This window comes from Parasphingorhabdus flavimaris (assembly GCF_013371215.1).
GTDB lineage: Bacteria > Pseudomonadota > Alphaproteobacteria > Sphingomonadales > Sphingomonadaceae > Parasphingorhabdus > Parasphingorhabdus flavimaris.
In genome coordinates this window covers 285,434-400,776 of sequence record NZ_JABWMH010000001.1, presented here as the reverse complement: position 1 = coordinate 400,776, position 115,343 = coordinate 285,434, and the positions used below count along the sequence as shown (strand labels likewise).

The 115,343-nt window shown below is 59.0% G+C and carries 104 protein-coding genes (1 of these 104 cut by a window edge); 43 read left to right on the top strand and 61 right to left on the bottom strand.

The features are described 5' to 3' along the window. The 14 genes from murC to HUO14_RS01830 all read right to left on the bottom strand — a co-directional run. Positions 1 to 957 carry the 5' portion of a UDP-N-acetylmuramate--L-alanine ligase gene (gene murC / locus HUO14_RS01895; protein ID WP_176278184.1) on the bottom strand. The gene continues 450 nt to the left of window position 1, outside the view, so the window shows 957 of its 1,407 coding nt (coding positions 1-957); the start codon lies at positions 955 to 957; its stop codon lies off the left edge, out of view. Beyond that, complete coding sequence (gene murG / locus HUO14_RS01890; RefSeq protein ID WP_176278183.1) at positions 954 to 2,138, bottom strand: undecaprenyldiphospho-muramoylpentapeptide beta-N-acetylglucosaminyltransferase; 1,185 nt, start codon at positions 2,136 to 2,138, stop codon at positions 954 to 956. The genes murC and murG overlap by 4 nt, the downstream gene beginning before the upstream one ends. Continuing rightward, positions 2,135 to 3,394: an FtsW/RodA/SpoVE family cell cycle protein gene (locus tag HUO14_RS01885; RefSeq protein WP_176278182.1), complete on the bottom strand. Its 1,260-nt coding sequence runs from the start codon at positions 3,392 to 3,394 to the stop codon at positions 2,135 to 2,137. Before HUO14_RS01885 ends, murG begins: the two co-directional genes overlap by 4 nt. Continuing rightward, positions 3,391 to 4,725, bottom strand: coding sequence for a UDP-N-acetylmuramoyl-L-alanine--D-glutamate ligase (gene murD / locus HUO14_RS01880; RefSeq protein ID WP_176278181.1), 1,335 nt, complete (start codon positions 4,723 to 4,725; stop codon positions 3,391 to 3,393). The genes HUO14_RS01885 and murD overlap by 4 nt, the downstream gene beginning before the upstream one ends. Further along, complete coding sequence (mraY, locus tag HUO14_RS01875; protein WP_176278180.1) at positions 4,722 to 5,792, bottom strand: phospho-N-acetylmuramoyl-pentapeptide-transferase; 1,071 nt, start codon at positions 5,790 to 5,792, stop codon at positions 4,722 to 4,724. The genes murD and mraY overlap by 4 nt, the downstream gene beginning before the upstream one ends. Continuing rightward, positions 5,792 to 7,189, bottom strand: coding sequence for a UDP-N-acetylmuramoyl-tripeptide--D-alanyl-D-alanine ligase (locus HUO14_RS01870; RefSeq protein WP_176278179.1), 1,398 nt, complete (start codon positions 7,187 to 7,189; stop codon positions 5,792 to 5,794). Before HUO14_RS01870 ends, mraY begins: the two co-directional genes overlap by 1 nt. After that, a complete protein-coding gene (locus HUO14_RS01865) occupies positions 7,186 to 8,631 on the bottom strand; it encodes a UDP-N-acetylmuramoyl-L-alanyl-D-glutamate--2,6-diaminopimelate ligase (RefSeq protein WP_176278178.1) in 1,446 nt (481 codons plus the stop codon). The genes HUO14_RS01870 and HUO14_RS01865 overlap by 4 nt, the downstream gene beginning before the upstream one ends. Next, on the bottom strand, positions 8,615 to 10,333 hold the full coding sequence (locus HUO14_RS01860) for a peptidoglycan D,D-transpeptidase FtsI family protein (RefSeq protein WP_176278177.1): 1,719 nt from the start codon (positions 10,331 to 10,333) through the stop codon (positions 8,615 to 8,617). Before HUO14_RS01860 ends, HUO14_RS01865 begins: the two co-directional genes overlap by 17 nt. Further along, positions 10,330 to 10,926: a colicin transporter gene (locus HUO14_RS01855; protein WP_176278176.1), complete on the bottom strand. Its 597-nt coding sequence runs from the start codon at positions 10,924 to 10,926 to the stop codon at positions 10,330 to 10,332. The genes HUO14_RS01860 and HUO14_RS01855 overlap by 4 nt, the downstream gene beginning before the upstream one ends. Beyond that, complete coding sequence (gene rsmH / locus HUO14_RS01850; RefSeq protein ID WP_176278175.1) at positions 10,923 to 11,870, bottom strand: 16S rRNA (cytosine(1402)-N(4))-methyltransferase RsmH; 948 nt, start codon at positions 11,868 to 11,870, stop codon at positions 10,923 to 10,925. The genes HUO14_RS01855 and rsmH overlap by 4 nt, the downstream gene beginning before the upstream one ends. Further along, complete coding sequence (locus tag HUO14_RS01845; protein WP_176278174.1) at positions 11,867 to 12,370, bottom strand: division/cell wall cluster transcriptional repressor MraZ; 504 nt, start codon at positions 12,368 to 12,370, stop codon at positions 11,867 to 11,869. The genes rsmH and HUO14_RS01845 overlap by 4 nt, the downstream gene beginning before the upstream one ends. 272 nt (positions 12,371 to 12,642) lie before the next feature. After that, a complete protein-coding gene (locus HUO14_RS01840) occupies positions 12,643 to 13,428 on the bottom strand; it encodes a Gldg family protein (protein WP_176278173.1) in 786 nt (261 codons plus the stop codon). Then, on the bottom strand, positions 13,429 to 13,800 hold the full coding sequence (locus HUO14_RS01835) for a hypothetical protein (RefSeq protein WP_246255151.1): 372 nt from the start codon (positions 13,798 to 13,800) through the stop codon (positions 13,429 to 13,431). After that, positions 13,790 to 14,785 carry a cysteine synthase A gene (locus HUO14_RS01830; RefSeq protein ID WP_176278172.1) on the bottom strand — a complete coding sequence of 332 codons (996 nt, stop codon included), beginning with the start codon at positions 14,783 to 14,785 and terminating at the stop codon, positions 13,790 to 13,792. Before HUO14_RS01830 ends, HUO14_RS01835 begins: the two co-directional genes overlap by 11 nt. A gap of 178 nt (positions 14,786 to 14,963) precedes the next feature. On the opposite strand from HUO14_RS01830, the gene HUO14_RS01825 reads away from it, so the two are divergent. Beyond that, positions 14,964 to 15,815 carry a crotonase/enoyl-CoA hydratase family protein gene (locus tag HUO14_RS01825; protein ID WP_176278171.1) on the top strand — a complete coding sequence of 284 codons (852 nt, stop codon included), beginning with the start codon at positions 14,964 to 14,966 and terminating at the stop codon, positions 15,813 to 15,815. 21 nt (positions 15,816 to 15,836) lie between these two features. Further along, entirely contained in the window at positions 15,837 to 16,754 is a 918-nt protein-coding gene (locus HUO14_RS01820) for an AEC family transporter (protein ID WP_176278170.1), read from the top strand. A 19-nt stretch (positions 16,755 to 16,773) separates the two neighbouring features. Here HUO14_RS01820 and HUO14_RS01815 read toward each other — a convergent pair whose 3' ends face one another. The 3 genes from HUO14_RS01815 to HUO14_RS01805 form a co-directional block, all read right to left on the bottom strand. Next, positions 16,774 to 17,472: a glutathione S-transferase family protein gene (locus tag HUO14_RS01815; RefSeq protein ID WP_176278169.1), complete on the bottom strand. Its 699-nt coding sequence runs from the start codon at positions 17,470 to 17,472 to the stop codon at positions 16,774 to 16,776. Between the two features lie 146 nt (positions 17,473 to 17,618). Continuing rightward, positions 17,619 to 18,815: a formate-dependent phosphoribosylglycinamide formyltransferase gene (gene purT, locus HUO14_RS01810; RefSeq protein WP_176278168.1), complete on the bottom strand. Its 1,197-nt coding sequence runs from the start codon at positions 18,813 to 18,815 to the stop codon at positions 17,619 to 17,621. 181 nt (positions 18,816 to 18,996) lie between these two features. Further along, a complete protein-coding gene (locus HUO14_RS01805; RefSeq protein ID WP_176278167.1) occupies positions 18,997 to 19,461 on the bottom strand; it encodes a VOC family protein in 465 nt (154 codons plus the stop codon). Between the two features lie 142 nt (positions 19,462 to 19,603). Here HUO14_RS01805 and HUO14_RS01800 point away from each other — a divergent pair, with 142 nt between their 5' ends. Together HUO14_RS01800 and HUO14_RS01795 are read left to right on the top strand one after the other, a co-directional pair. Further along, on the top strand, positions 19,604 to 21,751 hold the full coding sequence (locus HUO14_RS01800) for a TonB-dependent receptor (RefSeq protein WP_425500468.1): 2,148 nt from the start codon (positions 19,604 to 19,606) through the stop codon (positions 21,749 to 21,751). 47 nt (positions 21,752 to 21,798) lie between these two features. Beyond that, entirely contained in the window at positions 21,799 to 21,888 is a 90-nt protein-coding gene (locus HUO14_RS01795; protein WP_418889438.1) for an entericidin A/B family lipoprotein, read from the top strand. Positions 21,889 to 21,981: 93 nt separating this feature from the next. Here the strand turns inward: HUO14_RS01795 and tatC are convergent, their stop codons facing one another. From tatC to HUO14_RS01750, 9 genes are all read right to left on the bottom strand, one after another. Beyond that, positions 21,982 to 22,758 (bottom strand): twin-arginine translocase subunit TatC, encoded by a 777-nt coding sequence (gene tatC / locus HUO14_RS01790; protein ID WP_176278164.1) that lies wholly within the window; start codon positions 22,756 to 22,758, stop codon positions 21,982 to 21,984. A gap of 13 nt (positions 22,759 to 22,771) precedes the next feature. Then, on the bottom strand, positions 22,772 to 23,140 hold the full coding sequence (gene tatB / locus HUO14_RS01785; RefSeq protein WP_176278163.1) for a Sec-independent protein translocase protein TatB: 369 nt from the start codon (positions 23,138 to 23,140) through the stop codon (positions 22,772 to 22,774). Positions 23,141 to 23,175: 35 nt separating this feature from the next. Next, complete coding sequence (locus HUO14_RS01780; protein ID WP_176278162.1) at positions 23,176 to 23,406, bottom strand: twin-arginine translocase TatA/TatE family subunit; 231 nt, start codon at positions 23,404 to 23,406, stop codon at positions 23,176 to 23,178. A gap of 25 nt (positions 23,407 to 23,431) precedes the next feature. Then, entirely contained in the window at positions 23,432 to 24,073 is a 642-nt protein-coding gene (gene scpB, locus HUO14_RS01775) for an SMC-Scp complex subunit ScpB (RefSeq protein WP_176278730.1), read from the bottom strand. 46 nt (positions 24,074 to 24,119) lie between these two features. Continuing rightward, the gene (locus HUO14_RS01770) at positions 24,120 to 24,905 is read right to left on the bottom strand and encodes a segregation and condensation protein A (RefSeq protein WP_176278161.1); all 786 of its coding nucleotides are present in this window, start codon (positions 24,903 to 24,905) and stop codon (positions 24,120 to 24,122) included. Beyond that, the gene (gene nagZ / locus HUO14_RS01765) at positions 24,902 to 25,921 is read right to left on the bottom strand and encodes a beta-N-acetylhexosaminidase (protein ID WP_176278729.1); all 1,020 of its coding nucleotides are present in this window, start codon (positions 25,919 to 25,921) and stop codon (positions 24,902 to 24,904) included. Before nagZ ends, HUO14_RS01770 begins: the two co-directional genes overlap by 4 nt. Before the next feature lie 111 nt (positions 25,922 to 26,032). Then, the gene (locus tag HUO14_RS01760; protein ID WP_176278160.1) at positions 26,033 to 26,671 is read right to left on the bottom strand and encodes an SPOR domain-containing protein; all 639 of its coding nucleotides are present in this window, start codon (positions 26,669 to 26,671) and stop codon (positions 26,033 to 26,035) included. A 27-nt stretch (positions 26,672 to 26,698) separates the two neighbouring features. After that, positions 26,699 to 28,423, bottom strand: a complete 1,725-nt coding sequence (gene argS / locus HUO14_RS01755; RefSeq protein ID WP_418889439.1) for an arginine--tRNA ligase — start codon at positions 28,421 to 28,423, stop codon at positions 26,699 to 26,701. 69 nt (positions 28,424 to 28,492) lie between these two features. Then, a complete protein-coding gene (locus HUO14_RS01750; RefSeq protein WP_176278728.1) occupies positions 28,493 to 29,149 on the bottom strand; it encodes a hypothetical protein in 657 nt (218 codons plus the stop codon). Positions 29,150 to 29,310: 161 nt separating this feature from the next. On the opposite strand from HUO14_RS01750, the gene ispH reads away from it, so the two are divergent. The 3 genes from ispH to rnhA are packed head-to-tail and all read left to right on the top strand — an operon-like array spanning position 29,311 to position 31,687. Beyond that, positions 29,311 to 30,270: a 4-hydroxy-3-methylbut-2-enyl diphosphate reductase gene (gene ispH, locus HUO14_RS01745; protein WP_176278158.1), complete on the top strand. Its 960-nt coding sequence runs from the start codon at positions 29,311 to 29,313 to the stop codon at positions 30,268 to 30,270. Further along, positions 30,270 to 31,229 (top strand): homoserine kinase, encoded by a 960-nt coding sequence (thrB, locus tag HUO14_RS01740; RefSeq protein ID WP_176278157.1) that lies wholly within the window; start codon positions 30,270 to 30,272, stop codon positions 31,227 to 31,229. Before ispH ends, thrB begins: the two co-directional genes overlap by 1 nt. After that, positions 31,226 to 31,687 carry a ribonuclease HI gene (rnhA, locus tag HUO14_RS01735; RefSeq protein WP_176278156.1) on the top strand — a complete coding sequence of 154 codons (462 nt, stop codon included), beginning with the start codon at positions 31,226 to 31,228 and terminating at the stop codon, positions 31,685 to 31,687. The genes thrB and rnhA overlap by 4 nt, the downstream gene beginning before the upstream one ends. A gap of 9 nt (positions 31,688 to 31,696) precedes the next feature. Here the strand turns inward: rnhA and HUO14_RS01730 are convergent, their stop codons facing one another. From HUO14_RS01730 to HUO14_RS01720, 3 genes are all read right to left on the bottom strand, one after another. Then, a complete protein-coding gene (locus tag HUO14_RS01730) occupies positions 31,697 to 31,873 on the bottom strand; it encodes a YegP family protein (protein WP_089134585.1) in 177 nt (58 codons plus the stop codon). Positions 31,874 to 31,957: 84 nt separating this feature from the next. Further along, positions 31,958 to 33,073, bottom strand: a complete 1,116-nt coding sequence (locus HUO14_RS01725) for an NAD(P)/FAD-dependent oxidoreductase (protein WP_176278155.1) — start codon at positions 33,071 to 33,073, stop codon at positions 31,958 to 31,960. Next, on the bottom strand, positions 33,070 to 34,041 hold the full coding sequence (locus tag HUO14_RS01720) for an alpha/beta fold hydrolase (RefSeq protein ID WP_246255147.1): 972 nt from the start codon (positions 34,039 to 34,041) through the stop codon (positions 33,070 to 33,072). Before HUO14_RS01720 ends, HUO14_RS01725 begins: the two co-directional genes overlap by 4 nt. Before the next feature lie 81 nt (positions 34,042 to 34,122). Between HUO14_RS01720 and HUO14_RS01715 the strand changes: the two genes are divergently transcribed. The 7 genes from HUO14_RS01715 to HUO14_RS01685 all read left to right on the top strand — a co-directional run bounded on the left by HUO14_RS01715 (position 34,123) and on the right by HUO14_RS01685 (position 41,192). After that, positions 34,123 to 34,605 carry an A24 family peptidase gene (locus HUO14_RS01715; protein WP_176278154.1) on the top strand — a complete coding sequence of 161 codons (483 nt, stop codon included), beginning with the start codon at positions 34,123 to 34,125 and terminating at the stop codon, positions 34,603 to 34,605. Between the two features lie 74 nt (positions 34,606 to 34,679). Continuing rightward, positions 34,680 to 35,639, top strand: coding sequence for a Flp pilus assembly protein CpaB (cpaB, locus tag HUO14_RS01710; protein WP_176278153.1), 960 nt, complete (start codon positions 34,680 to 34,682; stop codon positions 35,637 to 35,639). Then, entirely contained in the window at positions 35,639 to 37,264 is a 1,626-nt protein-coding gene (locus HUO14_RS01705) for a type II and III secretion system protein family protein (RefSeq protein WP_176278152.1), read from the top strand. The genes cpaB and HUO14_RS01705 overlap by 1 nt, the downstream gene beginning before the upstream one ends. 21 nt (positions 37,265 to 37,285) lie before the next feature. Beyond that, positions 37,286 to 37,885 carry a CpaD family pilus assembly protein gene (locus tag HUO14_RS01700; protein ID WP_176278151.1) on the top strand — a complete coding sequence of 200 codons (600 nt, stop codon included), beginning with the start codon at positions 37,286 to 37,288 and terminating at the stop codon, positions 37,883 to 37,885. Further along, positions 37,885 to 39,171, top strand: a complete 1,287-nt coding sequence (locus tag HUO14_RS01695; RefSeq protein WP_176278150.1) for a nucleotide-binding protein — start codon at positions 37,885 to 37,887, stop codon at positions 39,169 to 39,171. Before HUO14_RS01700 ends, HUO14_RS01695 begins: the two co-directional genes overlap by 1 nt. Before the next feature lie 40 nt (positions 39,172 to 39,211). Beyond that, positions 39,212 to 40,183, top strand: coding sequence for a type II secretion system F family protein (locus HUO14_RS01690; protein WP_176278149.1), 972 nt, complete (start codon positions 39,212 to 39,214; stop codon positions 40,181 to 40,183). A 19-nt stretch (positions 40,184 to 40,202) separates the two neighbouring features. Then, a complete protein-coding gene (locus HUO14_RS01685) occupies positions 40,203 to 41,192 on the top strand; it encodes a type II secretion system F family protein (protein ID WP_176278148.1) in 990 nt (329 codons plus the stop codon). A gap of 52 nt (positions 41,193 to 41,244) precedes the next feature. Here HUO14_RS01685 and HUO14_RS01680 read toward each other — a convergent pair whose 3' ends face one another. The 7 genes from HUO14_RS01680 to infA form a co-directional block, all read right to left on the bottom strand. Continuing rightward, positions 41,245 to 41,688 carry a MarR family winged helix-turn-helix transcriptional regulator gene (locus HUO14_RS01680; protein ID WP_176278147.1) on the bottom strand — a complete coding sequence of 148 codons (444 nt, stop codon included), beginning with the start codon at positions 41,686 to 41,688 and terminating at the stop codon, positions 41,245 to 41,247. A 9-nt stretch (positions 41,689 to 41,697) separates the two neighbouring features. Further along, positions 41,698 to 43,803, bottom strand: coding sequence for a TonB-dependent receptor (locus HUO14_RS01675; RefSeq protein ID WP_176278146.1), 2,106 nt, complete (start codon positions 43,801 to 43,803; stop codon positions 41,698 to 41,700). Between the two features lie 3 nt (positions 43,804 to 43,806). Then, positions 43,807 to 44,217 carry a GFA family protein gene (locus tag HUO14_RS01670; RefSeq protein WP_176278145.1) on the bottom strand — a complete coding sequence of 137 codons (411 nt, stop codon included), beginning with the start codon at positions 44,215 to 44,217 and terminating at the stop codon, positions 43,807 to 43,809. 1 nt (position 44,218) lies between these two features. Further along, on the bottom strand, positions 44,219 to 44,851 hold the full coding sequence (gene maiA / locus HUO14_RS01665) for a maleylacetoacetate isomerase (RefSeq protein ID WP_176278144.1): 633 nt from the start codon (positions 44,849 to 44,851) through the stop codon (positions 44,219 to 44,221). Between the two features lie 47 nt (positions 44,852 to 44,898). Continuing rightward, complete coding sequence (locus tag HUO14_RS01660) at positions 44,899 to 45,897, bottom strand: ribonuclease E/G (protein ID WP_176278143.1); 999 nt, start codon at positions 45,895 to 45,897, stop codon at positions 44,899 to 44,901. Next, entirely contained in the window at positions 45,890 to 46,459 is a 570-nt protein-coding gene (locus HUO14_RS01655) for a Maf family protein (protein WP_176278142.1), read from the bottom strand. The genes HUO14_RS01660 and HUO14_RS01655 overlap by 8 nt, the downstream gene beginning before the upstream one ends. A 111-nt stretch (positions 46,460 to 46,570) precedes the next feature. Further along, on the bottom strand, positions 46,571 to 46,789 hold the full coding sequence (gene infA, locus HUO14_RS01650; protein ID WP_176278141.1) for a translation initiation factor IF-1: 219 nt from the start codon (positions 46,787 to 46,789) through the stop codon (positions 46,571 to 46,573). A 232-nt stretch (positions 46,790 to 47,021) separates the two neighbouring features. On the opposite strand from infA, the gene HUO14_RS01645 reads away from it, so the two are divergent. Then, a complete protein-coding gene (locus HUO14_RS01645; protein ID WP_176278140.1) occupies positions 47,022 to 49,529 on the top strand; it encodes a TonB-dependent receptor plug domain-containing protein in 2,508 nt (835 codons plus the stop codon). A gap of 57 nt (positions 49,530 to 49,586) precedes the next feature. Here HUO14_RS01645 and HUO14_RS01640 read toward each other — a convergent pair whose 3' ends face one another. The 11 genes from HUO14_RS01640 to hisG all read right to left on the bottom strand — a co-directional run bounded on the left by HUO14_RS01640 (position 49,587) and on the right by hisG (position 59,998). Beyond that, positions 49,587 to 49,898 (bottom strand): putative quinol monooxygenase, encoded by a 312-nt coding sequence (locus HUO14_RS01640; RefSeq protein WP_176278139.1) that lies wholly within the window; start codon positions 49,896 to 49,898, stop codon positions 49,587 to 49,589. Beyond that, the gene (locus tag HUO14_RS01635) at positions 49,895 to 50,395 is read right to left on the bottom strand and encodes a hypothetical protein (protein WP_176278138.1); all 501 of its coding nucleotides are present in this window, start codon (positions 50,393 to 50,395) and stop codon (positions 49,895 to 49,897) included. The genes HUO14_RS01640 and HUO14_RS01635 overlap by 4 nt, the downstream gene beginning before the upstream one ends. 96 nt (positions 50,396 to 50,491) lie before the next feature. Then, positions 50,492 to 51,370, bottom strand: a complete 879-nt coding sequence (locus tag HUO14_RS01630; protein WP_176278137.1) for a cupin domain-containing protein — start codon at positions 51,368 to 51,370, stop codon at positions 50,492 to 50,494. A gap of 2 nt (positions 51,371 to 51,372) precedes the next feature. Then, positions 51,373 to 52,584 (bottom strand): GNAT family N-acetyltransferase, encoded by a 1,212-nt coding sequence (locus HUO14_RS01625; protein ID WP_176278136.1) that lies wholly within the window; start codon positions 52,582 to 52,584, stop codon positions 51,373 to 51,375. A 170-nt stretch (positions 52,585 to 52,754) separates the two neighbouring features. Further along, the gene (locus tag HUO14_RS01620; protein WP_176278135.1) at positions 52,755 to 54,881 is read right to left on the bottom strand and encodes a sodium-translocating pyrophosphatase; all 2,127 of its coding nucleotides are present in this window, start codon (positions 54,879 to 54,881) and stop codon (positions 52,755 to 52,757) included. Positions 54,882 to 55,036: 155 nt separating this feature from the next. After that, positions 55,037 to 55,972, bottom strand: a complete 936-nt coding sequence (thiL, locus tag HUO14_RS01615) for a thiamine-phosphate kinase (protein ID WP_176278134.1) — start codon at positions 55,970 to 55,972, stop codon at positions 55,037 to 55,039. After that, a complete protein-coding gene (locus HUO14_RS01610) occupies positions 55,969 to 56,892 on the bottom strand; it encodes an alpha/beta hydrolase (RefSeq protein ID WP_176278133.1) in 924 nt (307 codons plus the stop codon). The genes thiL and HUO14_RS01610 overlap by 4 nt, the downstream gene beginning before the upstream one ends. Before the next feature lie 30 nt (positions 56,893 to 56,922). Then, positions 56,923 to 57,369 carry a transcription antitermination factor NusB gene (nusB, locus tag HUO14_RS01605; RefSeq protein ID WP_176278132.1) on the bottom strand — a complete coding sequence of 149 codons (447 nt, stop codon included), beginning with the start codon at positions 57,367 to 57,369 and terminating at the stop codon, positions 56,923 to 56,925. Then, positions 57,366 to 57,890 (bottom strand): DUF1993 domain-containing protein, encoded by a 525-nt coding sequence (locus HUO14_RS01600; protein WP_176278131.1) that lies wholly within the window; start codon positions 57,888 to 57,890, stop codon positions 57,366 to 57,368. Before HUO14_RS01600 ends, nusB begins: the two co-directional genes overlap by 4 nt. 23 nt (positions 57,891 to 57,913) lie before the next feature. Then, positions 57,914 to 59,209, bottom strand: coding sequence for a histidinol dehydrogenase (gene hisD / locus HUO14_RS01595; RefSeq protein WP_176278130.1), 1,296 nt, complete (start codon positions 59,207 to 59,209; stop codon positions 57,914 to 57,916). 138 nt (positions 59,210 to 59,347) lie between these two features. Beyond that, a complete protein-coding gene (gene hisG, locus HUO14_RS01590; RefSeq protein ID WP_176278129.1) occupies positions 59,348 to 59,998 on the bottom strand; it encodes an ATP phosphoribosyltransferase in 651 nt (216 codons plus the stop codon). A gap of 45 nt (positions 59,999 to 60,043) precedes the next feature. Here hisG and HUO14_RS01585 point away from each other — a divergent pair, with 45 nt between their 5' ends. Next, positions 60,044 to 61,099: a DUF2332 domain-containing protein gene (locus HUO14_RS01585; protein ID WP_246255142.1), complete on the top strand. Its 1,056-nt coding sequence runs from the start codon at positions 60,044 to 60,046 to the stop codon at positions 61,097 to 61,099. 182 nt (positions 61,100 to 61,281) lie between these two features. Here the strand turns inward: HUO14_RS01585 and HUO14_RS01580 are convergent, their stop codons facing one another. From HUO14_RS01580 to HUO14_RS01570, 3 genes are all read right to left on the bottom strand, one after another. Beyond that, entirely contained in the window at positions 61,282 to 62,175 is an 894-nt protein-coding gene (locus HUO14_RS01580; RefSeq protein WP_176278127.1) for a pirin family protein, read from the bottom strand. After that, complete coding sequence (locus HUO14_RS01575; protein ID WP_217907881.1) at positions 62,172 to 62,537, bottom strand: cupin domain-containing protein; 366 nt, start codon at positions 62,535 to 62,537, stop codon at positions 62,172 to 62,174. Before HUO14_RS01575 ends, HUO14_RS01580 begins: the two co-directional genes overlap by 4 nt. Positions 62,538 to 62,598: 61 nt before the next feature. After that, positions 62,599 to 62,874 carry a BolA family protein gene (locus HUO14_RS01570; RefSeq protein WP_176278126.1) on the bottom strand — a complete coding sequence of 92 codons (276 nt, stop codon included), beginning with the start codon at positions 62,872 to 62,874 and terminating at the stop codon, positions 62,599 to 62,601. Between the two features lie 114 nt (positions 62,875 to 62,988). Between HUO14_RS01570 and HUO14_RS01565 the strand changes: the two genes are divergently transcribed. From HUO14_RS01565 to HUO14_RS01550, 4 genes are all read left to right on the top strand, one after another. Further along, a complete protein-coding gene (locus tag HUO14_RS01565; protein ID WP_176278125.1) occupies positions 62,989 to 63,597 on the top strand; it encodes a J domain-containing protein in 609 nt (202 codons plus the stop codon). Between the two features lie 54 nt (positions 63,598 to 63,651). Then, positions 63,652 to 64,641, top strand: coding sequence for a cobaltochelatase subunit CobS (gene cobS / locus HUO14_RS01560; protein WP_176278124.1), 990 nt, complete (start codon positions 63,652 to 63,654; stop codon positions 64,639 to 64,641). A 128-nt stretch (positions 64,642 to 64,769) separates the two neighbouring features. Then, positions 64,770 to 65,021, top strand: coding sequence for an AbrB/MazE/SpoVT family DNA-binding domain-containing protein (locus HUO14_RS01555; protein ID WP_176278725.1), 252 nt, complete (start codon positions 64,770 to 64,772; stop codon positions 65,019 to 65,021). Beyond that, positions 65,018 to 65,416 carry a type II toxin-antitoxin system death-on-curing family toxin gene (locus HUO14_RS01550; RefSeq protein ID WP_176278123.1) on the top strand — a complete coding sequence of 133 codons (399 nt, stop codon included), beginning with the start codon at positions 65,018 to 65,020 and terminating at the stop codon, positions 65,414 to 65,416. The genes HUO14_RS01555 and HUO14_RS01550 overlap by 4 nt, the downstream gene beginning before the upstream one ends. Before the next feature lie 88 nt (positions 65,417 to 65,504). Here HUO14_RS01550 and HUO14_RS01545 read toward each other — a convergent pair whose 3' ends face one another. Beyond that, a complete protein-coding gene (locus tag HUO14_RS01545) occupies positions 65,505 to 65,888 on the bottom strand; it encodes a hypothetical protein (RefSeq protein WP_176278122.1) in 384 nt (127 codons plus the stop codon). Between the two features lie 114 nt (positions 65,889 to 66,002). Here HUO14_RS01545 and HUO14_RS01540 point away from each other — a divergent pair, with 114 nt between their 5' ends. The 16 genes from HUO14_RS01540 (at position 66,003) to HUO14_RS01465 (ending at position 104,510) form a co-directional block, all read left to right on the top strand. After that, the gene (locus HUO14_RS01540; protein ID WP_176278121.1) at positions 66,003 to 68,120 is read left to right on the top strand and encodes a transglycosylase domain-containing protein; all 2,118 of its coding nucleotides are present in this window, start codon (positions 66,003 to 66,005) and stop codon (positions 68,118 to 68,120) included. An 81-nt stretch (positions 68,121 to 68,201) separates the two neighbouring features. Beyond that, the gene (gene cobT / locus HUO14_RS01535) at positions 68,202 to 70,025 is read left to right on the top strand and encodes a cobaltochelatase subunit CobT (protein ID WP_176278120.1); all 1,824 of its coding nucleotides are present in this window, start codon (positions 68,202 to 68,204) and stop codon (positions 70,023 to 70,025) included. Positions 70,026 to 70,029: 4 nt separating this feature from the next. Next, a complete protein-coding gene (locus tag HUO14_RS01530) occupies positions 70,030 to 70,701 on the top strand; it encodes a nitroreductase (protein WP_176278119.1) in 672 nt (223 codons plus the stop codon). Positions 70,702 to 70,937: 236 nt separating this feature from the next. Then, positions 70,938 to 74,033: a CHAT domain-containing protein gene (locus HUO14_RS01525; RefSeq protein ID WP_176278118.1), complete on the top strand. Its 3,096-nt coding sequence runs from the start codon at positions 70,938 to 70,940 to the stop codon at positions 74,031 to 74,033. Beyond that, on the top strand, positions 74,033 to 76,087 hold the full coding sequence (locus HUO14_RS01520; protein ID WP_246255140.1) for an adenylate/guanylate cyclase domain-containing protein: 2,055 nt from the start codon (positions 74,033 to 74,035) through the stop codon (positions 76,085 to 76,087). The genes HUO14_RS01525 and HUO14_RS01520 overlap by 1 nt, the downstream gene beginning before the upstream one ends. Beyond that, positions 76,074 to 76,874, top strand: a complete 801-nt coding sequence (locus tag HUO14_RS01515) for a hypothetical protein (protein ID WP_176278117.1) — start codon at positions 76,074 to 76,076, stop codon at positions 76,872 to 76,874. Before HUO14_RS01520 ends, HUO14_RS01515 begins: the two co-directional genes overlap by 14 nt. 156 nt (positions 76,875 to 77,030) lie before the next feature. Continuing rightward, positions 77,031 to 78,770, top strand: coding sequence for a ShlB/FhaC/HecB family hemolysin secretion/activation protein (locus HUO14_RS01510; RefSeq protein WP_246255138.1), 1,740 nt, complete (start codon positions 77,031 to 77,033; stop codon positions 78,768 to 78,770). 46 nt (positions 78,771 to 78,816) lie between these two features. Then, the gene (locus HUO14_RS01505; protein WP_176278115.1) at positions 78,817 to 88,743 is read left to right on the top strand and encodes a hypothetical protein; all 9,927 of its coding nucleotides are present in this window, start codon (positions 78,817 to 78,819) and stop codon (positions 88,741 to 88,743) included. A gap of 58 nt (positions 88,744 to 88,801) precedes the next feature. Then, entirely contained in the window at positions 88,802 to 90,253 is a 1,452-nt protein-coding gene (gene cysS, locus HUO14_RS01500) for a cysteine--tRNA ligase (RefSeq protein ID WP_176278114.1), read from the top strand. A gap of 113 nt (positions 90,254 to 90,366) precedes the next feature. Next, positions 90,367 to 91,317 carry a D-2-hydroxyacid dehydrogenase gene (locus tag HUO14_RS01495; RefSeq protein WP_176278113.1) on the top strand — a complete coding sequence of 317 codons (951 nt, stop codon included), beginning with the start codon at positions 90,367 to 90,369 and terminating at the stop codon, positions 91,315 to 91,317. A 146-nt stretch (positions 91,318 to 91,463) separates the two neighbouring features. After that, positions 91,464 to 93,110, top strand: a complete 1,647-nt coding sequence (locus HUO14_RS01490; protein ID WP_176278112.1) for an acetolactate synthase large subunit — start codon at positions 91,464 to 91,466, stop codon at positions 93,108 to 93,110. Between the two features lie 11 nt (positions 93,111 to 93,121). Next, entirely contained in the window at positions 93,122 to 94,561 is a 1,440-nt protein-coding gene (locus tag HUO14_RS01485; protein WP_176278111.1) for an aldehyde dehydrogenase family protein, read from the top strand. Positions 94,562 to 94,829: 268 nt separating this feature from the next. Further along, the gene (locus HUO14_RS01480) at positions 94,830 to 96,230 is read left to right on the top strand and encodes a multiheme c-type cytochrome (protein ID WP_425500467.1); all 1,401 of its coding nucleotides are present in this window, start codon (positions 94,830 to 94,832) and stop codon (positions 96,228 to 96,230) included. 11 nt (positions 96,231 to 96,241) lie between these two features. After that, entirely contained in the window at positions 96,242 to 98,236 is a 1,995-nt protein-coding gene (locus tag HUO14_RS01475) for a heme-binding protein (RefSeq protein ID WP_176278110.1), read from the top strand. 314 nt (positions 98,237 to 98,550) lie between these two features. After that, on the top strand, positions 98,551 to 100,347 hold the full coding sequence (locus tag HUO14_RS01470; RefSeq protein WP_425500473.1) for a hypothetical protein: 1,797 nt from the start codon (positions 98,551 to 98,553) through the stop codon (positions 100,345 to 100,347). After that, positions 100,347 to 104,510, top strand: a complete 4,164-nt coding sequence (locus HUO14_RS01465) for a hypothetical protein (protein WP_176278109.1) — start codon at positions 100,347 to 100,349, stop codon at positions 104,508 to 104,510. The genes HUO14_RS01470 and HUO14_RS01465 overlap by 1 nt, the downstream gene beginning before the upstream one ends. A 126-nt stretch (positions 104,511 to 104,636) precedes the next feature. Here the strand turns inward: HUO14_RS01465 and HUO14_RS01460 are convergent, their stop codons facing one another. Continuing rightward, on the bottom strand, positions 104,637 to 105,041 hold the full coding sequence (locus tag HUO14_RS01460) for a glycine zipper 2TM domain-containing protein (protein WP_176278108.1): 405 nt from the start codon (positions 105,039 to 105,041) through the stop codon (positions 104,637 to 104,639). A 150-nt stretch (positions 105,042 to 105,191) separates the two neighbouring features. Then, positions 105,192 to 105,410, bottom strand: a complete 219-nt coding sequence (locus HUO14_RS01455; protein WP_176278107.1) for a hypothetical protein — start codon at positions 105,408 to 105,410, stop codon at positions 105,192 to 105,194. Between the two features lie 239 nt (positions 105,411 to 105,649). On the opposite strand from HUO14_RS01455, the gene HUO14_RS16365 reads away from it, so the two are divergent. Then, positions 105,650 to 105,772, top strand: coding sequence for a hypothetical protein (locus HUO14_RS16365; RefSeq protein ID WP_281365371.1), 123 nt, complete (start codon positions 105,650 to 105,652; stop codon positions 105,770 to 105,772). 24 nt (positions 105,773 to 105,796) lie between these two features. Beyond that, positions 105,797 to 105,919: a hypothetical protein gene (locus tag HUO14_RS16360; RefSeq protein WP_281365370.1), complete on the top strand. Its 123-nt coding sequence runs from the start codon at positions 105,797 to 105,799 to the stop codon at positions 105,917 to 105,919. Positions 105,920 to 105,934: 15 nt separating this feature from the next. Here HUO14_RS16360 and HUO14_RS01450 read toward each other — a convergent pair whose 3' ends face one another. Beyond that, complete coding sequence (locus HUO14_RS01450; protein WP_176278106.1) at positions 105,935 to 106,501, bottom strand: hypothetical protein; 567 nt, start codon at positions 106,499 to 106,501, stop codon at positions 105,935 to 105,937. A gap of 165 nt (positions 106,502 to 106,666) precedes the next feature. On the opposite strand from HUO14_RS01450, the gene HUO14_RS01445 reads away from it, so the two are divergent. Further along, entirely contained in the window at positions 106,667 to 107,182 is a 516-nt protein-coding gene (locus tag HUO14_RS01445) for a thermonuclease family protein (protein ID WP_425500466.1), read from the top strand. Here the strand turns inward: HUO14_RS01445 and HUO14_RS01440 are convergent. Then, positions 107,179 to 107,535 (bottom strand): hypothetical protein, encoded by a 357-nt coding sequence (locus HUO14_RS01440; protein ID WP_176278105.1) that lies wholly within the window; start codon positions 107,533 to 107,535, stop codon positions 107,179 to 107,181. The genes HUO14_RS01445 and HUO14_RS01440 overlap by 4 nt on opposite strands. 225 nt (positions 107,536 to 107,760) lie before the next feature. Here HUO14_RS01440 and HUO14_RS01435 point away from each other — a divergent pair, with 225 nt between their 5' ends. Together HUO14_RS01435 and HUO14_RS01430 are read left to right on the top strand one after the other, a co-directional pair. Further along, on the top strand, positions 107,761 to 108,123 hold the full coding sequence (locus HUO14_RS01435) for a hypothetical protein (RefSeq protein ID WP_176278104.1): 363 nt from the start codon (positions 107,761 to 107,763) through the stop codon (positions 108,121 to 108,123). 182 nt (positions 108,124 to 108,305) lie between these two features. Next, positions 108,306 to 108,611: a GIY-YIG nuclease family protein gene (locus tag HUO14_RS01430; RefSeq protein WP_176278103.1), complete on the top strand. Its 306-nt coding sequence runs from the start codon at positions 108,306 to 108,308 to the stop codon at positions 108,609 to 108,611. Positions 108,612 to 108,786: 175 nt separating this feature from the next. Here the strand turns inward: HUO14_RS01430 and HUO14_RS01425 are convergent, their stop codons facing one another. Both HUO14_RS01425 and HUO14_RS01420 read right to left on the bottom strand, forming a co-directional pair. Then, positions 108,787 to 109,281: a glycine zipper 2TM domain-containing protein gene (locus HUO14_RS01425; protein ID WP_343046039.1), complete on the bottom strand. Its 495-nt coding sequence runs from the start codon at positions 109,279 to 109,281 to the stop codon at positions 108,787 to 108,789. Positions 109,282 to 109,284: 3 nt separating this feature from the next. After that, positions 109,285 to 109,668 carry a DoxX family protein gene (locus HUO14_RS01420; protein ID WP_343046038.1) on the bottom strand — a complete coding sequence of 128 codons (384 nt, stop codon included), beginning with the start codon at positions 109,666 to 109,668 and terminating at the stop codon, positions 109,285 to 109,287. Positions 109,669 to 109,852: 184 nt separating this feature from the next. Here HUO14_RS01420 and HUO14_RS01415 point away from each other — a divergent pair, with 184 nt between their 5' ends. Further along, positions 109,853 to 110,191, top strand: a complete 339-nt coding sequence (locus HUO14_RS01415; RefSeq protein WP_176278102.1) for a hypothetical protein — start codon at positions 109,853 to 109,855, stop codon at positions 110,189 to 110,191. 308 nt (positions 110,192 to 110,499) lie between these two features. Beyond that, a complete protein-coding gene (locus HUO14_RS01410) occupies positions 110,500 to 110,820 on the top strand; it encodes an HNH endonuclease (protein WP_176278101.1) in 321 nt (106 codons plus the stop codon). 25 nt (positions 110,821 to 110,845) lie between these two features. Here HUO14_RS01410 and HUO14_RS01405 read toward each other — a convergent pair whose 3' ends face one another. From HUO14_RS01405 to HUO14_RS01390, 4 genes are all read right to left on the bottom strand, one after another. Then, entirely contained in the window at positions 110,846 to 111,742 is an 897-nt protein-coding gene (locus HUO14_RS01405) for a hypothetical protein (RefSeq protein ID WP_176278100.1), read from the bottom strand. A gap of 31 nt (positions 111,743 to 111,773) precedes the next feature. Further along, positions 111,774 to 111,995 carry a hypothetical protein gene (locus tag HUO14_RS01400; RefSeq protein WP_176278099.1) on the bottom strand — a complete coding sequence of 74 codons (222 nt, stop codon included), beginning with the start codon at positions 111,993 to 111,995 and terminating at the stop codon, positions 111,774 to 111,776. 29 nt (positions 111,996 to 112,024) lie between these two features. Beyond that, entirely contained in the window at positions 112,025 to 113,074 is a 1,050-nt protein-coding gene (locus HUO14_RS01395; RefSeq protein WP_176278098.1) for a ribonucleotide-diphosphate reductase subunit beta, read from the bottom strand. Positions 113,075 to 113,216: 142 nt separating this feature from the next. Further along, a complete protein-coding gene (locus HUO14_RS01390; RefSeq protein ID WP_176278097.1) occupies positions 113,217 to 115,280 on the bottom strand; it encodes a ribonucleoside-diphosphate reductase subunit alpha in 2,064 nt (687 codons plus the stop codon). Positions 115,281 to 115,343: the final 63 nt, after the last annotated feature.

Sequence of the window (115,343 nt, the reverse complement as noted above, 5' to 3'; positions counted from 1 at the left end):
TTTGACGCCTCCGAAATCGTCAAAGCCTCTGGCAATCTGCTCGTCGCTCATCCCCATTTCGAGACCGACAGCGACAGCCGCGATCGCGTTCTGGACATTGTGACGGCCCGGCATCGGCAGGGTGATATTCTCGATGGTGCGGGTCTCGCCTTCACGGTCCCGCACGACCACGTCGAAACGGTTCCCGCCCGATATCGGCGTGACATTGACGCCCTTCACATCGGCCTGCGCGGAAAAGCCATAGGTGATGAGCCGCCGGTCACGGATACGGGTCAGCACGCCTTGCACCTCGGGATGGTCGACGCACAGGATCGCGGCGCCGTAAAACGGGACATTCTCGATAAACTCGACGAAACTGTCCTTGATCTTCTCGAAGCTGCCATAATGATCGAGATGTTCGGGATCGATATTGGTAACCACCGCGATCGTGCCATCGAGCCGCAGGAAGCTGCCATCGCTTTCGTCGGCCTCGATCACCATCCACTCGCTGTCGCCAAGCCGGGCGTTGGAGCCATATTGGTTGATGATCCCGCCGTTGATCACGGTCGGATCAATCCCGCCGGCATCCAGCATGGCTGCAACCATCGACGTGGTCGTGGTCTTGCCATGGGTTCCTGCAATCGCAATGGTCGATTTCAGCCGCATCAGTTCGGCCAGCATTTCGGCCCGTCGAACCAGAGGTATCCGGCCCGCCAGCGCAGCTTCCACTTCGGGATTGCCGCGCTTGACCGCGGTTGAGGTCACAACCACCGCAGTGCCTTCGACATTTTCGGCATTCTGGCCGATTTTGACATCAATGCCCTTGGCGCGCAGGCCGTCGATCACATAGCCTTCGGCAATGTCGCTGCCCTGCACCTGATAGCCCATATTATGCATCACCTCGGCGATACCGGACATGCCGATGCCGCCGATGCCGACAAAATGGATCGTTCCGATATCCGTACCTACGCCCTTCACTGAACGCCGTCCTTGGCCAGAGCTTCCTTGCGGGACGATATCATCTGCTGCTTTTCCTTTTTCACCTTCATGCTGTTGCCGAGAGGCGATGTACCGATGCTCTCGACCAGATCGGCAAGATCGTTGACCGCTTCCGGCCGACCGCATTTCGCGGCAAAGCGCGCAGCATTTTCCAGCGCGCCCGGCTGCAGCGCCATTTTCTGCATCTGCTTGGCCAGTTCCTTGGCGGTAAAGCGGGACTGCGGGATTGACCGTGCGCCACCGGATGCGACCATTTCCTTGACATTATAGGTCTGATGATCGTCCATCGCGCTGGGCAGCGGGATCAGGATCGCCGGACGGCCAGCGGTGGTCAGTTCGGCGATTGTCGATGCGCCGGCCCGGCCAATCACCAGATGCGCCCAACCGAGACGCTGTGGCAGATCGGGCAGATAGGTCGCCAGTTCCGCCGGAATATCATGTTCGGAATATTTCGCCCGCACACCTTCGATATCATCTTCGCGGCATTGCTGGGTAATCTGCAGGCGGCGGCGCAAATGCATGGGCAGCATGGCCATCGCATCGGGAACGACACTGGAAAGGATGGAAGCACCCTGGCTGCCACCGGTCACCAGTACGCGGAATATGCCTTCTTCGGACAAGGGCGGATAGGGTTCCTCGCGCAGCGCGACCACTTCCTCGCGCACAGGGTTGCCGACCAGATGCACTTTTTCCTGATATTTCGGCTTGATCCGGAGTACGTCGGGATAGGCGGTCGCGATTGCATTGACCGAACGCGCCGCGAGACGGTTGACCCGGCCCAATACCGCATTCTGTTCGTGGACGATGGTCGGGATATTGCGGCTGTTGGCCGCGAGCAGAGCAGGATAGGCCGGATAACCGCCAAAGCCGATAATCGCCGACGGCTGGAATGTCTCGTAAAGCTGCATCGCCATCCGGCGACCCTTGAGAATGGCACGGGTTCCGCCGACCCAGCTGCGCGGGTCCTTGGTGATCCGGCCGGCTGGCAGGACATGGACCTGCCCTTCGTCGACCATGCCGGGTATTTTCTCGCCGCGTGCATCGGTGATCATCGCCACCCGGTGACCGCGCAGAACCAGTTCTTTTGCCAGCGCATAGGCCGGAATCATGTGACCTCCGGTGCCGCCGGCCGCCAGAACATAATGTTTCGAAAAACTCATACCGCTATCCGTCCTTGCTCGGGCCAGGCCGAGACATATTGTGAGCGGTCAAGATACGGGTTCCGGCGGGTAAATGCGAGCAAAAGTCCAATGCCGATGCACAAAGCCAGCAGCGACGATCCACCGTAGCTGACAAGTGGCAGGGTCATGCCCTTTGACGGGAAAAGCTGCAGGTTTACCGCCATGTTGATCAACGCCTGTCCACCCAACTGGGCGGTCAGCCCGGTTACTGCGAGAATGATGAAATTATCCTCTTCGTCGAGCAGCCGGAGAAAGACCCGAACGATGATCGCGAGATAGACCAGGGCGATGGCCATGCAGGCCAGCAGGCCGAATTCTTCGCCGATCACCGAGAAGATATAATCGGTATGCGCTTCGGGCAGCTTGAACTTGGCAGTGCCCAGCCCTGGCCCGGTGCCGAGCAAGCCGCCGCCGGTCAAAGCCTTGTGCGCGAGCATCACCTGGTCAAATTCCTCCCCCCCGAACAGCCATGCATTGATCCGCTGGGTCGCAACGGGATAGAAAAAATAGGCCCCGACCAGACCGCCGATACCACCGACACCGACCGCCGCGATCAGACGCGCCGACAGGCCGGAGACGGTCATGACCGCGAACCAGATGCCGCAGATCAGAATGGTCTCGCCCAGATTGGGCTGCATCAGCAGCAGAACCGCAATCACCCCGGTCAGCACGATCGAAAGCGATATCACCGGCAAGGCCGGGTCCTTGACCCGCAGCGACAGCAGCCACGCAAGGGCCACGGCATAAAGCGGCTTGAGAAATTCACCGGGCTGGATCGTGGCAAAGCCATAGCCGATCCAGCGCTGGGCCCCGTTGACCGTCTTTCCGAATACCGGAACAAGGAACAGCAATATGACCGCAGCAACCGCACCGAGAATTGCGAAGCGCCGGGCTTGTTCCTTGGGCAGCATCGACACCACCAGCATCAACGGTATACCGGCAATCACCCAGCCGAGCTGACGATAGAAATAATAGAGCGGATCGATTTTGACCGCATCGCTGCCCAGTTTCAGCGCCGTCACCGGCGATGCCGCAGCCACCGCGATCAACCCGATTGCAATCAGGGTCAGGATCAGGCCGAGCAGCACCCGGTCGAGTTCCCAGAACCAGATCGCCAGCGGCGAACGATCACTCCGTCCGAGCCGCGACTGCAACTGGAATCGCTTCTTCTTGAGTCCCCCGGCCAATTCGGGCTGGGCATTGTCGAGGCCGGTCGACTGATCAGAGGCGCTCATTGACTCATCCCCCGGGTCGCGATGCCGACCAGATCATTCTCGATTACCGAATTGACCGCCGTCCGGAAACATTCCCCGCGCGCTTCAAAATCGCGGAACTGGTCGAACGAGGCGCAAGCGGGCGACAGCAGAACCACTTCGCCGGGTCTGGCGTTGGCGGCTGCCTGCTGCACGGCGGTCAACATCATTTCGCAGGATTCCACCGGCACCTTGTCCGCCAGCAATTTACCGAACAGCGGCCCGGCTTCGCCAATCGTATAGGCCTTGACGACATTGTTATAGAAAGGCTCGCATTCGGTCAGCGTGTCGCTCTTGGGCAGGCCACCGAGAATCCAGTGGATTTTCGGATAGGCTCCCAGTGCAGGGCCTGTCGACGCGGGATTGGTTGCCTTGCTGTCGTTGACGAACAGCACCCCGGAGGCTTCGGCGATCCGTTCCATCCGGTGCGCCAGGCCATCGAAGGAAGCCAATGCCGGGCGCCACTGATCTGCGGATAGACCCAGGGCTTCGACCGTGGCGACGGCAGCGATGGCATTTTGCAGATTATGGGGTCCTTGCAGCGACGGCCAGTCGGCCTGCCCCGCCAGCTCGGCATCGCTGGTATCGACAATATTCCGGATCCGGCCGAGATCGCGCAGGCAATGGAGGGCCAATTGGGTCTTTTCGTCCTTGCTGGCAAAGATTGCCGTGTGATCGGTAGCCAGCATGTCAAACAGCCGGGCTTTCGAGGCGGCATAGGCATCAAACCCGTCATAGCGGTCGAGATGGTCCGGGCTGACGTTGAGCAAAAGCGCGACATCGCAGTCGAGGCTCATGGTCAGGTCGATCTGATAGCTGGACAATTCGAGGACATAGACGCCGCCTTCGGGCAATGGCTCCTGTGACAGGATCGGAACGCCGATATTGCCGCCCATCAGGCTCGGGATGCCAGCGCTCTGGAGGATGTGGTGAACCAGCGCGGTGGTCGTCGACTTGCCATTGGTACCGGTGATGCCGACCACCCGGTGCGGCGGCAGCGAAGGACGAGCCTCCGCGAACAGCTCGATATCACCGATAATCTGAACACCATCTTCAGCCGCCTTGCGCGAGATCGGCTGGCCGTTGAGCGGCACGCCCGGAGACACGACGATCGCGTCATAGCCGCTGAGGTCCGAAGTCAGTGGATCGGCAATGATCGCCTTGTCGGCGACGCTTTCCCGCAATTCTTCCCGATTGTCCCACGCGAGCAACTCTGCGCCGCTGGCGTGCAGGCATTCGAGCGCTGCCATGCCGGAACGGGCCAGTCCGAGGATGGCATATCGTTTGCCGGCAAAGGCGGAGGAGACGATCATCTCAGTTTCAACGTCGCCAATCCGGCCAGCGCGAGTACCAGACTGATAATCCAGAAACGGATCACAATCGTGGATTCGGACCAGCCAAGCTGTTCGAAATGGTGATGGATCGGGGCCATGCGGAAGACCCGGCGGCCGGTGCGCTTAAAGAAAAACACCTGGACAATCACCGACACGGCTTCGAGCACGAACAGCCCGCCGACCAGTGCCAGGACGATTTCATGATGGATGGACACCGCAATCGCGCCGAGCGCGCCGCCGAGAGCGAGGCTGCCGGTATCGCCCATGAATACCGCGGCTGGCGGCGCATTGAACCACAGGAAGGCGAGGCAGGCGCCAATCACGCAAGCGCAGAAGATCGCCAGTTCGCCCGCTCCGCGCACAAAGGGGATGCCGAGATATTCGGAGAAAACCGCATTACCGGAGAGATAGACCAGAACCAGAAAAGTCGCGCTGGCGATCACCACCGGCATGGTCGCAAGGCCATCGAGGCCGTCGGTCAGATTGACCGCATTGCCCGCACCGACAATCACGAACATCGCGAAGGGAATATAAAAATAGCCGAGATCGATCTGCACATCGTTGAAGAAAGGCACGTAAAGGCTGGTGCCAATCTGCTGGACGATCAACCATGTCGCGAAACCGGCGATGATGAATTCCAGCAACAGCCGCACACGCCCGGGAATGCCCTTGTGGCTGGCTTTGCGAACCTTGTCATAATCATCCATGAAGCCAATCGCGCCAAACCCGAGTGTGACAAAGATACAGGCCCATACAAACATGTTGCTGAGGTCCATCCACAGGATCAGCGATGTCACCACCGAAATCAGGATCATCAAGCCGCCCATCGTCGGCGTTCCCGCCTTCTTGAGATGCGTGACCGGGCCATCCTCGCGGATCGGCTGCCCCTTGCCCTGCCGCATGCGCAGCATGTTGATGAATTTGGGACCGATCAGCAGACCGATGAACAATGATGTCGAAACAGCGGCACCCGAGCGAAAGCTCAGGTAGCGAAAGACGTTGAATATGCCTTCGAATTCAAGCCATTGGGCTAGCAGATAAAACATTAATACTCCCCGTTCACCAGCGCGGAAACCGCCGATGACAGCCCCAGATAATTTGACCCCTTGATCAGAATCACGTCCCCGTCGCCGATCAGTTTTGCGACCTCGGACAGCGCCTCCGAAGCGCTTTCGGCATGTGACATTTTTACGCCCTGATCAAGGCCATGTTCCAGTTTCGCGGCAGTATGTGCCATATATTCGCCGACCAAAATCACCGCATCCATCCCGCAGTGCAGAATATCGTCGGCGAGCGCTGCGTGAAATTGCGCGGATTGCTCCCCGAGCTCGCCCATGGCGCCGAGAATTGCGATTTTTTGGCCGCTGCACGGCTCGACGGTAAAATGTTGCAACGTTGCCTTCATCGAAGCCGGATTGGCGTTGTAGCTTTCGTCGATGACAACGGCCTTGCCGCCGGATTTCAGGGTGATGACATGACGGCGACCGCGGCCATCGATTCCGCTCATCTCCGCGAGCGACAGGCCGGCGGACGCCAGATCACCGCCGACGGCGCGTACCGCGGCAAGAATGGCGAGCGAATTGGAAACCCAGTGCCGCCCGGCTTCCGCTATCGTGAAGCACAGGCTCTGGTCGCCCAGCCTTGCGGTGACCAGCGAGCCACCGCGGGGAGCGGGAACCACGTCAACCGCGCGGACATCGGCTCCGTCTTCAAATCCGAAGGATATCACATGGGCGGCGTGTCGCTCCGCTTTCTTGCGCAGGCGCTGATAATGAGGGCTGTCAAAAGGAATGATCGCTGTGCCCTCGGGGACCAGCCCTTCGAAAATCTCGCCCTTTGCGTCGACGATACCTTGTTCGCCGGTCGGGAAATTGCCGATGTGGGCCGGAGCGATAGCGGTGATGATCGCGGCATGTGGCCGCACCAGTCGAGTCAGCGCCGACAATTCGTGAGCGTGGTTCATGCCCATCTCGAAAATGCCGAATTTCGTGTCTTCCGGCATCCGCGACAGGCTGAGCGGGACGCCGACGTGATTATTATAGCTTTTGACCGAACGATGCGCGTGGCCGAACGAACAACGGTCGAGAGCCGCGTACAGCGCTTCCTTGGTGCCCGTCTTGCCGACCGATCCGGTTACGCCGATGATCCTTGCGGCGGTGCGCTCACGCGAAGCCTTTGCCAGCGCGTCAAGCGCAGCAGCGGTGTCGGATACCAATATATGGGGACCATCCACCGGCTGACTGACAATCGCGCCCGAAGCGCCGGAAGCAAAAGCCTGCTCCACATGGAGGTGACCATCGCTGTGCTCGCCCTTGAGCGCAACGAACAGGTCGCCCGGACCGATTTCGCGCGAGTCAAAGGCGACGCCACTTGCGTCAAAGACAGCGCTTGCCTTGCCGCCCGTCGCCTGCGCTATCGCGGCCGATGTCCACAATGCGGTCACAGCGGCTGCGCTCCGGCACATTCTCTCGCCACTTCGACGTCATCAAACGGGATGACACGGTCGCCAACGATCTGGCCCTGTTCGTGACCTTTGCCGGCCAGCAGGATGATATCCTGCGCTCCGGCCATCTCGATCGCCCTGGTGATTGCCGCACGCCGGTCGGCAACATCATCGGCTCCGGTCGCTCCGGCCAGGATTTCAGCGCGGATGGTGGCGGGATCTTCGCTGCGCGGGTTATCATCGGTGACAATCACATGATCGGACATTTCGACGGCTATCCTGCCCATTTCTGGCCGTTTGCCCTTGTCCCGGTCGCCACCGGCACCAAAAATCGTGATCAGCCTGCCCGTGACATGCGGGCGAAGCCCCTCAATCGCGGCGCGCAAGGCATCTGGCGTATGGGCATAGTCGACATAGAGCGGCGCACCGGCACGGGTGATGACTGCGCGCTCCATCCGGCCACGAACAGGCTGGACCCGCTGCATATGGTCGAGAATATTTTGCAGTTGCCCGCCGGCCGCCAGCACGATGCCCGCCGAGATCAGGATATTGGCCGCCTGATAGGCACCGATCAGTGGCAGAGAAATCCGGTGGGTATTACCCTCCGCCTCGACCATCAATATCTGGCCTAGATGAGTGGGAGTCTGCGACATCAACCGCAGCGTCGAACCCTTTTTTCCGACCGTCAGCAACGCGAGGCCGCGCGCCGTCGCCCGCTCGATCACCTTGTCCGACCAGGGATCGTCGTCGGCCCATATAACCGCGGCTCCGTCGCTTGCCACGACTTCGTCGAACAGGCGCATCTTGGCTTCGAAATAGCTGTCCATATCGCCGTGATAGTCGAGATGGTCGCGGCTCAAATTGGTGAAGGCACCGATCCTGACCGGCAGACCTTCGGTCCGATATTGCGACAGTCCGTGGCTCGAGGCTTCGAAAATCGCATGGCTGACGCCTTCCCGCGCCAGACCAGACATGTTCGACAGGAATGTGACAATGTCAGGGGTGGTCAGACCGGTTTTGACCTGATCGTCCGCCGTGGTGACGCCGAGCGTCCCGATCGACGCGCTGTTGTGGCCGTCCATCCGCCACAACTGCCGGGTAAGCTCGGCAGTCGAGGTCTTGCCGTTGGTCCCGGTCACGGCAGCGACATGGACCGGCGTGGGCGTGAAATAGCGGGCTGCCATCCGGGCGAACAACCGTCTTGGCTCCTCGTCCGCGATATGGACCATGCCTTCAACCTGCGCATCGGGAAGCGCCACCACCGCAATCGCACCGGCGGCAACCGCTGCTTCAATATAATCTTCGCCATTGAACTTCGCACCCCGGAACGCACCGAAAATATTGCCGGGTGCGATCTTCCGATTATCGATGGCAAAGCCGGTGACCGGCTGTTCGCCGGCATCAGCATTCAGTCCGGGTACGAAATCACTCAGTTGCATCATTCTGCTCTTTGGTTGAGGCTTTCGGCTTCCATAACAGCGGCGTCAATTCGGATACATCGACGTCGCGATGCTCATCGGGGATCACGCCCAGCATCGGACCGACCCGCGGGATGACCTTGCGCACGATCGGTGCCGCCGTCCAGCCCGCGGTGCGCTGGAAAGAGGTTTCTGCGGTGGCCTTGGGTTCATCGAGCATGGTGATCAGAATATAGCGGGGATTATCCATCGGGAATGCGGCAGCAAAGGTCGAAACCAGCGATGTCTTGTTATAGCCACCTTCGGACGGTTTTTCTGCAGACCCTGTCTTGCCGCCGATCCGGTAGCCAGACGCATCGGCCTTGCGTCCCGTACCATCGGCAACGATCATCCGGAGCAGCTGGCGCATACGGGCGCTGGTTGCTGCCTTGAACACGCGGCGCCCCTTGGCTTCCTTGCCCGGCTCGACCTTCAGCAGGGTGGCGGGACGCCAGATTCCGCCGTTGACCAGCGCCGCATAGGCGCTGGCAAGGTGGAGCGGCGTGACAGCAATACCATGGCCATAGGCGACGGTCATGTTGGTAACCCGACCCCAGTTGCTCGGCCAGATCGGATGCCCCTTCTCGACCAGCTCGATATGCGGCCGCTCGTCAAAGCCGAGCCGGCGGAACATGTTTTCCATGGCTTCCTTGCCGAGATTATCGGCGATCCGGGCGGTGACGATATTGGAACTGTGGACCAGGGTCTCGGGAACATTAAGATAGCGGCCCTGGCTGTGATCATCCTTGATCGTGAAACCGCCTACCTTGACCGGCTCCATGGCATTGTAGCGGACCGCGAGATCGGTAACCGTGCCGGCGTCGAGAGCCGCCGCTACAGTCAGCGGCTTGAACGTCGAACCGAGTTCGAACACGCTCTGGGTCACTTCGTTATTCTGGTGCTTCATCGAAGCCCTGCGGATCTTGTTCGGATCGAACATCGGCAGCGAAGCCAGGGCCATGACTTCGCCGGTCTGCACATCGAGGATAATCCCCGCGGCACCGCGAGACTGGGTGCTGATCATCGCGCCCTGCAGCTCGCTTTCCAGCGCCGCTTGTACCCGGCTGTCAATCGATAGGGTCGTCGGCGTGCCGCGCAGGTCCTTGTCTACGAGACGGCTGTTCAGCGCCCGTTCCATGCCCATCACGCCCTTGCCATCGGCATCGACATAGCCAAGAACATGCGCGGCCAGTTCGCGCTGGGGATAGAGACGCTCGTCTTCGCGTGGGAATTCTATACCGATTTCACCCAGCGCATGGACCTGCTTGACCTGCTCCGGCAGCGCCCGGCGGCGAAGATAGGTCGGCCGGGGGCCATTGAGCCGTTCCATAAAATAGGATGGGTTCGTATCGGGAAAAATCTCGGAAAGCTGGCGCGCCAGTGTCTTTTTGTCACCGAGCAGGCGAGCCGGCACAACCCGAATGGCATAACCGCGCATCGTCCGCGCCAGTGCCACCCCGTTGCGGTCGACGATATCGCCGCGCGGCGGAATGAAGGCGTTGCTGGATGCCCGATAGGGGGTGGCATCTTCCAGAATTGTGAGACTGGCCAAACGCCCGACGATAACCGTGAAGACCGCCAGAAAGACCAGCAGCAGGATCATCAGCCGAAAATGCGCGTTGGCGGTTACTTCCTTGGCTTTTCCCGAAAACTCCACTTTCTTGCTATTGGCGAGAAGTGTCGTCATTCGGACGTGCTTTCGATTTTCTCCGTGATCGCCCTGCGGCCGAGATCGCGGACAAGGCCGTCATCCAGTAGCTTCTCTTCCAGATGGGCCACTCTTGTGGTGCGGTTCTGAGCCAGTCCTTTGCGCGGATCCGCATCGGTCGCTGCGCTTGCATGCCTTGTGCTGCCGCCGATTGCGCTGCCATCGTCATTGCGGTCATGCGCTTTGGCTGTGCCAAAAACCGAACCGATGATTCCGGCCGGCTGTACATCATCCATCGTGCTGAGCACCGCGACGCGGACCGGCTTGCGCAAGTCCCTGCCGCCAAGATTGGCGAGCGCTCTCTCGCCGTCCAGATATTGCGCCGCTACCGGCGATGCATAGCCAAATTCCAGCTTGTTCCAGTCTTCCAGCTGCCGCAAATTGGCACGCGCGCTAAATTCCGTTTCGAGATAGCGAATGTCTTTTTTTACGGCTACAATCCTGGCGTCGGTCCGCGCGAGATCGCTGCGCAACGTCGCGACGCTGAGCGATAGTGGATAGAGCAGGATCGCAACCACAAACACCAGCGCGAGCCATCCCATTCCTTCGAGGCGCTTGACTGCTAGCTTCACGTCTCTCCACCATTGCAAAAAGGCGCGTCTGTACGCACCGCTGATCTGAGGGTGGCGGAGCGGGCCCGGGGATTAAGAGCCTGCTCCGCCGCGGCCGGACGCACCGCTTTGGCTGGTTTATGAAAGGTGGGTGCCGGTCGTATTTCGTTAACTTGGGGAAGATGGCGAGATCCGGCGGATTTCTGACCGCTGCGGTCCCGCAGGAAATTTTTGACGATGCGATCTTCGAGGCTGTGGAATGTCACCACGGCCAGGCGGCCGCCGGGCTGCAGCAGCTTCTCTGCTGCGACAAGTCCGTCTTCCAGTTCACCGAGTTCGCGATTGATATGGATACGGATCGCCTGGAAGGTCCGGGTGGCCGGGTCCTTCTTGTCACCGGCGCGATATCCCAGCGCCTTTCTGACCACCAGCGCCAGCTCCGACGTCCGGGTCAGCGGCCGCGCCTCGACGATCGATCTGGCGATCCGGCGCGAACGGCGCTCCTCGCCGTAACGATAGATGACATCGGCAATCGCCTCTTCGTCCGCTTCGTTGAGAAAGTCGGCGGCGCTCTCGCCGTCGCGGGCCATGCGCATGTCGAGCGGCCCGTCTTTCTGGAACGAGAAGCCGCGCTCGGCCTGATCAAGCTGCATCGACGACACGCCGATATCGAGCGTTATTCCGTCAATATCTTCGTCGACCAGCACGTCCGCCATTTCGGAATAGCGAGCGTGGTGCAGGTGAAGCTTGCCATCGGCGCCGTCAACCATCGCCTGCCCAGCCGCAATCGCGTCGGGATCCTGATCAAATGCGTGGACGGTCGCGCCGGCCTCGAGCATCGCAGTGGTGTAGCCGCCCGCACCAAATGTGCCATCGACATGCGTTTCGCCGGGGGCAATGGCGAGCGCGACGATGACTTCATCGATCAGGACGGGGACATGGCGGGCAGCAACAGCAGAGGTCATTTCTGTTTGCCTCCGCTTTTGTGGCCGGCTTCTTTCAGATGATGTTCGACCAGCCGCCGGTCGACCGGGACATCGTCGGTGGTGTCGAGCAAAGTCTGCGGATTCCACAGACAGAAGGTGGTGCCGATGCCGTGGAACAGCACTTTGCCTTCAAGATTACCGATTTCCCGCAGCTGCGGCGGCAGGATGAAGCGGCCGCTGGCGTCGAAGCTGAGGTCTTGCAGGGACGAGAATTTGCGGGCGCCGGCTGCATCTTTATCGAAAGACTCGCCGCGCGCGATGGCCGCTTCCCATTGCTTGTCGATTTCGGTGAGCATGTCGGCCTTGCGGCTGAGGCCAAAGCCGACGAGGCAATCCCATTTTTCATGGGTGCCAAGGCAGAGGGTGCGCCCGTCGCTGCTATCAACCAGGTTTTTGCGCAGGAATGCAGGCACCGACAGCCGACCTTTGTCGTCTATCGCCGATATGGCAGAGCCTGAATATGCAAATGCACCTGACAAAGCGGACGTCCCTCACCCGAACCAGAGGCAATAGTCTCCCCGCTTCAGAAGCGCGCTTTCCAGCGCCCTTCCGGAAACAACATCCCGGACAGGAAGAATACCCCGATAACAAAATAGGGTTATCAGGGGACGGTCGGGGATGGAAGGGGATTTTACGGGATTTTATGGGTTCTTATGATTATCACATTGAAATAGTTAACTTTTAATTTTCCATAGTTTCAACCTGCGATCGAAACATCGCCGCTTAGTGTCTGTAAACGCCCGCAACATCGTCATTTTTCCTTCTCGTCGGCAACAAAATGGTCTCGCACCAGAGAATCGACGAAGCGCCCTGCCCCGCTTTTCTGCGGCGATCGCCGTGCCGACTCCGGCCAGAACATTGCATTCAGGAAATCTGCGTCCGCGATGATCGAAGCCTGTCCGAGACCGACCGAACATTGCATGATGAAATCAGCCGCGCTCCCCTTGCAGCGCACGTCGGGGTCTGCGCCATCCGGCAAAGGCACCAGCTTGCCGATCCCGCGGGTGGCGAAGGAATAGCCATCGAAGCTCAGGTCGACAGCAACCCGGTTCTTCTCAGCCGCGACCAGCTCCAGCCCCCAGTGACCGAGCAAGGGAGAGAGCAAGCCGCTCGCCAGAGGCCGCCGCGGATCAGCGATCGGCAATTCGGACGGCCAGACCAGATCGGGGTCGGTAAAGATGATGACGCTGCCGCCAAGCCGGACCCAGGCATCGAGAATGGTCAGGTCGGCAGGATCCATGGCGCGCGGCTGGGCAAGGATGACGATATCCGGATCGTCCTGGGCAAGCTTTTCCAGACTGTCGACCGCCGCTATGTCATAGCGGGCCTGCCAATATCGGTAGATAGGCGCCGGATCCGACTCACCGGACAAGATCATTTCCATCGACGCATCATCGCCCCAGACCAGCGGCAGGCTGGTCATTAGCTGGATGCGCGGCTTGCCCTCCAGGCTTTCAGATGGAGATTTGGCGGTGCATTGGCTCAACAGCAAAAGCGCCGCGATGGCCGACGTGACCGTCTGCCAGGGGGCCGTCAACTATCGTCTCTCCCGGTCCATCGGCGCATCCAGATTGGGATCAGGCTTCAGGTCGGGCACTGTCTGTCCGGGAAGATTGGCAGCCGGGTTCTGCAATTGCGGCTGGCCGGCTCCGGCGGCCGGAGCCGGGGTAATACCCAGTTCGGCCAGCGGTTCAGCCGGCTTTTCTTCCGCCTTGCCCGCTAGCGGAGCGCTTCTGTCCACGCTCTCGGCCTGCATTTCCTCGATCACGGTCTGCTCATCGCTCGCCCGCTGGATAACGAAATTGGCAACGCTGGCCAGCAACAGCACGGCCGCAAGACCAACCACACCGACCTGGATGCGCTGCATCGTGTCCTGACGACCACGGTCTTGTTCGTATTTATCCATCATTGTCCAGCCACGGGAATACCGGCAGCCCCTTTTCTTTCAGCCATGCGGCGTTGTAGAGCGAGGACAGATAGCGAAAACCGGTATCGCACAAGATTGTTGCAACCCGGCTGCCCGGTCCAAGCTCCTTGCCCAGTGCGATAGCGCCCGCCACATTAATCCCCGATGACATGCCGAGGCAAAGCCCCTCTTCCATCAGCAGCCGTTCGACCCAGACCAGCGCTTCCTCGTCGGAAATACGATATTGTCTGTCGACCGGCGCGTCTTCGAGGTTGCCGGTAATCCGGCCCTGGCCGATGCCTTCGGCGACGCTGCTGCCCTCGGACTTGAGCTCGCCATTGGCGTAAAATTCATAAAGCGCCGCGCCATGCGGATCGGCCAGCGCGATGGTCACCGCCTCGTCTTTTGCCTTCAGCCCCATGCCGACACCGGCCAGCGTGCCGCCGGTTCCGACGGCACAGGTAAAGCCGTCAATCTTGCCGTCCATCTGTTCCCAGATTTCCTTGGCGGTGGTTTCGATATGCGCGCGGCGGTTCGCGACATTGTCGAACTGGTTGGCCCAGACCGCGCCTTCGGTTTCTTCCGCAATCCGGCGCGATTGATGGACGAAATGGCACTGGCTCGAATAGGGCGCAGCCGGCACCGTGATCAGTTCTGCACCGAGCGCGCGCAATGTGTCCATTTTTTCCCGGCTCTGGGTTTCCGGCATCACGATGGTCGATTTATAGCCCTTGGCATTGGCGACCAGCGCGATACCGATCCCGGTATTGCCGGCAGTGCCCTCGACAATCCGTCCGCCGGGCTTGAGCATTCCGCGCTCTTCTGCGTCCTGAATGATATAGAGAGCCGCGCGGTCTTTTACCGAGGCACCGGGATTGGCAAATTCGCACTTGCCGTAAATATCGCAACCGGCGGCCTCGCTGGGTCCGGAGAGACGGACCAGCGGCGTGTTGCCGATCAATTCGAGTGTGTTTGGGATGATGTTCATGCCACAATACATAGTGCGCGGTTTTTCGCGCCGCAAGCTTGAAGCCTTTTCAGGGGCAATAGCATGGCTTTAGTCGCACGCTTGCCTTGCCTGCCGGCTGAAAATTGTTCGTGCGCAGCCGAAGAACATCATGCTAGGCCGCTGGCAACTTCTGACAGAAAATAGGAAAAAGAGGATCATGGTCGAGAAAAAATATGAATGTTTCGATGTCGAAATAGAAAATAATATCGCTCATATCCGGATGAACCGTCCGGAAAAGCTCAACAGCATGAACAAGTCATTCTGGAATGATTTGCCGGAAATCGTCGAAGATATTGATATCAACGCCCGCGCACGGGTCATCGTCATCAGCTCCACCGGCAAGCATTTTTCCGCGGGCATGGACCTTTCCGTGTTTGCGCCCCAGCCGAACGCGAAGATTGACGGCGCGGACAAGCATGTAATCGCGGAGATGTTCCGATCCAACGTCAAACGCATCCAGCATAGTTTCAACGCGCTGGAAGAAGCGCGCATCCCCGTATTGTTCGCGCTGCACGGCGGCGTCATCGGCGGCGCGATCGACATGATCAGTGCCGGTGATATCCGCTGGTGCAGCAAGGACGCGATATTCTGCATTCAGGAAACCAATATCGGCATGACCGCCGATGTCGGCACCTTCCCGCGCCTGCAGCGCTATATCCCCGAAGGCTGGGTCAAGGAAATGGCCTATACCGGTCGCCGGATAGACGCCGCCAAGGCCAAGGAAATCGGGCTGGTCAACGACGTGTTCGAGACGCAGGAAGAATGCCTGGCCCATGTCATGGCAACCGCGAAGGAAATAGCGTCGAAATCGCCGCTGGCGGTCACCGGCTGCAAGGTACTGATCAACTATGGCCGCGATCATAATACGGCGGACACGCTGGACTATATCGGAGTCTGGAACGCCGGCATGTTCCCGCCTTCGCATATCCAGGAAGCGGTCGCCGCGATGGGCGAGAAACGCGAAGCGGACTTTCCCGATCTGTTGCCGCTCAAAACCACAGCGATGTAAATTCGCGTACGCGATCCATCGATGATAAATTTTGTCTACGCCCTGATCCCGGTGGTCCTGATCACCGCATTGGGCTGGCTGTTGGCGCACAGGAATTTCCTGCCCGCCGACGGCTGGCGCGCGATCGAAAGACTGGTCTATTTCATATTTTTCCCGGCATTGATCATCGATGTTCTGGCCAGCGCTTCTTTTGATGTTGTTCCCTGGGCCATGGTGCTGGTGCTGATCGGCTCACAATTTGCGCTCGCGATATTGGGCCTGTTTGCAAAGCGGGCGGATGACGGACCGCGAAAGGGGTCGATCATCCAGTCCAATGTCCGCTGGAACACTTTTGTCGGCCTGTCCATCGCCAGCGCTTTGTTCGGCGAACCGGGGCTTGCCCTGATGGCGATTGCGGTTGCGGCTCTGACGCCGACCGCCAATGTCATTTCGGTACTGGCTCTTACCCATTTCGCCGAAAACACCGGGGCCCAAAAACCCCATGTGATGATGGACATGGTCCGCAATCCGCTGATCATCGGTTGCGTGATCGGCATCGCATTGAATCTATTGGGTATCGCCCCCAGCGGCATTGCCGAGAAAACCCTCGATATATTGGGGCAGGCCACGCTTGCGCTCGGCCTTCTCGTGGTCGGCGCGGCGGTTGATCTGGACGCCTTCAAACGGGCCGGCCCCACCACTTTGACCTGGTCGGCCGTGCGCCTGCTCGGCTTGCCTCTTGTGGCACTGGCTGCGGGGCTCTTGCTCGACCTCGCCCCGGATAGCCTGGCGATCGTCGCAATTGCCGCTGCCACGCCGACCGCGAGCAGCGGCTATATACTGGCGCGCCAGCTCGGCGGAGACGCCACTTTGTCGGCCAATCTGATCGCGGTGCAGACGGTATTTTCGGTGCTGTCCATGCCGGCCATCTATGCGCTCTATCTGCTGGTACAGAGCTGAGAAGTCTGGCTCAGGGCAATTAGCTCAAGTCAAATTTCTCTGGCACGACTTTCGCGATAATCTTGTCGCAGCCCGCATTGTTGCGCTGGAAGCATTCATGCGCACGCATCGCCTGATAATGGGCCACCAGGCCAGGCCATCTGGATTTGTCGGGAAGACCGGCGATCATGTCGGTCTGGGCGATCTGACTGGCCACCGCGATATCGGCAATCGTGATCGCGTCGCCGATAAAATGGGGTCGGCCGTCGAGCTGCGCTTCGAGATAATCATAAAGCGGCGGCAGCTTTTCATTCCAGCTCTTGCGCGCCGTCTCCAGGTCCGGATCCTTGCGCTGGAACAGGTTGAAAATAATCGGCCGGAACACGCCCATGCCGCCAACCATCGCCATGCCGGTATCGGCAAATTCCTCGAGCCACAGCGCCCGGCCATGATCAAATGCATCCACGGGATAAACCGCCGGTTCGGGCTGCCGCTTTTCCAGATAGCCGCAAATCGCCGAGCTGTCGGTGATTGTGCCCGCAGCGCCTTCTTCGGCGATGTCGCGGTCACGGAGCGAGGGAATCCGGCCAAGCGGACTGATTTCCTTGTACCAGTCCGGCATGCCCATGACATTGACGTCCTCACAGTCATAATCGAGCCCCTTTAACGCCATCACCGCCTCCACCTTGCGCTGGAAGGGGGACAGAGGCGAGCCGTAGAGAACGAGCGATGCGGTCATGGGGTATTTTCTCCTGAAATTTTTATTTGAAAGTTCTTTGGCGGATTGTTCGGAGATTGAAAACCCCAGTCTTGTTCCTTCTCCCTCAGGGGAGAAGGCCGGAAAATGCTTCACGCGAAGACGCGAAGGCACGAAGAGGTTCGGGCCTATTCCTTTCCGTAGACGATATTAACCGCGTCCGCCGCCCGCTTCGCCAGCGCCCGCGCCGCGTCCGTATCTGCGCCGGTCGCCAGCGCCACAGCCATCCGCCGGTAAGGCCGCGTCACCGGCTTGCCGAATATCCGCACGTCCGTTTCCGCGCCTTCGCCGCCCAGCGCCAGAGCGTCCGCCACGCCGGTAAATTCGAACTGCTCGCTGTCCCGGTCCGCCAGGATCACCGCGCTGGCGCTGGCTGGTGCGGTCAGCGCGATATGCGGGACGGGAAGCCCCATGATGGCGCGGGCGTGCAGGTCGAACTCGCTGAGATTCTGGCCGATCGAGGTGACCATGCCGGTATCGTGGGGCCGCGGGCTGAGCTCGGAGAAGATGACTTCGCCCTGCCTGGTGACGAAAAACTCGACCCCGAACAGGCCCCAGCCCCTGCCGTCGCCACCGAGATTCTCGACGACCTTGCGCGCCATGTCCTGCGCCGAGGCAAGCGCCGCGTCGGTCATCGCCGCCGGTTGCCAGCTTTCCTGATAGTCGCCGCGCTCCTGCCGATGGCCGATCGGCGGGCAGAAGATCACGCCGTCCTTGGTTCGCACGGTCAGCAGCGTGATCTCGTAATCGAAGTCGATGAACTGCTCGACAATCACCCGCGCGCGGTCGCCGCGCATATTGGCGACGGCATAGTCCCACGCCTCTTCCAGCTTATCGGCGCTGTCGACCTTGCTCTGCCCCTTGCCGGACGAGGACATCACCGGCTTGATCACCAGCGGCAGGCCGATATCGTCCGCCGCGCTGGCGACTTCGGCAAAGCTTTCCGCATAATGGTAGCGCGAGGTGGTCAAGCCCAGTTCCTTTGCCGCGACGTCGCGGATGGCGTCGCGGTTCATCGTCAGCTGGGTGGCGCGGGCCGATGGCACGACGTGGAAACCTTCGGCCTCCATGTCGGCGAGGATTTCGGTACGGATAGCCTCGACCTCGGGGACGATCAGGTCCGGCTGGTGCTTTTCGATCGCCGCGCGCAGCCTTTCGCCGTCGAGCATCGAGAAGATTTCGCGGCCGTCGGCAACCTGCATGGCGGGCGCATCGTCATAGGCATCGCAGGCAATCACATGAGCGCCAAGCCGCTTCGCCGAGATAGCGAATTCACGGCCCAGTTCGCCGGAGCCGAGGAGGAGGATTTTTTTGGTGTAGGTCATCGGGTGACTATGTTGGGTTCGGCGGAAAGGAGCAAGCCACAATATTTCCTCCCTGAAGCGAAGCTTCGGGGAGGGGGACCGCGCGAAGCGTGGTGGAGGGGTTTGTCGCGAACCGGCCCCTCCGTCAGTCCTCCGGACTGCCACCTCCCCATTGCTTTGCAATGGGGAGGAAATATAATCGCTAGGCGCCCTCGCCGGCCATCATCGCTTCCATCCGGCGCCCCACTTCGTCTTCCGATACATCCTCGACATGGGTCGAAAGGGTCCATTCGTGCCCGAACGGGTCTTTCAGCCAGCCCGAACGGTCGCCGTAAAACTGGTCTTCCACCGGCTTCACTATTTCCGCCCCGGCGGCCACCGCCTTGGCGAAGGCCGCATCGACATCCGGGACATAGATCATCAGGCTCGCGGTCGCCCCGCCGCGTTTGTTCGGGCCAAGCTTGTCCATGTCGGGAAATTCGTCCGACAGCATCACATGGCTGTCGCCGATGATGATGTCCGCATGGCCGATCTTGTCGCCCATCGGCAGGCGCATGTGCTCCGTCGCGCCAAAGGCTCGTGCGTAAAACGCGATCGCCGCCTCGGCATCGTCTACCGTGATATAGGGTGTAACGCTGCGATATCCGTCTTCTTTCCACGCCGTCATTATCACTCTCCGCTCTGGTTGAGCGCTGTTTATAGCAAATTTCGCTCGCTTTGCCGAGTCCGTGCGATTACTGATTGATATATTATATCATTACACCTATCTAGCCTTCCAACGCCGCCCTCAAGCCATGGAAGAAATGATCTTGTCCCACAGAAAATTCCTTATTTCCGCAGCGATCCTGACACTGCCTGCCGCTCCCGCCCTCGCTCAGAAAGACACGTCTGCCCAGCAGCGCGCCGACGGTCTCTCCGACGATTTCCACAATGACGATATGATCGTGGTCACCGCTCCCTATGTCGAGCAGCTCGACATATTGGCTGGTACATCCGTCCTCTCCGGAGACCAGTTGGCAGAGGATCTGCGCGGCCAGATCGGCGACAGTCTGACCGGCCTGCCCGGCGTTTCGTCCACCTCCTTTGCTCCCGGATCATCGCGCCCGGTTCTGCGCGGCTTCCAAGGACCGCGGGTCCGGGTTCTCACCGACGGCATCGGCTCGCTCGACGCATCCAACACCTCGGTCGATCACGCGGTTACCATTGATCCGTTGACCGCCCAGCGGGTCGAAGTCTTGCGCGGTCCTGCGGTTCTGCTGTTCGGCGGTGACGCGATTGGCGGCGCGGTCAATGTAATCGACAAGCGTATCCCGCGCGACATTCCTGACGATGCCGTCCATCTCGACGCGATCGGCGGCTATGGCAGCGCCGCCGATGACTGGAGCATCGCCGGATCGGTCGATGTGCCACTGACCCCCAAATTGGTAATCCACGCCGATGGCAGCTTCCGTGACACCGGTGATGTCCGGGTGCCGGGCTATGTCCTGTCACCGGCGTTGCGCGCAGATGTGCTGGCGGATGCAGCAGAAGAAGCTGAGGAAGGCCATCTTGACGAGGCCGCAGAACTGACCGAGGCAGCCAATCAGTCCGGCCGTGTGGCCAATACTGCCAGCCGCACCCAGACAGCAGGCGCCGGGATTGCCTATATCGATGACGGAGGCAATCTGGGCTTCTCGATCAGCTATTATGACACGGATTATGGTGTCCCCGGGCGCCCTGGCGCGGGTCATGCGCACGGCGAGGAAGATGACGATGATGAAGAAGAGGAAGGCCATGAAGAGGAAGGCCCGGTCACCATCGGACTGAAACAATATCGGGCCGACCTGCGCGGCGGCGTGAACATGGGCGGCTTCTTCGAAGCCCTGAATTTCCGCGCCGGCTATTCGGATTACACGCATACCGAATTTGAAGGCGACGAAATCGGCACGGTTTTCTCCGTCTCCGGCATAGAGGCCCGCGCCGAACTGGTGCAGGCCGATCATGATGGCTGGCGCGGCGTGATAGGCAGCCAGATACTGGTGCGCGATTTCAACGCTATTGGCGCAGAAGCCTTCGTCCCCAAGAACACGATCGAAAGCTGGGCCTTTTTCACTGTGCAGGAGGCCGATCTCGGATATCTCGAACTGGAAGGCGCGCTGCGCTTTGACCAGGCCAATATTTCTGCCAACAGCATCGATTTCGACCGCAGCTTCAATACGGTCTCCGCGGCCGTCGGTGTGGCTTACGCCCCCGACGACAATCCGTTCAAGATCGGTGCGAATTTATCGCGATCGGAACGCGCGCCTTCGGCAGAAGAGCTGCTCTCCAACGGGCCTCATATCGCCACCCAGGCCTTTGAAATCGGCAATCCCGATTTCACCACGGAAAAGAGCTGGGGCGGCGAGCTTTACGCGCGCTGGGACAGCGATGACCTACAGCTCAGCGCAACGGCCTATAGCAATTTTTTCAACGACTATATTTTCGAAGCGGCCACCGGAGCGGAGGAAGACGGCCTTCCGGTGTTCCAGTATTTCCAGCGCGATGCGACTTATTACGGCTTCGAAGCCTCTGCGTCAGCGGTTGTCGCGCGTTTCGGCAATTTTGATCTGGTTGCCGATGGCGTGGCCGACTATGTGCACGCCAAGATCGACGATGGCGGCGGACCGGTTCCGCGCATCCCGCCACTCCGTCTGCTGGGCGGACTCAAGGCGCAGAGCGACAATCTCGACCTGCGCGCCGAAGTGGAATGGTCGGCCAGCCAGAATAAAGTCGCGGCGTTTGAAACCACGACCGACGGGTTTACCATGGTCAACGCAACCGCTGCCTGGCGCCCCTTTGGCAAGGATGGCGGCATCACCCTGCTCGCCTCGGCGAATAATATTTTCGATGTCAACGCACGCCGTCATGCCTCGTTCACTAAAGACTATGTACCTTTGTCCGGTCGTGATATTCGCGTAAGTGCAAAGTTCAGTTTTTAGGATATTTTGAAATGCAGAAAATTACCGTAGCCATCTTGATTTCAACCATGGTTCTGCTCAGCGCCTGCAACACCGTCAAAGGTGCCGGTCGGGATATTGAGTCGGTTGGAAAAGCCGGCGAAAAAGCCATTGACTGACGACCGTTAGTCCAAAACCTGTCGAAGAACGGAACTGGTCAACAGACGTGCTTCGGCAGGTTCACTACCAACGGTATCGCGTCGCCGGGTTGATCAGGACGGAACGATTTCTTTTTTCTTCCGCTCGGTGAACCACATGATCAGCAGCGAGACTTCGTAGAGCAGGATCAGCGGAATGCCGAGCATCAGCTGCGACACCACATCCGGCGGTGTCAGGATCGCTGCCAGCGCAAAAGCGCCCACAATCATATAGCGACGAATGGACTTTAGCTGCTGACGGCTGACAATGCCCGCACGGTTCAGCAGCAACAGCAGCACCGGCAGCTGGAAGCAGACGCCGAACGCCAATATGAACTGCATAACGAGCGAGAGATAGTCGCCCATCGCCGGCAGGGCTTCCTGCTGCAAACCGCCAACCGTCCCTTCAAATCCCAGAAAGAATCTGAACGCGGTCGGCATGACGATGAAATAGGCCAGCGAGGCTCCCGCGACGAACAGCACCGGCGTCGCCACCAGAAAGGGCAGAAAGGCCTTTTTCTCGTTGGCATAGAGGCCGGGCGCGACGAAGGCCCAGAGCTGGTTTGAAATGATCGGAAAAGCGATGAAGAAGGCCGCGAACATCGCCACCTTGATCTCGACGAAAAAGGCTTCATACAATTTGGTGTAGATCAGCTTCCCCTCACCCGCCGGAAAGGCATCGGTGAGCGGCTGTACGAGAATACCGAAAATCTCGTCGGCGAAAAACATGCTGGCGAGAAAGGCCACCACCAGCGCAGCCACCGACCATAACAGTCTCTGCCGAAGCTCGATCAGATGCTCCATCAGCGGCGCCTTGCTGTCGTCCAGATCAGGCTGGCTTTGATCGTTCATGGCTTGGGATCGTTCATGGTTTGGGATCGCCTGCGGGCGGCAAGTCTGGTCGATCGTCCACAGGATCGGACGGTTCCGGCACCTCTGCGGGCGGGCCTTCCAGCGGCTCCATCTTCGGTTCGTCCGCCACAGCGTCGTCGGGAAGCGCCGGATATTCCTTCATGATCCGGTCATTCTCGGCGGCCCATTTCTTTTCCATTTCCTGAAGCTCGGCTTCACGGACCATGGCATCGAGCCCGGTACGGAAATTGGCCATTACGCCGCGGCCCTTGGCCATCCATTTTCCCGCCGTCGCCAGCGCCCGCGGCAATTCCTTGGGCCCGATGACGACAACGGCAATGATCGCTATAATCGCGATCTCGGATATGGACAGGTCAAACATGTTCTATGCGGCCCTAAGGCTAGAGGCCGGCCGGCTCAAACAGCCGTTTTGTCGGCGGTTTTGCTGGTCTCGGCCGACGCATCGCCGGACTTGCTGTCAATCTTGGGAGTCGGTTTTTCCGCGCTCGCTTCTTCCTCGGTAATGCCCTTCTTGAAAGAACGGATGCCCTTTCCGACATCGCCCATCATTTCGGAAATGCGGCCACGACCAAATAGAATCAGCACCAGCGCCGCTACAATTAAAATCTGCCAAACACTCGGTTGCATGCGATATTCTCCTTAAGCGCCCTATTTAAGCGCTTTCACTCTGGTTTTCCAGCAAAACACCGTCATCACCTGCAAACTCTTGCTCTGCGGATACCGTTGCCGCCTCTTCGATCTCGTCTTCCAGCTCCATCTGGTCGAGCACGAGATCCACCGGATCGAGCAATCCCGCGGCTTTCAGATCATCAAGACCTGGCAAGTCCTTGCGGCTGGCCAGACCGAAATGGGTCAGAAATTCCGCGGTGGTCGCGTAGATCAGCGGCCTGCCCGGCACTTCCCGCCGACCGGCCGGACGCACCCAGCCAGCTTCCATCAGGACATCGAGCGTGCCCTTTGCCACCTGAACACCGCGAATGGCTTCGATTTCGGCACGGCTGACCGGTTCGTGATAGGCGATGATCGCGAGCGTCTCCATGCCGGCGCGGCTGAGCTTCCGCAGCTCCGCCCGTTCGCGACGCAACAGGTGGGAGAGGTCATGGGCCGTCTGGAAATGCCAGCGGTCACCGGTCCGAACCAATATGATCCCGCGATGCTGGAAATCCTCCTGCAATTCCGCCAATATTTGGCGGATGTCGAGTTCATCACCGACATAGGCCTTGATATCGGCGATTGTCATCGGCTTTTCCGACGCAAAAAGCGTTGCCTCGACCGCCCGCTTGCCGATATCCATCGCCTCTGTGTCTGGCTCAATCAGGCTTGTGTCTTCCATGTCATGCTCATCCATTCGTCGTCGCCTTGATCCTCAGCGGAGCGAAACTGCCCTCCTGCTGCAATATCAGCTTCCCTTGTCGGGCCAATTCCAGCGTCGCCAGAAAACTGGACGCTAGCGCCGATTTGCGGAGTTCCGCCGGCGCACCGGGGGGCAGAAAATGCCGGATATCCATCCAGTCGATCGCCTCCCCGAGCATCAGCGACACCCGCGCCAATGCATCCTCCAGCGTCATTACCATCCGCTGCCGGACGATATGAATCGCGGGAGCATTGCGAGTTTTTACCCGCGAATAAGCGGTGATCAGGTCATAATATTCCGCCTGCCACTGCCGGTCCTTTACGACCCTCAGCCCTTCCGGAGCGCCGCGCATGAAGACGTCCCGTCCGATCCGGTCCCTCGCCAGCAGACGCGCGCCCGACTCGCGCATTGCGTTCAGCCGTTCGAGGCGCATTTGCAGCCGCAAGGCGAGCTCTTCCGGCGAAGGATCGATCTCCGGGTCTTTCGGCAAGAGCAGCCCCGATTTCAGATAGGTCAGCCAGGCCGCCATCACCAGATAGTCGGCCGCCAGTTCCAGCCTCAATGTCTGGGCGCTGGCGATATATTTGAGATATTCCTGAACCAGCTCGAGAATTGAAATCTCGCGCAGATCCACCTTCTGGTTGCGCGCCAGGGCGAGCAGAAGATCCAGCGGCCCTTCCCAGCCGTCGATGTTCAGCGTCAGCGCGTCCTCATCCGGAGCGACCGATTCTGCCGGGAAAAAGAAGCTTTCGTTTTCCCGCTCTTCGCTCATGCCGCCGCCGCTATCAGTTCATCGCGTCGGGCGACCAGTGCCGCCATTTCGTCAGCGTCACCAGCGTCCTTTGTCTCGGCGATTGTTGCCATCGCCAGATCCAGCCGCTCCTGCACCTTGTCCGACATCGGGGTCAGCCGTTCGGCAATCCCGGTCATGTCATCCATCCTGGCCCAGCAATTGAGCGCGATATCGCATCCTGCCGCCTGCGCCCGTTCGGCCCGCTCGGGAACGGTTCCGGAGAGCGCTTCCATATCGAGGTCATCGGTGAACAGCAGCCCGTCGAAACCGATCCGGTCGCGAATGATGTCCTGAACGACGGTTTTCGACAGAGTCGACGGTGTCTCGGCATCCCAGGCGGTAAACAGCAAATGGCCGGTCATCCCCATGACCGCCTTGTTCAGCGTCTTGAACGGGGCGAGATCGAGCTCCAGCTCTTCGTCGCTGGCAGTGACCGTCGGCAAGGCCTTGTGCGTGTCGACGCTGGTCCGGCCGTGACCGGGCAGATGTTTGACCACGCCAACCACGCCGCCACGCTGCAAGCCGTCGAGGATCGCTCGACCGAGAGCGGCAACCCGCATCGGTTCGCTGCCCAGAGCGCGGTCACCTATGACATTATCGGCGTCCGGCTGGCGGACATCGAGCAGCGGCAGGCAGTCCACCGTGATCCCCACTTCGCGCATGCTGACGGCAATCGCCTGCGCATTGAGACGCGCCGCCTCGATCGCGGTGGCGGGTGCGATATCATAAATCTTGTCAAAGACTTCACCGGCAGGGAATCTGGGCCAGATCGGTTCCTGCATCCGCGCCACACGACCGCCTTCCTGGTCAATCAGGATCGCCAGATCATCGCGGCCATGGATTGCCCGCAACTCGTCGGTCAGCGCGCGCAGCTGCGCCTTGCTTTCGATATTGCGACCGAAAATGATGTAGCCGGCAGGATCGCTGTCGCGAAAGAAATCCTTTTCCGAGGCGGTCAGGCTCAGGCCCGCCACTCCAAAAACCGCTGGTGTCATAGCCATGGCAAATTTATCTCACGCAACATATCTTATACTTGCGCCGTTTGGCAGCCGGGTAAAGGCAAAAGCGCCGTTATCCACAGCGCTTCAACCATCTATTGCCCAAAATTAGCGAACGACGAGGCAGCTTTCGCCCGCAGCCTTGAGGTTGTTGCACAACTGCTGTGCCGCCTCGTAGCTTGGCGCAACCGCATTCAGCCGGTAAATGGTGCCGCCATCAACGGTGCCGCGAATAATCTTCTTCGGCAGCGCGCCGATCGCTTCAAAACGCCGTGTATAGCCGGACCAGCTGCCATCAGCGAGGCTCGCCGAACTATAGGCTCCAAGCTGGACCATGGCGGAGCCTGCGCCCGCAGCAGCGGGCGCGGCATCCGACTTGCGGATCGGCGCTTCGGTTTGCACCGGATCGCCCAGTTGCGCTGGCGTGTCCTTGCCCTCGCTGGCCGCAAAGCTGGCGTCGCCCTCGCCTTCAAACTGCCGTGCCTGCGGATCATCTGGGCGAACCTTGTAATCGCCTTCCTGCGCCGCGATCAATTCACCGTCACCGTCAAGCCCGCCGCCATCGCGGTTCTGCAGCCAGTAGATGCCACCGACGATCGCAGCCAGCAGCAGCAAACCGGCACCGACAAACAGGGCAACCCGGATCGGCGAATATTCACCGTCATCATCATAATCTTCGGCTGATTCCAGCCATGGCAGACGATCTTCGTCGTCCAGATCAAGATTTTCGCGGGTGGTGTCAGACATCATACACTCCATAAGCCAAAGGGCTAATCACATCGATTCAGAGGCCTCGACGCCCATCAGGGCAAGGCCGTTCCTGATAGTCTGCCCGATATTCTTGGCTAAGAAAAGCCTTGCCGATGTCGTTTCCGGGTCGTTAACCATTATGATCCGCTTCTCAGGCCGGTCATTGCCCAGATTATAAAAAGCATGAAATGCCGCCGCGAGGTCATTCAGATAGAATGCGACTCGGTGCGGCTCACGGGAAGCCGCCGCCGATTCGACAATCCGCGGGAATTGCGCGGCCATCTTGATCAGGTCCATCTCCTCCTCGCCGAGGTTGTCCAGCTTGTCCGGCGAAGGCAGGACGCCCTCGTCTGCCGCCTTGCGCAGGATCGACTGGATACGGGCGTGGGCATATTGCACATAGAAAACCGGGTTGTCGCGGGACGCTTCCATCACCTTGGCAAAATCAAAGTCCATCTGGGCGTCGGCCTTGCGCATCAGCATCGTGAAACGCACCGCATTCTTGCCCACTTCCTCGACCATATCGGCAATGGTAACGAAATTGCCCGAGCGCTTGGACATTTTCTCCGGCTCGCCGTTGCGCAGCAGGCGCACCATCTGGACCAGTTTGACGTCAAACTTGGTCTTGCCTTCGGTCAGCGCCGCAACCGCAGCCTTGATCCGCTTGACCGTGCCGCTGTGATCGGCACCCCAGATATTGATCAGCTCGTCGGCGCTCTGGGCTTTTTGGAAATGGTAAGCGAGATCGCCGCCAAAATAGGTCCAGCTGCCGTCGGATTTCTTGATCGGACGGTCCTGGTCATCGCCGAATTGGGTCGAGCGGAACAAAGGCAACTCGACCGCTTCCCAGTCCTCGATGACCTTGCCCTTTGGTTGCTCAAGCACTCCGTCGTAAACCAGATCGCGCGACCGCAGCTCGGCTTCGGCGATATCCGCCTTGCCGGCAGCATGCAGGTCGGCTTCGGACGAGAAGACATCATGCCGGATGCCGAGCAGGGCGAGATCCGAGCGGATCATGTCCATCATCTTGGCAACCGCTGCCTTGCGGAAAATCAGCAACCATTCGGATTCGGCGCTATCCTTGTATTTATCGCCAAATTCGGCGGCCAGCGCTTCGCCGACCGGCTTCAGATAATCGCCCGGGTAAAGCCCCTCCGGTATCGCGCCGATATCGTCGCCAAGCGCTTCGCGATAGCGCAGATGCGCCGAACGGGCGAGCGTGGCGACCTGCGAGCCGGCGTCATTGACATAATATTCCCGGATCACCTTGTGACCGACCGCTTCGAGCAAATCGGCCAGCGCATCGCCGACGACCGCACCGCGACAATGACCCATGTGCATTGGTCCGGTCGGATTGGCGGAAACATATTCGACATTGACGGTGACGCCCCGGCCTTTGTCCGACCGACCATATTCGGACCCAAGCTCTGCGATTTCAAGCAATTCCCGCAGCAAGACCGGTTCGGCCACCCGCAGGTTGATGAACCCGGGGCCGGCAATGTCCACCGACTGGACATCGTCGAGCTGGCCCAGCTTTTCCGTGATCTTTTCCGCCAGATCGCGCGGTTTCATGCCAGCAGCTTTTGACAGCACCATCGCGGCATTGGTCGACAGGTCGCCGTGCGCAGGGTCGCGGGGCGGCTCGAGCGTGACATTGGAACGGTCCAACCCGGCAGGCAAGGTCCCCGCTTCGGTCAGTTCATCCAAAACAGCATCAACATGTTTCTGAAAAATCTGGAACAGCATGATTGGCTCAATTCATCATAGGAAAAGGGGCCCGACTGGATCAGGCGCGAACATTCGTCATTTCAGGCAACCCTATCGGGTAGCGTTATATTGCAACTGTGCCTGGGTAAGCTGGAAACCGACGAGCAATTCGAAAGAAGAGCGCGCGACAGCGGCCCGAACGGCCGGATCAGCCAGCGGGTCAAGCGCGGCATCGGGGTCTCCGGCCTTGCGCTTGCGGGTCAGGCGTTCGATCACATCTTCGGGCAAACGCGCTGCAGAGGCGTCGACATAAGAGCCTGCCTTGGCCGAAGCCGAAGCGCGATAGTCACCATCGGCAAATTGCAGCGTTACATTGTTGATCCGCTTGGCGACCACTGCGGTGCCGCCCTGGATGACGGTGGAGAAATATGGAACGGTAACCGTGCGGGCACCGGTTGGACGGGTGCGAACGGCGCGAACGTCAAAGGTCGCTTCTGTATATATCCGCTCGCCTTCGCTGTTGCAGGTCGACCGCAGGTTGGTAATATTGGCGACAACATCAATCGCGCTGGAATCGGTGCTGTTCACAGGATTGAAGATGGTGATATCGCCCGTATGGTCAGGAACCGCAACGGCAGGACAACCTGTGCGAGTGACCGATACGCCGACACCCGAACTGACGTCGAGAGCACCGTCTTTTGCACATCCGCTGACAGCCAAAATCGAGACCGTCACCAAAACTAATTTCTTCAACCGGCCATTCGCCATCATTCTCAATCCTTGCCTTTGATCACGGGCAACACACATAGGCTTCATGCGTATCGATAAAAATCCCGCAACCCTTATCTGTGCCTTTAATGCGGTGCAACCGTCCATAAGATGAACAGACGGGCTTTTCGCCGGTGCAGTTATTCCCTAAGGACCTGATTATGATTCATTCGGATAAGCAAAAACGGCAGATTGACTTGCTTGTGGCAGCGCCTCGCGGCTTTTGCGCAGGCGTCGACCGCGCCATAAAAATCGTCGAGCTGGCGATTAAAAAATATGGCGCACCGGTCTATGTCCGGCACGAAATCGTCCACAACCGCTATGTTGTCGACGAATTGAAGAAAATGGGCGCGATATTTGTCGAGGAACTGGACGAAGTGCCCGATGGCGTGCCTGTCGTTTTTTCGGCGCACGGCGTGCCCAAGGCTGTTCCCCATAAAGCCGAAGAGCGTGGTCTGGAATATCTCGATGCGACCTGTCCCCTGGTATCCAAGGTCCATCGTCAGGCGGAACGGCAAACCGAAGCAGGCCGCCATATCATTTTCGTGGGCCACGCCTATCACCCCGAGGTGATCGGCACTTTCGGCCAGGTCGAGGAAGGCCAGATGACCCTGGTGGAAACGCTCGAGGATGTCGCCGCGCTGGACCCGGCAGATCCGGACGCGCTCGCTTTTCTGACCCAGACGACCTTGTCGGTCGATGACACCCATGCGATTGTCGCGGCACTGCAGGCGCGTTTCCCCTCCATCGTCGGACCAAAAGGCGAGGATATCTGCTACGCCACCTCCAACCGTCAGGATGCGGTTAAGAAAATCGCAGAAACCTGCGAACTCGTGTTTGTCATCGGCGCTCCCAACAGCTCGAACAGCCTGCGCCTGGTAGAGGTTGCCGAGCGCTGCGGCGCAAGAGCGAAACTGATCCAGCGCGCCAGCGAAATCGACCTCGCCTGGCTGGATGGCGTCAACAGCCTGGGCCTGACCGCTGGAGCATCGGCGCCGGAAATATTGGTGAACGAGGTACGCCTCCTGCTCGAAGGCCATTTCGACATCCGCGAGGAAAAGGTCACGACCGCTGACGAGAATATGGTCTTCAAACTGCCCCGCGGACTCGAAGCGGCCTGATGGCGGTCTATACCAAGGTCAGCGCAGAGGAAATCGACCAGTTCCTCACCCGTTTCGATGCCGGAACACTGGTGTCTGCCAAGGGCATTGCCGAAGGCGTGGAGAACAGCAATTATCTGCTGGAAACAACCCAGGACCGGTTCATCCTGACCTTGTATGAAAAAAGGGTCGACCCCGCCGACCTGCCGTTTTTCATCGCCATGCTCGACCATCTGGCCGAGCATGGCTGTCTGGTACCGCCGATGATCGCCGACCGCGAAGGGACGAAAATCCACAACCTTTGCGGGCGCCGCGCCTGTCTGATAAAATTTCTGCCCGGCGTTTCCGTCAGCCACCCGACCGCCGCCCAAGCACGCGCGACAGGCGAAGCACTGGGCGAGATGCACAGAGCGCTTGCCGATTTCGGGCCTGAACGACGCAACAGCCTTGATCATGACGGCTGGTGGTCGCTGGCGGAGCAATGTGGTCCGGCCGAACTCGACAAAATCGCCCCGGGCCTTGCGCAGGCGATTGCCGATGAACTGGATCATCTCGACCAACATTGGCCGCACCACCTGCCCCGCTCGGTTATTCACGCAGACCTTTTCCCCGACAATGTGTTAATGCTCGGCGATCGGGTCACCGGCCTGATCGACTTTTACTTCTCCTGCACCGATATCCGTGCCTATGATCTCGCCGTGACCCACGCAGCCTGGTGCTTTTCGGACGACGGCACCGATTTTCACGACCCCGTCTCACAAGCCTTGATCGCGGGATACGCCTCGGCCTTCGCGCTCAGCGATGCCGAACGCGAGGCGCTTCCCTTGCTGGCCCGCGGCGCAGCGCTCCGGTTCCTGCTGACGCGGGCCTATGACTGGATCAACACGCCGGCCGATGCGCTGGTCACCCGCAAGCCGCCGCAAGCCTTTCTCCAGCGGCTGCGATATTATCAAAACCATCCGGATATTTTCAAACCATGACCGAAACGCAGATCGTAGAAATAGCCACAGACGGTGCGTGCAAGGGCAATCCGGGACCCGGCGGCTGGGGCGCGCTGATCCGTTTTGGTGACAAGGAAAAGGAAATTTCCGGCGGGGAACCGGACACCACCAATAACCGCATGGAGTTGCGCGCCGCCATCGAGGCGCTCAACACGCTCAAGCGCCCCTGCAAGGTCAAGCTGTCAATCGACAGCAAATATGTAAAAGACGGCATTACCCAATGGATTTTCGGCTGGCAGAAAAACGGCTGGAGAACAGCCGCGCGAAAGCCGGTCAAGAATGCCGATCTCTGGCAGGACCTCTTAAAGGCGGTCGAACCCCATCAGATCGAATGGGAGTGGGTCAAGGGCCATGCAGGCGACGCCGACAATGAGCGCGCCGACCAGCTGGCCAGCGATGCTGCCATGAACATCGCCGCAAATGGCCGCAATTTCTAGGGTCAGTCCCTAGCTATTGTCTTCAATCTCCGCGTTCGGTCCGTTTTTCAGGATCGAACTGATCGCATTCTTGGCGCTGGCTTTGCTGGAATAGCCTTCGGTCGAGAAAATGACTTCGCTATTATATTTGAAGCGAACGCGAAATTCGCCCTTCTTGTCTTTCCAGATTTCGAATTTATGCGCCATCTCGATACTCTCCTTCTGTTGGGTGTCTGGAAACATAGAGCCTCAGACAGACATCGCAACGCCCCGCTTGTAAAACCTTGCTTCCTAGGAAAAACGCGAAGCCGCGTAGAGACTGACATCAATAGCGTGCAGGCTTTCGTCGGGGGCCTGCCCCAGCAGCACCGATCGGGCGAGTTTCGCAGCAGCCGGAGCTGTCTGGATACCAAAACCGCCCTGCCCGGCAAACCAGAAGAAATCGGAGTCTGCGCCATCAAAGCCGATAACCGGCAGACGATCCGGGGCAAAGCTGCGCAGGCCGGCCCATTTCCGGCTAACCCGTTTGACCTTCACATCCACCGCCTTTTCAAACCGGTCAATGGCGATCGCAACGCTTAGCTCGTCCGGCGCAACGTCCCCCGGCTCGGATGGAATTTCGTCGTGCGGACTAAGCCAATAGCCCCCGCCCGGTTCCGGTTTGAAATAGAAACTGCCATCCAGTCCGACAACCAACGGCATATCCAGCGACGATGGCGGATCGGTTTCGATCTGGACCATGTTGCGAATCAGCGGCTGGATACCAATCGGCTTCACATCAGCCAGCCGCGCGACGCTGTCTGCCCAGGCACCGGCAGCGTTGACGAGCACAGTCGCGTGATAAATCTCTTCTCTCGCGGTCAGCTCCCATCCCCGGTCATCCTTCCGGATTTGCGAAACCGGTGCCCGGCAGAGGAGTTCCACCCCCTTCCGTTTTGCGTCTCTCAGATAGGCGGCATGCAATGCGGCAACGTCGATATCACGGCAATCCGGCTCATAAACCGCGTGTTTCCAGACAGGTTTCAAGTCAGGAACGAGCGCGGTCGCCTGCTCCCAGGACCAACGCTCCATGGTCAGGCCACTGCCGTCGAATTCCGCGAGAAACTCCTCTGCCAGATGCCGCTGTTCGTCCTGGCCGATGTTGATAGCGCGGCGCGGACCGAGGAAGCCGGTCGGAGAGAAATCCGCCGGTGGCTCGTCGAGAAATGCTCTGGATGCCGACGTCAGGGGCTGAACCCGGGGCCCACCGTAAGTTTCCGTCCAGAACGCGGCCGAGCGGCCGGTCGAATGATAGCCGGGCTGGTCCTCGGCCTCGAGCAGCAGAACCGACCGATCCGCGCCAATCTCGGAGGCGATACTGGCTCCGGCAATGCCGGCGCCGATTATGGCGACATCAAATTCTTTCATTGTGGGGGTGCTACTCGGTCAAGAAAGGAGAAACAGGCGTTGAGTGCCGAATCGCGGACATCGTCAACTTCCCGAAAAATCTCGTGGGCGGATTCCGGTCCGAACAATTTCAGTTCGGCCTTGGGCATCAGACCGACCGCCCGCTCGATCGTCGGGTGATCCACCAGTTCGTCCGTCGAGGTCGCCAATATCAGAATCGGGATATCCATTCGCGACAGTTTTCGCCGGTTCCGCAGCTTTCTGGTCGAGGAATAAGCCCGTTCGACCCAACGCCAGCTCGCCGGTCCCAGGCGGACGAAGGGACGCTCGCGAAACCAGAAAAATTCGTCCGAATAGCGGGCGGCATCGTGGGTCAGCAGGCCTTGGCGCAATATTTGTGGCTCCAGCGGATTATCAGCCGCCTTCCAGGCACGCCGCCCGGCACGGCCCAGAACGCACATGAACTTGGCAATCAATTGCGCTGTCCATTCCGGCATGCCGCCGCCAGCGGGAGCGAGCATCGGCGCGCTTAATATGGCGGCATCGGGCTGAATAAGGTTCTCGGTCAGCGCTCGCAAAACCAGATGCCCGCCCATGCTGTGGCCAAGCACGACATGCGGTCCGGGGCGGCTGGCGTGCCATTGATCATATAAGGCCGCCAGATCACCCGTCCATGTCGCAAAATCATCGATATGGCCGACATGCGGATGCGCGCCGCAACGCCCCGATCCGCCCTGCCCGCGCCAGTCAACCGTGGTGATATTCCATCCGCGGCTGTGAAAGTCGTGAAATGTTTCAAGATATTTCTCGTAGAAGTCAGCCCGTCCGGTCATGAACAGGACCGATCCTCTCGGCTTGTCCTGCCGCCATTCCAATTGCCTGAATCGCCAGCCATCGGGTCCGATCCAGGTCTGTTCTTCTGCACCCGACGGAATCGCACGGCGATCAAAGCGCTCGGCCTGGACGCCTGTCATGTCACGCTTGGTCATTGTCACACTGTCGGAAGATAAAAACCGCTCCGGTAATCGTGGTTACTATTTGGTAAGGCAAATTAACTAGACGGTCTGTCTATGGATAGCGAAACCTTCATCTACTTGCTCTGGGGCGGATTGGCAATTGCACTGATTGTCGCAGCAATTACCGACCTCAAGAGACGCCATATCTCGAACTGGCTGAATCTCTCGATCGCGCTTGCTGCTCCGGCTCTCTGGATCGCCAGCGGCATGACATTCTGGCCGGAGATCGCCGGGCAAATCGGTTTGGCTGCTGTCATATTTACCATATTCGCCGGAATGTTCGCGATCGGTGCGATGGGTGGCGGTGACGTCAAACTGCTGACGGCCCTTGCTTTCTGGATGCATTGGCTGACTTTTCTCGAACTCTTGGTGATCATGTCAATCGCCGGCGGCGTGCTGACGTTGTTAATGATGATCGGCAAGAGAATCAAAAAGACCGAGGGTCCAATAAAGGTTCCATATGGCGTGGCCATCGCTTTTGCGGGGCTTTGGACCATTTGGGGCATCGTGGGGCAAAGTTCACAAACGATATTTTAACCAATTTACTCGAAAGAGGAAATGACCGCCAATGGAACCATTCGGGCGGGGGCATTCAGGAGGCGTGAAACGTCATGGACAAGAAGAAGATCATTTTGCTGGTTGGCGCACTGATCGTGGCTGCGGTCACGGCGATGCTCGCCAAGAACATGTTTGACGGTGCCTCCGCGCCGCAAGCGGAAGCAAGAAAAACCGAAGTGCTTGGCGAAGAGATTCTCGTCGCCACTCGTGCGCTTCCCGTCGGCACCATTATCACGCCCGACAGCTTCCGTTTCCAGCCCTGGCCGAAGAACCTGATCGAGGAAGCCTATTTCATGAAAGAAGGCACCGATCTTAATACGCTCGCAGGCACCGTGGTACGCAATCCGATCACCGCCGGCCAGCCGATGACCAAAGGCTCGCTCGTTGCTCCGGGTGATCGCGGCTTTCTAGCCGCAGCTCTCGGCCCCGGAATGCGCGCGGTCACGATCCCCGTGTCCGGCCTGACCGGTGTCGCCGGCTTCGTTTTCCCAGGCGACCGGGTCGACCTGATGCTGACCCAGTCGGTGCAGGGCGAAGGACCTGAGCTCAAGGTTTCGGAAACCGTTATCCGCAATTTGCGCGTTCTGGCGACCGACAACCGGATAACCGCATCGAAAAATGAAGCAGGGCAGCAAATTCCCCAGACGGCAAAGCTTGTTACTCTTGAAGCCACCCCCAAAATTGCGGAGCAGATATCGGTTGCCCAGACCCTGGGGACGTTGAGCCTGTCTCTGCGTTCGCTGGCAGACAGCGCAGCAGAGCTGGAAGAAGCTATTGCTTCCGGCGCGATCAAATTGCCGAAAACAGATGATCCGGTGCTTGAAGCCGACATGCTCCGTTCGCTGGCCGCGCGACCAAGCAGCAAAAAATCGACCTTCTCGACCGGGGGCGATGTGTCACGCTTTGAAACGCGCTCGCCACCGCCATTGGCTGAAAAAGAGAAACCTAAAGGTCCGGTAGTCCGCGTTGCACGCGGCAATGCGGTCGCTGATATCGAGTTTGGAGACAAGTAATGGCCGTAATATATGCAAAGCATAGCCGTTCGGTGAAAAAGCCAATGGGCGCTGCCGTCGTGGCTGCCCTCGCATTGGCCCTCGCTGCCAACAACGCAACCCCGTTGAACGCACAGTCGGTCAACGTCTCGCAACCGAATTCCAACATCTCGCTCGCTGTTGGCCGCGGTAAACTGATCACTCTGCCATCGCCGATTGAAGATATCTTCATCGCCGAAAATAATATCGCGGACGTCCAGGTACGGTCGCCGCGCCAGATATATATCTTCGGCAAAAAGGGTGGTCAGACCAGTTTTTATGCGACCAGCGCCTCCGGCAAGGTTGTCTTTTCTGCAGAAATCGCAGTCGGTGCGGAGATTTCCTCGATCGACCAGATGCTCGGTCTGGCAATGCCGGACGCGAATATTGCCGTCAGCACCACCAACAATTTCGTGCTGCTGACCGGCACCATCGCCAATCCGAGCGATGCAGAAGAAGCAGAAAATCTGGTCCAGGCGTTTGTCGGAGAGGGCACGCGGGTCGTCAGCCGGCTGAAAACAGCGACGCCGATGCAGGTTAACCTGAAGGTTCGTTTTGCCGAAGTCAGCCGATCGCTGGCCAAAGAAATCAACGGCAATCTTCTGACTCGCGACACAACGGGTGGCTTCCAGTTCGGTGTATCGCGCGGACGCAATTTCGGTACGATCACCGATTTCAGCACCGCGGGCTTCCCTTCTTTGGATGCTTCACAACTTTACGGCCTGCCGGCAGGTTCGATTTCGCTTCCGTTCAATCCGTCGACCGGTCAGTTTGTGACTCCGGGCGGAACACAATTCAGCTCAACTTCAGGAACTGGTCTCAACACCATCGAGGCAGCGGGCCGCCTGTTCGGCGTCGATATTGCAACCGCTTTCGACGTATCGGAACGAGTCGGTCTGGTTACCACCCTGGCCTCGCCAAACCTGACGACCATTTCGGGTGAAACCGCCACCTTCCTTGCCGGCGGCGAGTTCCCCATTCCGATTTCGACCGGACTGGGTGAAGTATCCGTCCAGTACAAGAATTTTGGTGTCAGCCTGTCCTATACGCCGACGGTTCTTTCCAACGGCCGGATTTCGATCCGCGTCGCTCCGGAAGTTTCGGAAATCACCTCGAACGGGGCCGTTGTCCTCAACGGTTTCAGTATCCCCGCGGTATCAACCCGCCGGGCAGAGACGACCGTTGAACTTGGATCGGGCGAAAGCTTCATGATCGCCGGCCTGATGCAGAACAGCTATAACTCGGCAATCGATAAAACGCCCGGTCTGGCGGATGTTCCAATCCTTGGCACCTTGTTCAAATCCGATGGCTATCGCCGGAATGAAACCGAGCTGATGATCGTTGTCACCCCTTATCTGGTAAAACCCGTGACCGACAACGAGATCGTCCTGCCCACTGACGGCTTCAAGGCTGCCAATGATGCAGAACGCTTCCTGATGAACCGGAACCACTCCGGCACCGGGGGCGATCGACCAAAACCGGCGCTCGCTCCGGCGGCTCCCGAAGGGCAGACTTTTGGTAGCCTGGACCCACAGGTCCCAGCCAAATCCGCTAAAAAATCCAAGAAATCCGGCAGCGCTGCTCCTGGTTTCAGCTTCGACAAATAAGCCAGATCAGGAGAACAGATCATGCGCATCGTTTCAATGGCACTCATTACCGCCCTCGGTCTCTCGGTTACTGCCTGCGGCAGCACGACTGCGAACCGCAGCGTCTACAGCGAACGCCAGCCGGTTGTTTCGAAGACGAATTACGTACTGGATCTGAGCGCTGGCAATGGCGGATTGTCCACGGCTGAACAGAACCGGCTCTCGGGCTGGTTCGACGCTCTCGACCTTGGCTATGGTGATCGCGTCGCGATCGACGATCCGGGCTATTCCGCGAGTGCCGTGGCCAGAAATGCTGTTGAATCCATCGTGGCTCGCTATGGCCTGCTGGTCAGCGACAAAGCGCCCGTGACCGAAGGATATGTCCCGGCCGGTCTGGTGCGGGTAGTAGTGTCGCGGACCAGGGCTTCGGTACCGGGATGCCCAGATTTCAGCCATCGCAGCCATAGTGATTTCCAGGCTCGTACCAGCGAAAATTACGGTTGCGGAACCAACAGCACCATGGCGGCAATGATTGCCGATCCCGAAGATCTGATCCGCGGAAAAAATGCCGCGGGCGAAGATCAGGCGCAGGCGTCCAAGGCCATTCGCGCTTATCGTGACAAGAAAGTTGGAGAACAATAATGAACGCTCCCTGGAAACCAGGCTCGATCAGCGGACGTGATCCATTTGCCGCATTTGTTTGCGACGACGACACGCTGGACTTGCTCCGTCCTGTTGTCGAAGAAATGGGCTGGGCGGCTGACAAATGCAACATGGGCGGGCTACGCAACGCCGTTCAGAACCTCTCCATTTCTGCCAGCCCGAATATCTTGCTGGTCGACCTGTCTGAATCTGGCGACCCGTTGAACGACATCAATTCGCTGGCCGAGGTCTGCGAACCGGGCACCGTTGTGATTGCCATGGGCCAGGTTAACGACGTGCGCCTCTATCGCGATCTGATTATCAGCGGCTTGCAGGATTATCTGTTGAAGCCGTTTACACCGGACCAGTTACGTGACGTTTTGAGCCAGGCGCAAGCTGTATTCAACGCTCCGAAAAGCGACGACGGACACGCCGAAAAAACGCATATTTCAACCGCAGTAATCGGCACACGCGGTGGTGTCGGAGCTTCAACCATCGCAACGTCGCTCGCATGGTTGCTCAGCCAGGAGAAGGAACGCCTGACCGCGTTGCTTGATCTGGATGTCCACTTCGGAACCGGTGCGCTGTCGCTGGATCTGGAGCCCGGTCGCGGTCTTACCGATGCGATTGACAACCCGAGCCGGATTGATGGCCTGTTCATCGAACGCGCCATGATCAAGGCCAATGACAAATTATCGCTGCTTTCGGCGGAAGCACCGATCAATTCGCCGATGATGACCGATGGCACTGCCTTTTTCCAACTGCAGGAAGAATTTCGCGCGGCCTTTGATTGCACCGTGATCGATTTGCCACGCGACATGCTGATAAATTATCCGCATCTCCTCGGCGACGTCAACGCAACCGTCATTGCCACTGAACTGACGCTGGCATCGGCCCGCGACTGCATCCGTTTGCTGTCCTGGCTAAAATCCCACGCAGCACAGAGCAAGGTCTATGTCGTGGCCAACAAGGTCCAGACCAGCAATCTGGAAATCAGCCGCCAGGATTTTGAAAGTTCGATCGAACGCAAGATCGACATCCTCATTCCCTATGACGCAAAAACGGCGGCGCAATCCGCCAAAATGGGTCAGGCACTGGTTCAAGCAGGCCGGTCCAGCAAAGCCGCGGCAAAAATTATCGAGCTGTCCAACCTCGTGCTTGGTTCCGTCGACGATGGCGACGACGAATCTGGATCCGGCGAGAAACAGTCGATCATGGGAAAGCTGGGAGATTTTAAGTCATTTCTCCCGTCGAAAAAAGTCAAGGAAACGGCTCCTAAAGCCTGAAGCAGTTACAAACAGTCTTCAGCTTAAAAGGAATTAGACTATGGGTATGATGCAAATCGCGATGTTAGGTGCAGGTGTTCTGGCAGTGGTACTGCTGATCATTTTTGCATTTGTCGGCCCATCTGTGTCCAAGGCAACGGCACGACGGCTGGACAAGGTCAAATATCGTCATTCCGATAACGCCAATGTGCAGGTCGAAGCGCAAATGAAAAAGGCGCTCTCGGCTCGTCGGAAAACGACGCGACCCAAGGGCGAAAACATGACCAAGATGGAAATCTTGGCGATCCGGTTGGAGAAAACCGGAAAGAACTGGCCACTGTCCTATTTTTTCTACGCGGTCGGTGGAATATTCACGCTCCTGTTCGGAGTGTTGCTCATCAAGGGTGCGCCGCTTCTGCTATGTGTTTTCGTCGGCCTGCTCGTCGGCGCCGGACTGCCACATTTCGTCGTCGGATTCATGATAAGCCGACGGGTCGGGAAGTTTACTGCTTCCTTTCCCGATGCGATCGAATTGCTTGTTCGCGGTTTGCGTTCAGGCCTGCCTGTAACCGAAACGATCGGCGTGGTTGCCAAGGAAATTGGCGGCCCGGTTGGCGAAGAATTCCAGAAGGTCGTCGACCGGATCAAGATCGGCCAGACCATGGAAGATGCTTTGCAGGAAAGCGCCAAACGCATGGACACGCCGGAATTCAAGTTTTTCTGCATCACCCTGGCAATTCAACGTGAGACTGGTGGTAACCTGGCGGAAACCCTGTCCAACCTCGCCGAAGTGCTACGTAAACGTGGACAGATGAAGCTCAAGATCAAGGCGATGTCGTCTGAATCAAAGGCTTCTGCCTATATCGTGGGATCATTGCCCTTCATCGTGTTCGGACTGGTTTACTCCGTCAATCCGACCTACCTGGCTGGCTTTTTCTACGAAGAACGTTTGATAATCGCCGGCATGGGCGGCCTGACGTGGATGAGCATTGGTGTGTTCATCATGGCCAAAATGGTCAGTTTCGAGATTTAAAAGTGAAGGTGCAAGGCAAATGACCAGCGGCGGCGGACCAACATTACTGGGCGTAGACGTTCTGTGGGTGGCGACAATCTTGTCTGCAGTCGCAGCGGCAGCCGTATTTTTTGCAATCTATGCCGCCGTCACGGTGCGCGATCCGATGGCCAAGCGGGTCAAGGCGTTGAACGAACGTCGTGAACAGCTCAAGGCCGGCATCACCGCTTCGACCACCAAGAAGCGTGCGAAGCTGGTGCAGCAGAATGATACGACCGACCGCATGCGCAATATCCTGTCGTCGATGCAGGTCTTGCAGGACACCCAGGTCAAGGAAGCGCAACAGAAGCTGGCTCAAGCCGGTATCCGGTCGAAGGATCTGGCTTTTGTCGTCATCTTCAGTCGACTGGTACTGCCGATCCTGCTCGGCGGCGGGGCAGCGCTGGCGATATACGGCTTCGACTATCTCGCTGACTGGTCCGACCTCAAGCGTTTCGGCGTTTTCGCCGGTGCAACCTTGGCAGGATATAAGGGTGCAGACGTATATCTCAACAACCTGATTGCCAAGCGGACCGACCTGATCCGAAAAGGATTGCCGGATGCGATCGATCTGCTCGTGATCTGTGCTGAAGCCGGTCTGACCGTCGACACGGCCTTTGCCCGGGTTTCGAAAGAACTTGGCAGCGCCTATCCGGAACTGGCAGACGAATTCTCGCTGACCTCCATCGAACTGGGCTTCCTCACCGAACGGCGGCAGGCATTTGAAAATCTCGCTTATCGCGTGGCTCTCGAACATGTCAAAGGTGTGGTGACAACGATGATCCAGACCGAGAAATATGGTACGCCGCTGGCGTCCTCCTTAAGGGTTCTCTCCGCAGAATTCCGCAACGACCGGATGATGCGCGCCGAAGAAAAGGCCGCGCGTCTGCCTGCCATCATGACGATCCCGCTGATCCTGTTCATTTTGCCGGTTTTGTTCATCGTGATCCTCGGCCCCGCGGCCTGCTCGATCTCCGATGCGATGATGTAGCGCGAGAAGCTTTCAGACAATCAAGAGAGCGGCAGGTGACTGCCGCTCTTTTTCATTCCGCTGCGATCGCGTCAGCCGATTTCTTTATCTTTTCCAGCATCGCAGAAAGCGCCGCCTTCTCGTCCGCGCTGAGCACGGACATGATTTTCTTGTCCATGGCCTGGGCAGCGGGAAGGATTTTCCCGTAAAGATCGCGGCCGACGCTGCTCAGCAGCAAATGATGAGAGCGGCCATCGGCTGTATTGGGGCTGCGTTCGAGCAGATTCCGATCGACAAGATTTTTTACCGCACGATTGACGGTCACTTTGTCCATCAGCGTCGCTTCGACGAGATGCCGTTGCGTCGAGGCTCCGCGCGTGCCCAGCACAGACATCACCCGCCATTCCGGTATTTTGAGGCCGAAAAGGCTTTTATACTCGCCGGCAATCACGTCGCTTACGACATTGGATGTCGTCGAGAGCTGGTAAGGCAGATAATCATCAAGCTTGAAGGTCATAAGTAATATTTATTCAATTTCAACACGAAGTCCAATCCAAAATGTCCGTGGAAAGGCACGCTCTATAATTCCGTTGCTACTGACTGCAGTCTCTACCCGTGCATCGAGAAGATTCTCAACCCGGGTTTCGACCAGCAGCCGATCATTGACGGCGAGCGCCATCCGGCCATCGATCGTGAAAGCATCGGCGAGGCTGAGGATATTCACATCATCCTCGAACTGCTGCCCGGCATAGCGCGCCGAGAGGCTTGCCCCCGAGCCATTATCGGATTCCCAGCGGATGGACCCCGAGGCGTTGTGCCGCGGAATCTGGGCCGGTCGCAACCCGTCGATCGCGGCAGCAGCGCCGGTGCCATCCACCTCCGCATCAACATAGGAATAGGCGGCGCGGAACGTCAGACCCTCGACCAGATCAAATTCCGCATCGATTTCAAAGCCCTTGGATCGGATCGCTTCAAGATTTTGACGCTGGCTATAGGTGCCGTCCGGTGAAACAAAGCCGACCCCGGGGAAGACGCCAGGGCCGTTGTCCAGCGTGACATTGGCAACCGCGTTGTCGAGCTGGTTGTAGAAGGCCGTCAACCCCAGACGGACCGGTCCATTGTCCCAGTCCACCCCCAGTTCGGCGCCCTTAACCCGTTCGGGTTCGAGCAATTCATTGGCCGCCGTCGCATCATCACCGACCCGGAATGGCCGGAACAGCTCGTTCAGCGTCGGCAAGCGCCAGCCGAGATAGGCGGCACCGCGCAACGTGAGCATATCAGTTGCCTGATAGGCAAAGCCGCCGCGTCCGGTGAACTCATTGCCGCTGCGATTGGCAAATTTCTCGTCCGACCGCACCGCTCCCGGGAAGGGGCTTATCAGCTCGATCTCGCGGCGGAAGCCGTTGTCGATGGACCAGAAATCAATGCGTCCGCCACCGGTCAGGACCAGCGCGTCACTCGCCTGCACACTGGCTTCGACAAAGCCGCCATAGGTCGCGGTACTGCCGCCTGCCCTGCGGCTGCGCCGCGGGGTGTCATTATCGGCAAAGAAGAAATTTTCGTTCGTGGTGCCTTCGGTCCGGCGCCAGTCGCCGCCAATCCGCAGTTCGACGTCGTCCCCGACCGGTGGCCGCACTTCAAAGCGCGCACCGAGACCGGTGGACGGCACGTTAAACTGCTCGAAGACGCGGCTGACCGAATTGCGATCATCCGCGACGCCGCCAAAGCTGACATCGAAATTGCGGATCTGGAGATAGGCGAGAGCCGACCATTGCCAGTCGGAATAGCGATCGACCAGCCGGATGCTGGCATCGGCACCATCATTGTGATTTTCGCTGAAGGCAAAGCCGCGTTCGCGGTCGTCGATGAAAGCGCGGACATTGCTCTGCAATTCGACATTGTCGGATAGCGGCGCGACAAAGCGGACGGCAAGTCCGGCCTGTTCATATTCCGCCGGGCGATCTACCGAACCGCGCTGGCCTTCGATGATCGGGATGAAACCATCGCCGCGTGCGTAGTTGGCGGAAATGGTCAGTTGTCCCTGCCCCAGCTCGCGACCGAACAGCAGATCGGCATCGACGCTGTTGCGGCTGCCATAAGCGGCGCCCAATTCGATCCGGTCACCGACCTTGTCGCTGAACAATTCGATGGTTCCCGAAACCGCGCCCTGTCCGTCTGCGCCGCTGCCACCGCCACGTGTTATTCTGGCGCTGTTGAGCGCAAGCGCGTCATAGCCCGGCCAGGCAACCCAGCCACCGAAAGGATCGGCCTGCGGAACCCCGTCCAGCAAAAGCAGCGCGCGGGAGGATGCGTTTCCGCCAAGCCCCCGCAAGGTAACGCCCTGGCTGGTCGGATTGGCGGACCGCGCGTCGGACCTGCGAAATTGTTGGAGCCCCGGCACATCGCGCAACGAATTTTCGACGGACTGCGTCGAATCGAGCATTGTCTCGGTGGCACTATAGGCTTCGTCCCCCCGCAAAGCGGGCAATCCGGTCACGACAATCTCTGGCAGACGCATGTCGGCAATGACTATTCGATCTTCGTCATTCTCGGCCTGAACCTGCCCCCAGGCAGGAACGCTCGCCAGGCACAACGGGGCCAGCAAAGGCAACGCAAAATAATATTTTCTCATGGTCTAGCTGTTCATCCACTTTTGATGGACCGGCATATCTTCTGGCAGCCGGTGATAGTCTTGCGCGTCGCAGGCAAAATGGGCGCTGTCCGCTTTTCCGAAAACGCCCGGGTCGTCAAGCGTTCCGACTTTCAAGATCACCGCCGCCTCGAAGCCCGGTGCGCGGGTCGCCAGATGGGTACCGCAGTCGGCACAAAATTCCCGGGTCACGCCCTTTTCAAGATCGGCGCGCTTATAGCCTTTGACCGCCCCCTTGGTGACTTCAAAACCGTCCGCCGGCATTGCCATCAGCAACAGGCTGTTCCCTCCGGTCGTATATTGGCATTCGCGGCAAAAACATTCTGCTTTCAGCATCGGTTCGCCCTCGGCCTTGTAGCGCACCGCGCCGCAATAACATCCGCCTTCGATCGCCATATCAATCTTCCTTCACTGCTTCGGGAGCGGCTTTCTGAAAAGCCTCGAGTTGGTTGCACGCTGCGTCAATCCGGACCAGCTTGGGAAAATCGCTCAAATCCAGTTCGAAACGCCGCGCGTTATACATTTGCGGCACCAGACAGACGTCAGCCAGATTGGGCTTTTCTCCGCCGAACATTCCAGCTTCCGGTGCCATGGCTTCCAGCGCCACGAAACCTTCTTCGATCCAGTGGCGGTACCAGTTGTCGGTAACCGCCTGATCATGCCCCAGTTCATTCTTGAGATATTTCAATATCCGGAGATTGTTGACCGGATGAATATCGGCAGCGATGACCAGTGCTTGCGCCAATGTCCTGGCCCGCTCGGCCGGATCGCTCGACACCATCGGCGGATCATCATATTTGGCGTCAAGATAGTCGATAATCGCCAGTGACTGGGTCAGGTCATGCCCGTCGATACAAAGCATCGGAACAAAGCCCTGCGGATTACGGGCCACATAGTCCGGAGCCTTCTGGTCGCCATCCAGCAGGCTGGTGTTGATCGCGGTATAAGGGACACCCTTCAGGTTGAGCGCGATGCGCACCCGGAAGCTCGCCGAGCTGCGCCAATAATCGTAAAGAATGATATCTGTCATGCGCAGGCATTGCCGATTAGACCGCAGAAAAGCAAGCTTGGCTGCAATTATCCTATCAGGCCGCCATCGATCGGAATATCGCCACGCGGCTCAACCGACACCGGGCGTCCGGTCCGCCGGGCAAGTTCTTCCAGCATTGATGGCTGCAACTTGTTCGCAACAGCCGGATGCACTTCCAGCCGCATTGCGCCGGTGCCGCGATCCCGCTCTGCTTGTCGCAGCAGTTTCAGCGCGGCATTGACCGATCGATTGGCCTGCAGGATTTCCGGCACCGACGGCCGGACCTTGCGGCCGACAATCTGCATGAATCCAAAACCGTTGATCGCCGTGCGCTCGCAATTGGCGGTCATATGGTCGTCAAAAATAGCGGTAACCGCAGCGCGCTCGGCCTTCGCCTGCAACGTGGGGAAATCAACGCCGATATTGCCGGAGATATCGAACCGCACCAGCGCCAGCGCGACTTCTTTCGCGGCCCGCTTCGCCAGCTCGAACGATGCCAGCGGCCCGTCGACATCAAATAATGCCATCGCCGGGGTCAGAGAGACCAGCAGGCTTCCGCCTTCGAAATCGATCCGTCCGCTTTCCGCCTGTTCGACCGCTTCGTGCCAGCCATGCTGCCCGAAATAATCCGCCTCATGGGCATGGACCTGTTTGACCGGAAGACCGGATGCATGGATTTCCGCCAGCAAATCGGGCCCCTCGCACAAGCCACTGTCCGCGTCCGCGGGCTGCGCCTTGGCACGCTTGGCCTGGCCGCCGCGCTCGGTCATTGCGGCCCGGACAATGACCACCCGGACCATCGACCCTTCGGCCAGTCCCTTGGGCAGCGGTTGCAGCAAAGCCTCCTGCCCGTCCGGCAGGGTGACGATCCCGGACCTCCCAGCAACCCATTGTCGGGTGAATTTGGCATCGACCACCGCGCCGGCCCTGGCGCGGCCATCGGAGCGCTCGATCCGTATCTGCGCCGGTTCGTCATTTTCAATCAGCAACGCGCGGCTCTCGCCGATCCCGGCTTCATAAAGCCAGCCGTTTGCGAAATCAGCCAAGAGGATAGCCCGCGCTGATCAGCAGATTGCGGGTTTCGTAGAGCGGAAGCCCCATGATCCCGCTATAGCTTCCCGACATCCAGGTGACGAAGGCTTCCGCCGTGCCCTGTATCGCATAGCCGCCGGCCTTCCCCTGACCTTCGCCGGTGGCAATATAGGCTTCGATCTCGCTGGCCTCGAAACGCTTGAACTTGACGATGCTGTCGGACAATTTGGTTCGCGCTTTACCATCGGCTGCAATCACGCAAACCGCCGACATCACATGATGCCGCCGCCCGCTGACCAGTTCGAGAAATTTGCGTTGCTCCGCCGCATCGCCGGCCTGCCCCAATATCCTGCGCCCCACGGCAACCGTGGTATCGCCCGCGACCAGAATTTCATCATCAGCCCGTTCGACCGCAGCGGCCTTTTCCTGCGCCATCCGCAGGACATAGTCGCGCGGCAATTCGCCCTTGCGCGGAGACTCGTCTATATCGGGAGAGATGATACGGTCCGGCGTGACGCCCAGACGACCGAGCAGTTCCAGCCGGCGCGGGCTGGACGAAGCGAGGACCAGTTTCATGTCGGCAAACATCCTTCAGGCCGTTCGGGCCAAGCCTGTATAAGCCCTGTGCCGGAAGTGACCGCTCGCCGATAGCTGTCCTTTGACAGGCTCAGGACGAACGGCATACCATCACTTGAAGCGATAGGTGATACGACCTTTGGTCAGGTCATAAGGGGTGAGCTCGACGAGCACTTCGTCACCGACCAGAACGCGAATACGATTCTTGCGCATCTTGCCAGCGGTATGTCCCAGAATCTCGTGGCCGTTTTCCAGCTCGACCCGGAACATGGCGTTGGGGAGCAGTTCGCGAACCAGTCCCTTCATTTCCAACAGTTCTTCTTTTGCCATATTGCGGTACATTTTCCCTAATATCGCGGCAATCCCGCGTGTTGCAGTGCGCCATAACGGCAAATGGACAAAAAGGGAAGGATTAGCTGCATCCGGAAAAGACACGTCATGTCACCACGTCCAGGCCTTGCGCCTGCGACAATTTAATACAAAGATAATATACCATTAGCCCGCGTTACATGGCACTTCGGACATCTTCTATCCCCCCTCACCAGAGCTAATGAACAAAATCATGATATCTTCCCCCCGATCTCTTCTCGCCTCCTCTCCCGTCATTCTCGCAAGCATGTTGCTTGCGACTCCTGCTGCGGCCCAAATCTCCGACACCGAGTCCGAATATGCCGACGAAGAAATCGTCGTCACAGCGGAATTTACGCGCGGTGCCGTCGTCACCGAAATAGCGCCCGTGGTCGAATTGAGCGAGGAGGATATCGCCAGCTTCGGTGCTTCATCGGTCCAGGACCTGCTCGAGGCCATCTCGTCCCAGACCACGTCCAGCCGGGGTCGTGGCAGCGGGCGACCGATTGTCCTGATCAATGGCCAGCGCACATCGGGCTTTCGCGAAATCCGCGATCTGCCGCCTGAAGCCATTCGCACGGTGCAGGTCTTTCCCGAGGAACTGGCGCTGCAATATGGCTATCGTCCCGATCAACGGGTGATCAATTTCGTGCTCAAGGACAATTATACCGGCGTCAGCGCGTCTGCCGAATATGGCGTGCCGACCCGCGGCGCGCAGGGGCGGTCCGAGCTTGAAACCACCATCACCCGCATCGGCAAGAACAGCCGGGTCAATATCAATCTGGAGTGGCAGAACAACACCGCCATTACCGAAAGCGAGCGGAACATCATCCAGGACGCGGCGGGCGAGCTCGTCGATCTCGGTAATTTTCGCACCCTCGTTGCTCCGTCGGACAATGTCGAACTCAATGCCAATTACAGCCGCGCTTTCGACAATGGCATGTCGCTCTCGCTCAACGGCGGCTACGTCTATGACAAGTCCCGCGGGCTCCAGGGTCTGCCCAGTGGCACGCTTACCGTCGCGGGCGATCCGCTGTTCCGCTATTTCACCGAATATGGCCCGCTGACCCGGGTACAGGAAACCAACACCGCGCAGGCGGGCCTGACGCTGAACGGTACGCTCAGCGACTGGCGCTGGTCGCTGACCAGCGACTACACCCGCACCCAGGTCAATACCGACACAGACCGGTCCGGCGATGTCGGCTTGCTGCAGGCGGCGATCGACGCCGGCTCGGTCGATCCGCTCGCCACCAGCTTCGGCCCGTTGCTCGGCGCTCCCGTGACCGACACAGCCAGGGTCGTCGACCAGACGATCAACAATCTCGCCACCCTGTCCGGCACATTGCTCGTCCTGCCGTCCGGCGCCGTCACCACCACCGTCCGCGCCGGCTATAACCGCGAGGATCTGGATAGCCGGGAAACCCGCGGCGCGATTGTGACCACCACCGGTCTCAGCCGCGATGAACTCAGCACCGGGATCAACATCGACATCCCGCTGGCCGACGAAAACATCGATGTCGTCGAAGCGATTGGCAAATTGTCGGTCAACGGCAATCTCGGCTATTCCGATCTGTCTGACTTCGGCGGTCTGGTCGAATTCGGCTTTGGCCTGAACTGGGAACCGGTTGACGGTCTGGTGTTCTCCGCTTCCGCCATCGGCGAAGACGCAGCGCCGAGCATCGCCCAGCTTGGAAATCCGGTCATCATCACCCCCGATGTCACGGTCTTCGATTTTACCAACGGCGAATCCGTGCTTGCCGCGATAACCACAGGCGGCAATTTTTCGCTGCCGGCGGAAAAGCAACGGGATATCAAGCTCGCGGTCAACTATCGCCCCGAGTGGCTCGACGGCTTTACCTTCCTCGGCGAATATTTCCGCAACAACAGCGACAATGTGGCATCCAGCTTCCCGCTGCTGACACCCGAGATCGAGGCTGCCTTCCCCGACCGCGTCACCCGCGACGCCAGCGGACGACTGGTGGCAATCGACCGGCGACCGGTCAACTATGCCAATGTCAGCAGCGAACGTATCCGTTACGGCATCGACTTTTCAAAACGCTTTGGTCAGGAGCGCGGCGGCGGACGCGGAGGAGCGGACGGAGCATCGAGACGCCCCGCCGCAGAAGCGCCCAAGCGTGAACCGCAGGGCGACAAGCCGGCTGACGGCGCCGCTCCCGAAGGCAGCGCGGAAGCGCGGCCAGCAGCACCTCGCGGCGGCCGCGGCGCAGGCGGACGTCCGAGCGGCGGTCGCTGGCAATTGTCGGCCTATCACACCATTCGTCTCGAGGATCGTATCAAGATCCGGGACGGGCTCGATGAACTGGACCTGCTCGACGGTTCGGCGGTCGGTTCAACCGGCGGCAGCCCGCGGCACGAGTTCGAGATCAACGGCGGCTGGTTCAACAACGGCATCGGCTTCCGGCTCGACGGCAAGCATCAGACCGCGACCCGCGTCAACGGCGGGCTGACCGGCTCCGACCTGCGCTTTTCCGACCTCACCACCTTCAATCTCCGCATGTTCATAAACCTGGATGATCGCGGCAACCTGACCGAGAATATCCCGTTCCTGAAAGGCAGCCGGATCGCCTTCAAGGTCGACAATATCTTCGATGATATCCAGACCATCCGCGACGGCAATGGCCTGATCCCGCTGAGCTATCAGCCCGGCTTTGTCGATCCGGTCGGGCGATATGTCGAGATTGATTTCCGCAAACGGTTCTGACGCAGTCATCCCGGCGCGGGCTTGGCCCTGGCCTGCGCCGGGGCGACAAACTGGAAATTACGCCAGATCACCCATTGCTACCGCTTCCGCCCGGTACATGCTGATCTCCGGCCGCTCGCCGAGCAACGCGGTCAGCCGCTTCACGAACTCGCCCGATTCCGGAACCGCGAAATGCGCGGCGACGGCGGCTTCGTCCTGCCATTCTTCGTGGAAGAACAGCCGCCCCGGGTCTTCGCAATCGCTATGGATATTGTGCGAGATGCAGCCGGGCTCGGCGCGGGACCGGGCGCTATGCTCGACGCACAGCGCGACAATCTCTTCGGGGCTGGCCGCGAACGCAGTGGAGATGGTGGCGGTGATGATGATCATAATTCCAGCGTCGCCCGCGTGGTGTTTTTAGACATGAAATAGGCGAGAACCGCCGCCACGATCGTGACGATCAGTGTAAACAGCAGCGGAGACATGCGCGTTTCCGGCGCGGCGCCCTGCAGGACCATCCCGATCAGAAAGGCCGGGATCAATGTCATCGCCAGATGCTTCAACGCCAGCACAAAGGGCGCAAATCCCGCGCGGGTGTCAGCGGGCAGCCCCGGGGAGATCTTGCCCGACTTACGCTGCGAGACCGTGATCGCATAGACGATCAGCGTCAGCAAAATGCTCATCAGCACCGCAATCGCAATCAGGGTCCCGCCCAGATTGGGCGCGTCATCTCCCAAAGGCAGAACCGCCGGGACGAAAGCCAGATCACGGGTCAGCCAGTAATTGATCCCGCCCGCCAGCACAATATTCACCACCGCATCTCCCCGCGCCTGTTTCTCGACAAACGCCTCCATGCTAATCGGTCGTGCAGCAGCGCTGGTGGCCATCTTCTCTCTCCCCGTTTTGAGCGCGAGAGTGACGGTGACGGAGCCGGACGTCAAGTGCGGTTGGCCTGGGTGGCACTGTGGCGACGGAAAACCAGCTTATTCGTTGGTCATCCCAACCTTCCGCAATACACGCCAGGCCAGCGACTTGGCCCGATTGCGCGCGGGGAAGCGGGCCGGGGCCCGGGGCTGGATGCCGCGCCTGCGCAGCAAGCCGTTGAACGCCCGCGCGTCCGCTTCTTCGAAGCTCCAGTCGCTGCGCCAGGTAATAGACAGCGAAATGCTCGGTTCCGGCCCGTTCCGGACATGATGCGGCGCCATGACGGGGACGAAAATCGCCTTGCCGGGGGTCAGGTGGTGCCTGGTGCCGTCCGCCTCGAAATCATCCTGCCAGACCAGATTGCGATGCCCGCCGACATGATAGGCTTCGTGGATTTCATCGGCGGCAAAGCGGGCGTCACCGGCGGGAAAAGTGGTCATCCATTTTTCGCCGCGCAGCTGCAGCAGGATATTATGTTCCGGATCAAAGTGATAGGGCGTCACCGCGTCGGGTGAAGAGACGAAGATGAAGCCCTGGGGTTTCAGCATCTTGCCGGTCTTGGCTTCCAGGATCGGCCGGATTTCCGCCAGCAGCGAGAGCAGCAATTTTTCATATTCCGGCATCTGCTCGATATTTTTCAGCACCGCCCAGCTAGCCGACCGGTCGATCATCCGGATCGTGTCGCCGATCGTCATGCCATTGTCCGGCACATCTTCGGGCTTGATGCCGACCGGCAGATCACCGGCATTATATTCGACGCTCTTTTCCGGAAGGGCCGTGCCAAGCTTGGCCAGCGCTTCGAGGGTCAGCAATTCGTGCGACACCATATTATGGTCGAACACGCGCGGCTGTTCGGGGTAGCAGCGATCAAATTGCTGGCGGCTGTCCTCGCCGAACACCTGTTGCGTAAAACTGTTCTGACCGGAAATCTGGTTCATCTCTACACCTCTGTCGGATCAATGATGGCGCGCCCCTTGATCCTGCCCATCAGGTCTTCGCCAAATCGCAGACCGTGAAAGATTGCACGGCGGGACACGCCCTTGAGCTCGATAGAAAAGCGACCGACATGACGACGGCCTGACCACAGACTGTCGATCATCGGATGGTCTTGCGCAGCGCAGCTGTCCATCCAGTCGATCGCCGGGTTATCGAGCAATTTGAGATTTTCCAGCTGCAGCAGCACGCCGGGCGAAAAGCGGGAGAAGGCTTCGTCAAAGGCGGTCTTGAACGAAAAGCTGCCGCGACCGCTGTGGAAATTCACCAGCATCGCCAACGGCGTGCCTTCGAGGCGGATATCATGGCGTTCGAGCTGTCCTGCCCGCGCCGCGCCGAGCAGCGCCTCGCGGAAAAAACCGCGGGTCTGTCCGGATGAATCCAGCGACGATCCGCCATAGCCCTTCCAGCCCTGGCTCTCCAGCTGGAGAAACTCCTCGATCCAGCTCTCGAGATATTTGTCGTCGCTGTGGTGACAGAAAGTCACATCGCCGAGTTCGTCGAGCCGCTTGGCCTGACGCCGCAGTTCCTTGCGCTTCTTGCCGCGAACCGTGGCGTTCAAATAGGCGTCCGGCCCGAGATCACTCTGCAGGAACGCCCGCGCTTCGCACTGGACGAGATCACAGCGGCGCTTCTGTTCGCGGCAATGGTCCCGCAGCGCCTGATCCAGTGGGCCGCCGACGGTCATGCCGTGAATATGGAGAAAGCCCGGCCAGTCGCCGCTGTCGAGCGCGCCGAGCAGATGGTGCCAGAATTCTGGTTCATATCCCTTGCGCACCAGCGGCGTGCCGAGAAAGCAGTTGGGATGGACCCAGTTCTGGATATGCGGCACCGGCCAGCGCCCGAACCGGCTTTCGGGACCGATTGGCAGCAGACCAAGCAATTGCGAACGACCCGCTTCGCCAGCCCAGAGCAGGAACAGTTGCAGATTCGGATGATGGTCGAATGCGCTAATGCCGGGCTGCAGAAACCAGTGCTCGTAGAAAATATTGGGCTCGCTCGCCTGCCCGGCCAGTTGCTTCCAGGCCTCGACGAGATCGGAATCGATCCCGGATGCAGGGTGAAATACCGCCGTTCGTTCGGATGGAGACACGCGGTCGCGGAACCGGCTGGCGCGGATATCCGTACCCTCCACCTTCTGTAACCCACTCAAATCCATCGATATCTGCCTGTTGCCGCCAATTGATTAACCGAAGCGCAGACTAGCGCGAAATGGGTAATATGTGATTAACGCTGCGCCGACGGCAATCGCGCGGCTTCCGGCCATGAAAAACCCCGCCGAAATCGCTTCCGGCGGGGTCTGTTTTCAAACCAATATCGAGCGGGCTGTTAGTGAATGCCGCCCTGCGCCGCATAGAGCGCTGCGAGCAGCAGCAATGCGACGATATTGGTGATCTTGATCATCGGGTTGACGGCCGGACCCGCGGTATCCTTGTAAGGATCGCCCACGGTATCGCCGGTCACCGCGGCATGGTGGGCATCAGAGCCCTTGCCGCCGTGATTGCCGTCCTCGATATATTTCTTGGCATTGTCCCAGGCACCGCCACCGGCTGTCATCGACAGGGCAACGAACAGGCCGGATACGATCACGCCAAGCAACAAGGCGCCGAGAGCGGCAAAGCCGTTCGCCTGCCCTGCAACCGCGGTGATCACGAAATAGACCACGATCGGTGCCAGAACCGGCAGCAGCGATGGCAGGATCATTTCCTTGATCGCCGCCTTGGTCACCAGATCCACGGTCCGTGCATAATTGGGACGCGAAGTACCCGCCATGATGCCAGGATCGGCAGCAAACTGCTCGCGAACGTCTTTCACAACGTCACCAGCCGCACGGCCAACAGCGGTCATGCCCATCGAACCGAACAGATAGGGCAGCAACGCACCCAGTAAGAGGCCGACGATCACATAGGGATTTTCAAGGCTGAAGCTGACTTCAAGGTTCGGAAAGAACTCCTTGAGGTCGGCTGTGTAGGCCGAGAAAAGCACCAGAGCCGCAAGACCGGCAGAACCAATGGCATAGCCCTTGGTCACGGCCTTGGTGGTGTTACCCACAGCGTCGAGCGCATCGGTCTTGTTGCGGACGCTTTCGTCCAGACCAGCCATTTCGGCGATGCCCCCTGCATTGTCGGTAACCGGACCATAAGCGTCCAGCGCCACCACCATACCGGCAAGCGCCAGCATCGAGGTTGCCGCAAACGCAATACCGATCAGGCCGGCAAGCTGATAAGCGACCACGATGCCGATAACGATGACCAGCGTCGGCAAGGCCGTTGCTTCCATCGAAATCGCCAGTCCCTGGATCACGTTCGTGCCGTGTCCGGTTTCCGACGATTTGGCGATCGACCGCACCGGACGATATTCCGTGCCGGTATAATATTCGGTGATCCAGATGATCAGGCCGGTAACCGCCAGACCAACCATCATCGACCAGAACAGGGCCATGCCGGTGAACCCGCCGCTACCGTCCAGCGCGACACCGATTGGCGTGTCCATGTCACCCAGCGTGCGCATCGTGACATAATAGATCGCCGGGATCGACAGCACCGCGGTGGTGATGAAACCCTTGTAGAGCGCGCCCATGATGTTCGTGCCGCTACCGAGACGGACCATATAGGTACCGATGATCGAGGTCAGGATGCAGACACCGCCGACAATCAGCGGCAGGGACATCAGGTCGTAGAGCATTGCGCTGCCGACAAGATCGCCGAACAACAGCGCCAGCAGCACCATCGTCGCACCAACGGTCACGACATAGGTCTCGAACAGGTCGGCCGCCATGCCGGCGCAATCGCCGACATTGTCGCCGACATTGTCCGCGATGGTCGCAGGATTGCGTGGATCATCCTCGGGGATGCCCGCCTCGACCTTGCCGACCAGATCGGCGCCGACGTCAGCGGCCTTGGTAAAGATACCGCCACCGAGACGCGCGAAGATCGAAATCAGCGAAGCGCCGAAGGCCAGAGCAACCAGGGCGTCAATGACCGTGCGGTCATTGGCGGCCATGCCCATCTGGGTCGTCAGCACGTAGAAGAAGATCGAGATCGCCAGCAATGCGAGACCAGCCACCAGCATGCCCGTCACCGCACCGGCGCGGAACGCGACGGTGAGACCGGTTTGCAGACTTTCGCTGGCACCCTGTGCCGTGCGGACATTGGCGCGAACCGAAATGTTCATGCCGATATAGCCCGCGACGCCCGAAAGAATGGCGCCGAGCAGGAAGCCCACCGTTGAAATTGCGCCGAGGAAGATGAACACCAGAACCGCGACGACGATGCCGACGAGGCCGATTGCGCGATATTGGCGGTTCAGATAGGCTTGTGCGCCTTCCTGAATCGCGCCGGCAATAGATTGCATTTTCTCATTGCCGGCCGGCGCATTGAGCACCTGACGGCTGGTTATAAAGCCATATAATATAGCGACAAAGCCACATAAAATTGAAATGGTGACGACGGTCATTCCCGCATTCTCCCCTGTTTATTATTAAACGCCCCTTATTGGCGGGGCGATGAACAATTTGTATAGTGCGGGAAACGCAAGCCGTGCAAGTCCTGATTTTGACAGGCAAAAACAGGCGCTGAAAGGGCTTTTCAATGGGACCGCGTTCGAGCGGATCAGGCGTGCAGAAATCCCAAATGTTCGGGCAATTCCAGCCCTTCGCCATGGCTGTGCAGCGCCAGACCCGATCCCGGACGGCATGTCCCGACGCAGGTCAGCGGGATAGGCAAGACGGATCCCGGGCTCGCGGTGAGCAGCAGCTGATAGTCGTCTCCACCTGACGCGGCCTTGATCCGGGCTTCCCGGTCATCACCCACCAGAGACTGAAACTGCTTCGATAGCGGAATCTCTGCCAGATCGATCTCGATCTTGACCCCGCTGGCCTCTGCAATGCGCGATGCGTCGATCAGCAATCCGTCCGACACATCCATCATGCTGCTGACCAGATTGGACAATATCCGTCCCTCCTCCAGCCTTGGCATCGGGCGGGTGTGGGCTTTCAACAAGGATGCGGTAACGTCGATATCGGGCGAGCGCAGCAATCCGGATGCGATTTGCAGTCCGGCCCAGGCGTCACCGATATTCCCGGTCACATAGACCGCGTGACCCGGCTTGGCATTGCTGCGCGAAGGAACGATATGGCCTTTCGCTTCACCGATCGCGGTCAGGCCGAAAGTCCGCGGAGCATCTTCCCCCATCGCAACCGTGTCGCCGCCCAGCAGGGGCACGGCAAAGCGGTCTATTGCCTGTTTCAGCCCTTCGACAAATGCGGCGTCCCATTGATCCCCGGAGGTCCGGCCATAGCCGAGCAGGATTCCCAGCGGCTTAGCGCCCTTCGACGCGAGATCGGACAGGTTCACCGCGACAAGCTTCCACGCCACGTCGGCTGGATCGGCGTCGCGAAGGAAATGCACGCCTTCGACCATCATGTCATGGGTCATCACCAGCTTGTGTCGGCCAAACGGCATCATGGCGACATCGTCGACCAGTCCGCGGGCTGCAGGATGGGTGGTGATGGCTTTCAACCGGTCAATAAATGCTAGTTCGCTCAAGACAGGGCGTGCTCCAGTGCCATTCTGATGGAAGCGTTGGCGCGCTTGCTGACCGCGGCTTGCGGGACGAATCCATTAAACCCGTGCGGTGCGCCGGGGTATATAGACAGCTCAACCGGAACGCCGGATGAACGAAGGCGATTTGCGAAGATAATATCTTCGTCGAGAAACAGATCGAGATCGCCGCACATGATATAGGTCGGCGGCAGGCCGGTCAGATCACTCGCCCGCGCCGCCGCCGCATAGGGGCTGGCACCATCTTGCTCGGCATATAGCGACCAGGCGTGCAGCGAGGCTTCGCGCGTCCAGCCGGAGGACGGGATGTCCATATGGCCCGACGGCGTATCGTGACGGTCGTCGATCATCGGATAGATCAGCATCTGATAAGCGATGGCTGGTCCGCCCCGGTCGCGGTTGAGCAGCGCCGCGCTTGCCGCCAGTCCGCCACCAGCGCTCGGTCCGGCAAGGATGATCTTGCGGGGATCGCGGTTTGTCGCGAGCCGCTCGATCACCGCACAAACGTCATGAGCCGCCGCCGGCGAGCGATGCTCGGGCGCCATCCGGTAATCGACCGAGACCACCGGAGCGAGAGCGGAATAACGTTGCGCGGCAAGATCTTCTGCGCTGCCCAGCAAATAGCCGCCGCCGTGCAGCCAGATGATCGCACAATCGGGATAAAGCACATCGCGCCCGCGATATTCGATCACCGATACTTCGGGCTCACCGGGCAGACCCGGCATATGATATGCGTCTTTCTGCCCCTCGAATTCGGGCAGGGCCGCAGCCATCCGGGCAGAACGCTCGGCCGATGCGGCGCGTGCGCCAGCCACATCCGTCCGCAACAATTCGGAAATATGCGGCCCGTCGGCATAGATCATTTCGCGAAAGGCGGGATCGAGCCTGTCTAGAAAGTCGGACAATATTTTCCCCTATGGCAACAGGGGTATTGTTCAGCCCCTGACCTGTTTCGCTATGCTGTCGAGCAGTCCGTTGACGAAACCGGCATCCTTCTTGTTGAAAAAGGCATGCGCCACGTCGAGATATTCGTCAATTACCGTTGCGATCGGTACGTCATCATATGCGACCAATTCAAATGTGCCGCAGCGGAGAATCTGGAGCATCGTCTTGTCGAGCCGTCCCAGGGTCCAGCCCTTGGCCAGTTTCGAATCGACAAGCGCGTCGATTTCCTCGAGCCGGGACGCCACACCGATCACCAGATCGTCGAAAAAATCGCCCTCGGCCGGATGATATTGGTCATCCTCGATTTCCTGACCCAACCGATGATCGTGAAACTCCTTGATCAGTTTCGTCACCGGCGTTTTTTCCATCTGGTGCTGGAACAGGGCCTGGACGGCTGCCAGACGGGCAGCGGAGCGCGATGTGGATTTTGCGGTCATGATTTTTTCATCCGTGGCATTCCGAGGAAATTGCCCTTGCCGATTTGCAGGCCGCGCTCGCGGAGCAAGGCATAGGCCGTCGTGGCGTGGAAATAGAAATTGGGCTGGGCAAAGCTCAGCAGATAATTTTCGCCGGTGAAGGGCATCACCGTATCCTTGAAGCGAAACTCGACGTCCTTTCCGACAAAGCTCTCCATCTCGGCTTCGGTGACCGCTTCCAGACCGGCCTTTGCTTCATCCAGCTTCTCGTACAGGCCGGCCCAGTCACTCGGCGGCGGAGCCAGGCTTGGCGTGGCCACACCTTCTCTCACCGCTTCGATCGCGCCGAGCGAATGCTCGCGGCAGGATTTCACCTGATATGCAAAAGGCAGCATATCCTCGATCAGCCGCGCGCCGATAAGCTCTTCCGCCGCAGTGCCGGTTTCCTCGCAATGGGCTTTTGCCTTGTCGACCAGCTTGCGAACCGCAGCGATGATCTGCAGCTGGGACGGGATGATGGCGTCATATAGTGAAATGGTCATGGACATTTTCTTTCTGTTGATGGTCAGCGCCGGTCGAGCCGTTTTGCAATGCTGGCGGCATGAGCGGGCAAGCCCTCCGATTCTGCCAGCGCAACCGCAGCCGGACCGATATTGGCCAGCGCCTGTTCGTCGCAGTGAATGAAGCTGGTCCGCTTCATGAAATCGGTCACCGACAGGCCGGACGAGAAACGCGCCCGTCTTCCGGTCGGCAATACATGGTTGGGGCCGGCAACATAATCACCGACGGCTTCGGGCGTGTGACGGCCGAGAAACACCGAACCGGCGTGGCGGACTTTCCGGAACATGGCGTCGGGATCGTCGACCGCCAGCTCGAGATGTTCGGCGGCCAGCCGGTCGACCAGAGGGATCGCCTGCTCGAGCCGGTCGACTAGGATGATCGCGCCATTGTCGTTCCAGCTGGTCGTCGCGGTCGCGGATGTTGACAAGACCTGCAGTTGTTCATTAATTTTTGTCGTGACTTGGTCAGCAAACTTAGCATCATCTGTGAACAGTATAGATTGACTGGTTGGATCATGTTCGGCCTGGCTGAGCAGGTCGGCGGCGATCCAGTCGGGATCATTCCTGCCATCGGCAACCACCACGATTTCGGACGGACCAGCGACCATATCAATGCCGACGACGCCGTAAACCTGCCGCTTGGCTTCGGCGACCCAGGCATTGCCGGGACCGGTGATGACATCGACCGGTTTGATTTTTTCCGTACCATAAGCGAGCGCGGCCACCGCTTGCGCGCCGCCAATGCGCCAGATTTCGTCGACTCCGGCCAGTTCCGCCGCGGCCAGCACCAGAGGATTGATATAGCCGCCGGGCGCCGGGGTCACCATGATGATATGCTCGACACCGGCTGCCTTGGCCGGAATGGCGTTCATCAGCACCGAAGACGGATAGGCAGCACGGCCACCGGGAATATAGATGCCCGCCCGCTCCACGGCATTCCATCGCGCGCCAATGCGCACGCCTGCATCATCCATATAGTCCCTGTTATCAGGGACTTGTCCCTCATGATAATCACGAATTCTCAAGGCTGCGAGTTCCAGCGCAACCCGCAAGGATGCTTCCAATCCTTCCAGTGCCGCTGCGGACTCGGCCTTCGACACGCGCCAGCCGGTCTGCTCCAGATCGTGCCCGTCAAACTTGCTGGTCAGCTCCGAGACCGCTTCATCCCCACGATCGCGGACATCGCGGATGATCGCCCGGACATCAGCCGACACATCGTCATCCGCCTCGCGCCGCGCATTGACCAGCGCGTCAAACGACTGGTCGAAGTCAGCATCAGAAATAGAAAGTCGCAGAACCATCTTAGCCCCTCCTTTTCAAAGGAGGGGTTGGGGTGGTTCCGTGCCGCCTGTCGCTGACGCGAGCGATGCCACGGCATCGCCACCACCTCTTGATCCCCTCCTCTGAAGAGGAGGGGTGAGATATGTTAACCATCGGCATCAGACCTGCCCCGCCAGCTCGCGGAACTTCTGCACCAGCGGCGTCAGTTCGGCGCTGCGCATCTTGTAGGCCGCGCGGTTGACCACCAGCCGTCCGGAAATATCCAGTATCCGGTCGGTCTCGACCAGATTGTTCGCTTTCAGCGTGCTGCCCGATTCGACCAGATCGACGATATGCCGCGACAGGCCGAGCGACGGCGCCAGTTCCATCGCGCCGTTCAGCTTCACACATTCTGCCTGAATGCCCTTGCTCTCGAAATAGCGGCTGGTCAGATTGGGGTATTTGGTCGCGACCCGGAGATGCGAGATATTGCCAACCTGCTCCGCGTCATCCTTCGGTTGCGCCAGCGACAGGCGGCAGCGCCCGATCCCGAGGTCGACCGGCGCGTAAAGTTCGCTATAACCGAATTCCTCGATCACGTCGGACCCGACAATCCCGATCTGCGCCGCGCCATGGGCGACAAAGGTCGCCACATCGAACGCCCGGACGCGAATGATCGAGATATGATCCTGATTGGTCGCGAATTGCAGGCTGCGGTTGGACTTGTCAAAAAAGGCGTCTTCTGGCACAATTCCCGCCTGCTCCAGGAGCGGCAAGGCATCGTCGAGAATCCTCCCTTTCGGAATTGCAAAGATTAATGGTTTGGCCATGATGGCCGCGGCTTTACGGCTTCGCAGATGAAAGGGCAACGAGTTATGGATATTTTGGATGTCGAAGATATTGCCGAAGGAATGCGTGGCCAGGCGGAACATTGTCGGCGCAACGACGCTCCGGTCACGGCCTCCATCATCATTGCCCAATTGGCCCTGATCCATGGCCCCACCGCCTGCGGACAAAAAATCGCCCACTGGCCGGGAAAACCGCTGGAAGACGCGATGCCGCTGCGCCTTACCGGCGGCCTGCATCATCTCTATCTCAGCGGCAAGGAACCGCGCCTCGCCGACATATATGAAGGCCGAGTGACGGATCAGGATGCGATTGATCGTCTCGTCGGAGATGTGGTCGCCGACCATGATGCGCAATTGCTGCCATGGTTCGACAGTCCGCCACAAACCAATGAATCCGGACGGTCAGCGAGTTTCATGGCGGGCCTGCTCTGGCTGTCAGAGCGTGTCGGGCCGCGATTCGAACTGCTCGAACTGGGGGCAAGCGCCGGCGTCAACACGATGATGGGCCGCTATCATTATGATCTGAACGGCGCTCAGGCCGGACCGGAGGATTCGCCGATGCGCATCAAACCGGATTGGCGCGGCCCGCCGCCCCCGCAAGCCCCGGTCGAGATTGTCAGCGCCCGCGGTTGTGACCAGAACCCAATCGACCTGACCGATGACAACACCGCCGCGCGGCTCAAGGGCTATATCTGGCCGGAAATGCCCGCCCGCTTCGAGCGCATGGAAGCATCGATCGCGCTGGCCAAGCAGGACCCGCCCGATGTAGCCAAGGCCGATGGCGCCGACTGGGTTGAAGAGCAACTGGTCCTCCCCCAGCAAGACGGCGTGACCCGGGTGCTGATGCATTCGATCGTCTGGCAATATCTGCCGCAGGCAACCAGGGACCGGATCACGACGGCCATGGAAACGGCGGGCAAAGCGGCAACTGCGGACAAGCCGCTCGCCTGGATGTCGCTGGAAACCAACCGCAAGACCTTCAGCCACGAACTGGTCATCCGCTATTGGCCGGGCGGCGAAGAACCAGCCTTGCTGGGCCGCGCCCATGCCCATGGCGCGTGGGTGGAATGGTTTGAGGGTTAACAGGGTGGTATGCGCGGATTGCCCGCTCCCATAGGGAGAGGCAAGTGTAGCTTGTCCGCGTGCGGACTAGCGAAACTCGGTGAGGGGTTCCACCTTATCGGGCGAGCAAAACCCCTCACCGACTGCGCCTAAGGCAATGAATTGCCAAGTCTTGTTGCCTCTCCCTATGGAAGAGAACTCCCTCAGTCCGTAACCGTCTTCGGCTGACCCACCGGCAGCGGAATAAATTCATCCCGATCACCCGGCACCACCGGAAAGCGCCCCTCGAACCAGTCGGCCTTGGCCTGCTCGATCCGCTCCTTGCTCGACGAGACGAAATTCCACCAGACATGCCGTTCACTGGTGAAAGCCTCACCGCCCAGCAGCATCGCCCGCCCGCCCGACAGCGACGAAAGCGAGACTTTTGCGCCCGGCGCGATCACATAGAGCAGATATTTTTCCAGCCGCAGCCCATCCAGCGCAGCCTCGCCGTCGACCAGCATCACCGCCCGCTCGTCGGCCTCGGCGTCGATCGGGATCGCGCCATCGGCGTAGAGCAGGATGTCGGCATATATGGTTTCCGCATGACAGGTGGTCGGCGCCGTCTGCCCCCAGAGGCTGCCCATGATGACCCGCGCCTTGGCGCCACCATCCTCGATCAGCGGCAAATCGTCCTTCGCGACATTCTCGAACGCCGGATCCATCTCTTCCCTGCCATCGGGCAATGCGAGCCAGGTCTGCGTGCCGAACATCGGCTTGGGCTTGTCCCGCATATCCTCGGGCGACCGCTCGGAATGGACGATACCGCTGCCCGCGGTCATCAGGTTGACCGCACCCGGCCGGATCGTCTGATATGTGCCAAGACTGTCGCGATGGTCGATCGCGCCCTCGAACAAATAGGTCACCGTCGCCAGATTGATATGCGGATGCGGGCGGACGCCCATGCCCGGACCTTCCGGCAGCGTCGCTGGGCCAAATTCGTCGACAAAGATAAACGGCCCCACCATCCGCCGATGGCGCGACGGCAGCACCCGACGGACCTCAAACTCGCCGAGATCATGGGTGGTCGGGGTGATGGCTTGCATGATGGTGGTCATAGCTTGTCCAGATCGCTGACGGTTTTTTCTGTTATCACATTACCGGTGTTCAGGATAGATTTCGGTTCCAGCAGCAGCACATGGCATTCGCCACCCAACGCTTCCGGACAATGCTCGACGCCTTTGGGGATGATGATGAGCTCCCCTTCCCTGACATCGATATCGCCGGTCCGAAGCCCCATGCGCATCACGCCCTTGACCACCAGGAACAGCTCGTCTTCCTGTTCGTGATGATGCCAGTCGAACTTGCCTTCAAACTTGACCAGCTTCACCTGCGCGTCGTTGATCTCGCCCGCGACTTTCGGGGACCAGTGGTCGGAGAAACTGGCAAAGGCGTCGGTCAGATTGACTTTGTCGATCATGACGTCCTTCCTCTCGTTGCGTTACCCGTCAAACCTTCTCCCTCGCGGGAGGAGGCTCAATTCACTCCCCTGGTGCCCTCGCCTTGATCACCATCGCGTGGACCTTGTCGCGCATCAGGTCGCCCAGCGCCTTGTTTACCATCCGCTGGCGGTTGAGCCGGGACTGGCCCTCAAACGCAGCGCATATGATATCGACGGAAAAATGCGATTCCCCGCTGCCGTCATCACCGGCATGGCCCTGATGGCTGGCGCTGTCATTGGTCACGACAAGCGATATCGGCGCGAGTTCGGCGGTAAGCCTTTTTTCAATCTCGCTGTGGACTGGACCTTTGGGCATCGAATCTCCATATTGCTTTTTCACAACATATATTAGCCTTTCGTGCTGCGCTTGTCGAAGTGCGATTATGGCCTGCAAACGTCCTCCGACCAGCCGAGGACCAACGGAGCAACATTGACCGTTTCCCCCAAGAGAAAACCCAACCGCTTTCATGGCCGCGTCGAAACCGAGGGCCAGCCATGCACCATCGAGGGTTGTACCGAGGCAGGCGAATTTCGCGCGCCGCCCGTCTATGGATCCAGCCGCAGCCAGGACGGCCCCGGCGAATATCGCTGGCTCTGCCTCGACCATGTCCGCGAATTCAACCAGGGCTATGATTATTTCGCCGGCATGGATGCGGAGGAGATATTCGAGGCACAACATCCGGTGCGCGGATGGGACTCGACTAGGCGAGTCTATGATGCGGGGCCGAGTGTAGCACCGGCATGGGCGAATTTTACCGATCCGCTCGATGCTATCGGCGCACGATTTGCCGCCGGCATCAACCGCCGTCAGGCGTCGGGACCGGGCATCTCGCGCGCCGATCAGAAAGCGCTCAAGACGCTAGGGCTTGGCGACGATGACGGCCAATCCATCGGCCGAAGCGATATCCGCCGCGCCTATTCCGCGCTGGTCCGCAAATATCATCCCGACCGCAACGGCGGCGACCGCAGCCACGAGAAACAGTTGGCAAATGTGATCGAGGCCTATACGCAGCTTAAGGAATCACCGGATTTTAGATAGTGGCCCGCCCCTGAGGCATTCCTTGGGGCGGCAGAGATTTTTCGAAGGACTATGATGACCGAAATACCCGATATCAACCCCGACGCCAGCGACGAAACCATCATGGATGCGCCCGACATAACCGTCGACGCCCGTGAGGTTTTCGGCGTGGATGTGGATATGCAGGTTCCTGCTTTCAGCCTGAAGGACGAACGGGTCCCCGATCTCGATCCCTCCTATGTTTTCGATCCGGAAACCACGATCGCGATCCTCGCCGGCTTCGCGTTCAACCGCCGGGTGATGGTGCAAGGCTATCACGGCACCGGAAAATCGACCCATATCGAGCAGATTGCCGCGCGCCTCAACTGGCCCTGCATCCGGATCAACCTCGACGCGCATATCAGCCGGATCGATCTGGTCGGCCGCGACGCGATTGTCCTCAAAGACGGCCAGCAGGTCACCGAATTCCGCGAAGGCCTTCTACCTTGGGCGTTGCAGACACCAACCGCCCTGGTGTTCGATGAATATGACGCCGGTCGTCCCGACGTGATGTTCGTGATCCAGCGGATCCTGGAAGCCGAGGGCAAGCTGACCCTGCTCGACCAGAACCGGGTGATCCGCCCCAATCCCTATTTCCGCCTGTTTGCCACCGCCAACACGGTCGGTCTCGGCGACACCAGCGGCCTCTATCACGGCACCCAGCAGATCAACCAGGGCCAGATGGATCGCTGGAATATCGTGGTAACACTCAACTATCTGCCGGCCGAGACCGAGTCCAAGGTGATCCTGTCGAAAGTCCCCGACGCGGGCGACAAGACGGTCGAGAATATGATCAAGGTCGCCGATCTGACGCGACAAGGCTTTATCAACGGTGACATTTCCACCGTAATGAGCCCGCGGACCGTGATCAGTTGGGCGCAAAATGCCGCAATCTTCAAGAATATCGGCTTCGCCTTCCGCCTCTCCTTCCTCAACAAGTGCGACGAAGCGGAACGGATGCTGGTGGCGGAATATTATCAGCGGGTATTTGGTGAAGATCTGCCGGAAAGCGTGATGGGCGGCTAGCTCTGCGGTCAGGCATCGGTTTTTGCGTCAAAATTATTTTTATAAAAAGCGAACTGCCCCGATACCGCCAATTCACGTGCGATTGAATGCCGATTGCCTTCATACGGCATTTTCGTTATAACATCCGTATGAACAAGATAACTCCTATCCCCGCTGGCCATGCGCTCAAGCTGGTTAAAATCGGCAACTCCACTGGTGTAATCCTACCCAAGGATTTGCTCGAAAAGCTGCGGGTATCACAGGGTGATACCGTCTATCTGAGTGAATCTCCTGATGGGGTCAGGCTGACCGCAATCGACCCTGATTTCCAGAAAAAAATGGCTGCTGCCGAAGGTGTGATGCGCGAAGATCGTGACATCCTTCGCGTCTTGGCAAAATGACCGACGGCCGTATCGAGCCAATTTGGCTGGATGCCGAAATTGCTCTTGCCATCCACGACCGCCAGCTTGCCGAGCATGGCGGGCCATCCGGTATTCGTGATCACGGCCTACTCGAGTCCGCCCTCGCAAAACCGGTCAACACATGGGGTTATGGCGAGGATGATCTGTGTGCCTTGGCTGCGGCTTACGCTTTTGGTGTTGCCCGCAATCATCCGTTTACCGATGGCAACAAGCGCACTGCCTGGGTACTGGCGCGCGCTTTTCTGGTGCTGAATGACTGCCAGCTGGTTTTTGAAAGGGAAGAGGCAATCGAGACGGTCCAGACCCTCGCAGCGGGCGAACTTGCCGAAGAAGAACTGGCCAAATGGTTTCGTGACCATATCAGGCATGATTGACAGTTATTCCGACAACATATTCCGCTGAAATGCGGTCACGCTAATACTGCCCGCTGGCCGGAAAGCGTGATGGGCGCTTAGACAGGTTTCAGCTTTGTCCGGATCGGGGATCGTCTGCACGATCCGAAAATTCGGTTATCACGGCCAACACCCCCCACACGGTTAGCGTCGGTAAAACGCGCTCGGGGAAATCGATGATACCGCCGCTGCTGTCGCTTTCAGCATACCAGGCTGCCAGCAATACTCCCGTCAGCATGACGCTGTTCCAGATTCTTCTATGGGTATAGGTCACGAGGAGGATGCTGCTCACCAGCGCCGAAATGATGATCAGCAGAATCACATAGTCATCCATCGGGATTTCGGTGATATTGCCCAGGCTGACACCGATAATCGCGCCAAAGAAAATGTTCAGCGCGTTGATCGTCGCTTCATATTCGCGCTGGGTCAGTCTAAACGGATTTCCGATTTTCAACAATTTCCCTAGCATCATCCATTCTCGAGTTTTGCCCATTGACTAGCAAATCATTCATGCTTTCCAAACTTCTTTCTCGCCAATGGCGTATTATTGTGGCAACACAGCTTGCATATGCTTGAGCGCACCCCTGATTCTTCTGGCAAACGGCGCTGGTTCTGGCCGTTGCGAAGCAAGCCAAAGGCCGACACGGTATTTTACGAGCCTTATGGCGATGCCATCCCGCCACGGATCGACGAGCCGATTGCGCCGCTCAAAAAGCCGCGCGGCAAATGGTGGTGGTTCAGTCGCGGAGCAGCCGCAGCCCTGTTCGTCTTCATCCTGCTGGTCGCCTATCTGGCGATCACCGCGCCTCTGTCCAAATCCCTGCAACCGATTGTACCGCCGCAAATCACGCTGCTGACAACCGACGGCCAGCCGTTCGCGCGCAACGGTGCGGTGGTCGATGATCCCGTCGAGGTCGCGAAACTGCCCGACCATGTGACGGAAGCCTTCATGGCGATCGAGGACCGGCGCTTCTATTCGCACTGGGGCATCGATCCGCGGGGGCTGGCGCGGGCGCTGTGGAGCAACATGTCTGGCAGCGGGATGATGCAGGGCGGCAGTACGATCACCCAGCAGCTCGCGAAAACAACATTTCTCACCCCCGAACGCAGCCTGACCCGCAAGGCGCGCGAGATGCTGATCTCCTTCTGGCTCGAGGCATGGCTGACCAAGGACGAGATATTCGAGCGCTATCTTTCCAACGTCTATTTCGGCGACAATGTCTACGGATTGCGCGCTGCATCGCTCCATTATTATTATCGTCAGCCGGAAAATCTTGATCTGGAACAGGCAATCATGCTCGCAGGCCTGGTGCAAGCGCCGTCCCGCCTCGCGCCGACCCGCAACCCCGATCTGGCAGCAAAACGCGCCAGGCTCGTCAAATCCGCGATGGTCAATGCCGGTTATCTGACGCAGGATGAAGCCGATAGACTGGGCACGCCGCGGCTCGATGTCCGGGCCAAAAACGCCCTGCCCACCGGCACCTATTTTGCCGACTGGGCGATGCCGCAAGCGCGGGCATTGACCGATCTGAGCTATGAAAGCCTGACCCTGACCACCACGCTCGATTCGCGGCTGCAGGAAATTGCCCGCCGCGCCATCGCCAGCGCGCCGCTCGGCCAGGCCCAGGTCGCTCTGGTGGCGATGCGACCGGACGGCGAAATCGTCGCGATGATCGGCGGCAGGGACTATGCAAAGTCGGCCTTCAACCGCGTCACCCAGGCAAAACGGCAGCCCGGCTCTACCTTCAAGCTGTTCGTCTGGCTGGCCGCGCTGCGTTCGGGAATGGACCCGGACGACAAGGTCGACGACAGCCCGATTACCAAAGGCGGCTATCTGCCCAAAAACGCCGGCGAGAGATATCGCGGCGAGATCAGTCTGAAAGACGCGTTCGCTCGGTCCAGCAATGTCGCGGCGGTGCGCCTGTTCGGGCAAGTGGGCGACCGGGCGGTGATCCGCGAGGCCCGCAATCTGGGGATCAAGTCGCCGCTGGCCGAGGATGACCCCAGCCTGGCGCTCGGCACCTCGACGATGACCCTGATGGAACTGACCGCCGCTTATGCCGGAGTGGCAGGAAACCGATGGCCGGTCGAACCTTATGCTTTCAAGAAAGACGAACAGACCTGGGCCGAATGGCTGTTCGACTGGCCCGGACGCTACAAGGCCGACACCCATGCCGATATGGAAAAGCTGCTGCGGTCTGCGGTCAACGAGGGCACCGGACGGCGGGCGATGCTGTCGATACCCAATTTTGGCAAGACCGGCACCAGCCAGAACAACCGCGACGCCCTGTTTGTCGGCTATGCCGGCGACGGTGACGACCGGCTGGTGGTCGGTGTCTGGATCGGCAATGATGACAATACACCGCTGAAGGGCATCAGCGGCGGCAGCACGCCAGCACGGATATGGAAAGACTTCATGCAGCAGGCGGTGCAGGCCAGGAAGCCTGCCAGCAGCAGGAAACCGGTTGTCAGGCCTGACCCTGAAGGTCCGGTCGTTCCACTCGATCTGCCGGAGATTCCCGATATTCCTGTGAACGTGGGGGACACCGAAGTCAGGATCAACGGCGATTCCGGGGTGCGGGTCGGGACGGAAATCGGCGGCGTACCGGTTGATTTGAGAATTGACGGCGACGGCGTGGCGATCGAACGGCGGCGGGAGGAGAATCCGGCGGAAGCCGATCGCTGAGCCGATTGCCGCTCCTGACAATAAAGCTGAAAATTAGCCCTATGAATCCCCTGCCCTTTCCGCTTAAAGCTGTCGGCTTCTATGGCTGATCGTTCCAAACTTGATGACCTGAAAGACGTGCTCGGCGGCACGGCCCGCGCGATTGCGCAAGTACCGGATGTCGAGCTCGCCTATACCGCCGAAGCGCCGTCGCAGGCGGGCGAACATCTCAAGGTGCCGATGCCGGCGCGCGACCTGCCACCCGCCCAAGTTGCCGAAGCGCGGGGATTCGCCGACAGTTTCTCACTGAAATTGCGGCACCACAACGAAGCCCTCCATCGCAAGAATGCACCACAGGAAGCGATCGCCCGCGCCTGTTTCGATGCACTCGAGCAGGTTCGTACCGACGCGCTGGGTTCGCGGGTGATGGCCGGAGCAAAGAGCAATCTGAACGCAGCGCTCGAAATGCGGATGCGCTCCGACCCGATTGCACGGGCCCAGAATCGCGATGAAGTCCCGATTTCCACGGCTCTTGCCCTGCTGGCCCGCGAAAAACTGACCGGACAGGCCCCGCCGCAAGGCACGATAAAGGGCCTCGACATGCTGCGCGAGTGGATCGAGGAAAGCGCAGGCGCCGATCTCGACGGACTCAACCTGACACTCGACGACCAGAATAGTTTCGCCAAATTGTCGACGCAGTTGCTTCAGCATCTCGACCTCATCAAAAGCGACGAACAGTCCGAAGCGGAAGACAGCGACGACGACGAGAGCGACGAAGACAACGACGACAGCACCGATGACGGCGCCGAAGAAGAAGCAACCGGCGATCAGGGCGAGTCCGAAATGCGTTCGGAGCCATCGGACGATGATAGCCAGGACGGCGAAAGCGACCAGAATGCCGAGGAGCTGGAAGAAGGCGCCGAGGAAGAAATGGGAGATGCCGGCGACGAGGGCATGATGCCCGTCCGCCCCAACAGAGCGATGTCCGACCTGCCCCCCGGCTTCAACTATGCGCCGTGGACCGAAAAATATGACGAGGTCGTCAGCGCCACCGAGCTTTGCGACGAGGAGGAACTGACCCGGCTTCGCATGTTCCTCGACCAGCAACTGACCAATTTGCAGGGCGCGGTGACCAAGCTTGCCAATCGCCTGCAACGCCGCCTGATGGCGCAGCAGAACCGCAGCTGGGATTTCGATCAGGAAGAAGGCATGCTCGATGCCGCCCGCCTCGCCCGCGTCGTCAGCAATCCCTCGCACAGCCTGTCCTACAAGATCGAGCGCGAGACCGATTTCCGCGACACGGTCGTGACCCTGCTGATCGACAACAGCGGATCGATGCGCGGCCGGCCGATTTCGATCGCTGCCATATCCGCAGACATCATGGCGCGCACGCTCGAGCGCTGCGGCGTCAAAACCGAGATTCTCGGTTTCACCACCCGCGCCTGGAAGGGTGGCCAAACCCGCGAAGACTGGCTCGCTGCGGATCGCCCGATCAATCCCGGACGGCTCAACGACCTGCGCCACATCGTCTACAAGAAAGCCGACGAGCCCTGGCGCCACGCCCGGAAAAATCTCGGCCTGATGATGCGCGAAGGCCTGCTCAAGGAAAATATCGATGGCGAGGCCCTGCTCTGGGCCCACAGCCGGCTGATCGCCCGCCCCGAAGAACGCCGCATCCTGATGGTGATTTCCGATGGTGCGCCGGTCGACGACAGCACCTTGTCCGTCAACCACGGCGCCTATCTGGAAAACCACCTGCGCAAGGTGATCGAATGGATCGAAAGCCGCTCGCCGGTGCAACTGGTCGCGATCGGCATCGGCCATGACGTGACCCGCTATTACAAGAAAGCCGTAACGATCATGGACGCCGAGCAACTCGGCGGCACAATGGTCGAGCAGCTGGCCGGATTATTTGATGAGGATTGAGTGAATGAACGTAACCGAAGCCGTCACCTCCCGCCGCTCCGTACGCCAGTTTCTCGACAAACCGGTCGACAAGGCCGTCCTCGAAAAAATCCTCACCACCGCTCAGCGCTCCCCCTCCGGCGGCAACACACAGCCCTGGAGCGCGGTGGTCGTCGGTGGCGATGCGCTCAAGGACATTACCGCGAAGATCAAGGAAAAGGCCAAGGCCGCGCCGATGGGCGAAGGCATGGAATATGCGATCTACCCCAAGGATATCGACGGCCGCTATGAAGAACAGCGCCGCGCGGTCGGCAAGGGCATGTTCGACGCCGTCGGCCTGGAACGCGGCGATTCTGCCGGACGCATCGCGCAAATGGCAAAAAACTGGGACAGCTTCGGCGCTCCGGTGCAATTGTTCACCTATACAAAAAAATATATGGGTCCGCCGCAATGGTCGGACATGGGCATGTGGCTGCAAACCGTGATGCTGCTGCTGCGCGAAGAGGGCCTCGACAGTTGCTCGCAGGAAATCTGGGCAATGTACGGAACCTATATGCGCGAATTGCTCGGCATTGATGACGACCATATCTTCTTTTGCGGAATGGCCATCGGCTATCGCGATTCGGATGCCCCGATCAACAATTTCGAGGTCCCCCGGGTCGCCCTTGGCGACGCAATAGGGTTTCGCGGCTTTTAACCAGCGAAGCTTTTGATTTTCGGGATATTTCCTGAAAAAACGTCCCGCATTGTGACAATAATCACCTAATCAGCGCGGAAAGTCGATAAATTCCTATCCGAGACTCGAATTCGGCCGCTAACTGTTGTAGCCACAAGATTATTCTGGGTCGCAATCGTCATTGCCGGAGTCTGAGGGGGCTCCGCAATATATTACAATTGTGGGAGAATATCGTGCGCCGGACAGGGATTAGCACATTGACATTGGCACTGGGTTTGCTTGCAAGCCCGACGACCGCCTCTGCGCAAGGCACGCCGGTTTCATTACGCGACAGCTTCCCCATCGGAAGCAGCGAAGGCATCTTGTGCCAGGTGCAGGACCGCAGCATCGAAAACAAGGCAAAAGCCGATATGTTCGATCGCAGCTGGGCCGTGGTTTGCCGCGACAGCGCGAGACCGGTCGGCTTTGTCTATTCATCCCGATCATCCGAGCAGAATCTGCTCGACCGCATCACCCTGCATCGCAGCGAACCCGTGACCTGCGAGGCCGATGCGGCCCCTGCGCCCGTCGGAGCCTTCCGTCACACCGCATGCCATCTTGCGGCGGAACCGGTCGCCTATTCGGTGTTTCGGGGCCAGCAGGACGGTTCCTCCTTTGTAGCGGAAGGTCTGGCCGCCTACGACAGTGCGACACTGCTAGCCCTCAAATCGATATTGCAGGATTCGATTGCCGACGGCAAAATCGATGTCGCCTCGACATCGGTCGAAGACCCCTTCGCCTTTGCCCGGGTCCAGGCCGCAACGCTCAAGCCCGATCAGGCCCTGGCGGAAGGCTATCGCCGCAACCTCAGCGGCGACTATGCGGAAGCCGCAGCCTTTTTCGAGACTCTGCAACAGCGGACATCGGGGATGGAAGGGGAAGACATCAACCCCGACGAATATCTGATCAACCGGGCCCTGCAGAAATCCAATCTCGGTGAATTTGCCGAAGCGGACAATTTGTTCGAACAAGCGAGGGACCGCGAAGGCAGCGACCCTGTGACCGAACGGTTGCAGCGGAATTTCGAGGCGATCCATTTGCTCAATCAGGGCCGGTTCGATGCGGCGATCGAACGGATCAATCTCCCGCTGCAAAACAGGCTGGTCGAACAGATCGGAATGACCGAGAGTCTGGAAATCACCGCCCCGATTTCCTCCCGGATCAATGGCAGTGTGCGAACCCGCAGCTTGCTCGGTTTTGTCGACGAACTGAAATTGAGCGAACAGGAACGCGCCGAGATCATCGATGCCCAGGCGTTGCAACTTCTGGGCACCGCCCAGAGAATCAACGGCGACCGCCAGGCAGCGCGCAATGCACTGGTCTCCGCCTATAATCGCGCCATCGCGGTTCGCGATGGCCGCGTCACGTCGATCACCCGCCTGAGAGCCCAGACGCTGTCCGAACTGGCCTTGATTGCCGAAGCCGATGGCCAATCGGGCGAAGCGGAACAATTGCTCCGCGACAGCCTCGATCTGCTGACCATCCAATATCCGGAAACGCGCGCGGTCAATGGTGCCAAGGCACGGCTCGCGGCCTTCCTGCTGCGGCGCGGAAATGAGAGCGAGGCCCGCCGCCTGTATGACGAGGTGATAGACAGCTCTCTGGGCAAAAGAAGCGCGATTTCCGGCATGGCCAACCAGCTTGCGCCTTATTTCAAGCTTCTGGCCGCCGATCAAACGGCAACAGAGCAGTTTTTCAAGGCCTCTCAGATATTGGTTCGTCCGGGTGTCGCCGAAACCCAGGCCGTTCTCTCGCGCGAGCTGAGCGGGGGTACCGATGATGCCGCACGCCTGTTCCGCCAGTCGACCAACCTGGCGCGAAGCATCGAGCGATTGCGGATGCGTTTCTCGGCCTTGGGCAAATTGGAACAATCCGCTTCGGTCAGCATGCAGGCCAATGATCTTGCAGCCGAAATCGAAGAACTGGAAAGAAGCCAGCAGCTGACGCAGGTCAGGCTTGCCGAATATCCGCAATATCGTGCGGTAGCCGACCGTTTTCTCGGCCTCGACGAGTTGCGCGCCAATATGCAGCCTGGCGAAGCCTATATGCGCATGGCGATCGTCAGCGGCGACATTTTCATCTTCTATACCGATCGGACAGAAGCAACGACCTATCGGGTGCCGCTTGACGAAGACATGCTCGACCGGAAAGTCGACACGATCCGCGATTCAATATCGGTTTTCGAAAATGGACAATATGTCACCTATGCCTTCGACATCGAGGCAGCGCGGGCTTTATATTCCAGTCTATTCGGACCGGTTTCGGACCGGCTTGCAGCCACGCAGCATCTGATATTTGAACCCGACGGGGCAATGCTCCGCTTGCCGATCAACCTGCTGGTTGCAGATGACGCGTCGGTCGAGCGCTATCTTGCCCGAACCCAGGAACTCGATTCCGATTTCTTCGACTTTACCGGAGTGAATTGGCTGGGCCGCGACCTCGATATCAGCACCGCGGTATCGGCGAGAGCCTTTACCGATGCCCGGCAGGCTCCCCAAAGCACCGCGTCCATGCAATATCTGGGACTCGGCAGAAATGAACCGATATTGGCCAGCACCAAAATAGCCGGTATTCGCGGTGCCGTTCAGGGCGTGAATGACCGATGCCAATGGCCGCTGAACCAGTGGAACAGCCCGATATCCGACAGCGAGCTCAAAGAAGCACAGTCCCAGGTCGGCGCGGGAACTTCCGAAATCATTACCGGCCCTGCCTTCACCGACACCGATATTCTGGCGAAGGATAATATCAGCGATTTTCGAATCCTGCATTTTGCAACCCACGGGCTGGTCACCGCGCCGAGTCCGTCCTGTCCGGCCAAGCCTGCGCTGTTGACCTCCTTTGGCGAGAGCGGTTCGGACGGCCTTCTGGCCTTTGACGAAATTTTCGATCTCAAACTGGATGCCGATATCGTCATTCTGTCCGCCTGCGATACAGCGGGCAAGGCGAGCATAGCGACGACCCGCGCAGCCGGTGTCAGCAGCGGCGGCGGCACCGCGCTGGATGGCCTGGTCCGCTCCTTCATCGGCGCGGGCGGACGTTCGGTATTGGCCAGCCACTGGCCTGCTCCGGACGATTTCCGCGCAACGGAACGGCTGATAAACGGATTGTTCAGCGATGGGCGGGGCCGGTCGATCACTGGAGCGCTGAGAAATTCCCAACTGGAATTGATGAACGATCCGCTGACATCGCATCCTTATTACTGGTCGGGCTTCGCCTTGATCGGTGACGGCGCCCGGTCGTTCCTGCCCGACAATAAGGATGCGACCGCCCGAACCGACGCGGCTTCCGCTGCAACCAAAGCCGCTCTGAAATAATGGCAGCTGCTCCCTTGCCAGCAGACCCGGCCAAAAATGACCGCGATGTAAAAGAGGGCGCCAAGGGCGTGATGCAGTCTCTGCGCCGCCTGTTCGATCAACTCGGTCCGATCCGTCTCGGATCGACCATCCTGTTCATGGTTCTCGCCGTGATGGTTGCGCGCTACGCATGGACGACACCGCTGATCCAGGAAGCCGAGCGTGCGCTCTATGACCTGCGCGCTTCGGTGTTTGCGCCGGAGGTCGAAAAAGACGAGAATATCGTCATGGTCGTATATAATGAGGACACGCTCAAGCTGACCGGACAGCGCTCCCCGGTTGACCGGACGATCCTTGCCCAGGCGCTCGAAACGATCGACGCCGCCGGCCCCGAATCAATCGGCATAGATATATTGTTCACGATGCCGCAGGATGACGATGACCTGCTGCTCTCGGCGTTCAAGACCATGGAAACGCCGACCTTTCTGGCTTATGCCGATCCCAGGGAAAATCCCGAAATCGCCTTTGCGGAACATGAGTTTCTGCAACAGTTTTTCGAAGAAGCCCGCACCGAGAACGTGAAGCCGACGAATATCAAGCTCGAGACCGACAGCGACGGCGTCCAGCGCCGCTGGACACCGCACCGGCCGGGCGCACCGCCGTTCATGGCCATCGCGCTCACCGCACCCAACCCGAAATTTGCCGCCAATGACGGCGCAATCCGCTATCATGTACCGGCAGCAACCGATGTTCCGGTGTTCGACAAATTTCCGATCGAGAATTTTGCCGACCCGGAAATTGCCGAGATGCTGAGCTCTTTCATCGCCGGCAAACATGTGCTGATCGGCGGCGACTTCATCGATCGTGACCGGTTTGAAACCCCGGTGGGCGGCCTCGCCGATATCAGAGGCGATGATGGCAAGATGATCGGGCTCGAAGTCCATGCCCATATGCTCGCGCAGTTGATCAATGACGACCTGCCCGTCCCTGTTCCGCCATGGACCCTGTGGGTTGGCGCGCTGATCGTCGCGATTTGCGGGGGCCTGTCCGCTCTCATTATCGGCAATGCCCTGAAGGTCGGCCTGGTGCTGATCGGCCAGTTTGCATTTTTTCTGATATTTCCGTTCGTGTTGCAGAATATTGGTGTCGACACGCTTTCCTTGCCGGCCTTTGGCTGGGGCGTCGGCTGGCTGCTCGGCTATGCCTCGGTCGGTTCGGCCGCGCGGACAATAAATTCCAAACAGCGCGCCTTTGCGCAGAGTGCGCTTGGCAAATATCTGCCCAAATCCATCGCCACCGAAATCCTCAAGGACCCCGAAAAACTCTCGTTGCATGGCGAGAAGCGCAAGATATTCGCGGTATTTACCGATCTCGAAGGCTTTACCAAGCTGACCCATGCGATCGAACCGGAAATGGTCGCGACCCTGCTCAATGATTATCTCGACCGGCTAAGCGAAGTGGCGCTGGAATATGGCGGCACCATCGACAAATTTGTCGGCGATGCACTGGTCACCTTCTGGGGCGCTCCCATTGCTTATCCCGATGACGGCGAACGGGCAGCCAGAGCGGCTTATGCGCTCTACCTTGCGGGCGAGGAGTTTCGCCGCAATGTTCCGGAAGGCGTGCCAGCGATCGGCCGGACCCGCGTTGGCATGCATTATGGGGATGCCATCGTCGGCAATTTCGGCGGTGAGGGCCGCATCCAGTATACCGCTCTCGGCGACGCTATGAACACTGCGGCCCGGCTGGAAGCGGCCAACAAGGCTCTCGACACAAAAATATTGCTCAGCCGTGAGGCGATGGAACGCACCGGCCTCGACTGGTTCCGTCCGATGGGACGGATCACGCTGCGCGGCCGGTCGACACCGGTCGAGGTTTTCGAACCGGTACCCGACTGGCAAGATGACCAGCGTGCAAAAGTGACCGCGGTCATAGCAGCCCATGAAATAGGTGATAGTAGTTCGATTCAGGCACTGGGTGCCATGACGAAAACATATGGCGAGGATCTGGGTCTCGCCAATTTGCTTCGAAGATTGAAAAAGACCAAAAATGGAGAAAGCTATGCACTTGGATAAATTTGATCCGGCAAAATCCGGAAGAACCCTTCCCCGCCTTGCGAAAGCCGCTCTTGGTACAATTTTGCTGTTCGGAGTTGGCAGCGTCGCGATGGCCCAGAATATGGTCATGCGCTCGACCGGTCCTTCGGCGAGCAGCTATCCGGCGGGCAAGAAAATGGCGAATGATGCCAAGATTTCGCTGAAGGCCCAGGATCAGGTGACGATCCTGACCAAGTCCGGGACCCGCGTTCTCAAGGGTCCGGGAACCTTTTCCCTGGCGAAGGGGGGCGGATCTGCCTCAACCGCGTCGCGCCGGCTGTCGAGTTTCATCAGCAATCGCGGCAGCAGCCGGGCAAGAACCGGAGCGGTTCGCGCTGCAGGGGCCGCTGCGGTCGAAACGCCGCACAACCCAAATCTTTGGTTTCTTGACGTAACCAAGGGCGGAAAATTCTGCGTCGCCGACGCCGACGCACTGGTTGTCTGGCGCCCCGATTATACCGGATCGGCAACCGCTTCGATCGTCGAGCCGGAAAACGGCAATGTCACCGAAATTGCCTGGAGAAAAGGCAGCGCGCTGAAGGCGTGGCCGAAAGATGTTCTTCCGGTAACCGACGGCGCAAGCTTTCGCCTGCTCGGTTCGAATGTGCCGCAATCTGTCGAGGTGAATTTCGTGGTGCTGCAAAATCAGCCGACCGACCTTGACGACGCGGCGTCGATGCTGATCGAAAACGGATGTTCCGGCCAGCTGGATCTGCTGGTCGACACGCTCAATCTGAACAATGACGAGTCTGCTGACCAGGGCTAGACAATGATGAATATCTGTCGTCCGGGATGAGCGCTGGACGGCAGAAAAGATATAGGATGGTTCGTCAGGTCAGCTGGAAACCATCACAGGACGGGGGAATATATGTCGCTTGCGCGAACGACGATTCGAACAACTTCTTTGGCAGCGAGCCTTGCTATGGTTTCAACAAGCCTGCCGGCCTGGGGACAGTCGTCTGTTGCTGCGCCGACAAGGGAAGAAATCCAGCGCGGCGTCATTGACGAAGCGCTCAAGGGGCAGGCCCAGATATTGGCGGTCGATGGCGACGTCGAACGATCCGCCTGCCCGCTCGCCGGACCGGAATTTTCCGACCTGCGGTTCACGCTGAAGAACGTCGAATTCACCGGACTGATCTCGGTCGATGCCGCTTCGCTCAACGCATCCTATGCCGATTATGTCGGACAGGAAGTGCCGGTATCGGTGGTCTGCGATATCCGTGACCGCGCAGCGACGATTTTGCGCAGCGAAGGCTATCTGGCGGCCGTGCAGGTCCCGCCGCAAACCATTGATCAGGGCAATGTGCGTTTCGATGTGCTGATGGCCCGGATGACCTCTGTCCAGGTCCGCGGCGATGCCGGACCATCCGAAGGCCTGTTGCAGAAATATATCGAAAAGCTTGCCGCGCAGCCGGTTTTCAACATCAATACCGCCGACCGCTATCTGTTGCTCGCGCGCGACATTCCCGGTCTCGATGTACGGCTTTCGCTCCGCCCGGTATCGGCTGAATCCGGCGGCCAGCCCGGCGAAGTGGTCGGCGAATTCAACGTAATCCGCACGCCGGTCTATGCCGACGTCAATATCCAGAATTTCGGGTCCGAGGCGGTCGGGCGTTTTGGCGGACTGGCGAGGGTCCGTTTCAACGGGCTCACCGGGATGGGCGATGAAACAACCATCAGCGGCTATTCGACGTCGGACTTCAAGGAGCAACAGGTCCTGCAGGCCAGCCACGAATTCCGCGTCGGCGGCGAAGGGCTGAAACTGGGCGGCAATTTCACTTATGCATGGACCAGGCCGGAACTTCCCGGCGGCTTGATTGTCGATTCCGAGACCATGGTCGCCGGCCCCTATGCCGCCTATCCGTTCGTCAGGAAGCAGTCGCGCAATATATTCGGAACCGTGGGCCTCGATTTTGTCAATCAGCGCACCGACGTTCTGGGCGTTCGCACCAACGAAGACAGGCTGAGCATCGCTTATGCCCGGCTCGACTTCAACCAGATCGAGCAAGGCAGTATTTCGGGCCGCGGCGGATATTCCGCATATGAACCCAAATGGGGCATGGGCGGTTCGCTCGAAATCCGTCAGGGGCTGGACATTTTGGGCGCCAGCCAGGGCTGCGGCCCGGCGTTCGTCAACTGTATCGGCCAGACGGTCTTTCCGACCCGCGCCGACGGCGATCCGACCGCCTTTGTCGTCCGGGGCCAGGCCAAGATCGACTTTCGCCCGACCCCGCTACTGGCTTTCACGCTGAAGCCGCGCCTGCAATATTCGCCGGACGCGCTTTTCTCCTACGAAGAAATGTCCGGCGGCAATTACACCACGGGCCGGGGCTATGACCCCGGGTCGATCATCGGCGACAGCGGCTATGGGCTGCAGACCGAGGTCAGCTACGGCTCCCTGTTGCCCGATTCACCTGGAGGCATCGCGGTTCAGCCCTATTTGTTTTTCGATCTGATGGGCGTCTGGAACAAGAATATTCCCGGCGATCCGCAAAAACTCTATTCCGCCGGTGGCGGCTTCCGCATGACGATTGGCCAGCAGGCCAGTCTCGACATGACAGCGGTCGTTCCGCTGAAACGGGCCGCATTCCAGACCCGCCGCGACAGCGCCCGGGCCTTGCTGACGTTGAGCATCCAGCTTGCTCCGTGGAGGCGCAGATGATGACCGTAATTTTTGACCAGAAGATGTTTCAATCGGGGACCGGATCATGACCAGCAGAAAGCAGGAAATGCACGACAAACTCGGAGCAAGACGAACCAGAAAAATGCGCTGGCTGACAGGCAGTTCAGCAGCCGCAGCGGCGTTTTTCCTGGCCTCGGCTCCGCAGCCGGTTCTCGCACAGTCGCAATTGCGTGCGCCCGATTTCAGTCCACGAGATGTCAGGATTTCTGCGCCGATCGCTCCCCTTCCCGTCAATAATGTCCGGATCTCGGAACCGGTGGATCCGCCTTCGGTCAATGACATCCCGATATCTGCCCGCGCCGGGCTGATCGCCATCAATCAGCCACAGGCCATTGGCGCAAGATTTGACGCCAACAGCTCGTTTCAGGCTTCTGTCGATAACGTGACAGCAGTCGCTTCATTGGCGAGAGATGCCAGCTCCGATGTTGTTACCACCTTTGGGGCCCAAAATGTCATCAACTGGACACCTTATGATACAGCGAACAGCGACGACCTGATCAACATCTTGCCCGCAGGCACGACCCTGACATTTGTCGGACCGGCTTCGGGCTATACGATCCTCAACCGGATATTGCCGACTGGCTCTACGACATCCGGCGACCCTCGTGGCATTGCCTTCAGTGGCAATGTTTCAAGCAGACTGGACACTGCTACCGGCGCAGTCGGCGGCAATATCTGGTTCTACAGTCCCGGCGGTATCGTGGTCGGTGCCGGTTCCACGTTCGACGTCGGCGGACTGCTGCTCACAACGAACAATATCGACACCATTGGCAGCACCATGAGTGTCAGCGGACCAGCCGGCAGCACTTCTTCCATAATTGTCGAAAATGGTGCCACGATCAACGCGCTCAACAATGGCAGCAGCTATGTTGCCATGGTCGCGCCGCGCGTCGTTCAAGGCGGCACTGTGAACGTCGACGGTTCGGTTGCCTATGTAGCCGCCGAACAGGCCGATCTGACCATCAACAACGGACTGTTCGACATTTCGATCGGCGTCGGAACGTCCGATGCCAACGGCATAGTCCATAGCGGAACGACAACCGGCCCCTCATCAACCCCGATACTCAACGGGATGGGCCAGGTGACCGATGCCGACGCGCAGGCTATTTACATGGTCGCTGTACCCAAAAACACGGCGGTAACCATGCTCGTGGGCGGCGCCATAGGTTATGAACAAGCGGCCACGGCATCTGTCGTCAACGGCAATATTGTGCTCAGCGCCGGAGGCAATGTTACCGTGGGCGGCACCGCAACCGCACCGACAAATTCTATTGAAAAAAACTCTAGTTCGACTGCAGCCGCCAATATCCAGATCGGCGGCACCGGCGGAGCCACTTTCGATTCGACCCTCGAGTTGTTTTCGGCCGATGACATCACCCTGTCGGCGCTATCGGCTGCCGATTCAATTGTCATTTCCAACGCGGTTGGTACGCAGGATTTAAACCTGACCGCGGGCAATGAAATCAACCTGAACACCGCGGGCGGCGGCCAGATATCCGTCAACGGCGATGTGAACCTCACCGCCGGGACCGGCGCCACCGGCGGTAACATCAACATCAATATTGATCGCACCGGCTTTGGTACGCCTATCAATACCGGTCTGGTCGTCTCCGGCGATTTCACCATGGACTCCAGCGCCTCCGGACTCGATGACTTTTTCACTTTTCGCAACAATGGCGGCACCGGGATCGGGCAGGATGCTGTTGGTGGCAATATTGCGATCGATATCACCGGCGGCGGCGTGCTGGATGTCGGCGGGAATACAAGATTCCTGACCAGCGCCCAGGGCGGCAAAGGGGAAATCCAAAATGGTTCCGGACAGGCCGGCAACATCGCTTTCACCATGGACAGCGGCACCGTGCAATTTGGCGGTGATCTGGACTTCGAAGCGATGGTGCGCAGTACCGGGGACGGGAAAGTGGGCGGCAATGGCCCCGGATCGCTCGGCAGCAGCAGCACCGCCGGCAATATAGACTTGAACCTTTCAGGCGGCGATTTGACGGTGATCGGCGATCTCGGCCTGTCAGCCCACGCGACAGCAACCAGTGGTTCTGACGACGCGACATCCCAGAATAATGCCGGCATGGCAGGCGCCATCAATGTCGACATTTCAGGAGGAAATCATAGTTTTGGAAGCATGGATTTCTCCGCTCATGCGACCTCGGGAAGTTCATTCGATGCAAATGGCAACAATATTGCCGGAGACGTCAGTCGCGGTTCGGTCGACTTTACCGTCAGCAGCGCCGGTACCAGTCTGGCAATTACCAACAATATCCTCGTGGATGTCACAACGAATGGCAATGTAATAAACGATCCAACCCTGGATGCAGTGACAATCAATATTGTGAACACCGGAGGGGAATCAGGCCTGGCGGTCGCAAATGCCATCGACATTTACACATCGGCATCCAATGGTGGGTCCGGCGGCTCGCTGACCGCCGGATCGGTTTCCATGATTGCGGACAACGGCGATTTCAGTTTTGACAATTTATACGTCGATACCAGCCTCGATCTCTTTTCCGTAAACGAAATTAGCGCAACTGCTACCGCAGGCAATGTCAATTTGATTGCTCAAAATGGCGGGGCCATTTCCGGCAACACTGTCGACGTGGTGGCCAGTTCCAATACCGAGAGTACATTCGGCGTCAACGCGTTTGGCGGTGATGTCCTGATTCACGCCAACGACGGATCGCTGGTTCTTACCGGAAATCTTGATGTCAGTACAAGTGCACGGGGAGGCGTCAAAGATCCGGCAACCTTGGAGACAACAACGGCCGAGGGTGGATCGATCAGAGTCCTGCTCGAGGGCACGTCACCGGCGAGCAGCCGCATCAGTGTGTCCGACATTGATTTCAATGCCGACGGATCAATTGCTGGCGGCGTGGAAGTTGCACCAATCTTTGAAGGCGGTGGAGGCAGCGGTTTTGGCGGCGAGATCATCTTTGACCTTCTCGGCGGTACATTTATCGCAAACGATATCGACGTCAGCGCGAGCGGTGCCGGTGGCCAGGGCGGTTCCGAAGTAACATTGGTTCCCGCCGGGCTGCCAGTACTGGGTATTGCCGCTATGACCACCCCGATGGATCTCACGGTGGTCAATACACCTTTTGCCGGTGGCGTGTCGGCAGGCGATGGCGGAGACGGTCAAGGCGGCGACGTGACGTTCAATCTCAATGGCGGCAATGCGACGGTTACCAATCTGACGATCAGCGCAAACGGCTTTGGCGGCGATGGAGCCAATGGCGACATAAATATCGGTACATCCGGCGGGGCTGGCGGCAATGGTATCGGCGGCAATGCGGTTTTCAATGGCCAGACGGGAAACTTGACCGTCACCAACACGCTCACGGTGTCGGCGGAAGGCAATAATCAGAATATCGCCCCTTATGCAGCTTCGGGAGCGGGTGGTTATGGCTATGGCTCGGACGGCGGCAATGGCGGTGACGGTATTGGTGGTACCACTAGCTTCAACCTCGACGGTACTGCAACAATCAACGCCAGCAACATCATCGTCTCGACGAATGCCGACGGCGGTTATGGCGGAAATAGCACCAGCGCCGGCAGCGGCTCCATCCAGGCCGGGACCGGCGGTAATGGCGGTAATGCAACCGGCGGCGATGCCACATTCAACAACAATGCAGGAACGCTCGGCTTCGGCCAGCTATCGGTCACGTCGGTCGGAACAGGCGGAAATGGCGGCACCGTCTCTGGCTTCTTTACCGGTGAAGCGGATAATATCGCGGGCAATGGCGGTACCGGAACCGGCGGCAATGCCACCATCAACCTCAATCAGGACGATGCCGGCAATCCCGTCTATGTCGTCGACGCCAGCGGTGTCGGTGGCGATGGCGGCACCGGCCTCGACGGAGGCGACGGCGGAGCGGCTGTCGGCGGCGTGGCAGCGCTTAATATCAACGATGCCACAGTTAATCCGGACGACCCGACGATCGTCGCCAACGCAACAGGCGGTGACGGTGGCCTGGGATTGCGGGATTCTCCCAATAATATCACCGGTAACAGTGGCGACGGCGGAAATGCGACGGGCGGAACGGCCCGCTTGCAGGTCACTGGTGCGGGCGGCAATATTGACCTCGGCTTCGTCACCTTGGAAGCCAATGCTACCGGTGGCAACGGGGCGGTCGGATTCTATCAGTTCGGCGGTGGCATAGAAGGCGGCGATGGCGGATCGGGCGGTGACGCGGCCGGCGGAACGGTCGAGCTGATCGCACGGACGGGCGGAACGCTTGTTTTGTCATCTGCCGATTTTACCATGACCAGCACCGGCACCGGCGGAATTGGCGGCAATGGCGGAAATTCTTATGACACCACAGCCGGCGACGCCGGCAATGGCGGTGACGCAACCGGCGGTACCGCTCGCCTGCTCGCGCAGGGCGGCACGATTTCCGGCACCAATCTCGACATGACGACGGCTGGCCTGGCCGGCGATGGCGGAAGCCGCGGTATCTATGGCGCCTTTGGAACCAACGGAGCGGATGGCACCGGTGGTACCGGAACCGGCGGAACCGGAATTATCGAGGTTCAGGAAGGCAGTCCCGGTATCGTGACCTTAGCCGATGTCAGCATAAACTCCAACGGCACGGGTGGCGGCGGACCCATTGCCGGTACCGGCGCGGGCGGGCGCATCGAAATTTCAGACAGTTCGACCGATCCCGCCGGATTGATAACCCTGGGCAGCCTGAGCGCCCTCGCCTTCGATACCGGGATCGGCCCCGGGGTCGGATCGGCTTCAGCCCCTCTGGGCGGCTTCTTCGTGACCGGTGACAGCGGAGCTGTATCGATTCTCGGCGACCTGACGGTGATTGTCGCCGGCAATATCGAATATGATCTCGACGGCGACGCGCAGATGACCGTCGGCGGCAGTGCGGCTCTGATCAGCGACCAGAATATACTGATCAATCACAGCAACAACACAACGCCGGTGAACTCGCTTGAGGTCGCCGGAAATTTCGATGCGACAGCCCAGGCCGATTTCATCAGCACCGACGGTTCGCGGATCAATGCCGGCGGCACGGCTTCGGTTCGTGCCGAGCAAAATGCCACCGTTGCCGATCTCGCCGGCGTCGGCTCGGTCGACATTTCCGCCCTGCAGAATGTTGCGGTCAACAATGCCGCGGTCACCGGCGTTCCTGCTGTGGTCTCCGTCGGATTGCTGTCTTACGTCGTGGCACCGCAATTGACGATCAACGCGGGCTATGATCCAACCGGAACACCTACGCCGATTTTTGATCCCACCTATAACGCGACCATTACCGGCGACGTCACCTCGACCGGCCTGATTGCCATAGGCGCAGGCGGCACAGCCAATTTCCGGGCCGGCAGCAACACCGTGTCCGACAATGGTCTGGCCGTCCGGACCGGCGATGATATCATCATCGAATCCGGCGCCAGCCTGACAGCGGGCGCTAATCCGTCGACCACGCCCAGCGCTGCGTTCACATTCACCAACCCGGGCAATCTCATTCTGCAGGCGGGTGACTTCACCGGTCTGTTCGGCACGCCGATCGGGACGCTCGGCACCACGCCGCTGACGCCCATTGCCTCAATCGTCGCCGCCGGCGATCTCGACGCCAACGGCTTCGCCGTTGTCATGACGGCAAATGCCATCGACGGTCTCGGCGGCACGATCACCGCCAGTTCGATCAGCGCAGACGTCAATGACGCACCGTCCAACGCCGCAATTACTGCCATTGGCCAGTCCGACGACAATGGCCTGCTGAGCGCACAATGTCTGGAGGGCAATGTCTGTCTGGGTACGCTCAATGCAGACAATCTGGTCTACATCGGTCAGGCGAGCAACAATGACGTGATCCAGGCGATCGTCGAAAGCGGCACCGTGTCGGCCAACGACATATTGGTCACCACGCGCCGCGACATTGTCATGGGAACGACCGGCATCGCAACCATACTCGACGCCAGCAATCAGCTGGCATTGCAAAGTACCGAAGGCGATATCGATCTCGCCGATGTTTCCGGGACCAGCAATACCATCACCATTGACGCCGCCGGCAGCCTGCTCGGAACAGCGAACCTCACCAGCGTCAATGACATCGGCATCACCGTCGGAGCGGACATCAACGCAGCATCGATCGTCACCGACGGCCAATTGACAACAGTCGCGCAGGTCGGCGCACCTCTAGAGGCCAGCTATACGGTGCCGGGCAGCATCATTGTCGGCACCCTGTCGCAAGGCGCCGATATCGACATCGACATCAGCGCGGGCGGCGACATCAGCTTTGACCAGATCAACCTACCCGCCAACCGAGCCATCACGCTGACCGCCGCTACCGGCGACGCCTTTCTCGGCACCAACAGCAGCGCGACGTCGGTTTCGGTTCTGGGCAATAATGTCGGCTTCAACGACCTTCAGTCGAGCGGCAATATCACGCTCAATGCCACGACCGGTGACCTGACCGGCACCGGTCCCGGCAATCTGACGGCAGGCGGCGGCATCAATCTCGAAGCGGCGAATATTATTGATATCGCCAACGCCACCACCACCGGCCTCGGGCAGAGCATCAATCTGTCCGCCAATAATATCGCAGCCGCTACGCTCACCACCAACAGCGGCGACATTCTGGTTTCAGCGGCGCAGGACATCGCGCTCGGCACCGCGGCCACCAGCGCCGGCACGCCGACCGCCGGTTCGATCGGCTTGCTGGCGGGCAATAATATTGCCTCGACCGGTTCGCTCGACGCCGGTGAAGACGTCGCGATCCGGGCGCTGGGCGATGTTGCCCTGACGACCGTATCGGCGGGCGATGATGTGTCGGTGGATGCGGACGGCGCGATCAGCCTGACCAGCGCCACCACCAGCGGCACCGGGATCGACCTGTTCGCGCTGGCGTTCAACACCGCCAATGCCGGCCAGGCCGGATCGATTGCCTTTGCGGCAGAAACGCTGACCGGCTCGAACATCCAGCTCGACAGCGGCAGCGACGTGACCGCCGCCGATACGCTCAACGCGATCGATAATATCTCGATTACCGCAACCGGCGCAGCGGCAGCGACCAACGCGATCAGCGGCAGCAACACCGATATTACCGGTGCTTCGGTAACTCTCGACAACGGCAATATCGGCGGAGATCTGACCCTCAATGCGCTCGCTGGCAATATTGACAGCAATGGCACCGTGGTCGTCGGAAACGCAATCGACCTCGACGCGACAGGGGATGCAGGATTTTCCGATCTCACCGCCCAGGCCGGCACAATCGCGATAACCGCAGGCGGAAGCATCAATGGTGGCAATCTGACCGCTGCCAATAACATCAGTTTGGATGCCGGCAATATTGCCATCGGCGACGCCAGTGGCGCCGCTATCGCCATGACCAGCGGATCGGATATTCTGTTCGATTCCCTGACCTCGACCGGCTCGACCACTCTGACCGCCACCAGCGGAACCATCGGCGCAAACGCGGGTGCAGGCGATATCACGGCAAGTGGCGTCGGGCAGAGCATCAATCTGTTCGCCAATAATGTCGCAGTCGGCGCGCTCGCCACCAATGATGGAGACATTCTGGTTTCGGCGGCGCAGGATATCGCGCTCGGCTCCGCGGCCACCAGCGCCGGCACGCCGACCGCCGGTTCGATCGGCTTGCTGGCGGGCAATAATATCACCTCGACCGGTTCGCTCAACGCCGGTGAAGACGTCGCGATCCGGGCGCTGGGCGATGTTGCCCTGACGACCGTATCGGCGGGCGACGATATGTCGGTGGATGCGGACGGCGCGATCAGCCTGACCAGCGCCACCACCAGCGGCACCGGGATCGACCTGTTCGCCCTGGCGTTCAACACCGCCAATGCCGGCCAGGCCGGATCGATTGCCTTCGCGGCAGAAACGCTGACCGGCTCGAACATCCAGCTCGACAGCGGCAGCGACGTGACCGCCACCGGCACGCTCAACGCCGACAATGATATCAATATACTCGCCACCGGCACGCCCACCGTGGCCAACGCGATCAGCGGCAATGACACCAATATTACCGGCGCGTCGGTAACCTTGAACAACGGGTCGATCGGCGGGAATCTGACGCTCAATGCCGTCGCGGGCGATGTCGATGGCAATGGTGCGGTCACGGTCGGCGGCGGCATCGACCTTGACGCAACCGGCAGTGTCGGATTTGGCACTCTCGATGCCCAGGGCGGTACCTTCACGGTCGATGCCGGCGGCAATATAGATTTCACCAGCGCAGCCAGCAGCGCTGGCACGAGTCTGAATGCCGGTGGTGACATTATCGGCGGCGATATGACGTCCGACGGAAATATAGCGATCGATGGCGGCGGTGACGCGGTTCTCGGCTCCGTCAACAGCGCAACCAATATCAGCGCCCGGTTGCTGGGCAGCTTTACCGCGGGCGACGTGAACGCGGACACTGCTGGTCAGGGCGAAGTCGACATCAGCGCCGACAATGGCATCGAACTGGCCAATGTCTCTGGCAACGACATATTTTTGACCGCGACAACCGGTCTCGTCAATGTCACCAATGATGTCGCTGTTACCAATGCCATCATAGCATCGGGCGAAGCCGTCTCCATCGTCACGCAACAGGACATGACGGTCAGCGCCGAAGCCACCAATGGCAATGTCGATCTGACCTCGGCAGCCGGCCTCGCGATCCAGGATGCTCAGGCCAGCGGCGACATCAGCATGAGCGCCGCCAATGATGTGCGGATCAACGGTCTCGTGAGTGCTGACAATCAATTGCTGATCTCCGCGGGCAGCCTGATCGACATTCAGGCGGCAACCGTCGGCGGCACGATCCGGACGGTCAGCGCAGACATGAACATCGGTTCGACCGGCGCACTCGGCGAGAGTGCTACAACCAGCGATATCGAGATATCCAGCGACGGCACCACCCAGATGATGCTCGGAGACGGGACCGATTTGACGGGCACTTTCTCGCTCAACAACGACGAGTTCAGCCGCATCCAGTCCGGGGGTGACCTGACGATCTTCGCCGCCGAGACCGGACTGGCCGGATTCGACCTGACCGTTCAGAATCTTTCGGTTCTCGCATCTGCCCAGGGCAATTTTGCCAGAAATGGAAGTTTCAATATTATCGCGGATCAATCGATAAGAGTGCTGGACAGCCTGTCTGTCCAGAGCGGCCTTGATACGAACCTGAATCTCGCCGCCGGTGACGACCTGTTTGTCAACGCCTCCCTCGGTACCATCGAGATGCTGGATGACACGGTTCTGGCGGGCAACCTGTCCCTGACCGCCCGCAACATATATGCGGTTACCGACCAGGCTTTTGACGATATTCAGGGCATGAGCACCGCCGAAATCGACGCGCGCCTTGCCGAGAATGACGGCAATGTCCGCGACAACGGGTTTATCGTGGCGGACGCGATCAGCGTCACTTTGCTCGCCAGCCAGTTCTACGTCCAGAATACCGGCAGCGGCACCGATTTCGATGCCCGGCGCGGCTTTGTTGCCGGCGCGGGCGGACTGTCCATCAATGCCGGTCCCAGCGGGACCACACCGATCGTCATCAATGGCACGGTCAATGGTGCCACGGGTATCCCTGCGATCCCGGCAACAACCATAACGGGAGCGGGCTTCAATGCTGTGTCGACCATCAATGGCTGTATCATTGCCGATCCGGCGAGTTGTGCGCCGGTAACGCCAACGCCAACGCCAACGCCAACGCCAACGCCTACCCCGACACCGGAGCCAAGGCCAATACCGGTTCAGGATGTGATTGATGAGGAAGTCACCCCGGAAGAATATGCCGCGGATCCGTTTGCGACCAATCTGATCGAGCTTAAGGAAACCGGGGACATGGCTGATGATCCGTTGATCGACGAGCCGGTTACCGGCGCGGGCAATGATGATCTTTGGGTGAATGGTCTCGATTGCGAGCTCGACGACAGTGGTGAGTGCGCGATCGACGAGGATGAAGACGGGGAACAGCTCCAGCCGGCAGAATGATCGCGCCGAATAATTGATCGGTTGACCTTTTGCGCGGAAAGCCATTAGGCGATGGATGATGACTGACACTGCCGCGCACCCGCTGAAGCTGTTCAACAGCCTGACTCGCCAGATGGAAGAGTTCGTCCCCGTGCATGCGGATGAAGCGCGCGTCTATACCTGCGGACCGACGGTCTATAACTATCCCCATATCGGCAATATGCGGGCCTATGTTTTTGCCGATCTGCTGGGGCGGACGCTCAGCTGGAAGGGTTATAGGCTCACCCATGTCATCAATATCACCGATGTCGGCCACCTGACCGACGACGCGGACGAAGGCGAAGACAAGCTCGAGAAAATGGCGGCGGAAAAAGCCCAGTCGATCTGGGATATCGCGAAACATTATACCGAGGCCTATTGGCAGGATATCAAGGCGCTGAATATCCGGCAGCCGGCCCACTGGTCTATCGCCACCGACTATGTCCCGGCGATGATCGAATATGCAAAAGGCATCGCCGACAAACATTGCTACGAACTGGAAAGCGGCCTCTATTTCGATGTCTCGACCGTTGCAAATTACGGCACGCTGGCCCGCGCATCGACCGATGACGGCGAGGGCCGGATCGACACGGTCGAGGGCAAGCGCAACGCCGCCGATTTCGCGATCTGGCGCAAGACACCCCCGGGCGAGAACCGCCAGATGGAATGGGACAGCCCCTGGGGCAAGGGCGCGCCGGGCTGGCATCTGGAATGTTCGGTGATGTCGGAAGCCCTGCTCGGCCTGCCGTTCGACATCCACACCGGCGGGATCGACCATCGCGAGATCCACCATCCCAACGAGATTGCGCAGAACCAGGCGCACAGTTGCTCCGATCACAGCGGCGCGAAAATCTGGATGCACAATAATTTCCTGATCGACCGGACCGGAAAAATGTCCAAGTCCTCGGGCGATTTTCTGCGGGTGCAGCTGCTGATCGACAAGGGCTTCCACCCCCTCGCCTATCGCCTGATGTGCCTGCAGGCCCATTATCGCAGCGAGCTGGAATTCAGTTGGGAAAATCTGGTCGCGGCGCTGACCCGGCTGAAGCGAATCGTGATAGGCGTCGAACGGCTGCAGGAGAAAGCGGACGGACAGACAGCGCCGATAGACCATCCTGCGCTCATGCAATTGCGCGACAAATTTGATGCTGCGCTGAGCGAGGATCTGAACAGTTCGAAAGGCCTGCCGCTGCTCGAAGAGCTGCTCTCGCTCAAGAAACTGCCGGCAGGTCAAAGGCTCACGCTATTATCCGAAATGGACTCGGTTCTGGGACTTGAGCTCGCGACCTTGAAACGCGATCAATTGCGCGTCCGGCCCATTGATGCAAAGCTGGAAGAAACCGAGATCGAAACACAGCTCGACCAGCGTCAGCAGGCAAAAGCAGAAAAGGATTTCGCCACCGCCGATAGCATCCGTGATGACCTTATCGCGCAGGGCGTGGACCTGATGGACGGCGACCCGCTGCGCTGGGAATGGAAGATAGACGGCTAGATTTTCGTCCCCTGTTATCCCGACACCAAGCAGGGAAACCGGTTGCGTAATAGTTGAAAACAAGGACTGATTCCCGTCAAAAAGGGAACGGCGATTTTTAGGAGAATGATGCGATGACCACCAAGCCGAAAGCCGCGATGGCCTCTCTTGTTCGCCCGCTTGTCGAACCGCATTGCGGCGATCTTGACGTGACCTGGTTCACCAGCACCGAAGAAGCGATGGCGATCGCGCCGCATGTCGAGATCGGCTGGTTCGACATGTATGACAAGGACAAGATGGGCGAGATTATTGCAACCGCAACCAATCTCAAATGGCTCAACAGCATCTACGCCGGCGTCGAGCATTTTCCGCTCGAGCAGCTCAAGTCCCAGGGCACGATCCTGACCAATGGCGCCGGTCTGAACAGCGCCCCGATCGCGGAATTCGCGATCATGATGATGCTCGCCGCCGCCAAGCGCAGCGATATTATCAACGACAACCAGCGGCAGCATAACTGGCTCGAACTACCACCGGGAACAACCGAGATCGACGGCAGCAAGGCGCTGATCATCGGCTTTGGCGGTATCGGCCAGCAGATTGCGAAAAAGCTGTCCGGATTTGATGTCGAGATTACCGCTGTACGCCGGACCGCGACCGGCGAGCCCAATGTCATCGGCCTTGACGAGTGGCGCGACCGGCTCGGAGAATTTGACTGGGTCTTTGTGTCCGCTCCGGCGACCAGCGACACGAAGCATATGTTCGGCGCGGATGAATTTGCCGCGATGAAATCCTCCGCCTGGCTGGTCAATATCGCGCGCGGCTCGCTGGTCGATCAGGACGCGCTGATCACGGCGCTGAACGACAAGACCATCGGCGGCGCCGCTCTCGACGTTGCCGATCCCGAGCCCCTGCCGTCGGACCACCAGCTTTGGGACGCGCCCAATTGCATCATCACCATGCATTTGTCCGGTCAGGCACAAACCCTGATGTTCCAGCGTGCCGCAGCCCGGTTTGTCAAAAATCTGGAACGCTACCGGAATGGCGAAGAGATGATCGCTGTCGCCGACTTCGACCGGGGATATTGAAGGGGGTGACTTCCCGAGTTTTTTAACTTACCATCCAGTTACATAGGGGTAGAGTGAGTCTCGTTCCTGAGGGGGATTGAGGGTCATTGGGGTCGTTGCCATTTACTCGCACACCAGCTGGTCATCGCGGCCAGGGAAGGACCCACATGACCAAAGCATCCGATCTGTTCGTAGAATGTCTCGAGAACGAAGGCGTTGAATATCTGTTCGGCGTTCCCGGCGAAGAAAATCTCGACATGCTCGACAGCCTGTCGCGCTCCAAGAAAATCAAACTCATTCTCACCCGGCACGAACAGGGCGCCGGTTTCATGGCTGCAACCTACGGCCGCCATACCGGCAAGACCGGCGTCTGCATGGCAACGCTCGGACCCGGCGCGACCAATCTGGTGACGGCAGCGGCCTATGCGCAATTGGGCGGAATGCCGATCCTGATGGTCACCGGGCAAAAGCCGATCAAGAAATCCAAACAGGGTCGTTTCCAGATTCTCGACGTCGTCGACATGATGGGCCCGATCACCAAATTCACCCATCAACTTGCGTCGGCCGACAATATCCCGAGCCGCGTGCGCGAAGCGATCCGGCTGGCTGAAGAAGAAAAGCCCGGCGCGACCCATATCGAATTTCCCGAGGATATCGCCGACGAAGACACGGATTCGACGCCGATCACTCCCAGCCTCGCCCGGCGGCCCATCGCCGAAGCCAAGGCCGTGCGCGCCGCGACCAAGAAAATCGAAAACGCCAAATCCCCGATCATCGTCGTCGGCGGCGGCGCCAACCGGACCACGACCGGGCGCATGCTGACGCAATTTATCGAGAAGACCGGTATTCCCTTCGTCACCACCCAGCTCGGCAAGGGCGTGGTCGATGAAACCCACAAGGAATTCATGGGCTGCGCGGCGCTGTCGGCAAACGACTTTGTCCACCGCGCGATCGAATCCGCCGACCTGATCATCAATGTCGGCCATGACGTGATCGAAAAGCCGCCCTTCTTCATGGCCACCGGCAGCACCGAAGTCATCCACGTCTCGATGAACAGCGCCGAAGTGGATCCGGTCTATTTCCCGCAGATCGAGGTGATCGGCGATATCGGCAACGCGATCTGGCAGATGAAGGAAGATATTGTTCCGTCCGGCAGCTGGAATTTCGACGCGATGTACAAGGCGCGCCGGGCCGAGGAAGAGCATACGGATTCGATGGACGACGATGTCCGTTGCCCGATCTATCCACCGCATCTCGTCAAGGTCGTCCGCGAAGCGATGCCGGCTGACGGAATCATCTGCCTCGACAATGGCGTCTATAAAATCTGGTTCGCCCGCAATTACAAGGCGCGCCAGGCGAATACCGTATTGCTCGACAATGCGCTGGCGACGATGGGCGCCGGACTGCCATCGGCCATGGCATCGGCGATGGTCTACCCCGACCGCAAGGTCATGGCGATCTGCGGCGACGGCGGCTTCATGATGAACAGCCAGGAAATGGAAACCGCTGTACGGTTAAAGCTCAACATCACCGTGCTGGTTCTCAACGACAACAGCTACGGCATGATCCGTTGGAAACAGGCGAATATGGGCTTCAAGGATTGGGGCCTGACTTATGGAAACCCCGATTTTGTCAAATATGCAGAGGCTTATGGTGCCAATGGCTACCGGATCACCAGCGCGAAAGATCTTCAGGAAACGATCGACAAATGCCTGAACAGCGAAGGCGTGCATCTGATCGAGGTCCCGGTCGACTATTCCGACAATGATCGCATTTTGAACAACGAGATCAAGGAACTCAGCGCGAAGGTTTGAACGAGACATTTATGACCAAATTGAAAGACGTCTATCCGCTCTATCTCAACAATGAAGCGGTGCAGCCCAATACCGACCTGGAAGTCACCGACAAATATACCAATGAAGTGGCTTTCCGGACGGCGTTGGCGACACCCGATGTCATTGACGAAGCGATCGCGGGGGCGGTATCTGCCACGGAACCGATGGCCGCGATGGCCAGTTACGAGCGGCAGAACGTGCTGCAGCATTGCGTCGACCGGTTCAAGGAACGCTATGACGAGCTCGCCTATTCGCTGTGCGTCGAAGCGGGCAAACCGATCAAGGATGCGGAAGGCGAAGTCGGACGACTGATCGATACATTCCGGATCGCTGCAGAAGAATCCGTCCGCAACTACGGCGAAGTGCAGCCGCTCGATATCTCGGCGCGTGCCAAGGGCTATATGGGCATGTGGAAACGCGTGCCGATCGGGCCATGCAGCTTCATTTCCCCGTTCAATTTCCCGCTCAACCTCGCTGCCCATAAAGTCGCTCCGGCGATTGCCGCGGGCTGTCCGTTCGTGATGAAACCGGCCAGCAAGACACCGCTGGGTGCGATCATCATGGGCGAGGTACTGGCAGAAACCGATCTGCCGAAAGGCGCCTTCTCGATTTTGCCCGCGAGCCGGGACGGCGCCGATCTATTCACCACCGACGAGCGGCTGAAGCTGCTCTCCTTTACCGGCTCGCCCGGTGTCGGCTGGGATCTGAAAGCCAAGGCCGGCAAAAAGCCGGTGATACTGGAACTGGGCGGCAATGCCGCCGTGGTGGTCGATCATGACGCCGATCTTGACGACGCGCTCGAACGGATTGTCTTTGGCGCCTTCTACCAGTCGGGCCAGAGCTGCATCGGCGTCCAGCGGATCATCATCCACGAAAAAATCTACGACACTTTCAGGGACATGCTGGTCGCCAGGACCAGGACGCTGGTCTCCGGGGATCCGAAGAATCGCGACACATTTATCGGCCCGATGATTTCCGAAGGCGAAGCCAGCCGCCTGCACGGCTGGATCGAGAGCGCCGTCGCCGGTGGAGCGACTTTGCTATGTGGCGGCAATCGCAAGGGCAACATGCTGGAGGCGACGCTCTTGGAAAATGTCGACACCAGCGCCGACGCCTATCGCGAGGAAGCCTTCGGTCCGCTCGCCCTGCTCTCCAAATTCAGCGATTTCGGCGCCGCCTTGGACGAGGTCAACGACAGCAAGTTCGGGCTGCAGGCCGGCATCTTCACCCGCGATATTTTCAAGACGCTGGATGCGTGGGACCGGCTTGATGTCGGCGGCGTCGTGATCAACGACGTGCCATCCTATCGCGTCGACAACATGCCTTATGGTGGCGTCAAGGACAGCGGCCTGGGCCGCGAGGGCATCAGATTCGCGATGGAAGACATGACCGAAATCCGCAATCTGGTGATCCGGCGCAAGCCGGGCTAGTCGCTCGGAACATCCCGCGCCCGGGAAGATTTGCTTCCGGCGCGCCAGTGCGCTTGCACCGATGACCGTTGCCCGCCGGTCGCATCGCTATTCCGTCGTCCCTGCCCGGCATCCACAAGGCTCTAAAAAATAAAAGAAATCGGGCATTTTTGTTTGCATTGAGCATGGATTGGGGGATAGGTATCATGCTCGTTATGGGGAAACGGCAAGGGTCGCGTCGTGCTGGATGAGGAGACCGGTTTAAAAACCGGAATGCGCAACGATGCAAATGGGGAAGATAATATCAGGAATACCTAGCTGGCCGGTACTGGCCGCTAGCCTTTTCTGCTCGTCACTGGTCGGAGCGGCCTTGTTCGTCTCGACCATGGCCAGCACTGCCCCGGTTGAAGCAGCCACCGACCTTGCCAGTGGCACCTACCTCGGTGTGGCTTCTTGCGGTGCCACCACTTGCCACGGACGACAGGAAGCCGATGGCGCGATTGTCCGGCAGGACGAGATCATGCGCTGGCAGGAAGAGTCGACCCCCGGTGGCGCCCACAGCCGCGCTTTCCGCGTCCTCCGCGAACCACGCAGCATTGCGATTGCCAAGCGTCTCGGCCTCAAGGATGCGGCATCCGCCTCCGAATGCCTCGGTTGCCACACCACCGACGCGGCGCGCAAGGGCCCGCGCTTCCAGACCAATGACGGCGTCGGGTGCGAATCCTGCCACGGTGCATCATCCGGCTGGATTTCAAGCCATTATGCGGTCGGCGCCAGCCACGCCCGCAATGTTGCCCGGGGCCTGATCCCGCTCGACAATCCCAAGGCCCGCGCCAGCGTCTGTCTCGACTGTCATTTCGGCAGCGCCAAAAAAGGCCAGTTTGTCGATCACAAGATCATGGCTGCCGGTCATCCGCGCATTTCCTTCGAGATGGACCTCTTCTCCACCCTGCAACAACATCATGACGAGGATGTCGACTATATCCGCCGCAAGGGCCGGACCAACAGCGTCCAGTTCTGGGCGGTAGGTCAGGCGATGGCGCTCGAACGCTCGCTCAACCTGTTCACCAAACCGGCAATCGCCACCGAGGGCATTTTCCCCGAATTCTATTTCTACGACTGCCACAGCTGTCACCGCCGGATTTATGATGACCCGTCGGCCCGCCCGACGTCGGTCAACAATCCCGGCCGCCCGATTCCCGAAGGCATGCCGCCCTATAATGATGAAAATATGATCATGCTCAGCGCCGCGATCAAAGTCGCCGCGCCAGACATTGCTGCTGATTTCGACGCCCGGTCTAAAGCCTTCCACGCAGCAATGGCGCAAGGCCGGGAACCCGCCGTACAGGAGGCGGCCAGATTGCGGCAATATGCCGGCCAGCTCGCGGACCGTTTCTCCCGCGCCAGCTTCGGTCGCGATCAGACGTTCCAGATCATGGAAACCATCGCCGGTCAGGCCATATCGCCGCGTTTCACCGACTATGAAGGCAGCGTACAGGCGGTCATGGCCGTGGACACTTTGCTCAACGGACTGGTCAACAGCGGCCAGGTCAGCGAATCCGCCGCCGCCAGCCTGCGCGGCCAGATCAACATCGCTTATGCCGCTGTCGATGAACCCAATAGCTATGAACCGCTGAAATATCGCCGCGCATTGGGTAGCGCCGTGCGCACGATCCGGTCGCTGCGCTAGAGGATTTGGTGATGCGCAAGACCTTTCTGACCTCTGCAATTTCTGCCGCAGCACTGCTGCTGACATCTTGCGGTGGTGATGGCGGCAGCAATGATTTCGGCGGCACACCGTCGCCCTCGCCATCCCCGACACCCACCCCGTCCCCGGTTGACGGCAATGGCGGCGCTTATACGGCCCCCGCACAGGAATCGCTCACCGTTACAGACGTGCAGACCATCATTGCGCAGGCCGTCGGCGAAGCCACCGCCCGCAACCTGCCCTCCGTAATCGCGGTGACGGACAGGGTCGGCAACGTGCTGGCGGTGTTTGAAATGAACGGCGCAAGGCCGACCGCGACCACCAGCGCACGCACTGCACTGGGTGCCATCAACAATCCTCTGGTCGATGTCCAGGGCGTCGAGGTGCCAGCCGCCGCAGGCGCCATCGCAAAAGCGGTGACCGGCGCCTATCTGTCGAGCGCCGGCAATGCCTTTTCCAGCCGGACGGCGAGCCAGATCGTCCAGGAACATTTTCCGCCAGCTCCGACCACGGCGGGCCTGGAAAGCGGCCCCTTGTTCGGCGTGCAGTTCAGCCAGTTGCCCTGCTCCGATTTCAACCAGAGATTTGGTAACGTCGGCACGGCGGCGCTGATCGGGCCCAAACGCTCTCCTCTCGGCCTGTCTGCCGATCCCGGCGGCTTGCCCCTTTACAAAAACGGCGTTGTTGTCGGTGCCATCGGCGTGATGGGTGACGGTGACTATGGCTTTGACCCAAATATTCTCGATATCGATGACGATGACGAGGAAGCGATTGCGCTGGCGGGGATTCAGGGGTTTGCACCACCGGCCGCGGTGACCGCCAACCGGATTTCGGTAGATGGAACACAGCTTCGATTCAGCGATGTTGTGGTCAGCGACCTCGCGCCTCTGCAAAGCAATTATGCGGCGATTAGCGGCACTGCCGGCAATTTGATTGCGGTGAAAGGCTATGCTGCCAATGTTATCATCGCCGGCTCGGCTTATGGCACCGAGGCATCCGGCATTCGCTCCTCCACCGCGACGGAATTCAAGAACCGCGACGCATTCGTCTTGTCCGATGGCGCGGGCACCAATCGCTTCCCGATTCGCGGCGCAACCGACGGCGCGAGCGTAACGACGCCACTGACCGCCGCCGAGACCCGCGCGATACTGGAAGAAGCGTTCATCATCATGTCGCGTGCGCGCGCGCAAATCCGGCAACCGCTCGACAGCCGCGCGCAAGTATCCATCTCGATCGTCGATACCCACGGCGAGATACTGGGCATAGTCCGGTCGCCCGATGCGCCGATATTCGGGACCGACGTATCCCTGCAAAAAGCGCGGACAGCATCCTTTTTTTCCAATAGCGTCGCCGCATCCGACCTGCTCGGCAATCCCGATACGGATGTCGCCGCATTTGTAGGACGGGTCCGGACTTTTCTGAATGATCCCAATGCCCTTACCGGCACGGTCGCCTTTGCCGACCGCTCTGGCGGCAATCTCTCCCGCCCCTATTTCCCGGATGGCGAACTGGGTCGACCCCACGGGCCGTTGTCGCGCCCGATTGAAGATTTCAACCCCTTTGCAACCGGGCTGCAGGCAGCATTGATCTTTCCCAATCTCGGACAGCATCTCGCCTTTGTTACCGGCGCGGCCCCGATGGACACGCCCATGCGGTGCACCAACACGCCCGACGCGGTGCCAGGACAGAACCGGTTGGAAAACGGCATCCAGATATTTCCAGGCAGCGTACCAATTTATCGCGGCAATCAATTGATCGGCGGTCTTGGTGTTTCCGGTGACGGTATCGATCAGGATGACATGATCAGCTTTCTGGGACTGCACAACGCCGGACAGCGTGTTGGCAGTATCGGCAATGCGCCAAAGGCGATACGGGCCGACAATATCGTGGTCGATCTCGGCAATGCCAATGTCCGGTTGCGTTACGTCAGTTGTCCGTTCGCGCCATTTCTCGACACCGACGCACAAAATGTCTGCGAGGGTCTGTAGAACCGATGACCGGACTTTCTGCCTCCTTTGTCCCGATCATGGCGGTCCTGTCCGGCCAGGCCGAACAGATGGAGACCCAGCGCGCCTCGGTCGAGCAGATGGAATCCTCCCTGACCGCTCTGCTCGCAGGGGAACGATTTGACTGGATAAGAACAGAATCTGACGCTTTTGGTACACAATTGGCCATGGGTGGCCCCGATCCCGACGAAGAAGAGGCGGAATTTGGAGAGGCCTCTGCGTCCGGGCCGTCGACTCCGAAAGATGCTTCCAATTCTTCCATTTTGGAGCAATCCGGAACCCCCGATCAGCTGGAAATGGACTTTGACGGTCTCGCTGCCGATGATGCCCTGATCGATGGCCGCCGCCGCCCGGGTGTCCAGAAAGAGTTGCCGGATCGAGTGACCCAGAACAACCCCGGCGCCGTCAACGCCCCGCCACCGGAAGCTTTTCCGACCGACGAATTCCCGGTTCCCGACCGATGGCGGATCATGCAAAGCCTCTGCCCGGCCAAGGGTGGCGACCAGGCGATTTACACCTTGTTCGGCGCCCTGCGGAACAACTGCCACAGCACGCTCAATCCCTATAACCAGAACGTGCTCAAGGGCGACAAGCCGATCCCGGCTGACAAGAAACCGGGCTTTCTCAAGGGCGACGACTGGTTTTTCGTCGCCAATGCAATTTCGGACACGGTGATCGAGCCACGCAGCTTTCCCATTCCGGTTGGCGTCCAGACCACCGAACGACCGAACAGCATCGACGTCTTCGGCCGCTCCGGCTCGGAGGTCTATGCCCAGACCTTCATCACCGGTTTTGCCCTGATCAAGGGCTCTACCGCCTATAAGCCGCCCGACGTGGAATATCGCCTGACGCTGGCGACCCAGGTCAATCATGTGAATGTCCCGGAACGCCGCGTGCTGTTTGTCGAACCGTCCAAATCCTCGCATCGCACCGACTGGTTTGTCGGCGTGCAGGAGGCGTTTTTCGACTATCACATCCGCAACACGTCGGCGCGCTATGACTTCGACAGTTTCCGCATCGGCATCCAGCCGATGCAGGCGGATTTTCGCGGTTTTCTGTTCCAGGACAACCAGCTCGGTTTCCGCCTGTTCGGCACCCGTGACAACAACCGGATCCAGTATAATCTGGGGGCCTTTGTCCAGCTCGAGAAGGACACCAATTCCGGCCTCAACGATATCACCCAGACCCCGCGCGAAAGCTATATTTTCTTCGCCAATCTCTACCGGCAGGATCTGCCCTTTGTCGGCCTGACCAGCCAGTTCAGCGTGACCTATAATATGAACCGCGAAAAGTCCGACGTCGAGATTGACGACAACGGCTTTCCGGTCCGCCCTGCCCTGCTCGGCGACCTCAGGGGCCGGGCCTATGATGTCGTCTATCCGGGCTATGCCTTTGACGGACGGATCGGACGGATCAATCTCACCGGTCAGGTTTACGGCGCCTTTGGCGAGGACCGGAACAGCTTCTTTACCAGCGAGCCGGCCAATATCGCCGCCTATTTTGGTGCAGTGGAAGCCAGCTACGACGTCGACTTCCTGCGTTTCCGCGCCTCCGGCCTGTTCGCCAGTGGCGACGGCAATCCTTACAACAACACCGAAGCCGGCTTTGACGCGATTTTCGAGAATCCGATTTTTGCCGGGGCCGATACCAGCTACTGGATCCGCCAGACCATCCCGTTCGCCGGCGGTGGTCGGGTGATCTCGATCAATGGACGTAACGGCATTCTCAACAGCCTGCGCTCTTCCAAGGAACAGGGCCAGAGCAATTTCAACAATCCCGGCACGATATTGGCTGGCGTTGGCGTCGACGCCGATCTGACGCCCGATTTCCGGCTGTCCGGCAATGCCAACCATCTCTGGTTCCACAAGACCGAAAGTCTCGAAGCGCTGCGCGTCGAGGGCTCGATTCCCAGAGACATCGGCTGGGACCTGTCACTAGCCGCCATTTACCGCCCGAAAGCCACGCAGAATATGGTATTCCGCCTCTCGGGCGCTGCTTTGATACCCGGAAAAGGATTCAAGGATTTGTTTGACCAGACCGACAAGCGCGACTTCCATTATTCCATTCTGCTCAACGCGATATTGGCCTTCTGATGCGCTGGCGGAACCTCCTGACCGGTAATAGCAAATTTATCCTCGCGGGACTGGGCGCGTTGGCGCTGACCGTCACCCCTGCCTCGCTGCTGCTCGCCGCAGGCAAGGAAAAAGCGCAAAAGGTCGACTACAGCTTCACGCCCCCTGCCCCGCAGAACCAGACCTGGGACGAGGCGCAGGCCAAGAGCAGCGGCTGCCAGAGCTGTCACACCGACAGCGACCAGAAGACCATGCACGAGACCCCTGCTGTGGTGCTCGGCTGTGTCGACTGCCACGGCGGCGATGCCTCGGTCATGGGCGACAACAAATGGGGCAAGAACAGCCTCGCCTATATGGACGCACTGACCAAGGCGCACGTCCTGCCGAAATATCCGGAAAGCTGGCACTGGCCCTCTTCTGCCAATCCCAAGCGCAGCTATGGCCTGCTCAACAAGGAATCGCCCGAATTCGTGCGTTTCGTCAATCCGTCGGACTATCGCGTTGCGCGCGAATCCTGTGGTGCCTGCCATATGGAAATCATCGAGGCCTCGGAACGGTCGCTGATGGCAACCGGCGCGATGCTATGGGGCGGAGCCGCTTATAATAACGGCATCGTGCCCTTCAAAAATTATATATTCGGCGAGGCTTATACCCGCAAGGGCGAGCCGGCGACGATCAAATCACCCGGCAATCCGCACGGCACCGTAACCGAGGCAGAAAAGAAACGCGGCGCGCTGCCGATCCTCTATCCATTGCCGACCTGGCACACCGTCCCGCCAGGCGACATCTTCCGGGTTTTCGAGCGCGGTGGCCGCAACATCAACACCCAGTTCCCGGAGATCGGACTGCCCAATATCGGCGGCATCATCCAGCGGCTGGAAGAGCCCGGAAGGCCTGACCTCAAGCAATCCAATCGCGGCCCCGGCACCGGCCTGCGCGTCGCCATCCCGGTTCTCAATATCCACAAGACCCGGCTCAACGATCCCTTCATGTGGTTCATGGGCACCAATGACCAGCCTGGCGACTATCGCCAGTCTGGCTGTGCCGGCTGCCACGTTGTCTATGCCAATGACCGCGAACCGCGGCACAGCTCGATCTGGGCCCAATTTGGCCGTGACGGACAGACGCAGACGGTTGATCCGACGATCCGCAATCTGAAAGAGGGCGAACATCGCTTTGGCAGCTTCGGCACCTATGATGCGGCCCACGGTGCAAAGGACGGCCACGGCGGTGATACGGGCCACGGCGATGATCACGCCGTTGATACCGATCCTGCCAAACGCGAAAAAGGCCATCCGATCCAGCATGCGTTCACCCGTGCCATCCCGACCGCGCAATGCATGAACTGCCACATGCACCAACCGAACATATTTCTGAACAGCTATCTCGGCTACACGATGTGGGACTATGAATCCGACGCGCCTTACATGTGGCCGGGTCCGGACAACAAGACACCAAAGCCGGAAGGCATGAGCGACGAGGAATATCAGAAGAAATACAAGCAGCAGAAATATCCTGATGCCGAAGAAGTACGCAAGGTGCTCGACCGCAATCCGGAAGGCGCAGCGCCCAAGGGCCTGTGGGCCGACATCGATTTCCTGCGCAATGTCTACGACGTCAACGCCGACGCCAAGGACACGCAATTTGCCGACTATCACGGCCATGGCTGGAATTTCCGCGCGGTTCTGAAACGCGACCGCGACGGCAATCTGCTCGACGCCGAGGGCAATCAGGCCAGCTACAGCACCGATACCGAGAATATCGTCGCCAATGACGATCCGGAAAAATTTCGCAAGGACGGTGAAGGAAAATTTGTCGAACCGGGCGTGAATCCGGGTAAATCTGTCCACATGATGAGCATCCATGCCGAGGTCGGCATGCAATGCGCCGATTGTCATTTCTCGCAGGACAGTCACGGCAACGGGTTGATCTACGGCGAAGTTGCCAATGCGGTCGAGATCAGCTGCAAGGACTGCCACGGCACTGCCGACGCTTATCCTAACCTGATGACCAGTAATCTCGCGGCGCGACCAAAAGGCAAAAATCTCGGCCTGCTGCGCAACGCCAATGGCGAGCGCCGTTTCGAATGGTTCGAAGATCCCAATGGCAAGCGCGTGCTGGTCCAGCGTTCGATCGTCGACCCGGATCTCAGCTGGCGGGTCAGCCTGGTCAAGGACAGCGTCGACCGCTCCCATCCCGATTTCAACGTCAAGGCGGCTCGGGCGAAACTTATGTCCAAAAGCGGAGCGGAAACGGGCAAATTTTCCTTCGGAAGCGGCGTTGCAAAAGACGATCGGGCACATAAAGACGAGAATATGGTCTGCTTCACCTGCCACCTCAGCTGGACAACAAGCTGCGGTGGCTGCCACTTGCCGATCGAAGCCAACTGGCAGGCCGACAATCACAAATATGAAGGGGGCACGACGCGAAACTATGCAACCTACAACCCACAAGTGGCCCGCGACCAGATGTTCCAGCTGGGCCGTCACCAGACAACCAAGGGCAATATCATCGCTCCGGTCCGGTCAACCTCGGCCCTGATCCTGTCCTCGACCAACATCAACCGCGAACGCATCTACGTCCAGCAGCCACCAATTTCCGGTATCGGTTTCTCTTCGCAAGCTTTTGCACCGCATTTCCCGCACACCGTGCGCAAGACAGAGACCAAACAATGCTCGGATTGTCACGTCAGCGAGGCCAATGACAATAACGCGATCATGGCGCAGACGCTGCTGCAGGGAACTAATTTCGTCAACTTCATCGGCCTCCACGCCTGGGTCGGCCTTGAAAAGGGCTTTGAAGCCGTCCGGGTAACCGAGTGGGACGAACCACAGGCCGTTATCGGCTCCTATCTGCAAAAATACGCCTATCCCGATTACTGGCGGATGCATGTCGAGGACAACGACCGCGAACTGATCGACTGGGTCCGCGGCGAACGGCTCGACGAGAATCTGTCCGGCGAAACCAAGGCGCTCGAAGAATTCAAGAATGTCGTTCAGGGGACCGGCGACGCGGTTCGCTGCCTGCAACTGCGCGGCGAATATATGTTTGTGGCAGAGGGCAAAGGTGGGTTCCGAGCCTATGATGTTGCCTCGATCGGCAACAAGGGCTTCTCGGAACGGATCGTCAAGGCGCCCTTCTCCTCGCTTGGTCATGATACGCATGTCGACACCAAGAACGCGACCTGCATGGCGCTTGCCACCAACCAGCCGATTGCTCCGCTGCGCAACACCAAGGAATTGCGTGAAATTAACGAAGAGCAGGCCTTTCACCCGATCTACAATTATGCGGTGATCACAGATAGCGAAGAAGGCCTGATCCTCGTGGACGTCAACACATTGGCCGATGGCGAATTCCGCAACAATTTCTTCAAGCGCAGCCTTACCTGGAACGATGGGGGTCTATTGGACGGTGCGCGCCACATCACGCTGGCCGGTCATTATGCCTATATCACCACGGACGCCGGGCTGACCCTGATCGATCTCGACAAGCCGCTGGAACCGCGCCACGTCGTCACCTTGCCCTTGACCGATGCACGGGCATCCGCATTGCAGTTCCGCTACCTCTGGGTAACCGATGCCGAGGGCGTGAAATTGTTCAACGTCACCGACATGGAAAATCCGGTGGCAGTGCCTTCAGGGACAATCCCTTTGCGCAATGCCCAACGCCTCTATCTAGCGCGCACTTATGCCTATATTGCTGCCAAGGATGAAGGACTGGTAATCGCCAATATCACCCGGCCGGAATCGCCCGTGATCTACATGAAAGAGACGTTCGGCGGCACGATGAACGATGCGGAGGATGTGATAGTCGGATCGACCAATGCCACTCTGTTTGCCTATGTCGCCGATGGACGCAACGGGCTGAAGGTGGTCCAGTTGACTACGCCGGATAGTCAGAAAAACTTCTACGGTTTTTCTCCTGCACCGAAGCCGGAACTGATCGCTTTTGCCCGGACACCGAAACCGGCACTGGCCCTGTCCAAGGGTCTTGATCGGGATCGAGCGGTGGACGAGACCGGCGGACAGATGGCGGTCTTCGGGCGGCTGGGCTCCCGGCCTTTCACCCGCAGCGAGATGCAACGCTTCTACCTGAACAGCAAGGGTGAACCTTATTTCGTCAAGGATGAGCCCGATCTGGCAGACTGGATCGGATCAGCGCCGCCTTTGTTAGCCCGGCCGTAAATGGAACGGGGGCCGGACAGTCCCAAGACGCCGACCCCCTGCCCCCAATACGCAACTCGGGGGAATCATGGTCCCTGCGTGGATTCACTCAGGGAGCTAATTTGATGAACTATTGCCGCAGATTTATCAGCAGTTGCCGTCAATCGCGCGACCAGCCAAGGCGCCGACGGCACCACCAATGATCGTCCCTTCGGTCTTGCTGCCGCGCCCGGCAACTTCATTACCGAGCAGACCGCCGGCTATTGCACCGATAATCGTTCCGCCGGTTCCGCGATCACAACCGCGATAACGCCTGTTGCTTGAATAGCGGTTATCGCGATAGCGACGCTGGTCGCGATAATCACGGCGATCACGGTAACGGTCGCCACGATAGGTATCACCGCGCCGATAGACACGGCGTCCGTCATTGCGGGCCTGCTCGTAATAACCGCCGTTTGAATAGCCGCCACGCGCTTCGGCGGGGGTTGCAAAGGCCATTGTTGCAATGGCTGCGGTCGAAATTGCCAAACTTCCCAAAATCCTGTTGATCATATTCTCTACTCCAAAACGGGTTTTCCCAAACCCGATATAATTGCTGCCCAACAATTGGAGTTCTAGCGGAGTCGCATTGACCGGAGGCTGAATGGTGCTTTTATCTCAGGTTCATATTAACGCGTATTTTTATGAACAACAGCAGTCGGCTTAGCGGAGCAGATCATCCCGCTGCTTGGCTACATCCTTCATTCCCGCCCATGGATCGGCCCGCTCCTTATCCGCTTCGACCGCCGCAGTATCGGTTACCTGCCCCACCTCGGTCGGTGGATCGGCTGCGACGCAATAGGCAGTGACCAGCACCATGGCAGACCACCACAAGGCATTGCCACTGCTGGCGAAGACACGAGAGAGGCGCGGTCCGAACATGAGCTTGCCGATAGCAGGTCAACGTTAACAGAAAGTCGCGTTCGCCATCCATCTCGCAAACCAAATATTGGTATAAATCACCACTATTCAGTTTCTGTTCATATTCGCGAACAGGGCAAATCCAGCTAACTAGCTGTTATACCAGCATTTATTCAAACTGGCACGGCCCGTGCAATGCTAGAGGCATCTTCGCAGAACAATTTGTGAAGCACCAAATCAAACCAAGAAGGAACTTCAAAATGACCAACAACAACATCCAGAACCAAGTCGCCGCCGCTTTCGCCGCTCTTTTCACCGCCGCCATTTTCGTCAGCGCCAGCGTTGGCCCTGCCGTCAACAATGCCGCCGCCCTGATCGCCTGACCCCGGAAAAAAGGAACCCAGACCATGTTGTCCCCCAAATTTCAGAACCGCCTCGCATCCGCCTTCGCCGCATTTTGCACGGCCGCCGTTTTTCTCGCGGCCTCGATCGGCCCCGCCGTCAACAACAGCGCATCTCTGGTGATCTGATCACCGGAGCTGCCGCTAGCGGCAGGCGCGCAGGAAACTGACCAGCGCGTCGCCCGATCCTTTCAGATGGACGGAGAATTTATTGCCGTTCAAATTGACAAAGGCGCGATTGCCGCGCGCCAGCGCCGGAAACAGAGAATGATTATTGGGCAGATAGAATTGCGGCATCGTCAGATCCTCCCCTTCGATCTGCGCCGGCAGCATCCGGGCCAGGATGCCGATCGATGCACCGTCATCAACCCTGATCGTAAATCCGAACTGGTCGTCCGGCACCATTTCCCGCGGTGTGGCGATGATCATATGTCCTATCCGCACCGAACCATTTTCGAGTTTTTCGCAGCGCATCGTCCACAGCCGGTTGTCGGTTTCGGGGACCATGAAGGATAGCAGCGCCGATCGGCCGTCGCTGTCATTGTGCCATACCATGCCGAAAGCCTGTCCGGCATCCGGATAATCCTCGCGCGACGGGATCGTCGGCTTGGCCGTTTCCCCAACAATAGACCCGGATTGGGTGGCACTGCCAGGCGATGCCCCCAAAGCGAGAATGACGAGTGCGGCGGACAATGTGTATTTTTTCAACATGATAAATGCCCTAACAACATCATTGGCCGACGGGTAGCCGGAGAAAGACTCATATTGGTTCTAATCTGCACATGCTGCCATCGCATCGCGATGCCACTCGATCCGCCCGTCAAACTCGCACCCTGCTTTAGCTTCCCTTAACATCTCCCCGCTATTTTCCGGTCGGTGAAACACCGCAAAACAGCGCCGCTTGCAAGCCGCCACCAAAGCACATCAATCCGCTGGTCGACGTTCATCGCGATCACCGCAGTCCTTTGTGCAGCGCTGTTTCTCGCGATCTTTCTCGGCGGCGGTCCGGCTACCACCGGTTCCGCAGCGGTCAGCATCGATCCCCATCGCGCCAGTTTCGGCATCTGCTTTGGCGCAGAGCGCACCACCTGCGTAGTCGACGGCGACACCATCTGGTTCGAGGGCCGCAAGATCCGCATCGCCGATATCAATACGCCGGAAATCTCCAGCCCCGGCTGCGCCTCGGAGCGGCTGCTTGGCGAGCAAGCCAAGATGCGGATGCAGGTCTTACTCAACCAGGGCGCCTTTTCCCTGCAATCCATCGACCGCGACCAGGATCAATATGGCCGCGACCTGCGTATCATCACCCGGGATGGCGAGAGCCTGGGCGAGACGCTGGTCGCCGAGGGGCTGGCCGAACGCTGGCAGGGCTATCGCCGCGACTGGTGCTAGGCCGCCTTATCCGCCCTGCGTGACAGCAGCCAGGCCAGCGCGAACAGCAGCATGAACAGTCCGTCGACCATCGCGCCGAAAAATACGGGACCGGTCTCCACGCGCCCCTGCACATAGAGGATCGTCACCGGCAGAAAGAAGGACAGTTTCTCGAGTATCGAGATCGGGATCAGCGCGCGATAGCGGGCCGGGTCGACGGCGATCATGATGAAGATCAGCTGGAAGACCAGGGCGATCCCGATAAAGCCGTAATAATATTCCGGTCGCGGACCTGCTTCGCCGAACAGCCCGGGGAGCAGGGCAAAAAGGCCCCATGCGGCCGCGAGCGCGAAAATAATTCGGATGGATTTCATAAAAAGCCCCTGACAAACTTTACACACTTTACAGTGTTAAAGGAAAAAACCGCAGCTCCTCCCGCATACGCGATTTTCCGCGCCTTTACGGGCGAAAGATGCAGTGGTCGAGCAGCACAGGTCATGAGCATATCGTTATCACAAGGCGATCCTGTAGGACAGCGTGCGATCCGAGGGGTCGCAAGAAAATATGGCAAATGCAGCGCGACATGATAGTCGGTGCGGATGAAACAATATCGTGAATATATCGGCTGGGGCGCGATTGTCGTCGCGGCACTGACCTTCATCCCGCTGCCCCTGCCCACCCTGCCGCCAATGCGGTCGTCGTCGATGTTCCTGCTGTTGCCCGCCATCGGTCCGATCTTGATGATGGCCTCTCCGATGCTGCTGTTTGCCGCCGGGATCGGTCTGGTCAAGGGCCGGGACGGCGGACGGAAGCTGTTCGTGGTCTGGGCCGCAATCGCCGGCCTGGCCGCGTTGGCCGCGCTGCAATATGATCCGGTCGAACCTGCGATTGATCTCGCGGTGATTGGCGCTTGCCTTGCCGTCGTGCTGTGGGGCGACTGGAGAAGGCTGTTGCCGCGGTGAAGGCGGTGGTGAAAATCTCGTCATCCTGAACTCGTTTCAGGATCCCTCGCGGTTCGCGCGCTGCCGGACGAGGTCCTGAAACGAGTTCAGGATGACGATGAGGAGAGGCAGCTTTGACGAAAGCGGCATTTTACTCGCGCTGACCTTGGCTCCGCCGGATCATAGCAGCATAGACAATCGTCATGCCTTTCCAGACGTGCACCTATATCATGACCAACAAGCCCCGAGGGTTACCCTATATCGGAGTCACATCCGATCTGTTGAAACGCATCTACCAACATCGCGAAGGCATCGCGGACGGATTTACCAAACGCTATAATTTAAACAAGCTGGTGCTGTTTGAACAATTTGGAACGATGGAACGCGCCATCCTCCGGGAGAAGCAGTTGAAGCGCTGGCATCGACAGTGGAAGCTTAACCTGATTGAGGCAACCAATCCGCGGTGGCGCGATCTGGCGGAGGATTTGGGGTTTGAGCCATTGCGGTGAGCGGGCAAAGCGCGGCTATCCCTCGTCATCCTGAACCCAACCTTGGTCATCCTGAACTTGTTTCAGGACCTCTCGCGGATTGCGCTCTGTGGGACGAGGTCCTGAAACAAGTTCAGGATGACGATTAATTCTTCAAGGTGATGATGAAGGGGGCGGCCAACCCCTCCCCCTTAATCTACCGGCATTTCATTCCGCTGCGATCAACCTCGCGGCCCAGCAGCGCGCCGCCGGCTGCGCCCAGCAGGGTCCCGACGGTGCGATCGCCGCGGCTGTCGATTTCACGGCCGACCAGCGCGCCGACGGCACCGCCGATGATCAGGCCGGTGGTGCCATTGTCGCGCTTGCAGTGATAGCGCCCGTCGTCACCGCGCCAGATGCGCTCGTCGCGGCTCACGCGGCGGGGTTCGTAATAGCGGCCACGGTCGTCGTAGCGGCTCTTGTGCTTCTTGTTCTTGTATTTTCCATAGGCCTTTGCATGGGCCGGCGGATCGGCCAGCACGGCGCCGGCAGGCAGGACCAGAGAAGCGGCGGCGATGGACATGAGGATATTGCGCATGATGAAACTCCCGTTGAGATATTTTCTGATAACGTAACCGGGCTTTACAAGTTGCAATATGAATGATGGTTGACGCGCCCCGCCGGCATCGGCCGACGGTCGCGCCGGAACCACGGTCTAGCCCATCTTGCTGTCGGCGCTCCAGATACCGGCACCGCGCGCGGCGATGAACAGGAAGATGAAGCAGTAGAGCGCGGACAGCTCGCCGCCGTTGGCGATCGGGAACAGGCCGGCGGAGCCATGCGCCATCCAGTAGGCCGCGGCGCTCATGCCGCTGGCGATGAAGGCGGCGGGACGGGTGAACAGGCCCAGCACTATCAGCGCGCCGCCGATCAGCTCGATCGCACCGGCAGCGTATAGCAACGGGTTCAGGGGATATTCGAAGGCGACCGGGAAATTGAAATATTTCTGCACGCCATGGGCCATGAACAACAGCCCCGCGACGATCCGCAGCAGCGCATATGTATGTTCGGTATAGCCATCCAGAAATTTCATGTTCATTCTCACTCGTTGATGTGGTGGGCAAGGATTAGGCCGGGCGCGCATTAGCGTCAATCCGCCTCACGGGGCGGATCGGGCAACAGACTGTTTCCGTTTCTGACATGGCAGCGGCGCGTTCCGGACCGGCGGGCACGGAACAATTGCGCCGGTCCGGCGTTGGTCAGGCAACAGAAAGAGGAACATCATGACCGAAGAACGCAGCATCAACCAGTCCCAGCGCGACGACGCGCAAGCCCAGAAAGTGGCCGAGCAGGCGCAGCAGCAGACCAGGGCCAAGCGCGAGGATGTCTCGGCCAGCCGCCGCGACGACAGCACCGACCCGGCGCAGATCATCCCCGACGGCACCCAGGACACGGTCGACCATATGAAACAGATGGCCGAAAGCGGCCGCATCGAAAGCGGCGCCTTTGCCGGCGAGCGCAATGATGACGACGAGGAAAGCGACCTCGGCATATTGGACAAGGCCGAAGATGATGCGCCGCTGAGCGAGAAGGGTGGCGCGGATTATGGTAATAGCGGGTGAAGGCGGGCTTTCCATTTTCCTCTCCCACAGGGAGAGGCAAGTAAAGCTTGTCAGCTTGCTGACTAGCGCAACTCGGTGAGGGGTTGTGATGCTCTGAAGGGCTAAAACCCCTCACCGACTGCGACTAGCCCCGGATTGCATCCGGGGAAGTCTCCGTTGCCTCTCCCTATGGGAGAGGAGCCAGAGCCCAAAGTTTGTCAAAGTTTGGGCCAAGGACGCGTTTTTTGCGCGATGTTGGATGGATTGTTGCAAATGTAGGAAATATTGTTGTTTACTATTTTCTAACCGAAAATCGCTTAGCTATCAGCATGACAAGCGCGGCGACAAAATCGCAATATTATCCGGGACAGTCGTGGTTCTTCCAGCGGAGGGCCAAGAAGTCCAAACTCGCCGCCGTGCGACAGCGCGACGGGGATGACTGCTGGTATTGCGGCAATGTCATGCGCTTTGGCGGCATTCCGAATACACGCAAATATGCGACGCTTGAACATTTGCAGCCGCTATCCAAAGGCGGCACATCTGCAATGGAAAATCTCGCGCTCTGCCACAAGAGTTGCAACGGCCATCTCAAAGATTTTGAACGGGCGCATAAGGAGAAGATGCAGGCCGGTATGCGGGCACGCATTTAGTGTACTGCCACCGTAATTCCGGTGGTTAGTCTTCAGACATTAAGAACGCAAAAATAGCCTCTTCTGCATACCGTCTTTGAAATTTCATATACGATGAAACTGAGAAACCATAAACCACAAATAGAGCAAGAATGGAAGCAAATCGCTCATACCCGAACACAAGATCACTTGCCAATACATTGATATGATAGTGACCGCTCAAACTAAAGTGCAATAGGTAGTAGATCTCCATCCAAATGCACGATAAGAATATGATCGATAATGAACGAAATATTCCAGAAATTACTAAGTAATTGTACATCCTACTTACTGCAATCGGATAACGATTCATTACATAGTGCTCGATTTCTTTGTACCAAGGGCCATTAAGAGTTACAGTACAAATGCCCTTTTCCACAGCTTTTCGCCGAAGCCGGCTGATTGAAAAATATGATATTCGGGATTTATAATATGAAAAGCCACCCACCCAAATTATCAATAAATACAGAGGGATAACGGGTAGAAGGATAATGAACCGGCAGATCGCAAGTTTTTTATTCGGCTTTCGGAAACCTTCTTTTGATTTTTTGAAAATAAAGGCAGTAACCAGCTCGAGATGATCTCGTTCCTGCGCCATTGTTGAAATCAAAATGGCACTACTTGCTTTACCAAAAAAGCTCTCAATTGACTTCTCTGTCAACAGACTTGAAGCAAACGCAATCATATGGCCTAGAAGATACACAGCGAAAAGGAGCGACAGAGTCGACACTGCCTGGTTAGCGAAACTAGTGCCAATTTCGAATTCGAATTTTGGGAAGCGAAATCCAGAAGGCTCAACGACATAGTGATTGATGAGCGGCAATGAAAAAAGGCCGCATCCAAAATATACCACTACGTCATAGTTTGCAAAAGGTGGCTTTATAAGGTCTTTGATGTCTGCCACAGCTTATCAATCAAATGACTTTGGATTGAAACTAACTGTTATCAATTATAGATAAATTTTTGATCGATTTTAGACAATCAATGTAATTGCTTAAAATCCAATTCTTGCTCTTCCCACTTATCAGAGGCACTCCGTCCTTCATATTTACAGCGGCGTCAGGTTCGTTATCAGCAATCGAAGCTAACAAATACAAGGCTACCATTTCCCGACTGACTTCGCTCGCTTTGAGACTGTTCACTGAAATATCGCTCACATCAAATGTCCTTTGTTCAAATCGGCACCCTACTCCGCAGCAACCCCCGCATCTTCAAACATATCCGGCCCGTCATCCACCGGCGCATCCTCGTTCGCGACCTTGCCCTTGCGCTGGTCGAAGCTTGACCAGACGTCGTTCCATTCGCCCTTGGTCGCGCCTTTGGAATATTCGGTGGCGCGGGCTTCGAAGAAATTGGCGTGTTCGACGCCGTTGAGCAGTGGCGCGAGCCAGGGCAGCGGGTGGTCTTCGATCATGTAGATCGGCTGGAAACCGAGCTGGCCGAGGCGCCAGTCGGCGATATAGCGGATGTAGCGCTTGATTTCCTTGGCGGTCATGCCGGTCACCGGGCCGTCGCTGAACGCGAGGTCGATGAACGCGTCCTCCAGCCGCACCGTCTTCTGGCAGCAGTCGATGATATCGTCGCGGACCGACTTGGTCAGGCAGTCGCGTTCCTCGACGAAAGTGTGGAACATCTTGATGATGCCCTCGCAGTGCAGGCTTTCGTCGCGGACCGACCATGACACGATCTGGCCCATGCCCTTCATCTTGTTGAAGCGCGGGAAGTTCATCAGCATGGCGAAGCTGGCGAACAGCTGCAGCCCTTCGGTGAAGCCGCCGAACATCGCCAGCGTCTTGGCGATATCCTCGTCATTCTCGACGCCGAACGTGCCCATATAATCGTGCTTGTCCTTCATCGCTTCATATTCGAGGAACATCGAATATTCGCTTTCCGGCATGCCGATCGTGTCGAGCAGGTGCGAGTAGGCGGCGATATGGACGGTTTCCATGTTGCTGAACGCGGTCAGCATCATCTTGATTTCGGTCGGCTTGAACACCCGGCCATATTTGTCGTGATAGCAATCCTGCACCTCGACATCGGCCTGGGTGAAGAAGCGGAAAATCTGGGTCAGCAGATTGCGTTCGTGATCGGTCAGCTTCTGCGCCCAGTCGCGGCAATCCTCGCCCAATGGCACTTCTTCCGGCATCCAGTGGATCTGCTGCTGGCGCTTCCAGAAGTCATAGGCCCAGGGATATTCGAAGGGCTTGTAGGTTTTGCGTGCTTCCAGAAGTGACATGTTAACTCGTTCTCCGCTTTTTACTCATCCATCCTGTCCCCGTTAGGGAGAGGAATTGCTCCTTTGCTTTTCGAATAAAACGGCCCCCTCCCAAAAGGAGCAAAGGGAGGGGGCAGTGGGCAAACTGCCTAGGCCGCGCCGCTTACTGGCAGGCGAGGCATTCGTCATAATCCGTCGAACCGGCGGTGGTCATCAGTTCGACCGTCTTCGGGTCGAGCGTGTTGTCCGCCTCGACGCCGCCGGCGCCTGCCGGTTCGCTCATCATCGTCTCGCCACCGGCAAAGCCGGCGCGCTGGATCGATTTCGAGCGCAGGTAATAGAGCGACTTGATACCCAGTTCCCAGGCGCGGAAGTGGAGCATCAAGAGGTCCCACTTGTCGACATCGGCCGGGATGAACAGGTTGAGCGACTGCGCCTGGTCGATGAACGGGGTGCGGTCGGCGGCGAGTTCGAGCAGCCAGCGCTGGTCGATCTCGAAGCTGGTCTTGTAGGCGTCCTTTTCCTCGGCGCTGAGGAAGTCGAGATGCTGGACGCTGCCGCCCTTCTCGAGGATCGAGTTCCAGACATTGTTGCTGTCCTTGCTCTTTTCCTGCAGCAGTTTCAGCAGGTGCGGGTTCTTGACCACGAAGCTGCCCGAGAGCGTCTTGTGGGTGTAGATGTTCGCCGGGATCGGTTCGATACAGGCCGAGGCACCGCCGCAGATGATGCTGATCGACGCGGTCGGCGCGATCGCCATCTTGCAGGAGAAGCGCTCCATCACGCCCTGGTCGGCCGCATCGGGACATGGACCGCGTTCCTTCGCAAGCATCATGCTGGCCTCGGACGCTTTCGCCGAAACATGCTTGAAGATCTTGAAGTTCCACGATTTCGCCAGCGCGCTTTCGAAGCCGAGGCCGCGGGCCTGGAGGAAGCTGTGATAGCCCATCACGCCGAGACCGACGCTGCGTTCGCGCATCGCGCTATATTTCGCCCGCGCCATTTCCTCCGGCGCGCGGTCGATATAGTCCTGCAGGACATTGTCGAGGAAGCGCATGACGTCCTCGATAAAGCCCTTGTCGACCGACCACTCATCCCATTTTTCGAGATTAAGCGAGGACAGGCAACACACTGCGGTCCTGTCCTCGCCAAGGTGATCGCGACCCGTGGGCAGTGTGATCTCTGAACAAAGATTGGAGGTTGAAACCTTGAGACCCAGATCGCGGTGATGCTTGGGCATCATCCGGTTCACCGTGTCGCTGAAGATGATATAGGGCTCGCCGGTGGCCAGCCGTGTCTCGACCAGCTTCTGGAACAGGCTGCGCGCGTCAACAGTGCCGCGGACCGAACCGTCTTTCGGCGATTTCAGTTCGAACTCGGCACCGTCGCGGACCGCTTCCATGAACTCGTCGGTCAGCAGGACGCCGTGATGCAGGTTCAGGGCTTTCCGGTTAAAGTCGCCCGAAGGCTTTCTGATTTCTAGAAATTCTTCAATCTCCGGATGGTTGACGTCGAGATAGCAGGCGGCCGAACCACGACGCAGCGAACCCTGTGAAATGGCCAGGGTCAGGCTGTCCATCACGCGGACAAAGGGAATGATGCCCGATGTCTTGCCGTTGAGGCCAACCGGCTCGCCGATACCGCGAACGCTGCCCCAATAGGTGCCGATGCCGCCGCCGCGCGAAGCGAGCCAGACATTTTCGTTCCAGGTATTGACGATGCCGCCGAGGCTGTCGTCGACGCTGTTGAGATAGCAGCTGATCGGCAGGCCGCGACCGGTGCCGCCGTTGGACAATACGGGTGTCGCCGGCATGAACCAGAGCTTGGAAATCGCGTCATAGAGCCGCTGGGCATGCTCCTGATCGTCGGCATAGGCGTCGGCGACGCGGGCGAACAGATCCTGATAGGATTCGCCGGGCAGCAGATAGCGGTCGTTGAGCGTTTCCTTGCCGAAATCGGTCAACAGATCGTCGCGGCTTGAATCCAGCGTGATCTTGAAACGGCGCTTCTCGACGCTGTGGCTGTCGCGCTCCGCTTTCAGCTCCTTCTCGTCATTGGCCTTGGCCGAGGCAGCTTCGGCAGCCGCCTTCTTGCTGACTTCCGGTTCGCTGATCGGTTTTGTGTTTTCGGTTTTGCTTTTTGGCGTATCCAATACTTCCGCGCCCATTTCACTCTCACTCACATCTGTTCCGGACTCGTTTTCACTGTCACGGTTGTCTCTAAAATCCATCAAAGCCCCCTAAATCACACTACTAATCCAACGATCACAGCGGCCTACGGGCCGTTCGATCAC

What these genes read in the sequence shown, in the direction of transcription:
- HUO14_RS01420 (WP_343046038.1), bottom strand. Translation starts at nt 109,668, where the DNA reads ATGAACATGAAATTTCTGGATGGCTATACCGAACATACATATGCGCTG.
- HUO14_RS01865 (WP_176278178.1), bottom strand. Translation starts at nt 8,631, where the DNA reads ATGATGCAACTGAGTGATTTCGTACCCGGACTGAATGCTGATGCCGGC.
- HUO14_RS01670 (WP_176278145.1), bottom strand. Translation starts at nt 44,217, where the DNA reads ATGGCGATCGAAGGCGGATGTTATTGCGGCGCGGTGCGCTACAAGGCC.
- HUO14_RS16360 (WP_281365370.1), top strand. Translation starts at nt 105,797, where the DNA reads ATGTTGTCCCCCAAATTTCAGAACCGCCTCGCATCCGCCTTCGCCGCA.
- HUO14_RS01515 (WP_176278117.1), top strand. Translation starts at nt 76,074, where the DNA reads ATGCACTTGGATAAATTTGATCCGGCAAAATCCGGAAGAACCCTTCCC.
- HUO14_RS01655 (WP_176278142.1), bottom strand. Translation starts at nt 46,459, where the DNA reads ATGAAACTGGTCCTCGCTTCGTCCAGCCCGCGCCGGCTGGAACTGCTC.
- nagZ (WP_176278729.1), bottom strand. Translation starts at nt 25,921, where the DNA reads ATGACACCAGCGGTTTTTGGAGTGGCGGGCCTGAGCCTGACCGCCTCG.
- HUO14_RS01460 (WP_176278108.1), bottom strand. Translation starts at nt 105,041, where the DNA reads ATGATCAACAGGATTTTGGGAAGTTTGGCAATTTCGACCGCAGCCATT.
- HUO14_RS01860 (WP_176278177.1), bottom strand. Translation starts at nt 10,333, where the DNA reads ATGACGACACTTCTCGCCAATAGCAAGAAAGTGGAGTTTTCGGGAAAA.
- HUO14_RS01625 (WP_176278136.1), bottom strand. Translation starts at nt 52,584, where the DNA reads ATGGATTTGAGTGGGTTACAGAAGGTGGAGGGTACGGATATCCGCGCC.
- cpaB (WP_176278153.1), top strand. Translation starts at nt 34,680, where the DNA reads ATGGACAAGAAGAAGATCATTTTGCTGGTTGGCGCACTGATCGTGGCT.
- murD (WP_176278181.1), bottom strand. Translation starts at nt 4,725, where the DNA reads ATGATCGTCTCCTCCGCCTTTGCCGGCAAACGATATGCCATCCTCGGA.
- murG (WP_176278183.1), bottom strand. Translation starts at nt 2,138, where the DNA reads ATGAGTTTTTCGAAACATTATGTTCTGGCGGCCGGCGGCACCGGAGGT.
- HUO14_RS01490 (WP_176278112.1), top strand. Translation starts at nt 91,464, where the DNA reads ATGACCAAAGCATCCGATCTGTTCGTAGAATGTCTCGAGAACGAAGGC.
- rsmH (WP_176278175.1), bottom strand. Translation starts at nt 11,870, where the DNA reads ATGACCTCTGCTGTTGCTGCCCGCCATGTCCCCGTCCTGATCGATGAA.
- HUO14_RS01450 (WP_176278106.1), bottom strand. Translation starts at nt 106,501, where the DNA reads ATGTTGAAAAAATACACATTGTCCGCCGCACTCGTCATTCTCGCTTTG.
- cobT (WP_176278120.1), top strand. Translation starts at nt 68,202, where the DNA reads ATGGCTGATCGTTCCAAACTTGATGACCTGAAAGACGTGCTCGGCGGC.
- HUO14_RS01570 (WP_176278126.1), bottom strand. Translation starts at nt 62,874, where the DNA reads ATGCCCAAAGGTCCAGTCCACAGCGAGATTGAAAAAAGGCTTACCGCC.
- HUO14_RS01830 (WP_176278172.1), bottom strand. Translation starts at nt 14,785, where the DNA reads ATGAACATCATCCCAAACACACTCGAATTGATCGGCAACACGCCGCTG.
- HUO14_RS01815 (WP_176278169.1), bottom strand. Translation starts at nt 17,472, where the DNA reads ATGACCGCATCGCTCGTTCTCTACGGCTCGCCTCTGTCCCCCTTCCAG.
- HUO14_RS01715 (WP_176278154.1), top strand. Translation starts at nt 34,123, where the DNA reads ATGGATAGCGAAACCTTCATCTACTTGCTCTGGGGCGGATTGGCAATT.
- HUO14_RS01585 (WP_246255142.1), top strand. Translation starts at nt 60,044, where the DNA reads ATGGATATTTTGGATGTCGAAGATATTGCCGAAGGAATGCGTGGCCAG.
- HUO14_RS01465 (WP_176278109.1), top strand. Translation starts at nt 100,347, where the DNA reads ATGCGCTGGCGGAACCTCCTGACCGGTAATAGCAAATTTATCCTCGCG.
- HUO14_RS01725 (WP_176278155.1), bottom strand. Translation starts at nt 33,073, where the DNA reads ATGAAAGAATTTGATGTCGCCATAATCGGCGCCGGCATTGCCGGAGCC.
- HUO14_RS01770 (WP_176278161.1), bottom strand. Translation starts at nt 24,905, where the DNA reads ATGAGCGAAGAGCGGGAAAACGAAAGCTTCTTTTTCCCGGCAGAATCG.
- HUO14_RS01780 (WP_176278162.1), bottom strand. Translation starts at nt 23,406, where the DNA reads ATGCAACCGAGTGTTTGGCAGATTTTAATTGTAGCGGCGCTGGTGCTG.
- HUO14_RS01705 (WP_176278152.1), top strand. Translation starts at nt 35,639, where the DNA reads ATGGCCGTAATATATGCAAAGCATAGCCGTTCGGTGAAAAAGCCAATG.
- HUO14_RS01760 (WP_176278160.1), bottom strand. Translation starts at nt 26,671, where the DNA reads ATGTCTGACACCACCCGCGAAAATCTTGATCTGGACGACGAAGATCGT.
- HUO14_RS01825 (WP_176278171.1), top strand. Translation starts at nt 14,964, where the DNA reads ATGGTCGAGAAAAAATATGAATGTTTCGATGTCGAAATAGAAAATAAT.
- HUO14_RS01620 (WP_176278135.1), bottom strand. Translation starts at nt 54,881, where the DNA reads ATGACCGTCGTCACCATTTCAATTTTATGTGGCTTTGTCGCTATATTA.
- HUO14_RS01440 (WP_176278105.1), bottom strand. Translation starts at nt 107,535, where the DNA reads ATGAAATCCATCCGAATTATTTTCGCGCTCGCGGCCGCATGGGGCCTT.
- mraY (WP_176278180.1), bottom strand. Translation starts at nt 5,792, where the DNA reads ATGTTTTATCTGCTAGCCCAATGGCTTGAATTCGAAGGCATATTCAAC.
- HUO14_RS01835 (WP_246255151.1), bottom strand. Translation starts at nt 13,800, where the DNA reads ATGATGGATAAATACGAACAAGACCGTGGTCGTCAGGACACGATGCAG.
- HUO14_RS01720 (WP_246255147.1), bottom strand. Translation starts at nt 34,041, where the DNA reads ATGACCAAGCGTGACATGACAGGCGTCCAGGCCGAGCGCTTTGATCGC.
- HUO14_RS01700 (WP_176278151.1), top strand. Translation starts at nt 37,286, where the DNA reads ATGCGCATCGTTTCAATGGCACTCATTACCGCCCTCGGTCTCTCGGTT.
- HUO14_RS01695 (WP_176278150.1), top strand. Translation starts at nt 37,885, where the DNA reads ATGAACGCTCCCTGGAAACCAGGCTCGATCAGCGGACGTGATCCATTT.
- HUO14_RS01410 (WP_176278101.1), top strand. Translation starts at nt 110,500, where the DNA reads ATGACAAGCGCGGCGACAAAATCGCAATATTATCCGGGACAGTCGTGG.
- HUO14_RS16365 (WP_281365371.1), top strand. Translation starts at nt 105,650, where the DNA reads ATGACCAACAACAACATCCAGAACCAAGTCGCCGCCGCTTTCGCCGCT.
- HUO14_RS01805 (WP_176278167.1), bottom strand. Translation starts at nt 19,461, where the DNA reads ATGACGGCGTGGAAAGAAGACGGATATCGCAGCGTTACACCCTATATC.
- HUO14_RS01470 (WP_425500473.1), top strand. Translation starts at nt 98,551, where the DNA reads ATGGACTTTGACGGTCTCGCTGCCGATGATGCCCTGATCGATGGCCGC.
- HUO14_RS01795 (WP_418889438.1), top strand. Translation starts at nt 21,799, where the DNA reads ATGGTTCTGCTCAGCGCCTGCAACACCGTCAAAGGTGCCGGTCGGGAT.
- HUO14_RS01820 (WP_176278170.1), top strand. Translation starts at nt 15,837, where the DNA reads ATGATAAATTTTGTCTACGCCCTGATCCCGGTGGTCCTGATCACCGCA.
- HUO14_RS01575 (WP_217907881.1), bottom strand. Translation starts at nt 62,537, where the DNA reads ATGATCGACAAAGTCAATCTGACCGACGCCTTTGCCAGTTTCTCCGAC.
- cysS (WP_176278114.1), top strand. Translation starts at nt 88,802, where the DNA reads ATGACTGACACTGCCGCGCACCCGCTGAAGCTGTTCAACAGCCTGACT.
- HUO14_RS01495 (WP_176278113.1), top strand. Translation starts at nt 90,367, where the DNA reads ATGACCACCAAGCCGAAAGCCGCGATGGCCTCTCTTGTTCGCCCGCTT.
- HUO14_RS01555 (WP_176278725.1), top strand. Translation starts at nt 64,770, where the DNA reads ATGAACAAGATAACTCCTATCCCCGCTGGCCATGCGCTCAAGCTGGTT.
- maiA (WP_176278144.1), bottom strand. Translation starts at nt 44,851, where the DNA reads ATGACAGATATCATTCTTTACGATTATTGGCGCAGCTCGGCGAGCTTC.
- HUO14_RS01730 (WP_089134585.1), bottom strand. Translation starts at nt 31,873, where the DNA reads ATGGCGCATAAATTCGAAATCTGGAAAGACAAGAAGGGCGAATTTCGC.
- HUO14_RS01520 (WP_246255140.1), top strand. Translation starts at nt 74,033, where the DNA reads ATGGCAGCTGCTCCCTTGCCAGCAGACCCGGCCAAAAATGACCGCGAT.
- HUO14_RS01530 (WP_176278119.1), top strand. Translation starts at nt 70,030, where the DNA reads ATGAACGTAACCGAAGCCGTCACCTCCCGCCGCTCCGTACGCCAGTTT.
- HUO14_RS01690 (WP_176278149.1), top strand. Translation starts at nt 39,212, where the DNA reads ATGGGTATGATGCAAATCGCGATGTTAGGTGCAGGTGTTCTGGCAGTG.
- tatC (WP_176278164.1), bottom strand. Translation starts at nt 22,758, where the DNA reads ATGAACGATCAAAGCCAGCCTGATCTGGACGACAGCAAGGCGCCGCTG.
- HUO14_RS01685 (WP_176278148.1), top strand. Translation starts at nt 40,203, where the DNA reads ATGACCAGCGGCGGCGGACCAACATTACTGGGCGTAGACGTTCTGTGG.
- hisD (WP_176278130.1), bottom strand. Translation starts at nt 59,209, where the DNA reads ATGGTTCTGCGACTTTCTATTTCTGATGCTGACTTCGACCAGTCGTTT.
- HUO14_RS01885 (WP_176278182.1), bottom strand. Translation starts at nt 3,394, where the DNA reads ATGAGCGCCTCTGATCAGTCGACCGGCCTCGACAATGCCCAGCCCGAA.
- hisG (WP_176278129.1), bottom strand. Translation starts at nt 59,998, where the DNA reads ATGGCCAAACCATTAATCTTTGCAATTCCGAAAGGGAGGATTCTCGAC.
- HUO14_RS01390 (WP_176278097.1), bottom strand. Translation starts at nt 115,280, where the DNA reads ATGGATTTTAGAGACAACCGTGACAGTGAAAACGAGTCCGGAACAGAT.
- HUO14_RS01395 (WP_176278098.1), bottom strand. Translation starts at nt 113,074, where the DNA reads ATGTCACTTCTGGAAGCACGCAAAACCTACAAGCCCTTCGAATATCCC.
- HUO14_RS01435 (WP_176278104.1), top strand. Translation starts at nt 107,761, where the DNA reads ATGAAACAATATCGTGAATATATCGGCTGGGGCGCGATTGTCGTCGCG.
- scpB (WP_176278730.1), bottom strand. Translation starts at nt 24,073, where the DNA reads ATGGATATCGGCAAGCGGGCGGTCGAGGCAACGCTTTTTGCGTCGGAA.
- HUO14_RS01600 (WP_176278131.1), bottom strand. Translation starts at nt 57,890, where the DNA reads ATGACCATTTCACTATATGACGCCATCATCCCGTCCCAGCTGCAGATC.
- infA (WP_176278141.1), bottom strand. Translation starts at nt 46,789, where the DNA reads ATGGCAAAAGAAGAACTGTTGGAAATGAAGGGACTGGTTCGCGAACTG.
- tatB (WP_176278163.1), bottom strand. Translation starts at nt 23,140, where the DNA reads ATGTTTGACCTGTCCATATCCGAGATCGCGATTATAGCGATCATTGCC.
- HUO14_RS01680 (WP_176278147.1), bottom strand. Translation starts at nt 41,688, where the DNA reads ATGACCTTCAAGCTTGATGATTATCTGCCTTACCAGCTCTCGACGACA.
- HUO14_RS01640 (WP_176278139.1), bottom strand. Translation starts at nt 49,898, where the DNA reads ATGATCATCATCACCGCCACCATCTCCACTGCGTTCGCGGCCAGCCCC.
- HUO14_RS01455 (WP_176278107.1), bottom strand. Translation starts at nt 105,410, where the DNA reads ATGTTCGGACCGCGCCTCTCTCGTGTCTTCGCCAGCAGTGGCAATGCC.
- HUO14_RS01580 (WP_176278127.1), bottom strand. Translation starts at nt 62,175, where the DNA reads ATGACCACCATCATGCAAGCCATCACCCCGACCACCCATGATCTCGGC.
- HUO14_RS01430 (WP_176278103.1), top strand. Translation starts at nt 108,306, where the DNA reads ATGCCTTTCCAGACGTGCACCTATATCATGACCAACAAGCCCCGAGGG.
- HUO14_RS01485 (WP_176278111.1), top strand. Translation starts at nt 93,122, where the DNA reads ATGACCAAATTGAAAGACGTCTATCCGCTCTATCTCAACAATGAAGCG.
- purT (WP_176278168.1), bottom strand. Translation starts at nt 18,815, where the DNA reads ATGACCTACACCAAAAAAATCCTCCTCCTCGGCTCCGGCGAACTGGGC.
- HUO14_RS01475 (WP_176278110.1), top strand. Translation starts at nt 96,242, where the DNA reads ATGCGCAAGACCTTTCTGACCTCTGCAATTTCTGCCGCAGCACTGCTG.
- HUO14_RS01505 (WP_176278115.1), top strand. Translation starts at nt 78,817, where the DNA reads ATGACCAGCAGAAAGCAGGAAATGCACGACAAACTCGGAGCAAGACGA.
- HUO14_RS01635 (WP_176278138.1), bottom strand. Translation starts at nt 50,395, where the DNA reads ATGGCCACCAGCGCTGCTGCACGACCGATTAGCATGGAGGCGTTTGTC.
- rnhA (WP_176278156.1), top strand. Translation starts at nt 31,226, where the DNA reads ATGACCGAAACGCAGATCGTAGAAATAGCCACAGACGGTGCGTGCAAG.
- HUO14_RS01540 (WP_176278121.1), top strand. Translation starts at nt 66,003, where the DNA reads ATGCTTGAGCGCACCCCTGATTCTTCTGGCAAACGGCGCTGGTTCTGG.
- HUO14_RS01750 (WP_176278728.1), bottom strand. Translation starts at nt 29,149, where the DNA reads ATGGCGAATGGCCGGTTGAAGAAATTAGTTTTGGTGACGGTCTCGATT.
- HUO14_RS01645 (WP_176278140.1), top strand. Translation starts at nt 47,022, where the DNA reads ATGATATCTTCCCCCCGATCTCTTCTCGCCTCCTCTCCCGTCATTCTC.
- HUO14_RS01480 (WP_425500467.1), top strand. Translation starts at nt 94,830, where the DNA reads ATGGGGAAGATAATATCAGGAATACCTAGCTGGCCGGTACTGGCCGCT.
- cobS (WP_176278124.1), top strand. Translation starts at nt 63,652, where the DNA reads ATGACCGAAATACCCGATATCAACCCCGACGCCAGCGACGAAACCATC.
- HUO14_RS01415 (WP_176278102.1), top strand. Translation starts at nt 109,853, where the DNA reads ATGACCGAAGAACGCAGCATCAACCAGTCCCAGCGCGACGACGCGCAA.
- nusB (WP_176278132.1), bottom strand. Translation starts at nt 57,369, where the DNA reads ATGACCGCAAAATCCACATCGCGCTCCGCTGCCCGTCTGGCAGCCGTC.
- HUO14_RS01510 (WP_246255138.1), top strand. Translation starts at nt 77,031, where the DNA reads ATGGTTTCAACAAGCCTGCCGGCCTGGGGACAGTCGTCTGTTGCTGCG.
- ispH (WP_176278158.1), top strand. Translation starts at nt 29,311, where the DNA reads ATGATTCATTCGGATAAGCAAAAACGGCAGATTGACTTGCTTGTGGCA.
- thrB (WP_176278157.1), top strand. Translation starts at nt 30,270, where the DNA reads ATGGCGGTCTATACCAAGGTCAGCGCAGAGGAAATCGACCAGTTCCTC.
- HUO14_RS01550 (WP_176278123.1), top strand. Translation starts at nt 65,018, where the DNA reads ATGACCGACGGCCGTATCGAGCCAATTTGGCTGGATGCCGAAATTGCT.
- HUO14_RS01630 (WP_176278137.1), bottom strand. Translation starts at nt 51,370, where the DNA reads ATGAACCAGATTTCCGGTCAGAACAGTTTTACGCAACAGGTGTTCGGC.
- HUO14_RS01675 (WP_176278146.1), bottom strand. Translation starts at nt 43,803, where the DNA reads ATGAGAAAATATTATTTTGCGTTGCCTTTGCTGGCCCCGTTGTGCCTG.